This is a genomic window from Rhizobium sp. NPDC090279 (assembly GCF_044769665.1).
GTDB lineage: Bacteria > Pseudomonadota > Alphaproteobacteria > Rhizobiales > Rhizobiaceae > Rhizobium.
In genome coordinates this window covers 338,078-451,258 of record NZ_JBIVYI010000002.1, presented here as the reverse complement: position 1 = coordinate 451,258, position 113,181 = coordinate 338,078, and the positions used below count along the sequence as shown (strand labels likewise).

General features: G+C 61.0%; 107 protein-coding genes and 1 tRNA gene (1 of these 108 running past the window's edge). 55 read left to right on the top strand and 53 right to left on the bottom strand.

From position 1 onward, the window contains the following. The first annotated feature begins 259 nt into the window (after positions 1–259). Complete coding sequence (locus tag ACIQWP_RS06275) at positions 260–871, top strand: DUF1134 domain-containing protein (RefSeq protein WP_402783564.1); 612 nt, start codon at positions 260–262, stop codon at positions 869–871. A 187-nt stretch (positions 872–1,058) separates the two neighbouring features. Further along, entirely contained in the window at positions 1,059–2,270 is a 1,212-nt protein-coding gene (locus tag ACIQWP_RS06270; RefSeq protein ID WP_402783562.1) for a hypothetical protein, read from the top strand. 18 nt (positions 2,271–2,288) lie between these two features. On the opposite strand, the gene ACIQWP_RS06265 is transcribed toward ACIQWP_RS06270, so the two are convergent. Together ACIQWP_RS06265 and ACIQWP_RS06260 are read right to left on the bottom strand one after the other, a co-directional pair. Then, positions 2,289–3,119 carry a TrmH family RNA methyltransferase gene (locus ACIQWP_RS06265; protein WP_402783560.1) on the bottom strand — a complete coding sequence of 277 codons (831 nt, stop codon included), beginning with the start codon at positions 3,117–3,119 and terminating at the stop codon, positions 2,289–2,291. A gap of 10 nt (positions 3,120–3,129) precedes the next feature. Next, positions 3,130–3,507 carry a hypothetical protein gene (locus tag ACIQWP_RS06260; protein WP_402783558.1) on the bottom strand — a complete coding sequence of 126 codons (378 nt, stop codon included), beginning with the start codon at positions 3,505–3,507 and terminating at the stop codon, positions 3,130–3,132. A 49-nt stretch (positions 3,508–3,556) separates the two neighbouring features. Here ACIQWP_RS06260 and ACIQWP_RS06255 point away from each other — a divergent pair, with 49 nt between their 5' ends. The 4 genes from ACIQWP_RS06255 (at position 3,557) to rpoH (ending at position 7,240) form a co-directional block, all read left to right on the top strand. Beyond that, positions 3,557–4,582 (top strand): RluA family pseudouridine synthase, encoded by a 1,026-nt coding sequence (locus ACIQWP_RS06255; RefSeq protein WP_402783556.1) that lies wholly within the window; start codon positions 3,557–3,559, stop codon positions 4,580–4,582. Positions 4,583–4,729: 147 nt separating this feature from the next. After that, positions 4,730–5,353 (top strand): hypothetical protein, encoded by a 624-nt coding sequence (locus ACIQWP_RS06250; RefSeq protein WP_402783554.1) that lies wholly within the window; start codon positions 4,730–4,732, stop codon positions 5,351–5,353. A gap of 35 nt (positions 5,354–5,388) precedes the next feature. Beyond that, positions 5,389–5,955 (top strand): hypothetical protein, encoded by a 567-nt coding sequence (locus ACIQWP_RS06245; protein WP_402783552.1) that lies wholly within the window; start codon positions 5,389–5,391, stop codon positions 5,953–5,955. Positions 5,956–6,331: 376 nt separating this feature from the next. Further along, the gene (rpoH, locus tag ACIQWP_RS06240) at positions 6,332–7,240 is read left to right on the top strand and encodes an RNA polymerase sigma factor RpoH (RefSeq protein WP_402783550.1); all 909 of its coding nucleotides are present in this window, start codon (positions 6,332–6,334) and stop codon (positions 7,238–7,240) included. Between the two features lie 85 nt (positions 7,241–7,325). Here the strand turns inward: rpoH and ACIQWP_RS06235 are convergent, their stop codons facing one another. From ACIQWP_RS06235 to ACIQWP_RS06220, 4 genes are all read right to left on the bottom strand, one after another. Continuing rightward, positions 7,326–9,683 (bottom strand): hypothetical protein, encoded by a 2,358-nt coding sequence (locus tag ACIQWP_RS06235; RefSeq protein ID WP_402783548.1) that lies wholly within the window; start codon positions 9,681–9,683, stop codon positions 7,326–7,328. A 61-nt stretch (positions 9,684–9,744) separates the two neighbouring features. Further along, the gene (locus ACIQWP_RS06230) at positions 9,745–11,040 is read right to left on the bottom strand and encodes an adenylosuccinate synthase (RefSeq protein ID WP_402783545.1); all 1,296 of its coding nucleotides are present in this window, start codon (positions 11,038–11,040) and stop codon (positions 9,745–9,747) included. A 203-nt stretch (positions 11,041–11,243) separates the two neighbouring features. After that, positions 11,244–11,999 (bottom strand): class I SAM-dependent methyltransferase, encoded by a 756-nt coding sequence (locus tag ACIQWP_RS06225; RefSeq protein ID WP_402783543.1) that lies wholly within the window; start codon positions 11,997–11,999, stop codon positions 11,244–11,246. 236 nt (positions 12,000–12,235) lie between these two features. Next, positions 12,236–13,093 carry a GNAT family N-acetyltransferase gene (locus tag ACIQWP_RS06220; RefSeq protein WP_402783541.1) on the bottom strand — a complete coding sequence of 286 codons (858 nt, stop codon included), beginning with the start codon at positions 13,091–13,093 and terminating at the stop codon, positions 12,236–12,238. Between the two features lie 326 nt (positions 13,094–13,419). On the opposite strand from ACIQWP_RS06220, the gene ACIQWP_RS06215 reads away from it, so the two are divergent. The 3 genes from ACIQWP_RS06215 to ACIQWP_RS06205 all read left to right on the top strand — a co-directional run bounded on the left by ACIQWP_RS06215 (position 13,420) and on the right by ACIQWP_RS06205 (position 16,597). Beyond that, entirely contained in the window at positions 13,420–14,742 is a 1,323-nt protein-coding gene (locus tag ACIQWP_RS06215) for a UDP-glucose dehydrogenase family protein (protein ID WP_402783539.1), read from the top strand. A gap of 72 nt (positions 14,743–14,814) precedes the next feature. Then, on the top strand, positions 14,815–15,819 hold the full coding sequence (locus tag ACIQWP_RS06210; protein WP_402783537.1) for an NAD-dependent epimerase: 1,005 nt from the start codon (positions 14,815–14,817) through the stop codon (positions 15,817–15,819). 4 nt (positions 15,820–15,823) lie between these two features. Beyond that, complete coding sequence (locus tag ACIQWP_RS06205) at positions 15,824–16,597, top strand: alpha/beta fold hydrolase (RefSeq protein ID WP_402783535.1); 774 nt, start codon at positions 15,824–15,826, stop codon at positions 16,595–16,597. 22 nt (positions 16,598–16,619) lie between these two features. On the opposite strand, the gene rutF is transcribed toward ACIQWP_RS06205, so the two are convergent. From rutF to ACIQWP_RS06180, 5 genes are all read right to left on the bottom strand, one after another. Further along, positions 16,620–17,159, bottom strand: coding sequence for an NADH-dependent FMN reductase RutF (gene rutF / locus ACIQWP_RS06200; protein ID WP_402783533.1), 540 nt, complete (start codon positions 17,157–17,159; stop codon positions 16,620–16,622). A 176-nt stretch (positions 17,160–17,335) separates the two neighbouring features. After that, a complete protein-coding gene (locus ACIQWP_RS06195) occupies positions 17,336–18,064 on the bottom strand; it encodes a class I SAM-dependent methyltransferase (RefSeq protein ID WP_402783531.1) in 729 nt (242 codons plus the stop codon). 124 nt (positions 18,065–18,188) lie between these two features. Next, on the bottom strand, positions 18,189–18,695 hold the full coding sequence (locus tag ACIQWP_RS06190) for a VOC family protein (protein WP_402783529.1): 507 nt from the start codon (positions 18,693–18,695) through the stop codon (positions 18,189–18,191). Further along, a complete protein-coding gene (locus ACIQWP_RS06185; protein WP_402783527.1) occupies positions 18,695–19,084 on the bottom strand; it encodes a RidA family protein in 390 nt (129 codons plus the stop codon). Before ACIQWP_RS06185 ends, ACIQWP_RS06190 begins: the two co-directional genes overlap by 1 nt. 61 nt (positions 19,085–19,145) lie before the next feature. Next, complete coding sequence (locus ACIQWP_RS06180; RefSeq protein ID WP_402783525.1) at positions 19,146–20,042, bottom strand: DMT family transporter; 897 nt, start codon at positions 20,040–20,042, stop codon at positions 19,146–19,148. A gap of 245 nt (positions 20,043–20,287) precedes the next feature. On the opposite strand from ACIQWP_RS06180, the gene ACIQWP_RS06175 reads away from it, so the two are divergent. After that, positions 20,288–20,713, top strand: coding sequence for a hypothetical protein (locus ACIQWP_RS06175; RefSeq protein WP_402783523.1), 426 nt, complete (start codon positions 20,288–20,290; stop codon positions 20,711–20,713). A 40-nt stretch (positions 20,714–20,753) separates the two neighbouring features. Here the strand turns inward: ACIQWP_RS06175 and ACIQWP_RS06170 are convergent, their stop codons facing one another. From ACIQWP_RS06170 to ACIQWP_RS06155, 4 genes are all read right to left on the bottom strand, one after another. Next, on the bottom strand, positions 20,754–21,365 hold the full coding sequence (locus tag ACIQWP_RS06170) for an alpha/beta hydrolase (protein ID WP_402783521.1): 612 nt from the start codon (positions 21,363–21,365) through the stop codon (positions 20,754–20,756). Between the two features lie 16 nt (positions 21,366–21,381). Continuing rightward, the gene (locus ACIQWP_RS06165) at positions 21,382–22,314 is read right to left on the bottom strand and encodes a VOC family protein (protein ID WP_402783519.1); all 933 of its coding nucleotides are present in this window, start codon (positions 22,312–22,314) and stop codon (positions 21,382–21,384) included. 143 nt (positions 22,315–22,457) lie between these two features. Beyond that, positions 22,458–23,159 carry a uracil-DNA glycosylase gene (gene ung, locus ACIQWP_RS06160; protein WP_402783517.1) on the bottom strand — a complete coding sequence of 234 codons (702 nt, stop codon included), beginning with the start codon at positions 23,157–23,159 and terminating at the stop codon, positions 22,458–22,460. 254 nt (positions 23,160–23,413) lie between these two features. After that, positions 23,414–25,267 carry an ABC transporter ATP-binding protein gene (locus ACIQWP_RS06155; protein WP_402783515.1) on the bottom strand — a complete coding sequence of 618 codons (1,854 nt, stop codon included), beginning with the start codon at positions 25,265–25,267 and terminating at the stop codon, positions 23,414–23,416. 483 nt (positions 25,268–25,750) lie between these two features. On the opposite strand from ACIQWP_RS06155, the gene ACIQWP_RS06150 reads away from it, so the two are divergent. The 3 genes from ACIQWP_RS06150 (at position 25,751) to ACIQWP_RS06140 (ending at position 26,857) form a co-directional block, all read left to right on the top strand. Further along, complete coding sequence (locus ACIQWP_RS06150) at positions 25,751–25,990, top strand: hypothetical protein (protein ID WP_402783513.1); 240 nt, start codon at positions 25,751–25,753, stop codon at positions 25,988–25,990. Further along, positions 25,966–26,289: a hypothetical protein gene (locus ACIQWP_RS06145; RefSeq protein WP_402783511.1), complete on the top strand. Its 324-nt coding sequence runs from the start codon at positions 25,966–25,968 to the stop codon at positions 26,287–26,289. The genes ACIQWP_RS06150 and ACIQWP_RS06145 overlap by 25 nt, the downstream gene beginning before the upstream one ends. 121 nt (positions 26,290–26,410) lie before the next feature. Next, positions 26,411–26,857, top strand: a complete 447-nt coding sequence (locus ACIQWP_RS06140; RefSeq protein ID WP_402783509.1) for a GNAT family N-acetyltransferase — start codon at positions 26,411–26,413, stop codon at positions 26,855–26,857. A gap of 101 nt (positions 26,858–26,958) precedes the next feature. On the opposite strand, the gene ACIQWP_RS06135 is transcribed toward ACIQWP_RS06140, so the two are convergent. Beyond that, on the bottom strand, positions 26,959–27,408 hold the full coding sequence (locus tag ACIQWP_RS06135) for a hypothetical protein (protein ID WP_402783507.1): 450 nt from the start codon (positions 27,406–27,408) through the stop codon (positions 26,959–26,961). A gap of 14 nt (positions 27,409–27,422) precedes the next feature. On the opposite strand from ACIQWP_RS06135, the gene ACIQWP_RS06130 reads away from it, so the two are divergent. After that, positions 27,423–27,752, top strand: coding sequence for a hypothetical protein (locus tag ACIQWP_RS06130; protein ID WP_402783505.1), 330 nt, complete (start codon positions 27,423–27,425; stop codon positions 27,750–27,752). A gap of 29 nt (positions 27,753–27,781) precedes the next feature. Here the strand turns inward: ACIQWP_RS06130 and ACIQWP_RS06125 are convergent, their stop codons facing one another. Both ACIQWP_RS06125 and ACIQWP_RS06120 read right to left on the bottom strand, forming a co-directional pair. Further along, positions 27,782–30,229: an FAD-dependent oxidoreductase gene (locus ACIQWP_RS06125; RefSeq protein ID WP_402783503.1), complete on the bottom strand. Its 2,448-nt coding sequence runs from the start codon at positions 30,227–30,229 to the stop codon at positions 27,782–27,784. Between the two features lie 9 nt (positions 30,230–30,238). Then, positions 30,239–31,117: a phosphotransferase gene (locus ACIQWP_RS06120; protein ID WP_402783501.1), complete on the bottom strand. Its 879-nt coding sequence runs from the start codon at positions 31,115–31,117 to the stop codon at positions 30,239–30,241. Positions 31,118–31,429: 312 nt separating this feature from the next. Between ACIQWP_RS06120 and ACIQWP_RS06115 the strand changes: the two genes are divergently transcribed. Beyond that, positions 31,430–32,239, top strand: a complete 810-nt coding sequence (locus tag ACIQWP_RS06115) for a DeoR/GlpR family DNA-binding transcription regulator (protein ID WP_402783499.1) — start codon at positions 31,430–31,432, stop codon at positions 32,237–32,239. Positions 32,240–32,323: 84 nt separating this feature from the next. On the opposite strand, the gene ACIQWP_RS06110 is transcribed toward ACIQWP_RS06115, so the two are convergent. Next, positions 32,324–33,205, bottom strand: coding sequence for a LysR substrate-binding domain-containing protein (locus ACIQWP_RS06110; protein ID WP_402783497.1), 882 nt, complete (start codon positions 33,203–33,205; stop codon positions 32,324–32,326). Between the two features lie 116 nt (positions 33,206–33,321). Between ACIQWP_RS06110 and ACIQWP_RS06105 the strand changes: the two genes are divergently transcribed. Beyond that, complete coding sequence (locus ACIQWP_RS06105) at positions 33,322–34,344, top strand: YeiH family protein (protein ID WP_402783495.1); 1,023 nt, start codon at positions 33,322–33,324, stop codon at positions 34,342–34,344. Here the strand turns inward: ACIQWP_RS06105 and ACIQWP_RS06100 are convergent. From ACIQWP_RS06100 to ACIQWP_RS06075, 6 genes are all read right to left on the bottom strand, one after another. Beyond that, positions 34,307–36,139 (bottom strand): EAL domain-containing protein, encoded by a 1,833-nt coding sequence (locus tag ACIQWP_RS06100; RefSeq protein ID WP_402783493.1) that lies wholly within the window; start codon positions 36,137–36,139, stop codon positions 34,307–34,309. The genes ACIQWP_RS06105 and ACIQWP_RS06100 overlap by 38 nt on opposite strands. Before the next feature lie 127 nt (positions 36,140–36,266). Beyond that, complete coding sequence (locus tag ACIQWP_RS06095) at positions 36,267–38,051, bottom strand: IlvD/Edd family dehydratase (protein WP_402784360.1); 1,785 nt, start codon at positions 38,049–38,051, stop codon at positions 36,267–36,269. 7 nt (positions 38,052–38,058) lie between these two features. Further along, complete coding sequence (locus ACIQWP_RS06090) at positions 38,059–38,943, bottom strand: NAD(P)-dependent oxidoreductase (protein WP_402783490.1); 885 nt, start codon at positions 38,941–38,943, stop codon at positions 38,059–38,061. 273 nt (positions 38,944–39,216) lie between these two features. After that, positions 39,217–42,414, bottom strand: a complete 3,198-nt coding sequence (locus ACIQWP_RS06085; RefSeq protein ID WP_402783488.1) for an efflux RND transporter permease subunit — start codon at positions 42,412–42,414, stop codon at positions 39,217–39,219. A 130-nt stretch (positions 42,415–42,544) separates the two neighbouring features. Next, positions 42,545–43,732, bottom strand: a complete 1,188-nt coding sequence (locus tag ACIQWP_RS06080; protein ID WP_402783486.1) for an efflux RND transporter periplasmic adaptor subunit — start codon at positions 43,730–43,732, stop codon at positions 42,545–42,547. A 171-nt stretch (positions 43,733–43,903) separates the two neighbouring features. Continuing rightward, positions 43,904–44,716 carry an alpha/beta hydrolase fold domain-containing protein gene (locus ACIQWP_RS06075; RefSeq protein WP_402783484.1) on the bottom strand — a complete coding sequence of 271 codons (813 nt, stop codon included), beginning with the start codon at positions 44,714–44,716 and terminating at the stop codon, positions 43,904–43,906. A gap of 234 nt (positions 44,717–44,950) precedes the next feature. Here ACIQWP_RS06075 and ACIQWP_RS06070 point away from each other — a divergent pair, with 234 nt between their 5' ends. Then, complete coding sequence (locus tag ACIQWP_RS06070; RefSeq protein ID WP_402783482.1) at positions 44,951–45,862, top strand: LysR substrate-binding domain-containing protein; 912 nt, start codon at positions 44,951–44,953, stop codon at positions 45,860–45,862. A 201-nt stretch (positions 45,863–46,063) separates the two neighbouring features. Here ACIQWP_RS06070 and ACIQWP_RS06065 read toward each other — a convergent pair whose 3' ends face one another. Then, positions 46,064–46,522 carry a carboxymuconolactone decarboxylase family protein gene (locus ACIQWP_RS06065; RefSeq protein ID WP_402783480.1) on the bottom strand — a complete coding sequence of 153 codons (459 nt, stop codon included), beginning with the start codon at positions 46,520–46,522 and terminating at the stop codon, positions 46,064–46,066. Between the two features lie 134 nt (positions 46,523–46,656). On the opposite strand from ACIQWP_RS06065, the gene ACIQWP_RS06060 reads away from it, so the two are divergent. Further along, entirely contained in the window at positions 46,657–47,541 is an 885-nt protein-coding gene (locus ACIQWP_RS06060) for a sigma-70 family RNA polymerase sigma factor (protein ID WP_402783478.1), read from the top strand. 106 nt (positions 47,542–47,647) lie between these two features. On the opposite strand, the gene ACIQWP_RS06055 is transcribed toward ACIQWP_RS06060, so the two are convergent. Then, positions 47,648–48,409: a helix-turn-helix domain-containing protein gene (locus tag ACIQWP_RS06055; RefSeq protein WP_402783476.1), complete on the bottom strand. Its 762-nt coding sequence runs from the start codon at positions 48,407–48,409 to the stop codon at positions 47,648–47,650. 139 nt (positions 48,410–48,548) lie between these two features. Here ACIQWP_RS06055 and ACIQWP_RS06050 point away from each other — a divergent pair, with 139 nt between their 5' ends. The 7 genes from ACIQWP_RS06050 (at position 48,549) to ACIQWP_RS06020 (ending at position 55,692) form a co-directional block, all read left to right on the top strand. Continuing rightward, a complete protein-coding gene (locus ACIQWP_RS06050) occupies positions 48,549–49,496 on the top strand; it encodes a DMT family transporter (protein ID WP_402783474.1) in 948 nt (315 codons plus the stop codon). Positions 49,497–49,580: 84 nt separating this feature from the next. Further along, positions 49,581–50,303 (top strand): GntR family transcriptional regulator, encoded by a 723-nt coding sequence (locus tag ACIQWP_RS06045; RefSeq protein ID WP_402783472.1) that lies wholly within the window; start codon positions 49,581–49,583, stop codon positions 50,301–50,303. Between the two features lie 102 nt (positions 50,304–50,405). After that, entirely contained in the window at positions 50,406–51,686 is a 1,281-nt protein-coding gene (locus ACIQWP_RS06040; RefSeq protein ID WP_402783470.1) for a cysteine desulfurase-like protein, read from the top strand. A gap of 174 nt (positions 51,687–51,860) precedes the next feature. Beyond that, positions 51,861–52,637 (top strand): HpcH/HpaI aldolase/citrate lyase family protein, encoded by a 777-nt coding sequence (locus ACIQWP_RS06035; RefSeq protein ID WP_402783468.1) that lies wholly within the window; start codon positions 51,861–51,863, stop codon positions 52,635–52,637. 194 nt (positions 52,638–52,831) lie between these two features. Continuing rightward, positions 52,832–54,040 (top strand): pyridoxal phosphate-dependent aminotransferase, encoded by a 1,209-nt coding sequence (locus tag ACIQWP_RS06030; RefSeq protein WP_402783466.1) that lies wholly within the window; start codon positions 52,832–52,834, stop codon positions 54,038–54,040. Positions 54,041–54,125: 85 nt separating this feature from the next. Continuing rightward, positions 54,126–54,923 (top strand): ABC transporter substrate-binding protein, encoded by a 798-nt coding sequence (locus ACIQWP_RS06025; protein ID WP_402783464.1) that lies wholly within the window; start codon positions 54,126–54,128, stop codon positions 54,921–54,923. Between the two features lie 94 nt (positions 54,924–55,017). After that, complete coding sequence (locus tag ACIQWP_RS06020) at positions 55,018–55,692, top strand: amino acid ABC transporter permease (protein WP_402783462.1); 675 nt, start codon at positions 55,018–55,020, stop codon at positions 55,690–55,692. 9 nt (positions 55,693–55,701) lie between these two features. On the opposite strand, the gene ACIQWP_RS06015 is transcribed toward ACIQWP_RS06020, so the two are convergent. Both ACIQWP_RS06015 and ACIQWP_RS06010 read right to left on the bottom strand, forming a co-directional pair. Beyond that, positions 55,702–56,217: a MarR family winged helix-turn-helix transcriptional regulator gene (locus ACIQWP_RS06015; protein ID WP_402783460.1), complete on the bottom strand. Its 516-nt coding sequence runs from the start codon at positions 56,215–56,217 to the stop codon at positions 55,702–55,704. 97 nt (positions 56,218–56,314) lie between these two features. After that, positions 56,315–57,883, bottom strand: a complete 1,569-nt coding sequence (locus ACIQWP_RS06010; protein WP_402783458.1) for a phytoene desaturase family protein — start codon at positions 57,881–57,883, stop codon at positions 56,315–56,317. Positions 57,884–58,281: 398 nt separating this feature from the next. Here ACIQWP_RS06010 and ACIQWP_RS06005 point away from each other — a divergent pair, with 398 nt between their 5' ends. The 3 genes from ACIQWP_RS06005 (at position 58,282) to ACIQWP_RS05995 (ending at position 61,260) form a co-directional block, all read left to right on the top strand. Beyond that, positions 58,282–59,064: a cyclase family protein gene (locus tag ACIQWP_RS06005; RefSeq protein ID WP_402783456.1), complete on the top strand. Its 783-nt coding sequence runs from the start codon at positions 58,282–58,284 to the stop codon at positions 59,062–59,064. Positions 59,065–59,139: 75 nt separating this feature from the next. Further along, the gene (locus ACIQWP_RS06000) at positions 59,140–60,729 is read left to right on the top strand and encodes a phytoene desaturase family protein (RefSeq protein ID WP_402783454.1); all 1,590 of its coding nucleotides are present in this window, start codon (positions 59,140–59,142) and stop codon (positions 60,727–60,729) included. Between the two features lie 24 nt (positions 60,730–60,753). Then, positions 60,754–61,260: a MarR family winged helix-turn-helix transcriptional regulator gene (locus ACIQWP_RS05995; protein WP_402783452.1), complete on the top strand. Its 507-nt coding sequence runs from the start codon at positions 60,754–60,756 to the stop codon at positions 61,258–61,260. A 189-nt stretch (positions 61,261–61,449) separates the two neighbouring features. Here the strand turns inward: ACIQWP_RS05995 and ACIQWP_RS05990 are convergent, their stop codons facing one another. From ACIQWP_RS05990 to ACIQWP_RS05980, 3 genes are all read right to left on the bottom strand, one after another. Then, positions 61,450–63,009 (bottom strand): indolepyruvate oxidoreductase subunit beta family protein, encoded by a 1,560-nt coding sequence (locus ACIQWP_RS05990; RefSeq protein ID WP_402783450.1) that lies wholly within the window; start codon positions 63,007–63,009, stop codon positions 61,450–61,452. Positions 63,010–63,018: 9 nt separating this feature from the next. Beyond that, on the bottom strand, positions 63,019–65,172 hold the full coding sequence (locus ACIQWP_RS05985; RefSeq protein ID WP_402783448.1) for a thiamine pyrophosphate-dependent enzyme: 2,154 nt from the start codon (positions 65,170–65,172) through the stop codon (positions 63,019–63,021). A gap of 359 nt (positions 65,173–65,531) precedes the next feature. Then, positions 65,532–67,142 (bottom strand): AMP-binding protein, encoded by a 1,611-nt coding sequence (locus ACIQWP_RS05980; RefSeq protein ID WP_402783445.1) that lies wholly within the window; start codon positions 67,140–67,142, stop codon positions 65,532–65,534. 299 nt (positions 67,143–67,441) lie between these two features. On the opposite strand from ACIQWP_RS05980, the gene ACIQWP_RS05975 reads away from it, so the two are divergent. The 8 genes from ACIQWP_RS05975 to ACIQWP_RS05940 are packed head-to-tail and all read left to right on the top strand — an operon-like array spanning position 67,442 to position 76,589. After that, entirely contained in the window at positions 67,442–69,760 is a 2,319-nt protein-coding gene (locus ACIQWP_RS05975; RefSeq protein WP_402783443.1) for a bifunctional salicylyl-CoA 5-hydroxylase/oxidoreductase, read from the top strand. A 7-nt stretch (positions 69,761–69,767) separates the two neighbouring features. Further along, entirely contained in the window at positions 69,768–70,547 is a 780-nt protein-coding gene (locus ACIQWP_RS05970) for an SDR family NAD(P)-dependent oxidoreductase (RefSeq protein WP_402783441.1), read from the top strand. Positions 70,548–70,552: 5 nt separating this feature from the next. Continuing rightward, on the top strand, positions 70,553–71,404 hold the full coding sequence (locus ACIQWP_RS05965) for an enoyl-CoA hydratase family protein (protein WP_402783439.1): 852 nt from the start codon (positions 70,553–70,555) through the stop codon (positions 71,402–71,404). A 4-nt stretch (positions 71,405–71,408) separates the two neighbouring features. Next, positions 71,409–72,590, top strand: coding sequence for an acyl-CoA dehydrogenase family protein (locus ACIQWP_RS05960; protein ID WP_402783437.1), 1,182 nt, complete (start codon positions 71,409–71,411; stop codon positions 72,588–72,590). Between the two features lie 14 nt (positions 72,591–72,604). Continuing rightward, positions 72,605–73,786, top strand: coding sequence for an acyl-CoA dehydrogenase (locus ACIQWP_RS05955; RefSeq protein ID WP_402783435.1), 1,182 nt, complete (start codon positions 72,605–72,607; stop codon positions 73,784–73,786). A gap of 8 nt (positions 73,787–73,794) precedes the next feature. Beyond that, on the top strand, positions 73,795–74,226 hold the full coding sequence (locus ACIQWP_RS05950) for an acyl-CoA thioesterase (RefSeq protein WP_402783433.1): 432 nt from the start codon (positions 73,795–73,797) through the stop codon (positions 74,224–74,226). Beyond that, positions 74,204–74,599: a RidA family protein gene (locus ACIQWP_RS05945; RefSeq protein WP_402783431.1), complete on the top strand. Its 396-nt coding sequence runs from the start codon at positions 74,204–74,206 to the stop codon at positions 74,597–74,599. Before ACIQWP_RS05950 ends, ACIQWP_RS05945 begins: the two co-directional genes overlap by 23 nt. 22 nt (positions 74,600–74,621) lie before the next feature. Continuing rightward, complete coding sequence (locus ACIQWP_RS05940; RefSeq protein WP_402783429.1) at positions 74,622–76,589, top strand: 3-hydroxyacyl-CoA dehydrogenase NAD-binding domain-containing protein; 1,968 nt, start codon at positions 74,622–74,624, stop codon at positions 76,587–76,589. 19 nt (positions 76,590–76,608) lie between these two features. On the opposite strand, the gene ACIQWP_RS05935 is transcribed toward ACIQWP_RS05940, so the two are convergent. The 3 genes from ACIQWP_RS05935 to ACIQWP_RS05925 form a co-directional block, all read right to left on the bottom strand. Continuing rightward, a complete protein-coding gene (locus ACIQWP_RS05935; protein ID WP_402783427.1) occupies positions 76,609–77,820 on the bottom strand; it encodes an adenylate/guanylate cyclase domain-containing protein in 1,212 nt (403 codons plus the stop codon). Between the two features lie 155 nt (positions 77,821–77,975). Beyond that, positions 77,976–78,878, bottom strand: a complete 903-nt coding sequence (locus ACIQWP_RS05930) for an SDR family oxidoreductase (RefSeq protein ID WP_402783425.1) — start codon at positions 78,876–78,878, stop codon at positions 77,976–77,978. Positions 78,879–78,970: 92 nt separating this feature from the next. After that, complete coding sequence (locus ACIQWP_RS05925; RefSeq protein WP_402783423.1) at positions 78,971–79,711, bottom strand: SDR family oxidoreductase; 741 nt, start codon at positions 79,709–79,711, stop codon at positions 78,971–78,973. A gap of 122 nt (positions 79,712–79,833) precedes the next feature. On the opposite strand from ACIQWP_RS05925, the gene ACIQWP_RS05920 reads away from it, so the two are divergent. The 3 genes from ACIQWP_RS05920 to ACIQWP_RS05910 all read left to right on the top strand — a co-directional run bounded on the left by ACIQWP_RS05920 (position 79,834) and on the right by ACIQWP_RS05910 (position 82,797). After that, positions 79,834–80,745 (top strand): LysR family transcriptional regulator, encoded by a 912-nt coding sequence (locus tag ACIQWP_RS05920; protein ID WP_402783421.1) that lies wholly within the window; start codon positions 79,834–79,836, stop codon positions 80,743–80,745. Positions 80,746–80,883: 138 nt separating this feature from the next. Beyond that, positions 80,884–82,230 (top strand): LLM class flavin-dependent oxidoreductase, encoded by a 1,347-nt coding sequence (locus tag ACIQWP_RS05915; RefSeq protein ID WP_402783419.1) that lies wholly within the window; start codon positions 80,884–80,886, stop codon positions 82,228–82,230. Between the two features lie 24 nt (positions 82,231–82,254). Then, on the top strand, positions 82,255–82,797 hold the full coding sequence (locus ACIQWP_RS05910; RefSeq protein WP_402783417.1) for a hypothetical protein: 543 nt from the start codon (positions 82,255–82,257) through the stop codon (positions 82,795–82,797). 143 nt (positions 82,798–82,940) lie between these two features. On the opposite strand, the gene ACIQWP_RS05905 is transcribed toward ACIQWP_RS05910, so the two are convergent. Next, entirely contained in the window at positions 82,941–83,369 is a 429-nt protein-coding gene (locus tag ACIQWP_RS05905) for an OsmC family protein (protein WP_402783415.1), read from the bottom strand. Between the two features lie 151 nt (positions 83,370–83,520). On the opposite strand from ACIQWP_RS05905, the gene ACIQWP_RS05900 reads away from it, so the two are divergent. Continuing rightward, positions 83,521–84,786, top strand: coding sequence for a glycerate kinase (locus tag ACIQWP_RS05900; RefSeq protein WP_402783413.1), 1,266 nt, complete (start codon positions 83,521–83,523; stop codon positions 84,784–84,786). Between the two features lie 13 nt (positions 84,787–84,799). Here ACIQWP_RS05900 and ACIQWP_RS05895 read toward each other — a convergent pair whose 3' ends face one another. Beyond that, positions 84,800–84,982: a hypothetical protein gene (locus tag ACIQWP_RS05895; protein WP_402783411.1), complete on the bottom strand. Its 183-nt coding sequence runs from the start codon at positions 84,980–84,982 to the stop codon at positions 84,800–84,802. Between the two features lie 337 nt (positions 84,983–85,319). On the opposite strand from ACIQWP_RS05895, the gene ggt reads away from it, so the two are divergent. The 3 genes from ggt (at position 85,320) to ACIQWP_RS05880 (ending at position 90,554) form a co-directional block, all read left to right on the top strand. After that, positions 85,320–87,062 carry a gamma-glutamyltransferase gene (gene ggt, locus ACIQWP_RS05890; RefSeq protein ID WP_402784357.1) on the top strand — a complete coding sequence of 581 codons (1,743 nt, stop codon included), beginning with the start codon at positions 85,320–85,322 and terminating at the stop codon, positions 87,060–87,062. Positions 87,063–87,417: 355 nt separating this feature from the next. After that, the gene (locus tag ACIQWP_RS05885; RefSeq protein ID WP_402783409.1) at positions 87,418–88,872 is read left to right on the top strand and encodes an MFS transporter; all 1,455 of its coding nucleotides are present in this window, start codon (positions 87,418–87,420) and stop codon (positions 88,870–88,872) included. Positions 88,873–89,000: 128 nt separating this feature from the next. Then, positions 89,001–90,554 (top strand): VOC family protein, encoded by a 1,554-nt coding sequence (locus ACIQWP_RS05880; protein WP_402783407.1) that lies wholly within the window; start codon positions 89,001–89,003, stop codon positions 90,552–90,554. Between the two features lie 225 nt (positions 90,555–90,779). Here the strand turns inward: ACIQWP_RS05880 and ACIQWP_RS05875 are convergent, their stop codons facing one another. Next, the gene (locus ACIQWP_RS05875) at positions 90,780–92,057 is read right to left on the bottom strand and encodes an L-fuconate dehydratase (protein WP_402783405.1); all 1,278 of its coding nucleotides are present in this window, start codon (positions 92,055–92,057) and stop codon (positions 90,780–90,782) included. 41 nt (positions 92,058–92,098) lie between these two features. Then, positions 92,099–93,259 (bottom strand): CaiB/BaiF CoA transferase family protein, encoded by a 1,161-nt coding sequence (locus ACIQWP_RS05870; protein ID WP_402783403.1) that lies wholly within the window; start codon positions 93,257–93,259, stop codon positions 92,099–92,101. A gap of 231 nt (positions 93,260–93,490) precedes the next feature. Between ACIQWP_RS05870 and ACIQWP_RS05865 the strand changes: the two genes are divergently transcribed. Then, positions 93,491–93,904 carry a carboxymuconolactone decarboxylase family protein gene (locus ACIQWP_RS05865; protein ID WP_402783401.1) on the top strand — a complete coding sequence of 138 codons (414 nt, stop codon included), beginning with the start codon at positions 93,491–93,493 and terminating at the stop codon, positions 93,902–93,904. Between the two features lie 55 nt (positions 93,905–93,959). On the opposite strand, the gene ACIQWP_RS05860 is transcribed toward ACIQWP_RS05865, so the two are convergent. Continuing rightward, positions 93,960–94,349 (bottom strand): hypothetical protein, encoded by a 390-nt coding sequence (locus tag ACIQWP_RS05860; protein ID WP_402783399.1) that lies wholly within the window; start codon positions 94,347–94,349, stop codon positions 93,960–93,962. Positions 94,350–94,678: 329 nt separating this feature from the next. Here ACIQWP_RS05860 and ACIQWP_RS05855 point away from each other — a divergent pair, with 329 nt between their 5' ends. The 4 genes from ACIQWP_RS05855 to ACIQWP_RS05840 all read left to right on the top strand — a co-directional run bounded on the left by ACIQWP_RS05855 (position 94,679) and on the right by ACIQWP_RS05840 (position 98,332). Further along, positions 94,679–95,182, top strand: a complete 504-nt coding sequence (locus tag ACIQWP_RS05855) for a cupin domain-containing protein (protein WP_402783397.1) — start codon at positions 94,679–94,681, stop codon at positions 95,180–95,182. Between the two features lie 212 nt (positions 95,183–95,394). After that, positions 95,395–96,243 (top strand): MetQ/NlpA family lipoprotein, encoded by an 849-nt coding sequence (locus tag ACIQWP_RS05850; RefSeq protein ID WP_402783395.1) that lies wholly within the window; start codon positions 95,395–95,397, stop codon positions 96,241–96,243. A gap of 357 nt (positions 96,244–96,600) precedes the next feature. Continuing rightward, a complete protein-coding gene (locus ACIQWP_RS05845; protein WP_402783392.1) occupies positions 96,601–97,686 on the top strand; it encodes a methionine ABC transporter ATP-binding protein in 1,086 nt (361 codons plus the stop codon). Then, positions 97,676–98,332, top strand: coding sequence for a methionine ABC transporter permease (locus ACIQWP_RS05840; RefSeq protein ID WP_402783390.1), 657 nt, complete (start codon positions 97,676–97,678; stop codon positions 98,330–98,332). Before ACIQWP_RS05845 ends, ACIQWP_RS05840 begins: the two co-directional genes overlap by 11 nt. Before the next feature lie 61 nt (positions 98,333–98,393). Here the strand turns inward: ACIQWP_RS05840 and ACIQWP_RS05835 are convergent, their stop codons facing one another. Both ACIQWP_RS05835 and ACIQWP_RS05830 read right to left on the bottom strand, forming a co-directional pair. After that, entirely contained in the window at positions 98,394–99,425 is a 1,032-nt protein-coding gene (locus ACIQWP_RS05835) for a hydroxyacid dehydrogenase (RefSeq protein WP_402783389.1), read from the bottom strand. Between the two features lie 55 nt (positions 99,426–99,480). After that, the gene (locus tag ACIQWP_RS05830; RefSeq protein WP_402783387.1) at positions 99,481–100,176 is read right to left on the bottom strand and encodes a DNA-3-methyladenine glycosylase I; all 696 of its coding nucleotides are present in this window, start codon (positions 100,174–100,176) and stop codon (positions 99,481–99,483) included. Between the two features lie 260 nt (positions 100,177–100,436). On the opposite strand from ACIQWP_RS05830, the gene ACIQWP_RS05825 reads away from it, so the two are divergent. Next, a complete protein-coding gene (locus ACIQWP_RS05825; RefSeq protein ID WP_402783385.1) occupies positions 100,437–100,697 on the top strand; it encodes a DUF982 domain-containing protein in 261 nt (86 codons plus the stop codon). A gap of 115 nt (positions 100,698–100,812) precedes the next feature. Here the strand turns inward: ACIQWP_RS05825 and ACIQWP_RS05820 are convergent, their stop codons facing one another. Then, on the bottom strand, positions 100,813–100,971 hold the full coding sequence (locus tag ACIQWP_RS05820; RefSeq protein WP_402783383.1) for a hypothetical protein: 159 nt from the start codon (positions 100,969–100,971) through the stop codon (positions 100,813–100,815). A 75-nt stretch (positions 100,972–101,046) separates the two neighbouring features. On the opposite strand from ACIQWP_RS05820, the gene ACIQWP_RS05815 reads away from it, so the two are divergent. From ACIQWP_RS05815 to ACIQWP_RS05805, 3 genes are all read left to right on the top strand, one after another. Next, complete coding sequence (locus ACIQWP_RS05815) at positions 101,047–101,304, top strand: DUF982 domain-containing protein (protein ID WP_402783381.1); 258 nt, start codon at positions 101,047–101,049, stop codon at positions 101,302–101,304. A gap of 368 nt (positions 101,305–101,672) precedes the next feature. Then, on the top strand, positions 101,673–101,927 hold the full coding sequence (locus tag ACIQWP_RS05810) for a DUF982 domain-containing protein (protein WP_402783379.1): 255 nt from the start codon (positions 101,673–101,675) through the stop codon (positions 101,925–101,927). A 121-nt stretch (positions 101,928–102,048) separates the two neighbouring features. Next, positions 102,049–102,300: a DUF6074 family protein gene (locus ACIQWP_RS05805; protein WP_402783377.1), complete on the top strand. Its 252-nt coding sequence runs from the start codon at positions 102,049–102,051 to the stop codon at positions 102,298–102,300. Between the two features lie 5 nt (positions 102,301–102,305). On the opposite strand, the gene ACIQWP_RS05800 is transcribed toward ACIQWP_RS05805, so the two are convergent. Further along, complete coding sequence (locus tag ACIQWP_RS05800) at positions 102,306–102,632, bottom strand: hypothetical protein (protein WP_402783375.1); 327 nt, start codon at positions 102,630–102,632, stop codon at positions 102,306–102,308. A 359-nt stretch (positions 102,633–102,991) separates the two neighbouring features. On the opposite strand from ACIQWP_RS05800, the gene ACIQWP_RS05795 reads away from it, so the two are divergent. Then, positions 102,992–103,246, top strand: coding sequence for a PilZ domain-containing protein (locus ACIQWP_RS05795; protein WP_402783373.1), 255 nt, complete (start codon positions 102,992–102,994; stop codon positions 103,244–103,246). Between the two features lie 285 nt (positions 103,247–103,531). After that, positions 103,532–103,783, top strand: a complete 252-nt coding sequence (locus tag ACIQWP_RS05790) for a DUF982 domain-containing protein (protein WP_402783372.1) — start codon at positions 103,532–103,534, stop codon at positions 103,781–103,783. Between the two features lie 170 nt (positions 103,784–103,953). Here ACIQWP_RS05790 and ACIQWP_RS05785 read toward each other — a convergent pair. The 8 genes from ACIQWP_RS05785 to ACIQWP_RS05750 form a co-directional block, all read right to left on the bottom strand. Then, positions 103,954–104,030, bottom strand: a tRNA-Met gene (locus ACIQWP_RS05785). A 162-nt stretch (positions 104,031–104,192) separates the two neighbouring features. Then, the gene (gene mnmA, locus ACIQWP_RS05780; protein WP_402784354.1) at positions 104,193–105,392 is read right to left on the bottom strand and encodes a tRNA 2-thiouridine(34) synthase MnmA; all 1,200 of its coding nucleotides are present in this window, start codon (positions 105,390–105,392) and stop codon (positions 104,193–104,195) included. 271 nt (positions 105,393–105,663) lie between these two features. After that, the gene (locus tag ACIQWP_RS05775) at positions 105,664–106,317 is read right to left on the bottom strand and encodes a CDP-alcohol phosphatidyltransferase family protein (RefSeq protein WP_402783370.1); all 654 of its coding nucleotides are present in this window, start codon (positions 106,315–106,317) and stop codon (positions 105,664–105,666) included. Further along, complete coding sequence (locus ACIQWP_RS05770; RefSeq protein WP_402783368.1) at positions 106,307–106,723, bottom strand: hypothetical protein; 417 nt, start codon at positions 106,721–106,723, stop codon at positions 106,307–106,309. Before ACIQWP_RS05770 ends, ACIQWP_RS05775 begins: the two co-directional genes overlap by 11 nt. Further along, positions 106,720–107,670 (bottom strand): phosphatidate cytidylyltransferase, encoded by a 951-nt coding sequence (locus tag ACIQWP_RS05765; protein ID WP_402783366.1) that lies wholly within the window; start codon positions 107,668–107,670, stop codon positions 106,720–106,722. Before ACIQWP_RS05765 ends, ACIQWP_RS05770 begins: the two co-directional genes overlap by 4 nt. 2 nt (positions 107,671–107,672) lie before the next feature. Then, positions 107,673–108,320, bottom strand: coding sequence for a lysophospholipid acyltransferase family protein (locus ACIQWP_RS05760; RefSeq protein ID WP_402783364.1), 648 nt, complete (start codon positions 108,318–108,320; stop codon positions 107,673–107,675). 208 nt (positions 108,321–108,528) lie between these two features. Beyond that, entirely contained in the window at positions 108,529–110,124 is a 1,596-nt protein-coding gene (gene serA / locus ACIQWP_RS05755; RefSeq protein WP_047629134.1) for a phosphoglycerate dehydrogenase, read from the bottom strand. Positions 110,125–110,268: 144 nt separating this feature from the next. Further along, positions 110,269–111,447, bottom strand: a complete 1,179-nt coding sequence (locus tag ACIQWP_RS05750) for a phosphoserine transaminase (RefSeq protein WP_402783361.1) — start codon at positions 111,445–111,447, stop codon at positions 110,269–110,271. 265 nt (positions 111,448–111,712) lie between these two features. Here ACIQWP_RS05750 and ACIQWP_RS05745 point away from each other — a divergent pair, with 265 nt between their 5' ends. Next, positions 111,713–112,498, top strand: coding sequence for a glycosyltransferase family 25 protein (locus tag ACIQWP_RS05745; protein ID WP_402783359.1), 786 nt, complete (start codon positions 111,713–111,715; stop codon positions 112,496–112,498). Between the two features lie 10 nt (positions 112,499–112,508). On the opposite strand, the gene ACIQWP_RS05740 is transcribed toward ACIQWP_RS05745, so the two are convergent. Beyond that, positions 112,509–113,181: the 3' portion of an outer membrane protein gene (locus ACIQWP_RS05740; RefSeq protein WP_402783357.1), read on the bottom strand. 149 nt of this gene lie beyond the right edge of the window; the window shows 673 of its 822 coding nt (coding positions 150–822); the start codon falls outside the window, past its right edge; it ends in the stop codon at positions 112,509–112,511.

Below are 113,181 nucleotides of genomic sequence, written 5' to 3'. Positions count from 1 at the left end.
TCCACGATGCCACGGTAAGGTTGCCCGAGGGTTGTCGCAGCCGGTGTACCGCGCGCCATAATGACACCATATTTGGTAAACCGATTGTTAAGACCATCGACGCAAAATGCATTCATGACCATCAGACTCGTTCGCGCGCGAATCGTCCTGCGATGGATGGGCGGAAAGTCTGAGAGAAGGAGCGTGTCGTGTTGGCGCATTTTGCCGAATGCGTCGCGCAGCCGCCCCAAGCACCGACCATGATGAACGGAAGACTTCCATGCGCTATGAATTCCTGAAGAGAATGCCAAGCCCCGGCACCAGAACGCTCGGCCTCGGCCTGATCCTGGCTATCGTCGCATTCGTGAGCTTCGCGCTGCCGATCCGTCAGGCCGCCGCCGCGCCCAATAATCAGTATTCGGCGCAGGAAATCGTCGATGCCGGACACTCCTTCTTCGGCTCCGCCAGCGGCGGTCTCGCCAAGGTGATCGAGCGGGCCTTCCAGCAATATGGCCTGCCGAATGGCTACATCCTCGGCCAGGAAGGCTCCGGCGCGTTCCTGGCAGGCCTCACCTACGGCGAGGGACAACTGAACACCAAGAATGCCGGCGAGCATCCGCTCTACTGGCAGGGGCCGTCGCTCGGCTTCGACTATGGCGGCCAGGGCACCCGCGTCATGATGCTGGTCTACGATCTGCCGAACATCAATAGCGTCTATACCCGCTTCGGCGGCGTCAGCGGCCAGGCCTTCGTGGTTGCCGGCTTCGGCATGACCGTCCTCAAGAACAACAATATCGTGCTCGTTCCGATCCGCACCGGCCTTGGCGCACGCCTCGGCGTCAACATGGGTTATCTCAAGGTCACGCCGAACGCGACCTGGAATCCCTTCTGAGGCTTTCTTCCGATACGATCTCCCAAGCAGCGCACGCCTTGGCCCGCTCAGATCGCGGGCCTTTTCTTTCCGCAAATCCGGCGCCGCGCCGATAAACCATATCCGCGTTAAACGCTTGCCCGCATGGCTAACCCATGATTAATCATTTTATCGACCTCGAACATAACTCCAGGATACTGGCCGCGTCGTGATTCAATTTGCTCTCTTGTTCGGATTGGGCTTTCTGACGGCCGCTCTTCTGGTCTTCCTCATCGCGCCGGCAATCCATCGCCGCATCGTCTGGTTCACGGAGAAGCGCCTGAAGGCGACCATGCCGCTGAGCCCGCAGGAAGTGCGCGCGCAGAAGGACATGGCGCGTGCCCTTTTCGCGGCCGAAAACGCCCGGACGGAACATGCCCTGACGCAGGAGCGCGACAAGACAGTCGCGCTGCAGATCCATAACGGCAAGCTTCAGCAGGAGGCGAGCCGCCTCTCCGCCGGAGGCACGGAGCTGCAGACCCGCATCGACGATCTGGAGGTGGAAGCAGGCGAACTGCGTTCGCGCCTGCGTCACGAGGAAAGCTATATCAGCCAGCTGAAGTCGAGCATCCACACCGCCGAGCAGACCAGCGCCGAAAAGGAAGCCGATATCGACGGGCTGCGCAAGCGGATGACGAAAATGGGCGCCGACGCCGACAATCTCAGGATCGACCTCGCAACCCGCGAAACCGAAATCGAGAGCCTGAAGCTGCGCATGAACACATTGCGGGACGAGCGCGACACACTGCGGCGGGATCTGAACGCGGCAAGCCTGCGCGCGGCGGATGCCGAACAATCGCTGCGTCAGGAAAACGACAAGACCAAGCGGCTCGAGGAGCGGCTCGATCGCGAGATCGCCGGCAGCGCCGACAAGGAAACGGCGATCGAACGCCATACCCAGGATATCGTCCGCCTGAAGGAGCGGCTGGAGGCCGCCGTCAAGGAATCGAGGGAAGCAGGCAAGGCGCTTCGTGCCGCCGGTCTCACGCCGCCGAAAAAGCCGGCAAGAACGCCGAAACTCTCCGCCGCATCCCTGATCGCGGGAGGTGCTGGTGAGCAAGGGACCATACCGGAGCCGCCGCAGGTGCCGGAACCGCAACGAACGGTGGAAGACGAGATCACCCAAATGACGGAAGAGGTTCGCAATCGGGCAGCCGCCCTATCGGACCGCCTGCTGAAAGCCCGCACGCCGGCACATGACGATGCCATGCGCGAGGAAATCGCCAAGATCGCCGCCAACATGGTGGCGCTGACTGCGCTCAAGGAAGGCGACGGTTCACCGATCCTTGGCCTGCTGCCGAAGGATCGAGATCAGGCAGAACCCGGCGCGCGCATCAGCCTTGCCGACCGCGTGGCGGCGATACTGCCGAAGCATCCCTAAGCGCAAGACACGACCTGCTCAGATGCGCCCGTTCTTCGCGGCCATCTCGAAAAGCGCGATGCCGCTTGCCGTCGCGACATTGAGGCTGTCCAACCCAGGCGCCTGCGGAATCCGCACGCTGCCGAAAGCGGAAAGAATGCTCTCCGGCAGGCCGTCCCCTTCCGTGCCAACCACGAGCGCCATGCGGTCGCAGGCCGGTACATCTCGAATATCGACGGTCCCTCGCGGCGAGAGGCTCCAGATGGCAAAGCCACGCTCGGTAAGCGCCGCAAGCAAATCGGCGCCACTCGACTGCCGACGATAGGGCACGGTCAGGATCGAGCCGACCGAAACCCGCAGCGCCTTGCGATAGAGCGGATCGCAGCAGCTTTCGTCCAGCAGCACCGCAGCCGCGCCGAAGGCCGCGGCATTGCGGAACATGGAACCCATATTGTCGTGATTGGAAATGCCGCAGCCGGCAAGCACCAGCGCCTGCTTCGGGAGGCGGTCGAGAAAGGCGCCGATCGCGTCTTCCGTCGTTCTGCGCCCCAGCGCCAGAACGCCGCGATGCAGATGAAAGCCGACGATGCCGTCGAGCACTTCGGCGCCGGCGACATAGACCGGAACATCGGCGGGTAAGCTCTCGACGATGTCGCGAACTCCCGCGAGGCGGTTCTTAAGCAGCAGCACCTTTTCGGCGACAAAGTCGCCGCCCGCCGCATGCGCCCCGGCGAGGAGCCGCAACACGACGGTCCCTTCCGCAATGAAGCGACTGTCGCGGCCGGTGAGATCGCGCTCGCGGATATCCCGGAATTCGGCGATGCGCGGATCGTCGGGATGCGTAATCTCGATGAGCCGCTCGCTCGTCATCCTGAAGCCGTCAGTTGGACAGCGATATGGTCGCCACGATGCGGCCGATACCGTAATCGAAGACGATCACCTGGCGCTGGCCGCTGGCGAGCGTGCCGTAGAACAGCACCTGATTGCCCGAAAGCGCCGTGGACTGAACGGCAAAGCCCGCCGGCAGCAGAGCCGTCACGGCAACGGGAGCATCCGACGGGATGCTGGACGCGGCCTGCCCCGCAGGCTTCGCCGATGGCTTCATCGTCTTGTAGACAACGGCGCCGAAGACAGCCATAAGGCTCACCACCATGACGGCCGCAGAGACGATCTGCAGGCGTATCATCTTGCGTCGGACTTTCTCCAGGGCCGGATCGAGGGGCTTTTCCTCTTGATCGTCTGGCTCGAGATTCGTCATCGATGCGTCCTTACTTCCTGAAGAGCGCTCTGTGCGCTGGAGAATACGTTTGAGCGACCCCTTTAAAGAAGCCGAGAGCAATAGAAAAGTCCTAACCGCCGATGAAAGTGCCGAAGGGCGGCTCGATACGTGGCTGACGGCCGAGATCGGCGAGGAATTTTCCCGCAGCCGCGTGCAGGCGCTGATCAAGAATGGTGCGGTTCTGCTTAACAATGCGCCGGTAACGGATGCCAAGCGCAAGGTACGCCCCGGTGAGGTCTATGAAATCACCCTCCCAGAGCCGGAAGACCCGACGCCGCAGGGCGAGGATATTCCGCTCGATGTCCTTTACGAGGACGAGGACGTCATCGTCATCTCGAAGCCTGCAGGACTGGTTGTCCACCCCGCCGCCGGCAATTGGACGGGCACGCTGGTCAATGCGCTGATCTACCATTGCGGCGACAGCCTTTCCGGCATCGGCGGCGTCCGCCGTCCGGGCATCGTGCATCGGCTGGACAAGGACACGACCGGCGTGATGGTTGTTGCCAAGAACGACGTCGCCCACCGGCATCTGTCGCAGCAATTTGCCGACCACGGCCGCACGACCTCTCTGGAGCGTGCCTATCAAGCGATTGTCTGGGGCCGCCCCCGTCAGCTCATCGGCACGATCGATGCGCCTCTGGGCCGCTCGAGCACCGACCGCACGCGCCGCGCGGTCAAGCGCCCGGATTCAAACGATGCCGATGAAGCGATCACGCATTACGAGGTGCTGGAGCGCTTCCACGAAGGACAGGACGCGATCGCCCTCGCATCGCTGATCGAATGCCACCTCGAAACCGGTCGCACGCACCAGATCCGCGTGCATATGGCCCATATCGGCCACCCGCTGCTCGGCGACGCCGTCTATGGCGGCGGCTTCAAGACCAAGGCCAATCTCCTGCCGGAAGCTGCAAAGCAGGCCGTCCATCGTTTCACGCGCCAGGCATTGCACGCCTATATGCTGCAATTCGAGCACCCACGCACCGGCGAGGTCATGCATTTCGAAGCGCCGCTGCCTGATGATATGGAAGAGCTGGTTGAGGCGCTCAGGGAGTAGGAGACGCGCGTCCGCAATTTCGATCGCTGTCCCGGGGGAGTATGGTGTTAGACTACTGCTGCGCGGCTGTATCGAAAACAGACCGCATGCTTGTCCCCAGTTCCGCTACATCTCCGAGGTTGTCCGAATCCGCCGTCGATGGCATGCATGGCATCATATGCGGGCGATAACAGCCATGTGAAAGACCATTCGATGGAGAAGATGATGCGGTCGGTTCTTGCAGTCCCATTAATAGTCCTGCTGACTGCCATTTTCGCGAATCCCGCAATGTCGGCACAGCATCTGGACGAGTTTCGGCAGGCAAAGGCAAAGTTTTATTTTCCAGTATCGCCCAATGTGGTGCCAACCGCCGTCGCAAAGTTACGCCACGAGATGTTGATGGGATTGATCACCAACAATCGTTGGGCTTGGTTTGCCTCCGACTCCCGTCGAAGTGCAGATCAGGAGGAGCTGGAAAAGAATTGCCACGACAATCCCGTCACTTTCACCAGATTGTCAGACTACTCATTTTCCCTGGAGAGCAATGCTGGAGGGAGGCCGGTAAAAGACGTTTACATCAGCGATAGTGGAACGCAATATAATGTCAGAAGGGATTTCGAGGCGGATCTCAAGTTTTACAGCTCGCTTGGTTACGAGGGACAGAAAGATCTTTTTCTCGCGAATACCCTGCACAACGCAAATCAGGTGGTGACCGTTATCCAGCTTTCACAGAAAGTTCTGATGACCATCAATGATGGCGTGCCATTGTTATTAGCTCGCTGCGAACAATAGCGCTTTCAAAAATCGTTGGCACTGCGGAGAAGATAGTGCGTAAATCTTTGATTATATTGATATTTCTATTAACAGCGCCAAGCATTGGACAGACCTCACCCTTGAAGGATGAATTTGCCGCATCTCTTGAAATGGTCATGCCCGCCCTTTCAGATCGAGCCCATTTGACGATTGGGGAAGCAGGTAAAGTAGATTCAAACCGGAACGATCGCTTGCTTGATCAGATCCAGGGCACATGGACCATCCTGGATATGATTAGCCTGGACAATGAGGACGCCATCGCGAAATCTTGCAAGAACCTTCCCGTTAGGTTCCAGAAAATAAACGGCTATACCGCATCCAAGTCTATAACACTTGGAAAGTCTACGTATGAGTTCAGGTATATATTCAGGAAGGGAATTTCCTATCATATCAGAACGGACGTTGACGCGCTGATTGCAAATAACCACCAAAGCGATAATCCGCCATCGAAGGACTTGGATGTATCCGACCGGCAATATTTGGAAACAGCGAATCAGGTGGCAAACCTTCTGCTTGTCAGCCCCAATGTCCTGCTTGAAGTCGTTAGTGGAAACGAGCGCTTATACGGGCGTTGCGAATAGAGACATGATTGCTTCCGCATTTTGTCCAACTGGACGCCCGCCGCCTCCCGCCCTATAATACGAACCATGAAGGACCGAAGTCCGAGCGCCTGTGCCGACCGAAAACGCGACCGCGTTTTGGAGGCCGATATGGCTACGTCATATGGCGCCGGGCCGTTCGGGAGGGTAATCCCAAGGGCGATGTCACGGCGAGGCTTGCGGTCACGCTGCTATAACACTTGCGTGACCACATCCTTGAATCACCGTTTCGCCGTACTTATCTTTACATTGGTTCAGTGCGGGGTCCCCGGACCCGCACGCCTTGGTCCGCTTCGCAGAAGGCGCTCGAAATACGCCCCCAGAAGGAACCAAATCTCGAATAGGAGGGTGCACAATCATGGCCCGTAATACCTTACCGTCCATCGCCGCCGGAGAAGCCGGCCTCAATCGTTATCTCGACGAGATCCGCAAGTTCCCCATGCTGGAACCGCAGGAAGAGTACATGCTCGCCAAGCGCTATGCGGAACATGCCGACCGTCAGGCCGCGCATAGGCTCGTCACCAGCCATCTGCGCCTCGTGGCGAAGATCGCCATGGGCTATCGCGGCTACGGCCTGCCGATCGGCGAAGTCGTATCGGAAGGCAATGTCGGCCTCATGCAGGCCGTGAAGAAATTCGATCCCGAACGCGGTTTTCGTTTAGCAACATACGCCATGTGGTGGATCAAGGCCTCGATCCAGGAATATATCCTGCGCTCGTGGTCGCTCGTAAAGATGGGCACGACTGCCAACCAGAAGCGCCTGTTCTTCAACCTGCGCCGCCTGAAGGGCCGTATCCAGGCCATCGACGACGGCGACCTGAAGCCGGAGCATGTCACCGAGATCGCCACCAAGCTGAACGTCTCGGAGGAAGAGGTCATTTCGATGAACCGCCGCCTTTCCGGCGACGCTTCGCTGAATGCGCCGATAAAGGCTTCCGAAGGCGATTCCGGCCAATGGCAGGATTGGCTTGTCGATGATCACGACAGCCAGGAAGACGTGCTGATCGAACAGGATGAGCTCGATACGCGCCGCCGCATGCTGGCACGCGCCATGAGCGTCCTGAACGACCGTGAACGCCGCATCTTCGAGGCTCGCCGCCTTTCCGAAGAGCCGGTGACTTTGGAAGATCTGTCGTCCGAGTTCGACATCAGCCGCGAACGCGTCCGCCAGATCGAGGTCCGTGCCTTCGAAAAGGTTCAGGAAGCCGTGCAGAAGGATGCGCTCGAACGCGCCAAGGCGCTGCGCGTCGTCGAAGCGACGGCGTAAAGCCTCCTGCTCGAAACATTCGATGAATAAAAGAAAGGCGGGCCAAAAGCCCGCCTTTTCCGTTATCCGTTGATTTCAGAAGGGCTTACTGGCCGCTCGAGGCGACGCCGCCAAGCGCCTGCCACTCCGCAATCGCCTTGTTGAAGGCGTCGGTGCCAGTCGGACCCTTTTCCATCGTCAACAGCGCCCGTCGGCCGTTGCGATAGACGACCGGAATGTCGATCCAGTTACGGGTCTTCAAAAGATCGAGATTGGTCTTGCGCGCATCCGGGAAATCGTTGAGCGCCACCATGTACACATCGTCGGTGACCTTGGCCGGCACCGCGATGAGGGCATCGCCGCGATCCTGCTCGGTCGCCTTCAATGCGACACGCTGGACGTTGTCGATCGCTCCGCCCTCGAAGTTCGGCGGCACCTGGAAGGCAAGCTCGATCAGATGGCTGGCCGGCAATGAGGAATCAGAATTCCGCGAGACCGTGATCGTCGCGGACAGGCCACGGTCCGGAACGGTGATGAGACCCTGCACCGAAGGCTCTGGTCGACCGTCAGCCCCCTTGCCTTCCTGCAACGACCAGGTGACCGTACCCTGGAAGGCTGTCGGCGAAGTCTGGCCGAGGCGCTCCTCATAGAGGAAAACCTTCTGTCCGTCGGTTGCCGGAGCCGTCTGCTGCGTCACCGGCGGCGGTTGATTGGCGACGGCCGCCTGCTGCTGGTTGGCGGCGGGCGCCGGCTGATCCGTCGATGTTGACGGCGTGTTCGATGCGGCGGTCGCTGGCGCCTGGGTTTGCGGCGCGGGAGCACCGGCATTGTTGGAAGCAGGCGGCGTTGCGGCGGCGGAGGGTGCCGCGGCGGCAACGTTCTGCTCGGCCACGGACTTGCCTTCGACCACACCCGGCTGACCGTTCGGCGCCGGCCCTTCGTCCTCTTCTGTGCCATTGGTCAAAAGACGCTGTGTGAACTTCGTATTGACCGTGTTCGGGTCGCTCCCCAAGGCCGCGACATCCGTGTTGCCGGCACCCGACGGCTGCTGAGCCGCCGCGCTATTTTGCTGCGGCGCCGCGGCCGCCGGCTTGGTGGGTGCCGCCGCATTGCCGCTAGCTGCAGCATTGTTGCTTGCCGTATCCGAAGTCGCCGGTGTCGCCGCTTTCTTCGGTGCGGAACTGACGAGCTTCGTCACCATGCCGTTGAGCGCATCGCGGTTCAGCCAGGCTGCATAACCACCGCCCCCGACGACCCCAAGGCCGACGAGGGTGACGATGATGCCGGTGACATTGATGCGACGGCGCTTCGGCTCCATGCGGAAGCTGCGGCCTTGCAGTTTTGCGGCCATCGCCTGATCGAGATCGGGCGGGACGGCAGGGCCGCCGCCGCGTTCGTCTTCGGCGCGCTTGTCGAAACCGGCAAGTTCCTTGAGCTCGCGCCAGCCGTCATTGGCAGCATCGGCCTCCGAGGCGGCCTTCCGGGACGGATGCACATCGGCAAAGAGATCGACATCGTCGAAAGCATTTTCCGGCATCTGTCGAGCCGGCTGCTGGGCCGGATTCGCCGTGGCCGGCGCGGGCTGCATCTCTTCGAAAACATCCGCGTCCCAGGCAAAGCCCGTATTGGTGGTGGCTGCCTTCGTGTTGACGGGTCCCTCGACGGGCTGCCCGAACGGTGCTTCCGCAAAAGCAGCCGCCGGCATGACCGGCTCATTGTGGAGGGACGCAACCGGCTCAGGCGCCGCATGGGCGGCCGGCGCATCGACCTCCGCCCAAATCTGCTCGACCTGGCTTATGACGTCGTCGACCGGCTTTGACGAAGCGCGGACGGGCTCGACAACAACTGCCGGCGCCTGTTCCACAGGATGCTGCGGCTCTTCGTGATAAACCGGCTCCGGGGTCGGCTCCTCGTGAACCTCGGCATGGTGCTCGGCGCCGACGTGTTCGGCGGCCGGAGCATAAGGCTCTTCCTCGTAGTGAGGCTCCCGCCACTCTTCTGCAGGCTGGTGCTCGTGCGCACGGTCCGGCTCGATATGTGCAGCCGGCTCCTCATAGCCATGATGCTCGTGGTCGTCATGCGCCGCGCTGGGCTCTTCATGGGCATGCGCCTCCGCAGGCGCTGGTGCCGGCTCTTCCGCAAGCGGCTCGGCATGCGCGTCCTCGGCCGCGTAATGGTCGTTGACAGGCTCGGCAGCGACCTCTTCATGCACCAGGGGCGCTTCGGCGACTGGCTCCTCAGCTCCCGGCAAGGCCTCCGCATGTTCGGCTTCGACCTCGACGATCGCAGCTTCAAGCTTGTCGAGCTGGCGGCGCAGCATTTCCTCGGGCGGGCGCGGCTTCATGCTCTCGAGCTGCCGCTGAACGGCACCACGAGCTCGATCGTAAACCTTGACCCGCATCTCGGGATTGTTTTCCGTCAGGCCGTCAACGGCCCGTCGAATGACTGCTACAAAATCCGCCATCAGTACTTTCTCATGATGCCCGGCGGGCAGCCGGGCCGGGATTCGTCATAGGTTCGTGAGCTTAGCCCTCAAAGGGGTCCGTCACAAGTATGGTGTCCTCGCGCTCCGGGCTGGTCGAAAGCATCGCCACCGGCGCACCGATCAGCTCTTCCACCTGGCGAACATACTTGATCGCCTGTGCCGGAAGATCGGCCCATTTGCGGGCGCCGACGGTCGATTCCTTCCAGCCCTCGAGCGTGATGTAGATCGGCTCGACGCGAGCCTGCGCCGCCTGGCTCGACGGGAGGTAATCGATTTCCTTGCCATCGAGCTTATAGCCGACGCAGATCTTCAGCTCGTCGAGACCATCGAGCACGTCGAGCTTGGTGAGCGCGATGCCGGTGATGCCCGAGGTCTTCACCGTCTGGCGCACCAGCACGGCGTCGAACCAACCGCAGCGGCGCGGACGGCCGGTATTGACGCCCACTTCGCGGCCGACGGTCGACAGGTGCTTGCCGATCTCGTCATGCAGTTCGCAGGGGAAAGGTCCCTCGCCGACACGGGTCGTATAGGCCTTGGTGATGCCAAGCACATAGCCGAGCGCCGTCGGGCCGAGGCCCGAACCCGCGGCTGCCTGGCCTGCCACCGTGTTGGACGAGGTCACGAACGGATAGGTGCCGTGGTCATTGTCGAGCAGCGCGCCCTGCGCACCTTCGAACAGGATACGGGCACCGGCCTTGCGCTGCTCGTCGAGCAACCGCCAGACCTGGTCGACGTAAGGAAGAATGTGCTCTGCCACCGAGGTAAGCTCGTTGTGCAGGGCATCGAAAGAGATCTCATCGAGGCCCATGCCACGGCGCAGGGCGTTGTGGTGGGTCAGGAGCCGGTCGATCTTGGCAGGCAGCGTTTCCGGCTCGGTCAGATCGACGACGCGGATGGCGCGGCGGCCGACCTTGTCTTCGTAGGCTGGGCCGATGCCGCGGCGCGTCGTACCGATCTTCGTGCCGCTGTTGGAGGCGGCATCTTCGCGCAAGGCGTCGAGATCGCGGTGCAGCGACAGGATCAGCGGCGCGTTTTCAGCAATGCGCAACACATCGGGCGTAACCGCGATACCCTGGGCACGCAGCTTCTCGACTTCCGCGACGAAATGGTGGGGATCGACGACGACGCCGTTGCCGATGACGCTCAGCTTGCCACGCACGAGCCCGGAGGGCAGCAGCGCGAGCTTGTAGCTGACACCATCGACGACAAGCGTGTGACCGGCATTGTGGCCGCCTTGAAAGCGTACAATCACATCGGCGCGTTCCGAAAGCCAGTCGACAATCTTGCCTTTGCCTTCATCGCCCCACTGCGAGCCGATCACTACAACGTTCGTCATTATCCATTCCCGCTTCCTGCGCGCGGCAGCGCGCCTTGCTCAAACCCGCGCATCTATAAAGCTTTGTTTTTGGGAAAGCGACCCTGTTGTCTCAGGAGATTCGGCTTTTTGCATGACGAATCAGCACCTCCAACAGGAATTTTCCCGGCTACCGGCCGGACAGGGTCATTGGATTGCCCCTATCCGGCCGGTCGCCTTCCTTATCAAACGCCTGGCTTGTGGGCGACGACATGGAAATATTCGTGCTCGGCCGAGGCTGTCGCGCCGATCGGCTTTCCGTCGAGATCGAGCAGCAGTGCCGGCATGGCAAAGCCGGCATCGGCCAGTTGCGCATGCACCTGCGCTGGCGTCGTCGCATAGACCATGACGCCGAAATCATGCGCGCCATGCAGCATGATCGCATGTTCGCCGTCCCGCTCCTCGAGCGGCCTCAGCCGACGCTGGCGCAGCGTGCCAGAAATACGCCCCTCGACATAGCGCAGGGTCCGCAGGCCAAGCCGCACCGGATTGGACGTCCATTCCAGCCGGCGATAGTCGACGCGGTGATCGAAGCCTCGCCAGCCGCGGTGGAACGTCGAAAAGACGAAGGCCCCGCCCGAAGTAAGGACGCGCGCCGCCTCGTGCAGAATGGCAAGCCTTCCTGCCGCATCGACGGAATCGATGCCGTTATAGCTGAAGACGACCATATCGAAGCTTTCATCGCGGAACGCCGAAAGATCGCGCGCATCCATATGCTCGAAACGGAGGTCAGGATGGTTCTTGCGGCAAAGCTCGACCATCTCCGGCGTGTAATCCACGCCGACATAGTTGCTGGCAACCGCACGCAAGAGACCGGCTGTGCGGCCCCCGCCGACACCGATATCGAGAATGCGTCCCCTGCCCGTTTGCGGGGCAGCGATGGCAAAGGCGGCGCGCTCGCCTTCGTTAAGATACCCGCTGCTGCGACGATAATCCCGCAAGGCCCAAGGACTACGCCAAGTTTGGCGGTTAATAGTTTCCATTACATGCATAACCCGACTCCAATACAGAAAATGAGCTTGTCATTGCTCAGTTTCCCCCTTGGCGCCCCGGCACAACCTATATAACGGACACGTAAAACATGCAGCATCCCGAGGCTGGTTAGAGCCTCGATCCGGCCATTAATCGTTTGTTAAGGTTAAGATCGCCGGCTTTGCGGACACCGGATCAGGACCGGCTAGCCAAGTTCGAGCGTGGTGACGCCGAACACGCGGTCGAGCGGCATCTCAGGCGCTTGACCACGATACATCCGCGCCGTCTCGAACAGCGGCGACAGACCGCATTCCTCGGCAAATCTTACGGCTTGGGCATTCTCTACGGGCACATCCAGATAGACTGGAGCACCCTTGGCCTCAGCAAGCAGTCTCGCCAGCAAGGCAAGCGCGACCTCCGGCTTATTGGCAAACAGCGGACCGATCTTGTAGCCCTCGAAGCAGCGCCGGATGGTACCATAACCCCGCACCCTGCTTCCCCCACCGACGATGAAGGACTTGCGTCTCTCGGGAGCACCGCACCAGGCGCGGATGAAGGAATGACGCAAGCCGGGGAAAATTTCCGCATCATAGTGGATCAGCCCATTGAGTTTGCCATCCGCGACCGGCACCACCTGTCGTGCCTGCAGCTCCTCCACATCGGGCACTTTGGGGATACCGCCATAGCGCAGGGTCCGATAGGCCGTCTCGAAACCGTGCCGCCGATAGTTTTCCTGCTGCGCGACGACGCCATCCAGCCCGATGATGCGATTGCCTGCGAGCATCATCCCCTTGTTCCAGAGCTGCTTGCCGTATCCCTTGCCGCGAAACTCCGGATGAAGCATGTAGAGGCCAAGAAAGGCGAACGCCTCGCCATAGCGGACGACGGAGATGCAGCCGACGGGCACCTCGCCGATGGCGCCGATCAGAAAGCCGGACGGGTCCGCCTCCCAGAAGGCGAGCGCGTCGTCGACACCTGGATTCCATCCCTCTTGCCGGGCCCATTCCAGGGCGAGTTCCAGCTCGCCAGCCCGCATTGTACGCACGGCAAAATTCGATTTCATGCAATAATCCCGAACCGCCCATTAAACCGCCGTTCCCTCAGCAACGACCGCCCCTAATTTGTCGTGTGGCAACATACCGCCAGCTACAAACAATAGGCGATGATAAGCTTAAAGTACAAAGGCTTCGTTTCACTGGGAAATCGGGGTAAACGCCCGAATTGCGCGCGGGAAAACCAACAACCTTTGTGACACTTCTGTCGCAATTCCCCTAAACCCTGCATCGCATATAGGCGTCACCGGCGATCCTGTGTATAAGCGCAGGCGATCGCCTCCCCGCTTTTGCGTCTCGACGCCAACGCGGCGCCAGCAAAAAGGATAGAAATTTCATGCGCATCACGATGATCGGCTCGGGTTATGTAGGGCTCGTGTCGGGTGTTTGCTTTGCCGATTTCGGCCATGATGTCATCTGCGTCGATAAGGACACGAGCAAGATCGAGGCGCTGCGGCGCGGCGAAATACCGATCTTCGAACCGGGCCTGGAGCAACTCGTCGCAGACAATGTCCGCGCCGGCCGCCTTTCCTTTACCACGGATGTGGAGACGAGCGTCGCCGCAAGTGACGTCGTCTTCATCGCAGTCGGCACGCCTTCGCGGCGCGGCGACGGCCATGCCGACCTCTCCTATGTCTATGCCGCCGCTCGCGAGATCGCCGAGCACGTCAAAGGCTTCACCGTCATCGTCACCAAGTCGACCGTGCCTGTTGGCACCGGCGACGAGGTCGAGCGCATCGTGCGCGAAACCAATCCGGACGCCGATGTCGCCATCGTCTCCAATCCGGAATTCCTGCGCGAAGGTGCCGCCATCGAGGACTTCAAGCGGCCGGACCGCATCGTCATCGGCCTCAATGACGACCGCGCCCGCGGCGTCATGACCGAAGTCTATCGGCCACTCTACCTCAACCAGGCGCCGCTGCTCTTCACCACTCGCCGCACGTCGGAACTGATCAAATACGCAGCCAATGCCTTCCTCGCCATGAAGATCACCTTCATCAACGAGATGGCGGATCTTTGCGAGAAGGTCGGCGCCAACGTGCAGGAAGTCTCGCGCGGCATCGGCCTCGACGGCCGCATCGGCTCGAAATTCCTGCATGCCGGCCCTGGCTACGGCGGCTCCTGCTTCCCGAAGGACACGCTGGCGCTGGCCAAGACCGCCCAGGATTACGACGCCCCCGTGCGCCTGATCGAAACCACGATCTCGATCAACGACAATCGCAAGCGCGCCATGGGCCGCAAGGTGATCGCGGCCATGGGCGGCGACATCAGGGGCAAGACGATCGCCGTCCTCGGCCTGACCTTCAAGCCGAACACCGACGACATGCGCGACAGCCCGGCGATCTCGGTCATCCAGACGCTGCAGGACGCCGGCGCCACGATAACCGGCTACGATCCCGAGGGCATGGACAATGCCCGGCTTGTCATGGGCGATATCACCTATACCGACGACGCCTATGATGCGGCTCGCGGTGCCGATGCACTCGTCATCGTCACCGAGTGGAACCAGTTCCGCGCGCTGGACTTTGCCCGGCTCAAATCCGTCATGAAATCGCCTGTCCTCGTCGACCTTAGAAACATCTATCGCCATGACGAGGTCACAAAGCACGGCTTTGCCTATACAAGCGTCGGCAGACCCTCGAGCGACGACACACTTTAGAGCGTCTACGCATCCCGAATGGAAAACCGCTACGCGTTTTTTCCTGGAAATGCTTTAAGCAAAGGCCGATCAATGCGTTATCTCATCACCGGCACCGCCGGCTTCATCGGATTTCATCTCGCCAAGCGCCTGCTCGATGAGGGCCATTTCGTCGTCGGCTTCGACGGCATGACGCCCTATTACGACGTCAAACTCAAAGAGAAGCGCACGGCGATCCTGGCGCGATCCAACGGCTTCAAGGCTGTCGTCGGAATGCTGGAGGACAAGGCCGCATTGGACCATGCGGCCGAGCTTGCCGAGCCTGATGTCATCGTTCACCTTGCCGCTCAGGCAGGCGTGCGCTACAGCTTGGAAAATCCGCGCTCCTACGTCGATTCCAACCTCGTCGGCTCGTTCAATATCCTGGAACTGGCGCGAAACCTGCAGCCGAAGCATCTGCTGCTTGCCTCCACCTCCTCCGTCTACGGCGCCAACGAAAAGATCCCCTTTGCCGAAAGCGACAAGGCCGACGAGCAGATGACGATCTACGCGGCGACCAAGAAGAGCATGGAGCTGATGGCGCATAGCTATGCCCATCTCTTCCACATCCCGACGACCGCCTTCCGCTTCTTCACCGTCTATGGCCCCTGGGGCCGCCCTGACATGGCGCTGTTCAAATTCGTCGACGCCATCCGCAATGACAGGCCGATCGAAATCTACGGCGAAGGCAAGATGAGCCGCGATTTCACCTATATCGACGATCTCGTCGAAGGCATCGTGCGCCTGATCGGCGTCGTGCCGTCGGAGGAAAACCGGATCGTATCGGAGACGGTTATCGATACGCTGTCGAAGAACGCGCCCTTTCGCGTCGTCAACATCGGCGGCGGCCAGCCCGTCGGACTGATGACCTTCGTCGAAACCATCGAGACGATGCTCGGCAAGAAGGCGATCCGCCAGATGCTGCCGATGCAGCCCGGCGACGTCCATAATACCTATGCCGTTCCGGACTTGCTGGTGGCCCTGACCGGCTTCAAGCCGCAGATCGAAGTCGACGAGGGCGTGCGCCGCTTTGTGGAATGGTATCAGGAAAACTACTGAAGAAATGACCGGCATCGTCGAAACGGAGCATTGGATCGAGAGCGCCGCCGGGCGCCTCTATGCCAAATCATGGACGCCGGATGCCGAGACCTTGCCGGAACCGGTAATCCTTTTTCACGACTCGCTCGGATGCGTCACCCTCTGGAGAGATTTCCCGGAGCAGCTTGCCCATTCCCTCGGTCGCCGGGTGATCGCCTATGATCGATTGGGTTTCGGTCGGTCGGATGCCCGCACGGATCTTTTGCGGCAGGACTTCATTGCTTTGGAAGCCGAGCAGGCCGTGCCGCTGCTGTGCGAACAATTCTCCATTCGAGAGTTCATCGCCTGCGGGCACAGTGTGGGCGGCGGCATGGCCGTGGAGACGGGAGCGATCTTTGGCGAGCACTGCCAGGCCGTGATCACCATTGCCGCCCAGGCTTTCGTGGAGGAAAGAACCCTCAACGGTATCAGGGTGGCGCAACAGGAATTCGCATCGGCGGAAACCTTCGCCCGGCTTGCCAAATATCACGGCAGCAAGACCGATTGGGTGCTGCGCGCATGGATCGACACATGGCTTGCTCCCGAACGCGCCGGCTGGACCCTCGATCCAGCACTTGAAAAGCTTCATTGCCCGGTGCTCGCCATCCATGGAGAGCGTGACGAATATGGCTCCGAAGCCCATCCGCAGCGGATCGCGGCCGGGCGCGGACCGGTCTATATCCTGCCGGACACCGGGCATTCGCCGCATCGCGAACATCCCGCGCTGATCACGGCGGCAATCAAGGATTTCCTGGCATAAAGGCCAGTGTGCAAGAGCCGGCCTATTCGGCCTGACCCGCCGGATGATAGGCCCGGTCGAAATAGACGAGTCCCTGGCCATTGCTGCGTTGACGGATGGCATCGACTTCGCAGAACAGAATATCGTGTGTTCCGCCGTCGGCCTGACGGACGATGCGGCAATCGAACGAAACGAGAGCATCTTCAAGCGCCGGCGAGCCGGTCGATAGTTCCGACCATGCGGCCGCAGCGAAGCGCTCGGCGACTGGCGTCTTGCCGCCAAAGAGACGCGAGAGGTCCTGGTGACCTTCCGACAGGACGTTGACGCAAAGCACGCCATTCTCAGTCACTGCGGGATGAACCGAAGCACCGCGATTGAGGCAGACGAGCAGGGTCGGCGGGCTGTCCGTGACGCTGCAGACCGCGGTCGCGGCAAAGCCTGCAAGCCCGGCCGGGCCATTGGTCGTGACGATGTTCACGGCCGCAGCCATCCGCGCCATGGCGTTGCGAAACTCGGTGCGCGCAATATCGGGGTCGGCGATTGGTACCGCCTTCTCGATTGCCACGGAGGTTTTCATGTTCATCCCGCTATTCCCTAACTCGCACCGGTCAGCCAACATTATCGAGAGGATGGATGCGCCTCAAGAAACGACATTTTACGGAAGTGGTCCTTCGCGAGCAATTAGTTCTCTATAAAATCTATCAACAAAAGGAAAAACCGGTATGGGAGCCGAAGCTGCAGAATCCGCCGAAGCTCATCTCAGATGCACGTGGAGATCAGCAGGAACATCGGCCGCTCGCGCTCGATCGCCCAATCCGGATGGGTCGCGAGATCATCGTCGCTCGGCGACCATTCCTCGACATGCGCAATCGTGAAACCGGACCTGATCAAAAGGTTGAGCGTCGTACCCATCGTGCGATGCTGCTTGACGACGCCGTCGGCGAGCCAGTTCGTCACCCGCGGTCCTTCGATCTGATAGGCGCTGAGCGGCCAGATATTGCCGCCCTCGGCATCATCGAGCCAATTGGGCTGTCGCGGCGCCATATAGATCGGATGCTCGATAGAAAAGATCAGCCGGCCACCGGGTTTCAGCGCCTGACGGATCGTTGCCAGCAGTCCGGCAAAGCCTTCGATATAGTGGAAGGCGAGCGAACTGTAGACGAGATCGAAGCTCGCCTTGGGAAGCTGAAGCCTCTCCAGGTCAGCCTGGTCGTAGCGAATCCGCGCATCCGCCGTTTCCGTACGGGCACGCTCCAGCATCTTCTCAGAGACATCCAGCCCAAGCACGCCGGCAGCCCCCTGCTCGGCCGCCCAACGGCAGAACCAACCGAAACCGCAGCCGAGATCCACAACCTCGAGGCCTTTCATGTCGGGCATAAGGGCACGGATGGCCGGCCATTCGGCGGCACCCGCCAGTCCGTCGATAGAACGCTGCAGGCGGCTGTAGCCTTCGAAGAAGCCCGGATCGTCGTAGATATTCTGCGTCATTCTCGTCATCCATGCCGCTGTGCGGCCTGCGATTGGCCGTATCGGCAGTATTGCTCGTATCCCCCGCATAAACGAAAAGGAGGCCGACGGAAAGTCGACTGCGAGGCGCTTCGGCCTGTGCTGGTCAAGCTACCGGTTTCGGCCGCGACAACCATTGCGAATAGGGTTTTACGCCGAAACCCGCATCCGCCTCCGCTTCAAGTACATGGATAAACTCGATCGAATGCCCGTCGGGGTCGGAAAAATACTGCGAAACGGACGGCATCCAGCCCAGAACGACCGGCTCATCGAGCGGCTCGCCATTGAAGCCTTTCGGCTGAATGCCATGAGCCTTTAAAGCGGCGGCGGAGCGCAGGACATCGTCGAGAGAGATTCTGAACGCAATGTGGAGACGCATTCTGAGAGGAGCGCTGCCGGTTTCCCAGAGACCGAGCATGCCCGTCCTCTTATCGTCGATCCACAGGAAGGCGACACGTCTGTCTTCGATGACAGTCGCAAGCTCCAGCTGCAGGATATCCCGGTAGAATGCGATCGAGCGCTGGAGATCGGCAACCGTCAGATGTGTCTCATACAGCCCCAAAATATGGGGCATCGAAGCATCGGCCGGGCACTCCTGATGACTGCTCGTCATCACATCACCTTCGCCGCCGTGACCTCGACCTCGACCAGAAACTCGGCTCTGGTAAATCCGCCGACGATCAGCAGCGTGGAAACCGGTGCTGAATTTTGGACATAGCGATCGCGCACGGCCATGTAGGCAGGAAAATCCTCGCGCGTGGTGACGAAGCCGCCAATACGGATGACATCGGCAAAGCTCATGCCGGCCTCATCGAGAATAGAGCCGATCGCCTTGAAACACAGCTCGGCCTGGGCCGTAACGTCAGGCGGAATGCGATCGTCGAGACCGATGCCGAGCTGGCCGGATGTGACCAGCAGGCTCGCGCCCGGCGGCACCAGCAGACCGTGATTGTAATTGCCGAAAGGGCGGCGGACGGATGAGGGATTAAATGTTCTTTTCATCGATACCGACTCCAGCTGACCGGGCGGATATCAGCATTTTGAGATGAAAGGGGCAAGACACTCAATGCGCCCGCGTCGATGTCACTGCCCGATTCCGCCGTATTTCCAACAGGATATGTCCGAAAAGCGCCGCAAGCACAATCGGGCCGCCGATCAGCGTCGCCGTCGAGGGACGCTCGGCGAACACCATCCAGACCCAGAGCGGCGTCAACGGCACCTCGAGCGCGGTCAGCAGCGCGGCATCCGAGGCCGGCACCAGCCGCGAACCGAAAGTATAGAGGCTGAGGCCCATGGCATTCTGAACGATGCCGAAGGCGATGATCAGACCGAGATCCTGGCCCGAGATCGAAAGCGGCGAGGCAAACCAGAAGGTAACGAAGGAACACAGCCAGGCGGACAAAGCCATGGCAGGCAACATCGGCACATTGCGGTGCTGGCGCATGACGACGGCAAGGCCGGCGACCGTCAGCGTCATGATGGCGGCAAGCCCCTTGCCAAGCCAGCTGCCGCCGTCGCTCCCATGTCCGGAAAGCATGACAAGGACGCCGATGAAGGCGACGCCGCTGGCGACCAGCGTCCTCACGTTCGGACGCTCGCCGATGAACAGGAATGCGACTCCGGCGGTGACGAACGGCACAGTCGCATAGATGACCATGGCATCGGCAACCGACGTATAATAGATCGAGCCGATGCCACTGATCATCGAGGCCGTGGAAAAGACCGTCGCCGCCAGCGAGGGGCCGCGCATGGAACGCAGGACGCGAAAGGCATTGCGCCGCTCGATATAGAAAAACAGCGCAAAGACGCCAAGGCCGGACACAATCCCACGGCAGAACAGAATGGTCATCAGATCGGCATGGATCGACCGAACGAAAAGACCGGACGTCGACCAGGCGAGCGCCGAAAGCGCCACATAGATCACGCCCAGCCTGTATTGCTGCTGCTCCGCCAGCGTCACGATAGAATCCCCCCGCCCAGTAGTGGCAGATCATTAGCGGGCGGCCATGACGCCTACAAGCAAAGCTTGCGCCGCTGGATGTCGCTGACACCAGAAGATGGCAAGGGTTGCAGGAAGGCCACGCCACCTTCCGGCTGGCAATCGAAAGACGCCTCCCTACCCATTGGTATTGGTAGGATCATATTGATCTTGAACATATTTGCGATCGCTCTAGGGTTCGGGCAACCCCGTCGAAGGAGAATCAGTTGCGCCTGCTGTCAGTCACTTTGTTTGCCTGCGGCTGCGTCAGTCTGGTCGACGGCCCATTGTGGCCGCCGGCGCAAACCTATGTCGACAAGACGGCGCAATGCAGCCAGAGCAGCAACCCAGCTCGTTGCGAGCATACGCGCGATAGCTGGAAGGCCGACTATGAGGAAGCCATCGCAGGCGGCTATCGCGCGCAGAAGCACGTCGCGCTATGCCTCAGCACCGGCTGTGACGAGGCGATCCAACCCGAAAAAATGCTCGGTTGCGCCTGGCGCATGGTCATTGTCGAAACAAGGCACGCCCCAGCAGACAGTATGGATTTCGCAAATCTTACCCGCTTCTGCGGCACAGACTATATCGACGAGAAGGGAAAGCTCGCAGCTGCCTCGCAGGCCAAGGCGATGCAGCGTCTTATCGGCAAATAGCAAACCACGCGCCGGAGGTCTTCAGACGCGTGGCTCGGCCTTATGCGTAAGGAACAAGGAATTTGCTGATCGCCTCGATCTCGTTGGGGCGGATATCGTGGCCGCCCGGATGCCATTCGACCGTAACCTCGGCATCCTGCCGCGCAAAGTAGCCGGCGAGCGCTTTGGTGACCGGCGACGGCGCGATCGGATCGCGCTCGCCCGCGGTGATCAGCACGCGCCTGCCCTCCAGCCTGGCGTTGTCCTTTGGCTGGAATGGGATCAGCGGATGCATCAGCACCGCTGCATCGAACAGATCGCCATGCTCGATCAGCACGTTGGCAAGGATGTTGGCACCGTTGGAAAAGCCGAGGCCAAGCACCTGCGACGCACCATACTGAGCCGCCAGTTCCGAGACATAGGCTGCCATCTTTTCCGTCGCCCGAGCTAGATCGGCCATGTCATAGACACCCTCGCCCGTCCGGCGAAAGAAACGCGCGGCACCATATTCCGAGACATCGCCGCGCGGCGAGACGATGGTCGCGTCCGGCAGCAGGCGGACGGCGAAATCGAAGAACTGGTTCTCGTCGCCGCCAGTGCCGTGGAAGGTGAAGAAAATAGGCTTTCCGGATGCACCGGCCTTCAGCCGGTGCACATAACTCGTATCCGTCATGATGTCTTCTCCTGGATTAGCCTTCGAGCGGTTCGAGATGCTGCTCGATCAGGCCGCGCAGATGCGTGTGCTGCGCGGGCAGTTTCAGTGCCTCGCCGAGGTGAGCCGTATCCTCGTCGCGGTTGAAGCCGGGTTCGTTGGTGGCGACTTCGAACAGCACGCCGCCCGGCGTGCGGAAGTAGATCGCCCAGAAGTAGTCACGGTCGATAACAGGCGTGACCTGATAGCCCGTATCCATCAGCGCCTTGCGCACCTCGAGCTGGGTGGCGCGGTTCTCGACGGCAAAGGCGACATGGTGGACGGAGCCGGCGCCCGGAAGCGCGCGGTTGATGTTCGGCATGGTTTCAAGGTCGACATAATCGGCACCGTTGCCGCCGGGCATGGCGAGCCGCTTGACGCCTTCATGCGTATCGACCACCTCATAGCCCATGTATTTCAGAAGTTCGGCCGTGGCGCCTTCGTCCCTGAGCCGCATGGCGACGGAATGGAAGCCCCTGATGGCATGCTCGGCATCGACGCCGCCATGCGTCCAGGGAAGCCGCTTGTCGTCCTTGACCTCGACAAGCGCGAAGCCATCGCCATCCGGACCGGCAAAATGCAGGCGCTTCTGGCCGAAGGATTCATCGGTTTTCAGGCCTTCGACACCTTGGCTGCCGAGCCGGTCGGTCCAGTAGCCGATCGCACCTTCTGGAACGGAGTAGACCGTCGTGCCGACTTCGCCAGTACCCGGGCGACCGCGCGCCATCTTCGGGAACGGGAAGTAGGTCATGATCGTGCCGGGCGTGCCGATCTCGTCACCATAATAGAGGTGATAGACATCGGGAGCGTCGAAATTCACCGTCTTCTTGACGCGGCGCAGGCCGAGCGTGTCGGTGAAGAACTTGTTGTTGGTGCGGGCGTCTTCCGCCATCGAGGTAACGTGGTGAAGACCTTTGATCTGGTTGAGCATCTTAAACCCCTTGTCTCGCCTGCACCGGCAGGCGTTTCTCATGGGCAGAAGATGGTCTGGTGGGCCGTGTTTCGATAGCCCTCAAGTGCCAAACGGATTGTCTTCAATCAGTGAACGATAAATGGATGTCGTTCAATATGAGGCTAGACATTACCCGGGACGCTCGGCAAAGCCCAGTCGATCGGCTCCCTGCCGTGCTCGGCCAGATAGGCATTGGCCTTGGAAAAATGCCGGCAGCCGAAGAAGCCGTTATGGGCCGACAGCGGCGAAGGATGGACTGATTTCAAGACGAGATGGCGGTCGGTGTCGACGAAGGCGGCCTTCTTCTGCGCATAGGAGCCCCAAAGCATGAAGACGACGCCATCGCATTCGTCGTTGACATTGCGGATGACGGCATCGGTGAAACGCTCCCAGCCCTTGCCCTGATGCGAAGCGGCCTGCGATTCCTCGACCGTCAGCACACTGTTGAGCAGCAGCACACCCTGCTTCGCCCAGCTTTCCAGAAAGCCGTGGCGGGCCGGCGGGATGCCGAGATCGGTTTCCAGCTCCTTGTAGATGTTGACCAGCGACGGCGGGATACGCACGCCGGGACGGACACTGAAGCAAAGCCCATGCGCCTGGCCAAGGCCGTGATAGGGGTCTTGGCCGAGAATGACGACCTGCACCTCATCGAGGGGCGTCAGATCCAGCGCCCGAAAGTACTCGCTGCCGCGCGGAAAGATCACCTTGCCGCGCTGCTTCTCCTCGACGAGAAAGGATTTGAGCTGCTGCATGTAGGGGCTTTCGAACTCCGGAGACAGCGCCTCTTTCCAGCTCTCCTCCAGCTTGATACCCGCTTCCGCCATCGTCCTTCGCCTCCATCCTTTGTCAGCATGTCGATTGAGGATGAAAGCGATGGTAAGTCAAGGAAATGGCGACGACGCGACCGGGAGATCACAGTTTTCAAACGGTGGCGCGGCCGGCATCCGATCTCGAGCAAATGCCAGCAATTGCAACGTCCGGCTCAAAGCCCCGTCAACACCTGGAGGCCAACCCGGGAATCAGGCGCATAATTCACCCCTCCCTCGTGCGGAGGGGCAAATTGGTTTCGTAAAGCCCCTTAGATGCTCGCTCGCACACCGTGCAATCCCGCATAGATGCCATCCGCCGCCATCAATGCGTCATGCGTGCCTTCCTCGACGATGCCGTCCTGCGTCAACACGAGGATTCTATCCGCATGCCGGACGGTGGAAAGACGATGGGCGATGACGATCGTGGTGCGGCCCTTCACAAGCTCGAGAAGCGCCTGCTGTACCGCCCGCTCGCTCTCATTGTCGAGTGCGCTTGTTGCTTCGTCGAAGATCAGCACTGGCGGGTTTTTAAGGAAAGCGCGGGCGATGGTCAGCCTCTGCTTCTGTCCGCCCGAAAGCTTCACCCCACGCTGGCCGATATCGGTGTGATAGCCCTGCGGTAACGCCATGATGAAATCATGCGCGTTCGCCGCTTTCGCCGCGGCGATGATGTCCTCGTCGCTCGCCTCGGGACGACCATATCGCAGATTTTCGGCCACGGTACCGCTGAACAAATAGACATCCTGCTGCACCACGCCGACATTCAGCCGCAACGAGGCCAAGCTGACATCACGGACATTCTGCCCATCGATGGTCACGCTTCCGGATTCTACGTCGTAGAAGCGCGGGATGAGGCTGCAAAGCGTGCTTTTGCCAACCCCGGATGGTCCGATGAGCGCCACAAACTCGCCCGGCCTGATCGCGAGCGACACCTTTTCGAACACGAGCGGCCCCCCGGCCTCATAACCGAAACTGACGGAATTGAAGCCGATGGCGCCCAGAACCTGGCCGAGCGGCTTGGCGTCTGGTCGGTCGGCGATGTCGGGCTCTTCCTCCAGCAGTTCCATGGCCCGAACGAAGCTCGTATAGCCCTCCTGCCAAACGCGGATGAAGTTATCGAGCCGTCGCACGGGATCGACCAACACGCCGACACAGAGCAGCAGTGTCAGCATATCCGCCGTCGAAAGATCGGCGGTGAGAATGCGGATGGCACCAAACACGATCACCGCGATGGTGACGAGTTGAGAGAACCCATCCATGCCGACCCATAGCAACGCTTCGCTGCGATAACCCGCCTTGCGGCTATCGAGAAAGCGCTGGTTTTCCACCTGGAAGCGGCGCAGCTCTTCACCCTCGTTGCCGAAGGACTGGACCACGCGAATACCGCCGAGGGCATCCTCAACCCGCTCATTGATGCCGCCGATCCTCTCCTTGCTTGTGCGGAGGGCGATATTCATATGACCGTTGAAATATAGTGCGTAAGCAACGGCGAGCGGGATCAGGAGTGCAATCAGCAGGGCGATCACCGGGTCGATCAAGACGAGCACCGCCATCGCGCCGCCGAATTTGAGGACACTGATTGCAATGTCCTCCGGGCCGTGGTGGAAAAGTTCGCCCAACCACAGCGAGTCATTGCTGATGCGGCTCATAAGCTGCCCGGTGCGTTGCCGGTCATAGAAGCTGAAGGACAGCTTCTGGCAGTGCTCGAACAGTTCCCTGCGGACCTGTGCCTCGATCTTGGCGCCCATGACGTGGCCCTGATAGTCCACGAAATAGGTGGCGAAGGCCTGCAGGACGAAAACGCCGAGCATGATGCAGCCCAAGATCAAAATCTTGCCAAAAGCGTCGGGGGACCCAGCCAGATCCGGCAGGCGGCCGACGATGTGGTTGGCGATAAGGGGCATGGCCACGGCCGTCGCGGCGACCAGCATCGCGCATAAAAGGTCTGCCAAAAGCAGCGGCAGATGTGGCCGATAGTAGGAGACAAAACGCCGTGCGCGAGCGCGAGCCTTCTGGCGCTCCAGCGAGTCGTCGCTGGCGGGGCGGCGAGAAAAATATCGGGAGAAGAGGCTTTTACCGCGTATTTGTGGGCGTTGTTTCCCGTTGGGAGAATTGGAAAGCATCAACGATCGTGTCCTGTTGCAGACGAATGGTTTTGAAACTGGACATAATCGTTTTCATCTTGATCTTCCCGCGTGAGCCAAAGATGGCGGGAATATGCCTTCATTGCCGGGGTCTGGCAATAGCTCAACGGCTTCGCGCGACCCTTGCGCAATGACTGCACAACTCGCCTGATGTTTGCATCGTCCCGGATTTATGGTTGGCCTCGGTGTACTCGGTGGCGTTCTTTTCGCTGCTGGAACGCTCTGTGCCGCCGCGGTTCAAAGCGAACTGTTGTCAGCCTGTCGACTGAGGATGAAAGCGACGGCGTGTCAAGAAAATGGCTGATGCGGCGGCAGCGAGATCGCAGTTTTTGAAAAGCGGTGGGCATGCCTCCACTCTCCCTTGAAGAAGGCCACGAATGGCAGGAGCAAGACTGCAAATCGTTGACAACGCCCTTCACTTCAGCCAATGGAAGCCATCTCAATTTTCCCAACCGGTGCCCTATGCTTCCCTTGCATTCCCTTGGCGAGCGCATCGTCGTGCTCGGCCCTTCCAATGCTGGCAAGTCGACCCTGGCGGTTGCGCTTTCCAAAAAGCTTGGCTTTCCAACGGTCCATCTCGACCAGCTTCACCATCTACCCCACACGGACTGGAAGCAGCGCCCCGAGCAGGAATTCGCCGCGCTGCATGATACGGCATCCTTGGCGAGCAGTGGATCATGGAAGGCAACTACACGCGCCTGATGCCGCAGCGTTTGGCTCGCGCGACCGGCGCCATCCTCATCACCTCCAACCATTGGCTCCGCTTCTCCCGCTATCTCAAGCGCACCCTAATCAACCGCTCGGATCGTGCGGGCCATCTCGAAGGCGCCAAGGACAGCATCAAATGGGAGATGATTCACTGGATACTTGTGAAGACCCGCAACAGCGGCGTCAAATACACAAAAATTCTCCAGGAATCCGAGTTGCCGATGGTGGAATGCCATACCGCGGAGGCGCTTAATAGCCTCTACCGGGTTTGGGATTTGCCCAACAGGCGATAAGCGATTGTGGGAACATGCTTGAGGTCGGCTCTCAGCTCCAGGAAGACTGGACAGGTCGATACACTTCAAACCTCCAGGAGCCGTACAAAGGGCCAGCTCGGAACAACTGAGGTTAGATTATATGCAGATCCAGATCGATCTAGCGGCGCATACTGATATCGCACCGTGGTTGATGCTGGCTGACGAGGTCGTCGAGCTTTTTGGCCCGATGCCCGGTTTTTCGGCGATCTTGGAGCGGAAGATCGATCAGAAGCGGGCTCTTTGTGCCCGCATCGCAGGTGGACAGTCGTTTGCGGGGGGTATTTTGCTTGGGGGATCAGGCGACGTCTTCTGGATACGCTGGCTCGCCGTTTCGCGGGAACATCGGCGCCATGGCATTGGCCGGAGGCTGATCGAAGCAGCAATCGCGCGTAGTCCTCCTCATTGCTTCATCTACGTGGACACCTTCACGGAGGAAACAGTCGAAGGACTGGAGGCTCGCCGGGCCTACGAAAGCTGCGGCTTTACGCCAGCGGAAATTTGGGAAAGCGACGATATGGTTCGTCAACGTTTCATCCGGGCCTGCTGAACAGTTCTGTTCCCTGACAAATCCTCCGAACGCTCTTCCTCCAATAAGGTTCGTCAATTGAAGCTATTGCGAGAAGCAAGAAAAGCCCTAAGCTGCACTGACTATCTGTTCGAAACATCGAGGGCGTAGCCGACATGGGCCAGCATATTGGTGATCTGATCGTGACCAAGATTATGGTTGTCGGCAACACCGTCACCGGAGTTACCCATGTCAAGCCAGGTGGAAAGCTGGTGGCCTCGGGAAGCCTGCTCGGTGGATTGGTGATCGAAGCCGGGGGAAACGCCGTGGTTTCCGGCCAGATAGGCCGCAATGTCGTCAATGACGGGAATCTGGTTTTCAACGGTCGGCTTGCAGGGCGGATTGTCGGTGAGGGCATCGTTGTCATGGGTCCCGGCGCTGATGTTTCCGGCACCGATTTGCCGATCGAGCCAATCTCGCAACACCCAGCCGCATAAGGCCGCTTCAGCAAACGCACGAGGACCTCCTGACGGAGATTGGCTGCGGCCGACCGACATCGCCGCAACCGGGAATATCATCCACGAATTCGCCAAGCGGAACCTTTAAGATGATTTTGCTCCATTATCTGCTTCTGTTCGTCGGCGGCGCCGTTCTCATGAACGCGGTCCCTCATCTGGTCAGCGGCGTTCTCGGCAGACCGTTTCAATCGCCCTTCGCCAAACCTCACGGTGTGGGACTTTCGTCGTCCACCGTGAACGTCTTGTGGGGTTTCGCCAATCTCGTGGTCGCCTATCTGCTTCTCGTCCGTCCCGGTTCATTGCATTGGGATGATGCATTGGATGCGCTCGCCGTTGGGATCGGCGCGCTCGCTCTCGCGCTGTTTGCCGCCCGTCACTTTGGCAAATTCCACGGCGGCAACACGCCGGAACAGCAATGAAGGAACAATTCCTTCCCGCCCTCCGATGATCACCCCTTGATCCGCGCCATCTGCGGATCATAGAGTGGCTTCAGCGACACCTGACACGGCACGCGGCTCTGCGCGACATCGAGCTCATAGCGCCCCGAAAGCACGAAATCCTCCGTCACCCCGCCGGGATCGCGGACATAGCCGTAGCCGATGGCCTTGCCGATCGTGTAGCCATAGCCGCCGCTCGACAGCCAGCCGACGCGCTGCCCGTCGCGGTAGATCGTCTCGCGGCCGAGAAGCACGATCTCGGGATCGTCGGGCACGAAGCAGGCCAGCATCTTCTTCACGCCCGAAGCCAGCTGCCGCTCGATCGCCTCCCTGCCGCAAAATGCGACGTCCTTCTTCGTCTTCACCGCCCAGGCAAGCCCGGCTTCGACCGGCGTGTGATCCGGCCCGATATCCGAACCCCAGGCGCGATAGCCCTTCTCCAGCCGGCAGCTCTCGATGGCGCGATAGCCGGCATTGACGAGACCGTGCTCGCGCCCGGCCGCCATCAACACGTCATAGACGGTAGCGGCATATTCCACTGGCACATGCAGCTCGTAGCCGAGTTCGCCGACATAGGTGATGCGCAGCGCCTTGACGGGGCAGCCGGCGATACCGACGGTCTTCACCTTGCCGAACGGGAAAGCAGCATTCGAAACGTCGGCCGAGGTCACGACCTGCAATATCGTGCGCGATTTTGGCCCCATCAGCGACAGCACCGAATAGGCAGAGGTCACATCAACCAGTTCCGCGTGCATTTCCGATGGAATGTTGCGGGCGATCCAGTCGAAGTCGTGCGTAGCAAAGCCCGTGCCTGTCGTGATGTAGAATTCGTTCTCGGCGATGCGGGCCACGGTAACATCGCATTCGATGCCGCCGCGATCGTTCAGCATCTGGGTATAGGTCAAGGCGCCCACGGGCTTTGCCACATCATTGGCGGCAATCCACGAGATCGCCGCCTCGGCATCCCTGCCCTTCAGCACGAATTTGGCAAAGGAGGTCTGGTCGAAGATGACGGCCGCCTCGCGCACCGCCTTGTGCTCGCGACCGACGGCATCGAACCAGTTCTGGCGGCCATAGGTATAGATATCCTTCGGCTCTTCGCCGGCGAAGAGATCGGCAAACCAGTTCGGCCGCTCCCAGCCGAGCTTCTCGCCGAAGCAGGCGCCCTGCGCCTTCAGCCGATCGTAAAGCGGTGACTTGCGACAAGGCCTGCCGCTGGAATGCTCCTCGAAGGGCCAGGCCATGGTGTAGTGCTTGCCATAGGCTTCCAGCGTCCGGGTGCGCACCCAGTCGGTATCGAAATGCGGACGGCCGAAGCGCCTGATATCGACGGGCCAGAGATCGTAGGGTGGCTCGCCCTTGGCGACCCATTCGGCAAGCGCCATGCCCGCGCCGCCGGCCGAGGCGATGCCAAAGGCATTGAAGCCGGCGCCGACGAAGAAATTCTTCAATTCCGGCGCTTCGCCGAGAATGAAGTTGCCATCGGGCGTAAAGCTCTCCGGGCCGCAAAGCAGCTGCTTGACGCCGGCCGTCTGCAAGGCCGGCACGCGCACCAGCGCCTGCTCCATGATCTGCTCGAAATGATCGAAATTGCTGTCGAGCAGCGTGTAGTGGAAATCCTTCGGAACGCCGTCGAGCGCCCAGGGGATCGGGTTCGGCTCGTAGCCGCCCATGACCAGCCCGCCGACCTCCTCCTTGTAATAGGTCAGCCTGTCCGGATCGCGCAGCGTCGGCAGGTTGGACGGCACGCCGAAGGATTCGGTGATGAGATATTGATGCTCGACCGAGACGAGCGGCACGTTGACACCGAAACGGCCGGCAAGGGTCCGCGTCCATTGCCCCGCGCAGACGACGATGCGCTCGCATTCGATACGGCCTCTTTCAGTGATCACGGCGCGAATCCGGCCTTTCTCGATCTCCAGATCGAGAACTTCCGTATCTTCGAAGATCGACACACCGCTCATGCGGGCGCCCTTCGCCAGCGCCTGGGTGATATCGGAAGGATTGGCCTGCCCATCGGTCGGCAGAAAGGCGGCCCCGACGAGATCTTCGACGTCCATCAACGGCCAGAGATCGAAAGCCTCCTTGGGCGTCAGCAGATGCATCTGCAGGCCGAAGGATTGCGCCGTCGTCGCCTGCCGCTTCACCTCCGTCCAGCGCTCCTCGTTGCAGGCAAGACGCAAGCCACCATTCATCTTCCAGCCGGTGGCAAGCCCCGTCTCCGCCTCGAGCTTCTTGTAGAGATCGACGGAATAGCCGAGCATCTGCGTGATGTTGGCGCTGGTGCGCAGCTGACCGACAAGGCCGGCGGCATGGAACGTGGTGCCCGAGGTCAGCTTCTTGCGCTCCAGAAGCACGGTATCGGTGAAGCCGAGCTTGCCGAGATGATAGGCCGTCGAGCAGCCGATGATGCCGCCGCCGATGACGACGGTCTTTGCGGTAGCAGGCAGTTCCTTCATCGTGTCACCTCAAGACTTGCGAAAATCCTGCCAGGCGCTCTCAAAGCGCCGCAGATTTTCAGCTGTATAGGAAGAATAATCGAATTCGATGTCGGAATGGATTTCGGAAACCATGCTCCACATCGTCTCGCGCAGGAGAGAAGCGCATTTCATCGCCTGATAACGTCGCCGCAGATCATCGCTGGCGGGAGCCTCGAAATAGGCCTCCAGCATCGCGTCTTCCTGCGCCTCGGAGAATTCATTGTTGGAGGCGAGGCCGCCGAGGTCGAAGAGCGGCGTGTTGAACCCGGCATAATCCCAGTCGATCAGCCAGAGCCGTTTGCCGTCGTCGAGGAAATTCGCGGCCAGCAAATCATTGTGGCCGAAGGCGATCTCGAAAGGCCCGGCCTCGCGTTCCAGCTGCTCAGCGATCTCCAGGAAGGAAGCCAGGATCGGCTTGTGCCGGCTGCCGCTTGCATCGAGCGCCGCCGCATAGTCTCTGACCACATGAAAGACCCAGAAGATCGCCGCCGGCCCGCGAAAATGCCGGCCAATATCGCGATGACAGGAGCGGACAAGGCGCACGACCCGCCCCATCATACCCGGTTCACGAATATCGTCGGCAGACAGCGGCTTCGCGTCGATATAGTCAAGCACCATGATGCCCGGCTGGTGATGGATGACGGCGGGCGAAAGGCCAGCCGCATGGGCAGCCCGGCTCGCCGCCACTTCGTTTGTGCGGCTGATATGATGGACGGGAATATCCGACCCCAGCCGCACGACGAAGCGCCTGCCGTCATTGCCGACCAGATAGTTGCGATTGGTGATGCCGCCGACGAGCGGTGCGATGTCGATCGGCCCGCGCCAGATGCTGAGAGAATGTATCCTGTCTTCCGCCGTCGCAGTCATTCCCCCTCCGGTCCTACTGCTGCGCATCCTTCATATGCGGAAGGTTCCCCACAAAGGCAAAGCTGTCAAGAACCATCCCACAAAATGAAACGAATATTTGGCTTTTTGTTGGAATCAAGCAGCCATCTCCAATTAGATGAGCTATGGATATCCTAAAGACTGCGCTTCACCGTAGGTGAGATTTGTCTTAAAAACTCAGGCGCGCAGCAACCCTGTTAGGGTTGCGCGCATTGACACCTCTGGCGGCAACACGACCGGCCAGTCGAAAGCTGCGGAAATTTGGGATCAATACCCTCAATAGGATCAGGAACCATGTCGGGCATATCCCAGCCACCGCTTCACTCCAATCATCGCGAGCGCGAGATCCTGGAGGAGCTGCGTTTGGCCGGCGGTGCGAGCCGCATCCAGTTTTTGGCCGAACGGCTCGGCGTTTCGGAGGAAACCATCCGCCGCAATATCCGCAGCCTGGAGACCAACGGGCTTGTGACAAAGGTGCATGGCGGGGTCCATCTCAAGGACTCGATGAATGAGCCGCCGCTGCACTTGCGCATGAACGAGAATGCGGAAGCCAAGCGGATGATCGCTGCCGCCGTTGCCGCCATGATAGAGGATGGCGATGCCCTTTTCCTCGACGTCGGCTCGACCACCGCCTTCATTGCCGTCGCGCTGCAGAAACACCAGAACCTTTTCGTCGTCACCAATGCCATCGCCGTCGCTCACGCGCTTGCGACCCGCAACGGCAACCGCGTCTTTTTTGCGGGCGGCGAGCTGCGCGGTCACGACGGCGGCACCTTCGGCATGGAAGCGGCCAATTTCCTGCGCCGCTTCAACGTGCGCCACGCCATTTTATCGGTCGGCGCCATCAACGCGGCCTCGGGCTTCATGCTGCACGATCTCGAAGAAGCCGAATATTCACGGGAAGCGGCGAGCCGTGCCGAAAATCGCATCGTCGTCGCCGACAGCGCCAAATTCGGCCGCAGCGCGCCGATCGTCCTGAGCGAGCCGGCAACCTACGACGTGTTGGTCACCGACGACACGCCGCCGGCTGATATTCGCGCCATGCTGGAGCGCAACGAGATCGAACTCGTCATCGCCAACCGACAGCGCGGCGAGCGAAGATAACCGGCTGCAGATCGGCGCCATCAACCATTGTCCGCATCCACTTGATACCCCGTTCCGGTCCGTTTCGGAAATTATAGGGCTGCACTAACCCTTGCACATCGCCTCGAGCGTCTGGGCGGCCTTGCTGGCATGGCGCTCCTTGTGGCGCAGCAGCCGGAAGCTGCGGACAGGCAGATCGAAGGTTGCCTGAACCAGCAACCCCTGCCCGAGATAGGCTCTCGCCGCAGCACTGGAAATGGCTGCGGCGCTTTGTCCGGTGCAAACCGCGGAAAGCACGGCCTCATTCGAGGGAAGGACGAGCGCCACGTCGAGATCGCGCGGCGACGCACCAAGTCTCGCAACCGCATTCTCGAATTCCGAACGCGTGCCCGAGCCCTCCTCCCGCATCACCCAGGATGTGCCGGTGGCAAGGTCCGCGGCGGCCAGTTGACGCCCGTCCGCCCAGGGATGGTGTGGCGGCACGACGATGACGAGCGCATCCTGGGCAACGATCTTCATCGACAGCGCCGGTGCATCCACCTCGCCCTCGATGAAACCCAGCTCGGCCGCACCGTCGATGACGGCCTCGGTGACGGTACGGGTATTGCCGATCGTCAGATCCAGCTCGATGCCGGGATAATCGCGATGGAAGCGCATCAGCAGGGGTGGCAGCCAGTAGCTGGCGATTGTCTGGCTGGCATAAAGACTGAGGCGACCGCGCTGCAGCCCGCCCAATTCCGAGAGCATAAGTTCGGCCGAGCGCACGCGCGCCAGTGTCGCCTTGGCTTCGCTCAGGAAGGAACGACCGGTCTCCGTCAGCTCGATCCGCCGCCCGACGCGATGGAAGAGTTCGACGCCGTAATAGGCTTCGAGGTTCTTGATCGCCGAGCTGACGGCAGACGGTGTCAGGTGGATGGCTTCAGCCGCATGCGTCAGATGTTCCCGTTCCGCAACGGCGACGAAAATGGCGAGTTGTTCGAAGGTCATGGGAAATCATTCTAATTTATCGAACGAAACATAGGATAATATTCGATGGATGTCGACATCGGCAGATGAGACTTTCTCGTCGTCACCAAATCATAACAAACGAACGACGGCACAACATGTCCATTGCTCAACGCGCAAACATCATCCTTCCCGGCCTCGCACTCACCTCGGCCGTGGCGCTTCTGGCCTATGCGGCGGAGCATGTTGAAACGAGCCTTCTCGGCGGCCGGTGGATCGAGAGCCTGGTGCTGGCCATCGCGCTCGGTATAGCCGTCTGCACGATCAGGCCGCTGAAGCCGTCCATGAAACCGGGTATCGATTTCAGCGCCAAGTTCCTTCTGGAAATCGCCATCGTCCTCCTCGGCGCCTCCATCAGCCTGTCGGCCATTCGCGGCGCCGGCGTCTGGCTGATCGCCGGCATCGCCATTGTCGTCGTGCTGTCAATCGCCGCCACCTATATGATCGGCCGAGCGCTCGGCCTGCCGCCGAAGCTCGCAACCCTGATCGCCTGCGGCAATTCGATCTGCGGCAACTCGGCCATCGTTGCCGTTGCCCCGGTCATCGAGGCGGATTCGCAGGAGATCGCCGCGGCGCTGGCCTTCACCGCCGTCCTCGGCATCGCCGCCGTGTTCCTGCTGCCGTTTTTCTATTTCCACTTCGGCATGAGCGTGCCGCAATACGGAACCCTGGCGGGATTGACCGTCTATGCCGTGCCGCAGGTATTGGCCGCGACCGCGCCTGTAAGCCTGCTCGCCGTTCAGACCGGCACGCTTGTCAAGCTCGTCCGTGTCCTGATGCTGGGTCCAGTCATTTTCTTGCTCGGCATCATCACCAAGACCGAGGCGGCAGGGACGGATGGACGCAGCGGCCATCACCATTCGCTGGTTCCCTGGTTCATCTGCGGCTTTCTGGGGCTGATGGCGCTGCGCTCGTTCGGCCTTATTCCGGATGCGCTGGTGACACCGATGGAAACGGTTTCCGGCATCCTGACCGTTATCGCAATGGCAGCCCTCGGTCTGTCGGTGAACATCCGCTCCGTCGCCCATGCCGGCGGCCGGGTCATCACCGCAGCGACGCTGTCGTTGCTGACGTTGGGCGCCATCAGCTACGGTCTGATTGTCGCCCTACAGATCCAGTAGCATGTGCGGCAACGCCGGCCGGGGACCGGCTCGGGCTCGACGCCTGGGCTGACTTCAGCAAGGCGACCGTCTCGCCTTCCGAAGAGGGATAGCCGATAGCATAGCCCTGAAGTTCGTCGCAGCCGACCTCAGCCAAAATGCGAGCATGATCCTCGGTCTCGACCCCTTCGGCAACCACCTCGACATTCAATGTGCGTGCGATTTCAATGATCGAGCCGACAAGGCGCCGCTGCTCCTCCGACACCGTCACCGCGGTCACCAGCTGCCGGTCTATCTTCAACCGCTTCGGCTTCAGCTTGACGAGGCCGATCAGCGACGCATGGCCCGAGCCGAAATCGTCGATCTCGATATCGATCCCCATCTCCTTGATGCCGGCAATATTGGCAAGCACCGTGTCGTCGGGATCATCGAGGAAAATGGTCTCCACCAGCTCGAAAGCGATGGCGTGGCGCGGTATTCTGAGCGCCAGCAATCCGTCGATCAGATCGGGGTCGGCAAGCCGGCGACCGGAGATATTGACGGCGATGCGCGGCGGCGAAAGCCCCTGCGAAACCCAGGCTGCCCGGTCGGCCAGCGCGCGCTTCAGCACAGCGGCGTCGATCTCCGCGGTAAATCCATATTCATCGGCCACCTTGAGAAAGGCGACGGGGCTCAGCAATCCCCTTTCCGGATGCCGCCAGCGTGCGAGCGCCTCCAGTCCAACGATGCTGCGGCTGCGCGCATCCACCTGAATCTGATAGAAGGGCTCGATCTGCCGCAATACCGGCGCCAATCGCAGCTCGTCGGCCAGACGGCGCTCCGCATGCAAATCGGACTGTAGCTGCGGCGTAAAGAACTCCACCCTGTTGCGGCCGAGTTTCTTCGCTTGAAAAAGAGCGACGTCGGATTCCGCCAGCAGATTGCCTGCGCCGCTCGTCTGACCCAACGCCACACCGATGGACGCGCCGATCTTCAACATCTCGTTGCCGAAACGCACCTCCCGGCGCAATCGCGAAAAAATATTGTCCGCAATCGCCGCGAGCCTTTCGATGCTGGCGACATTGACCAGCACGGCCACGAATTCATCGCCGCCGATACGGGCAACGATGTCGTTGGCGGTAATCGCTCCGGAAATGCGCGCAGCAGCGCTTTGCAGCGTGGCGTCACCGGCCGCATGGCCCCATTTGTCATTGATCTCCTTGAACCCATCGAGATCGATATGGAGCACGGCCAAGGTCGCGACGGACGCATCCTTGCGCAACTCGGCCAGCCGCCGGTCGAAATAGCGGCGATTGGGAAGGCCCGTGAGATAATCGTGATCGGCGGCATGCTCTATTCGCGCGCGACTCTGCTCCAGCGCGACGGCGCGCGCTTCGGCGATGGCTTTCTGACTGGTCAGTTCGCGATTGAGCAGAACGTCGGCCGTGACGTCCCACTCGGCACCGATAAAGTAAGGCGCACCCTCGGTATCCTCATAATAGTGCGCGCGCGAACGCAGGTGGCGCACCTCCCCTTCAGGAAGGATGATGCGGAACTGGGAATTGTAGAAGCCCTTCTTTTCAAGGGCGATATCGAAATCCCGGACTGCCCTTTCGACATCCTCGGGATGCAATGCGTTCATCCACACGTCGGACGAAACCCTGCGCTCACGGCGCCCGGTGCCGTAGAGCCTGTGCATCTGCGGGTCCCAGAGCAGCTCCTGTTCCTTGACGTTGTGCTGCCAGACGCCGATTTGAGACGACTCCAGCGCTAGCTCCAGCCTTCTCAAAAGGTCCTGGAACTCTTCTTCGCTTCGCCCTGATGTCGCCTCTGCCAAAGAGTTCCACCCCCTTCGGAAACTGAAGAGACTGCATAATTGCCACCAAGTATATAGGCACTACACTCTTTCATGAACTTTAATGGCCGCGCATTGGCGTTCAGCCAGTAATTTCCGGAAATCCAGCCTAGTGATTATGCCGTGGCGGAGTGACGGCGATGTTGCGGAAATCGGCAGCGCCGTCGAGGACCGCTCCGTCGGAGAGCTGCGTAACCGAACGACGGTAGATGCGCTGCCACGGCGTCGCATCAGGTGGAACCGGTGGGATGCCGTCACCCTTGCGCCGCTCGATCTCCGCCTCGTCCACCAGCATATCGCAGCGACCGTGATTGAAATCGATGCGGATGGTGTCGCCGGTCCTGAGCCAGGCAAGCCCACCGCCGGCAGCGCTCTCCGGCGAGGCGTTGAGGATCGAGGGGCTGTCGGCCGTGCCCGACTGGCGTCCGTCGCCGATTGTGGGAAGGCTCCGGATGCCGCGCTTCAAAAGCGCGTCCGGCGGCTGCATGTTGACGACTTCGGCAGATCCCGGCCAGCCGATCGGCCCGGCCCCGCGGATGACGAGAATGGTCCGCTCGTCGATGCCGAGTTCGGGATCATTGATGCGCTTGTGATAATCCTCCGATCCGTCGAAGACGACGGCCCTGCCCTCGAATACGCCTTCGTGGCCGGGCTCCTGCAGATAACGGCTGCGGAAATCCTCCGACACGACGCTCATCTTCATGATGGCGAAATCGAACAGATTGCCCTTCAGAACGAGGAAACCGGCACGCTCCTTTAGCGGTTCGGCGAACGGAAGGATGACCTCGCGATCTGTCGCCTCGCGGCCCCTCAGGTTTTCCGCCATCGTTTTGCCGGTCACGGTCGGACAGCTTCCGTCCAGCTTGCCGGCCTGCAGCAGCTCCCACATGATGGCCGGAACGCCGCCGGCGCGATGGAAGCGTTCGCCGAGATAGGCGCCTGCCGGTTGCACATTGGCAAGCAGCGGAATGTCGAAGCCATGTAGCTGCCAGTCATCCGGGTGAAGCTCGACGCCGGCATGTTTGGCCATGGCGGCCAGATGCGGCTGCGCATTGGTCGATCCGCCGATGGCGGAGTTGACTCGAATGGCATTGAGAAAAGCCTGACGCGTCAGCACGTCGGATGGCTTGATGTCCTCAAGCACCAGTTCGACCGCACGGCGACCTGTGCGATAGGCCATCTGTCCGCGCTCGCGATAGGCGCCGGGTATGGCGGCGCAGCCGGTCAGCGACATGCCGAGCGCCTCGGCCATGGCGTTCATCGTCGAGGCCGTGCCCATCGTATTGCAGTGACCGATCGAGGGCGCCGAGGCGAGAGAGGCCTCCATGAACTCCTCTTCGTCGATCTCCCCGGCCGCCAGCTTGCGGCGCGAGCGCCAGATCACCGTACCGGAACCGGCAAGCTCGCCATCATGCCAGCCATCGAGCATTGGGCCGCCGGAGAGAACGATTGCCGGAATATTGACGGTGGACGCCGCCATCAGCGCCGATGGCGTGGTCTTGTCGCAGCCGGTGGTCAGCACGACGCCGTCGAGCGGATAGCCGTAGAGCACTTCCACCAGACCGAGATAGGCAAGGTTGCGGTCAAGTGCTGCCGTCGGCCGCTTGCAGTTTTCGAAGATCGGATGGGTCGGGAACTCGATCGGAATGCCGCCGGCATCGCGAATGCCGTCGCGGACGCGCTTGGCAAGATCGAGATGGTGGCGGTTGCAGGGTGTGAGGTCGCTGCCGCTCTGGGCAATGCCGATGATCGGCTTTCCCGACCGCAATTCCTCGGGCGTGATGCCGTAGTTCATGAAGCGCTCGAGATAGAGCGCCGTCATATCGATATGATCGGGATTGTCGAACCAGTCCTGCGAACGCAGACGACGCTTGGATGCACCCTTATCGCTCATCTCTTCCTCAAGCCTTTCCTCGGGCATTCTTGTCTTCCAGATGCTGCAGCAACCCGCTGTGATCCTGCTCGCCGCCACCATTTTCCACGAATTCGGCAAACTCGGCCCGGACAACTTCGGTCAAAGGCAGACGAAGCGACAGGTTCTGCGCAGCCGCGAGTGCCGTATCGAGATCCTTCAATTGATTGCGGGCGGTTCCGCCCGGCTCGAAATTACGCTCGATCATGCGCTGACCATGCAGTTCCAGAATCCTGCTTTCGGCAAAGCCGCCACGAATGGCGGCGCGAAAAGCCTCGCGCGAGCCGCCGCCGGCCTCGACCAGCAACATCGCTTCCGCAACGGCGCCGATGGTTACAGCGACGATCTGCTGATTGCCGAGCTTTGCGAGCTGTCCGGTACCGCTCGGGCCGACACGGGTCACGCGCCCGAGAGGCGCCATGATATCGCGAACGCTGTCGATGACCTCGGCATCGCCGCCTGCCATGATCGCAAGTGTTCCCGCCTCCGCACCCACGACACCGCCGGATACCGGAGCATCGATATGCCTGATGCCGCGCTCCGCGAGCTTGAAGGCATGTTCGCGGGCAACAGCTGGCGATATCGAGCTGTTGTCGATAACGACCGCTCCAGCCTCCAGCACGTCCGCCACACCGCTGCCGAAGAGAACCTCACCGACGGCGCCGCCATTGGTGAGCATGGTGAAAAGTACCGATACTCCCCGCGCCGCCTCCACCGCCGTATCGGCGACGGTTGCGCCATCTGCGGCCAGAGGTTCCGCCTTGCTCCGGTCGCGATTCCAGACGCTCACCGCGAAACCGGCGGCCAAGAGCCGCCGCGCCATCGGCGCCCCCATCAATCCCGTACCTAGAAAGGCGATCTTCTTGCCGCTCATAGCCTATCCTCCGAATGGAACGCGCGGGCGTTGCAGCAACATGCTATCGCTCTTTCGGCCCTTGCGCCAACGGCCGCTCCTCACGCCCGATGTACGTCAATCAATTCGTCCAAGAGTTTGATAAACCTATGGTGCCAGCATGCAAAGGAAATCGGTGGCCTTGCGGCAAAATCTTCGCAGGCCGAATCCAAAACAAGCCGCATAAGGAAAAGGCGGGACCTTTCGGTCCCGCCCATGGCCTGTCGAGCACTGGAGTACTGTTCGGCACGGCCTCTATTCGGCGGCGATCGGGAGTACCTCCGCCGAATGTTCGTTATCGTTGTGATGGTGCTGCTTCAGCGGACGGTTGCCCGTCAGCGTGCGGATCAGCACGTAGAACACCGGCGTCATGAAGATGCCGAAGAAGGTGACGCCGATCATGCCGGCAAACACCGCGACACCCATGGCGGCGCGCATCTCGGCGCCGGCGCCGGTCGAGGTGACCAGCGGCACGACACCCATGATGAAGGCCATGGAAGTCATCAGGATCGGGCGCAGACGCAGGCGGCTGGCCTCGATTGCGGCCTGGACCGGCTTGCGGCCTTCCAGCTCCAGCTCGCGGGCGAATTCCACGATCAGGATCGCGTTCTTCGCCGACAAGCCCACCAACACCATCAAGCCGATCTGCGTGAAGATGTTGTTGTCGCCGCCCGTCAGCCAGACGCCGGTCAGGGCGGCAAGCACGCCCATCGGTACGATCATGACGATCGCAAGCGGCAGGCTGACGCTCTCATACTGGGCAGCCAGCACGAGATAGACGAGCAGCAGGGCGAGCGGAAAGATGACGATGCCCGAGCTGCCGGCGAGAATCTGCTGATAGGTCAGATCCGTCCATTCGAAGCCGATGCCCGTAGGCAGCGTTTCGTTGGCGATCCGCTCGACGGCAGCCTGTGCCTGACCGGACGAGTAGCCTTGTGCCGGACCGCCGTTGATATCGGCGGCGAGGAAGCCGTTATAGCGCGTCGTCCGTTCAGGTCCCGTGCTGGCCTCGACCTTCAGCAAAGCCGAGAGCGGGATCATCTGGCCCGACGCCGAGCGAACCTTCAGCTGGCCGATATCGCTTGCATGCGAACGGAACTGGGCGTCCGCCTGCACACGCACGCTGTAGGTGCGGCCGAATGCGTTGAAGTCGTTGACGTAGAGCGAACCCAGATAGATTTGCAGCGTATCGAAGACGTCGGTCACCGAGACGCCGAGCTGTTCGGCCTTGGCGCGATCGAGGTCCGCATAGAGCTGCGGCACGTTGATCTGATAGCTCGAGAAGATGCCCGCAAGCTCCGGCGTCTGATAAGCCTTGGCAAGAAACGCCTTGTTGGCCTCGTCGAGCGCCAGGTAGCCGAGACCGGCACGGTCCTCGATCTGCAGCTTGAAGCCGCCGGTCGTACCGAGGCCCTGAACGGGCGGCGGCGGGAACATGGCGATAAAGGCGTCCTGAATGCCGGCGAACTTCTGGTTCAGCTGCATGGCGATGGCGCCACCCGACAGATTAGGCGTCGTGCGATCCTCGAATGCCTTCAGCGTCACGAAGACGATGCCGGCGTTTGAAGAGTTGGTGAAGCCGTTGATCGACAGGCCCGGGAAGGCGATCGCATGTTCGACGCCAGGCTGTTCCAGCGCGATCTTGCTCATCCGCTGGATGACGTCATCCGTGCGGTCGAGAGTCGCCCCATCAGGCAGCTGGGCAAAGCCGATCAGGTACTGCTTGTCCTGCTGCGGGACGAAGCCGCCCGGAACCGCCTGGAACAGATAGTAGGTGGCACCGATCAAGGCCAGATAGACGACCATGACCAGGCTCTTCACCGACAGGATGCCACCGACACCCTTGCCGTAAGCGGAAGAGCCGCGATGGAACACCTTGTTGAAGCCACGGAAGAACCAGCCGAACGCGAAGTCCATCACCCGCGTCAGCATATCCTTCGGCGCATCGTGACCCTTCAGCAGCATTGACGCCAGAGCGGGAGACAATGTCAGCGAGTTGAAGGCGGAGATGACGGTCGAGATCGCGATCGTCAGGGCGAACTGGCGATAGAACTGACCCGACAGGCCGGAGATGAAAGCCAGAGGCACGAAGACGGCAACCAGCACCAGCGCGATCGCGATGATCGGGCCGGACACTTCCTTCATGGCGCGATAGGTCGCGTCGCGTGGGCTGAGACCATTCTCGATGTTACGCTCGACGTTTTCGACGACCACAATCGCGTCGTCCACGACGATACCGATCGCCAGCACCAGGCCGAAGAGGCTGAGTGCGTTGATCGAGAAGCCGCAGATATACATCACCGCGAAAGTACCGATGATCGACACCGGAACCGCGATCAGCGGGATGATCGAGGCACGCCATGTCTGCAGGAACAGGATGACGACGATGACGACAAGCACGATGGCTTCGAGCAGCGTGTGAACGACCTTGTCGATCGACGCGCGCACGAACTGCGTGGTGTCGTAGACGATCTCGTACTTCACACCATCAGGCATCGCGGTCTGCAGCTCGTTCATCGTCTTGACGACGTTGTCCGAGATGGTGATCGCGTTGGAACCCGGCGACTGGAAGACCGGAATGGCCACAGCCGGCTTGCCGTCGAGCAGCGAGCGCAGCGAATAGTCAGCTGCACCGAGCTCGATGCGGGCGACATCATGCAGGCGCGTGATCTCGCCGTTGCTGCCGCTCTTGACGATGATGTTGCCGAATTCCTCCGGCGTTGTCAGACGGCCCTGAGCGTTGACGTTCAGCTGGACGTCGATGCCGGGAACGCTCGGCGACTGGCCGATGATACCGGCAGCGGCCTGGATGTTCTGCGCGCGAATGGCGTTGGCGATATCGCTTGCGGCGAGACCGCGTTCGGCGGCCTTCTGCGGATCGACCCAGACGCGCATCGAATAGTCACCCGAGCCGAACACGCGAACCTGGCCGACACCGTCGATGCGGGCGAGCCGGTCCTTGATGTTCAGGGTGGCGTAGTTGCGCAGATAGGTGATGTCGTAGCGATTGTCCGGCGAGATGAGGTTGACCACCATCATCAGGTCGGGCGAACTCTTGACCGTGGTGATACCGAGATCACGCACGTTCTGCGGCAAGCGAGGCTCGGCCTGCGAGACGCGGTTCTGCACGAGCTGCTGCGCCTTGTCCGGGTCGGTGCCGAGCTTGAAGGTGACGGTCAGCGTCAACAGACCGTCCGATGTCGCCTGGCTGCTCATGTAGAGCATGCCTTCGACGCCGTTGATCTGCTCTTCGATCGGCGTTGCCACCGTCTCGGCGATGACCTTCGGATTGGCGCCCGGATATTGGGCGGTGACGACGATCGACGGCGGCACGACTTCCGGATATTCCGAAATCGGCAGCAGCTTGAGACCGATCAGGCCGGCGACCACGATGAGGATCGACAGCACCCCGGCGAACACCGGACGGTCAACGAAAAATCTTGAGATGTTCATGGCAGAACCCTCTCCATGGGTGAATCACGGGACACGAAGTCCGGGCCCGCGGCCCATCGAGGCGCCACGAGCATTGCAAAATCGAAGCATTGAAACGGCGGCCGGAAGCTAAGTCTTCCGGCCGGATGAATTACTTGGCAGCGACCTTCTCTTCCGGCTTCGGATCGACCACGGCGCCCGGGCGAACCCGCTGCAGGCCGTTGACGATGATCCGATCACCGGCACTCAGGCCCGACGTGACGATGCGCAGGCCATCGGCGGTATCACCGAGGTTGACCGGGCGATATTCGACCTTGTTGTCTGCGCCGACCACGAAGACGAACTTCTTGTCCTGATCGGTGCCGATCGCACGCTCGCTGATGAGCAGCTTGGTCTCCGCCTTCGGCTGGCCCATGCGAACCCGCACGAACTGACCGGGGATGAGGCGTCCGCCCGGATTGTCGAAGACGGCGCGAACGCTGACGGTACCGCTCGCCGCATCGACTTCATTGTCGATCAGCTGCAACTTGCCCTTGATCGGCGTGCCGTCATCGCTTGCCGTGCCGATCTGCACCGGGATCTGCTCGACCGGAGGAACCGCGCCGCCAGTAGCCGGCAGTTCGGACAGCGCCTGGGTAACGGTCTGCTCGTTGGCGTTGAAGCTCGCGTAGATCGGATCTACCGAAACAAGCGTCGTCAATGCGGAAGAGGACGCGCCAGCGGCAACAAGGTTACCGACAGTGACAGCGATTTTACCGACGCGACCGGCAATCGGAGCGCGGACCTGCGTGTAATCGAGATTCAACTGCGCTGTCTGCAATGTTGCTTGTGCCGCCTTCAGGTTGGCCTCAGCCGCTGCGTAGTTGCTGGCACGCGTGTCCATGTCGCTCTGCGAGATCGTCTTGTTGTCGAAGAGCTTCTGGCCGCGATCGACCTCGACCTTGGCCAGATTAAGAGTGGCTTTCGCCGCGCCGACCTGCGCCTGGGCCTGAGCGACGGCCGCCTCATAAGTTGCGGGATCGATCGTCACCAGCAGGTCGCCCTGCTTGACCAGGGCGCCTTCGCGGAAATGCACGGACTGAATTGCGCCGGCAACACGCGGCCGAACTTCGACCCGGTCGATGGCTTCAAGCCGGCCGGAAAACTCCTGCCAGGACGTGATGTCGCGCGGCTCCACCGCAGCAACGGTAACGGGAATGGCAGGGGGTGCCGCTTGGCTCGCCGTCTCGGTTGCCTGGGCGCCGCGCGGCAGCTCCAGATAGAAGGCTGCGCCTGCAACAGCCGCAGCAACACCCATGCCGGCGCCCCACAGGGCCCAGCGCTTGTCGTTGGACTTCATGTTGGTTTCTCCTTTGGCTCCGTCTTGGGATACGGGACCGAAAATTCCTATCGTCTCAATAAAATCGGGGGCCGAAACGTCGCGCAGCCGCGTGACCATCGCTCCGGTCTTGTGCTTTCGACCTCTCGTCCAGCCCGCGCTTATCCCTAGCGGACGGGATACCCTAGTCGATCAAGCCTGCACGTCTTCGACAAAGCTTTTGAAGCAACAGCATACATCCTGTCGCCATGAAGGCCTGTCTTTCGACTGCCCGCCATAAAGAGTGGGCCAGCCTGTCCCGGCGGGGAGGACTTGCTGGCGAACACGGACGCCAGCCGCTTTCAGCCGACTGCCGTATTCCATGCTCTCGTCGCGGAGCGGGTCGTCCTCGGCCGTGAGCACCAATGCCGGCGCGAGGCCCGAAAGCCGCGAACAGTATCGAGGCGCTGCATAAGGATGACAGACACCGCCCAGGAAACCCAGGTAACGGTTCCAACCCTCCGTCCAGCGCTCGCGCATGCCGCTTTCCTCCGCCTGGAGGAAAGATTTCGAGCCCATGAAGGGATCGAGCAAAGGCGATATCAACACCTGTCCGTCCAACGAACCGGGTATCTGATCGCGCGCCTTTAAAGCGACACCCGCTGCAACATTGCCACCCGATTCCTCTCCGGCGACAAACAACAGCGATTTCTTTGCCCCACCCAGCGCAAGCATGTTCCGCTTGTTGCTGAGATAGGCGAGAAGCCCGTAGGCGCATTCCAGCACCTTCGGAAAAGCATTCTGATTGCAGCTCGTATAATCGGCTGCAACCACGATGGCACCGGCCTCGGCGAGGCTTGCCGCCACCGGTCTCTCGGTCGCGTGACAGGTATCGAGAAAGGCGCCTCCGTGCAGATAGAGCACAAGGGGTGCCGCCTTCTTCAAACCTTCACCGTTGTAGATCCGAGCTGCCACCGGCCCCGTGGGCACGTTTTCCAGCACAACATCTTTCCACGGCGCACTCATCGACCCAATTCCCTGTGTGTTCGAGTAAACATGATCCAATGCAGCGACCGTTTAGCACGCCTTGCAATCACATTCCCGATAATGCGGTTTTCAGCGCCCCCGTGCCGCATTGCAACAATCTTGAAAAGAACATATTGTTATTCCGCTTCGAGAATAAGTAGCCTATATTCGATCAGACTATTCACGATTACAAACAATCGACCTCTTTTCATCGTGGTCGAGGGATATCATGGAATGGATCAGTTATCAGCAATGCGGGCGTTCGCGCGCGTGGTGGAAACGGGTAATTTTACCCGCGCCGCAGCAGCCCTTTCCATGCCGAAGGCAACGGTGACGACGCTCATCCAGTCGCTCGAGGCCCATCTGCACGCCAAGCTTCTGAACCGGACGACCCGGCGCGTCATGGTGACGACCGATGGCGCACTCTATTATGAGCGCGCCATCCAGCTTCTCTCGGAGATCGAGGAGCTGGATGGCAGCATCAGCAATTCGCAGAGCCTGCCGAGCGGCCGCCTGCGCGTCGAGATGGCCGGCGCCTTCGCCGAAAAGATCGTCATGCCGGCGCTCTGCGATTTCCACCAGCGCTATCCCGATATTCATATCGACCTCGGCGTCGGCGACCGGCTGGTGGATTATCTCGCCGAGAATGTCGATTGCGCGCTGCGCGCCGGCATGCCGAGCGACCAGTCGCTGATCGCTCGCCGCGTCGGCGAGATTCATCTCGTCACCTGCGCAGCTCCCATCTACATCGAAAAGCACGGCGTTCCGGAACGGCCAGAAGAGCTGGAGACCAAACATTATGCGGTCAGCTATTTTCGCGCGCAAACCGGCCGTACGATTCCTTTCCTGTTCGAACGCGGCAACGAATCGCTGGAGATCACCCCGCGCTACATTCTCTCGGTGAATGACAGCCGCAGCTATCTGCAGGCAGCCATGACCGGGCTCGGCATCGCGCAAGTGCCAAGTTTCATGGCGCGGGATGCGCTAGCCAAGGGCGACCTCGTGCCCGTCCTCTCCGGCTGGACCCGGCCGACACTGCCCATGCACATCGTCTATCCACCCAACCGACATCTGAGCAACAAGGTACGCGTTTTTGTCGACTGGCTGGCGAAATTGCTGGCGACCTCGCGGGTCGGAGAAGCTTGAAAGGTGGGCCACCTTCTTTTCCGGCAAAACGGGACGATTGGATGCGGGGCACCCCCTTCTCCCCTCGGGGAGAAGGTGCCGTCAGGCGGATGAGGGGGCATCCACAATCACAAAAGCTGACGACTTCAAAGCGGTTATCCCCTCATCCGACCCTTTGGGCCACCTTCTCCCCGAGGGGGGAAGGAGAACTTTCACAACTGTTTAATTCCAGGAAGCACCTGCCGGCTGACGAACCGTCGAGTTCAGCCGGTTCCAGACATTGTCGATCGCAATTGCAACGATGAGGACAGAGAGTGCCTTTTCGTCATAGTGTCTCGTCGCCTCGTTCCAGATCTCGTCGCTGACGCCATCCGGCCGGTCGGCAAGCCGGGTGACTGCCTCGCCAAGCGCAAGGGCCGCGCGCTCGGCATCCGAAAAATACGGCATTTCGCGCCATGCGGAGACACCAACGATACGCTCCATCGTTTCGCCCGCTTTCTGCAGCTTGCGAAAGCCCATGTCGGTGCAGACGCTGCAGCCGTTGATCTGGCTGACGCGCAGATGCACGAGGTCCATGGTATTTTCCGAGAGACCACGATCCTTGATCGAATGGATGACGGCCAGGAGCGCCTGCAGGGTTTCGGGCAGGACGAGAACGGGGTTCTTCATACGAGCTTGCATGCTTGTTTCCTCTTGTTGTTAAGAGCCTGTTGCGGCTCTTCTCCCGACGATGCACTTTCCCGCCGATCCGATGTCACACCGGCCGGATTTCGTTCGTCATGGGTTTGACGGAACAGGATGAGGAGATGTGACCGATGGACGAAAAAAACTGGCAGGCTGAAAAATTCGAGGCAAACCGGCCGCATCTGCGCGCCGTCGCCTACCGCATGCTCGGCTCGCGCACGGAGGCGGAGGATGCGGTGCAGGAGGCCTGGCTGCGCCTGAGGAGGAGCGATACGTCCGACATCGATAATCTCAGCGGCTGGCTGACGACGGTGACGGCCCGCATCTGCCTCGACCTGCTGCGCTCGCGCAAATCCCGCCGCGAGGAACCATTGACCCTTCGCGTCCGCGAGCCCGCAGTTGCTCACGAAGCCGGAAACGGCACCGACCCGGAACAGGACGCATTGCTGGCGGATTCCGTCGGCCTCGCCCTCCTGGTGGTCCTGGAAAAGCTCAATCCAGCCGAACGGCTTGCTTTTGTTCTGCACGATATGTTCGACGTGTCCTTCGACGATATCGCCCCGATTCTGGGACGCACGACGGTCGCGACACGCCAGCTCGCAAGCCGCGCCCGCCGCCGCGTGCAAGACACACCATCGACGACGGAGGCCGATCTCACCCGCCAGCGCCACGTCGTCGACGCCTTCTTCATTGCCTCGCGTGACGGCGACCTGCAGGCGCTGCTCGCTGTCCTCGATCCCGAAGCCGTCTTCCGGCCGGATGCGGTTGCGGCCCGCATGGGATCGGCCGGCGAGATCCGCGGACGCATCGACGTTGCCAAGACCTTCCAGGGGCGCGCACGTGGAGCCCGGCTGGCTGTTATCAACGGCGCAGTCGGAGCCATCGTTGTTATCGACGGGCAGCTGCGCATCGCCCTTCGCTGCACCCTCAATGCCGATGGCATGATTACTCTTATCGACGCGATGGCCGATCCGGAAGAACTGCGCAAGCTGGAGATCGTGCTGATCGAGCCGTAGAGCATTTCCGCTTTTCCCCGTATCGCGAAAACGCTCTATCTTCTTGTTTCTTTGCGCATTCCGGACGGAAAACCGCTGCGCACTTTTCCTGGAAACGCTCCGAGACCTATCGCATCTGCGTCGGGCTCGTGCCCGTCAGCCGACGAAACATCGCAATGAAGGCCGACGCATTGCTGTAGCCCAGCTGTAATGCGATCCGATGCACCGGCTCGCCAGCCTCGACCATCGACAGCGCGGCGACGAGCTTCAACCGCTGACGCCACTCGTTGAAGGAAAGGCCGAGATCATCCTGGCAGCGGCGCGACAATGTGCGCTCGGTCGTTCCCATCCGGCGCGCCCATTCCGCGAGGGAGTGCCGGTCGCCGGGATCGGATTGCAAGGCGCTCAGCACCGGAGCGAGCAGCGGATCGTCGGAAAGCGGCAGGTAGCTTTCGCAGCGCGGCGCCAGGCGGATCTGGTCGACCAGAACCTGCGCCAGCCGCAGGTCTTCCGCGGTTTTCGGCATCGTCACATCGCGGGTCGCGAAATCCGCGAGGATCGCCTTCAGCAGCGGGCTGATACTGAGGGTCGACGGCTTGTCGGGCAGATCGCTGCAGAGCGCGCGTTCGACATAGACTGTCACATAGCGCAGATCGTGCTTGTTGTGAGCGCCATGCATCGTATCCGGCGGCAGCCAGATGGCGTAGTGTGGTGGCGACAGATAGCGCACGCCCTGGATATCGAACTCGCAGACGCCGATAAGCGCATAGTTGAGCTCGCCCCAGGGCTGGCTCCCTTTAGGAAAAACCGTGCCTGCCCTATAATTTTCGGTCCGAAAGGAGACCGGTTGCGGTGGGTCGCCCTCGATGCGCGGGTGCCTGTCTGACATGTCCTCATTTCACTACCGGATGTCTTAATCTCGTTATATACCAGTATTCAGACAAGGAGTAGAAGATCCTCGCACGGGCGAACCCTATCAGCCCTCCTTCATTTCCCATTGAAGTCAGATCGACGCCGGGAGCCTTCACATGAGCAGTCAGCCGAATTCCTCCACATCCATTGTCAGCACCGCCGGACTGGCGCCATTACTGACCGTGCTGATCTGGTCCGGCAATGCCGTCGTCACCAAGGCATCCGCCGGGCTGATTTCGCCGGGCTCGATATCCCTTTATCGCTGGCTGCTCGCCTTCGTCGTGCTTCTTCCCTTCGTTGGCCGCGCCGCATGGCGCAATCGGGCACAATTGCGCGAGCATTGGCTGAAGCTCGCCATTCTCGGCGCTCTTGGCATGGTGATCTACCAGAGCCTCGCCTATGAGGCGGCCAAGACCACCTCGGCCGTCAACATGGGTGTGATGCTCGCTTTGATGCCGCTGCTGTCGACATTTTTCGCCAGCCTTCTCATCGGAGAAAAGCTGAGCATCGCCAGCATTGCCGGGGGCGCCATTTCGCTGATCGGGCTCATCTACCTGACGTCTCAAGGCGATCCGATACGGCTGGTCAATGGCGGTCTCCATGTCGGCGACGGCCTGATGATCATCGCCGTGCTCGCCAATTCGCTCTATGGCGTGATGTTGAGACGCTGGGCGATGCCGCTTCCGATGTGGCAGCAGCTCTTCTGGCAGATCGGTTTTTCGACCGTGCTGTTGATCCCGGTCTTTTTGATGGGCGATATCTCGCCGATCACGACGGCAAATCTGCCGCTGATCCTCTATGCCGCGATCCCGACATCGCTGATCGCCCCCTTCTGCTGGATGATCGGCATCCATAAGCTCGGAGCGGGCCGCGCATCGCTGCTGATCAATCTCCTGCCGATCATCGTTGCGGCGCTGGCCTGGGCACTGCTTGGGGAACAGCTGCATTCCTATCATGCGATCGGCGGTGCGCTTGCCCTCATCGGCGTCGGCCTCGGCTTACGCAAGGCTCCAGCAAAGAATGATGCGGCCGATGAGGCAAGCTGGGAGGCCGAGGAAGCCTGAGCGCCCGATCCGGGAGGCCCCTTTCCTTTCGCCTGCCCTTCGTTCTACCATGAACGAGTCCCCAAAAGCGGAGAGGAAGCGAGCGTGCGCATAGCCCTGGAACCGGTGTCCTCCAGAACGACGATCCAGGAGAGCGTCTATCAGCAGCTCAGAAACGCCCTCATGGCCGGCAATTTTGACCCCGGCCAGACGCTGACCATCGCCTCGCTCGCCGAAACCTTCGGAACCAGCAACATGCCGGTGCGCGAAGCGCTGCGCCGGCTGGCCGCCGAAAACGCCCTGGAAGTCGCAGCCAACGGCTCGGCCCGCATTCCGATCGTCACGCTCGCCCGGCTCGACGATCTCTGCCGCGCCCGCATCGCCGTGGAAGGGCTTGCCGCCGAACTCGGCATACCGAACCTCACGCCGACAGACATCGCGACGCTCGAACGGATCGCCGGGGAACAGCATGTCATCGGCCTCGGCGCCAATGTCTACGATCTGATGGCCAAGAACCAGCAGTTCCACTTCACCATCTATCGCGCTTCCGGTTCCGAGGTGCTGCTGCAACTCATCGAAACACTGTGGCTGCGCTTCGGCCCCTACATGCGCATGCTCTCCGCCTCGGTCGAGCCCCTGATGCGCAGCGGCGAGCTCGACCCCGCCGGCCAGCATGTCCCGATCGTCAAGGCATTGAAGGCCGGCGACTTCGTCGGCGCCCGGGACGGCGTCGTCGCCGACATCAGCCGCACTCACGAAATTCTCCGGGATTATTGCCCGGCCACGCAGGAAGAACCGCGCAAGGGTTCCGGCTCAACCCGCCGCTAAGCCTCCAAACAGAGATTGAGGAATTTGGTTGAACCTTAAAGTATTTTGTGATCAAATGATCAAAATAGAGGTTTCAATCCCAACATCCAGAGCGAGATCCCCATGAGCTCCGCCGCTTCCGCATCGCAATTCGCCGGTCACAACAGCTTCCCGGTCAACGAGGTCCGCGCCATGTTCCCGGCCATCCAGAAGGCCGGAGACTTCGTCTTCCTCGACAATGCCGGCGGCGCACAGGTGCCGCAGACGGTCGTCGATGCGGTCGCCAATCATCTCATCGATTTCAATGTCCAGCGCATGGCGAAATACCAGCACAGCCAGGGCGTCGACCGCAATCTGGAGGAAGCGCGCGAAAGCGTCGCCATGCTGGTCAATGCCTATCGCCCGGAGGAAATCTCCTTCGGCCAGAACGCCACCTCCTTCATCCGCCTGGTGAGCCTCGGTATTGCCAAGCTGCTCGGCGAGCGCAACGAGATCATCGTCACCGACATGGATCACGACGCCAACATCGCCACCTGGATGGCGCTTGAAGGCGACGGCGCCAAGATCGTCTGGTGGCGGATGCGCGAGGACGGCACGCTGCATGTGGAAGACCTGAAGCCGCTGCTCAACGACAAGACCCGCCTCGTCGCCTGCACCGTGACCGCGCATTCCATCGGCACGATGGTCGATGTCGCAGCCGTCTGCAAACTGGCGCAGGCAGCCGGCGCCGAAACCTTCCTCGATTGCGTCCATTACGGCCCCCATGGCCTGATCGACGTGCAGGCCTGGGGCTGCGACTATCTCGTCTGCTCCGGCTACAAGAATTTCTCGCCGCATATGGGCTTCCTCTGGGGTCGCTACGACGCGCTGGTCAAGCTTCCCACATTCAAGGAAGACTTCATTCCGGACGTGCCGCCCTACAAGATCGAAGTCGGCACCTTCACCTATGAGAACGTCGCCGGCATGAATGCGGCGGTCAAATATCTCGAAGGCCTTGGCCGCCGTTTCTTGTCCGCAGGCGAGCATAGCCGCCGCGAGGCGCTTGCCGCCGCCATGGGCGCCATCCGCCAGTACGAGTTGATGCTCTCGCGCGAGATGATCGCGGTCTTGAAACGCCACGGCGCGGTCATCTACGGCATCTCCGACGAGGCTCGGCTGGAACAGCGCGTTCCCACAATCTGCTTCAACATGCCTGGCATCACCCCGCAGGAATTTGCGGACGAGATGGGCAAGCAACGCATCGGCCTGCGCGACGGTCACATGTTCGCCCCCCGCCTGATGAAGCGCCTCGGTCTCTCCATGGAAACGGGTGCCATCCGCGTGTCGCTGGTGCATTATAACAAGATGGAAGAGATCGCGCGGTTCGACGCGGTCCTGACCGACATCATGGCGCGGCGCAGCTAAGCCGTGCCTGTGAGCGGTGGCGGCGCCCGAACAACTCCGCCACCGCAATGCCTTCGTGCCGTCATCATGATCGGCACGGAAAACCGCCCTCAATTCAGGGCAGATTGCCGCTTCGCACTTGTATCTTTTCGGTCTATCCCTCGCTGAGGGGACCGCTGAAATGGGAGGATGACGTTGAGCGATTTCCGCCGGAACTGTATCGAGCGCAAGCCGCTCATCGGCACGTTTGCGGCAATCCCGCATCCCGTCGCCATCGAGGTCACGGCAGCTTCCGGCGTTGATTTCCTCTGCATCGACTGGGAGCATTCACAGATCAGCCGCGAGCGTATCGAGGATCTGATCCGCGCCGCCGACGTCCATCGCGTTCCCGCCATGGTCCGCGTGCCGGGACATCAGGCCGAGGACATCGCGGCCGTTCTGGATGCGGGTGCGGCGGGCGTTCTCGTGCCCCGCGTCTCGACGGCGGAACAGGCGCGCGCTGCCGTCAAGGCCACGCGCTATCCCCCGCTAGGCGCCCGCGGCGTCGGCCCGGGTCGAGCCGCCGCCTATGGCTACCGCATTCCGGATTACCTCGCCAACGCCAATGAGGCGCTGGTGCTCGCCATCCAGGTCGAAACGGCCGAGGGGCTTGCCAATATCGCCGAAATCGCTGCCGTCGACGGCGTCGATCTGATCTTCATCGGTCCCGGTGATCTCTCGGTCTCGATCGGCGCCATGGGACCGGCGGGCAAGGACAGGCTCGATGCGGCGATCGGCACAGTCACAAAGACCGCTCTGTCCGCCGGCCGCGCGGTCGGCATCTTCCGCCCTTCGCCCGATGATATCGGCGCGTGGGCGCAAGCCGGCATAAGCTTCTTCATGCTCGCGAGCGACACGATGTTTCTGGGCGCCAGCCTGGCGGCCGGCGTCGATGCCGCAAGGGCGGCCAAGCACGCAGAAGAGAAGAACTAAAGCTGATTTTTATCAGAGTGTTACCGCATGGAATGGCGACGTGAAATTGAGCGGGAAGGTAGACTTTTTAAGCTTAAAATTTGTCCTTGAAATGCAGCTGTTTTTGGATAACCATTCGAAATTGAGGGGTTGCTTGAGCGAAAGCTGCTGCAACTGTTTGAGCTCCTCAACACCGAATTCCCAGGGGAAATTCCTTGTCTCTTCTACCGCAGCATAACTTGCCGAACGCGATGTCAAGCCGCGATGCCCTCGAAGGCATTCGCGCTCAGATCCGCGACATGCGCACCGACAATATCGCCGTGCTTGCCAAGCGCGCCCGCGAGCTCGGCGGCGTCATTCCGCTCTGGTTCGGCGAAGGCGATATCGTGACGCCGGATTTCATCCGCGAGGCTGCAAAGAAGACGCTCGACGACGGCGCCACCTTCTATGTTCCGAACATGCGCGGCCTGGCGACGCTGAACGAAGCGCTGTCGGACTATCAGACGCACTGGCATCAGCGCCCGATCCCGATCGAACGCACGACGGTCGCCCCCGGCGGCATGCAGGCGCTCTACATGGCGCTCGAACTACTCGTCGATGTCGGCACCAATGTTGTCTACGTCGCGCCGCAATGGCCAAACATCCACAACGCCATCCACCTGATCGGCGGCGAGCCGCGCGCCGTGTCGCTTGATTTCGACACCGATTGGCGCCTCGATCTCGACAAGCTCTTCGCGCGCTGCGACGCCCGCACCCGCGCGATCTTCCTGTCGACACCCGCCAATCCGACGGGCTGGACAGCCTCGCGCGAGGAAATGCAGGCGCTCTTGGATTTCAGCCGCCGCACCGGCATCTGGATCATCTCCGATGAGGTCTACGCCCGCCTCTATTTCGACGGCGACATCGCCCCTTCGATCCTGCAGGTCGCCGAGGACGGCGATCGCGTGATCGCGATCAACAGCTTCTCCAAGGCCTGGGCCATGACTGGCTGGCGCGTCGGCTGGCTCACGCACCCGTCGGCCATCGCCGACCAGCTTGGCGCGATGACGCAGTATATCAACAGCGGCACCTCTGCCATGGTACAGGCCGGTGCCGCCGCGGCTCTGCGCGAAGGCGAGCCGCTGGTCGCCGAGATCCGCGGCCGCATCAAGGCCGGGCTCGATCTGGCCTATGAGAAGCTGCCGAAGATACCGGGCATGATCCTTCCGGAGAAGCCGCGCGGCGGCATGTACGCCTTCTTCTCGTTGCAGGGCGAGCCCGATGCGACGGCGCTCTGCGAGCGTATCCTCGAAACGGCCCGTGTCGGCCTGGCGCCGGGATACCACTTCGGCGACTCGTCCCGCGCCTTCCTGCGCATGTGCACGTTCCGCGAAACAGAACAGATGCGCATCGCGCTCGACCGGATGGTCAACGCGATGACATGATACGGCCGCCCGACCGGGCGGACGAGGAATATCCGCGGGTGAGAGGAAAAGCCCGTAGCCATATAACCAGAGGGAGACCAAGAAAATGCCCATTACTCGTCGCAGTCTGCTGGTCCTAGCGACCGCCGTCGGCCTGGCCGGCGGAAGCCACTTTGCGTATGCCGCCGATGTCTTGAACGTCGGTTCCTATCCGAACAATCCGCCCTTCGAATACAAGACCGCAAATGGCGGCTTCGAAGGCTTCGAAGTCGATGTCGTCAACGAAGCGGCCAAGCGCGCCGGCATGACCACAAACATCGCCGACTATGGCTTCCAGGCCCTGTTTGCGGCCACGAGTTCCAAGCGCATCGACGTGGCGATCTCGTCTATCACGATTACGCCGGAACGCCTGAAGTCGCAGTCCTTCACGCAGCCCTATTACGACTCCGACATGGGCGTCGCCACCAAGGAAGGCACCCCGATCAAGACGCTTGCCGATCTCAAGGGCAAGACCGTTGGCGTGCTGTCCGGATCGACGGGCGAAAAATGGGTCAACGACAACAAGGCGGCGCAGGGCTTTGCCGACGTCAAGGGCTACAACTCGCAGCAGGACATGTTCCTCGATCTGGGCGCCGGCCGCATCGACGCCGTCGTCAGCGACATCCCCGGCATGCAGTACCTCTTCGTCAAGACCAAGGGCTTTGCCATCAAGGATCGCATCAAGACCGGCGAGCAGTACGGCCTGATGATGACCAAGGATTCACCGCTCGTCGCCAAGATCAACGACGCCATCACCGCGATGAAGAAGGACGGCACGCTCGAAAAGATCCACGAGAAGTGGTTCGGCGGCAAGGCTCCGGCGGGCTCCTCCACCGTCACCGAATTGCCGATCCCCAAGGCGTGATCAAAAGATCATCGTTGACATGAATTTACGCCGGCCGCCACGGCCGGCGTAAATGTAAGGAAATCTCATCTTCGTCCTGCACATGGGAGTGCCAATGTCTTTCGTCGATACCTTTCTCAATTCCGACGTCATGATCTCGGCCTTCCCGCAGCTGCTGCGCGGGCTTTGGATGACCATCGCGCTCGGCGTGGTCAGCATCCTGATCGGCGTGACGGGCGGCCTCGTCATCAGCCTGATCCGCCTCTATGCGCCGAAGCCGCTGCAGCTTTTGATGATCGCCTATATCGACATCATGCGCGCCATGCCGATGCTGGTCGTGCTGATCCTGATCTACTACGCGCTGCCTTTCGTTGGCATCAGCTTTTCGGCCTGGTGGTCGGCCATCCTCGGCTTTTCCATCGTGCTGGCGGCCTACTCGGCGGAGGTCTTCCGCTCGGGGATCGAAAGCGTGCCGCGCGGCCAGTTCGAAGCGGCCGCAGCGCTCGGCATTCCCTTTCTGATCACGCTCTACAAGGTCGTGCTGCCACAGGCCGTCCGTATCGTCATCCCGCCGACAACAAGCAATTGCGTCTCCATGTTCAAGGATACGTCGCTCGCTTCGACCGTGGCGCTGCCGGAACTGCTGAAAGAGGGACAGAACGCGCAAGGCTTCTATGCCAACCCCTCGCCGCTCATCATGGCCGCGCTGATCTACATCATCCTGCTCTGGCCGATGGTGCGTCTCGTCAGCGTGCTCGAGAAGAAGTTCAAGAGCGAGCGGGCGAGATAGAGCACGCGCTTAGTCGAAGTCGGTGCCTGAAAGATGATTGCTGACCGATGACTTTACCAGGCCGATATCCCGCCATAGTTCGCTGACGATGGCGGGATCGACATCTGCCATCATGTCGCGCAGCCAGCCTTCATGCGCCGCGGCCATGGCACTGAACGACGTCTCGCCCTTCTCCGTCAGCTTCGCGACCGTCACCCGCCGGTCGCCATCGGGCGTGACGCGCAGCACGAGCCCATCCGCTTCCAGCCGTTCGACAAGCCCGGTGACATTGCCGTTAGTGACCATGGTGCGCTTTGACAACTCTCCGAGCCGCAAGCCCTCGCGTTCGCGATAGAGCTGCGCCATCAGGTCGAATTGCGGCAGGGTCGCGCCGAATTCGTTGCGCAGCCGGCGGCGAATTTCCTGCGAGATCAGCTTCGTGGTCGACAGCATCCGCAGCCAGAGCCGCAGTTCGAGCTTTTTGCCTTCCTGCGCTCCCTGAACGATGATCTCCAGATCAACGGTTGCACTCTCTGCCTCTGTCATGACGTCGCCTCGGCCTATCGTTCCGCATCACTAGTCTAAGCGATCTAGGGGACGATATTTGAAATGTCAAAGGTTCGAGCGTCAAGTCATGCAACTGTCACTTGGCCAGCATTTTCCCCAACATGAAACCGGAACCGGCGCCCGTTCCCGCGCCCGGCCATGTCGAGGCCCCACACATGAACAATGAAGCGACCGGCGTCTTGTAGCGCGAATAGCCGGCAACGGGGCGGAACAGGAAATTCTGGTCGAGGTGATGGCTGCCGGAAAGGTTATCGCCGCCGATGAGATTCGGGTTCTCCCGCTCCAGATCGATGGGTGAAAACACCGATCTTCCCAATATCTTGCCACGCAAGCCGGGCGCGTATAGCTCGATGATATCAAGCACACGTTCGGCATAAGCGTCCTTGATCTCATCCCAACTGGCGCCGGAGATCTCAGCGGCGGCATCGCCATGGAATGCCGCCGGCAGCACGCGCACCTGTATCCAGAGCACATGCTGTCCAGACGGAGCGCGCGACGGGTCGATCGCCGTTGGCTGCCCGACCACCAGGGCAGGCTCGGCCGGCAACAGGCCGCCCATTGCCTCGGCATAGACGCGCGACATCATCTCGAGATCCGGCGCGATATGCACATAGGCGAAATTCTGCAGCGCCTTGCCCGCCGTCCAGTCCGGAAGGCCCGACAGTGCCAGATGGATCATCATCGTGCCCGGCCCGGCGCGGAAGCGCCTGACCTTGCCGTCGAACTCCTGGCGCGCCGGGTCCTGATCCAGGAGCTTGCCGAACAGGAGCTGCGGATGGACATTGGCGATGACGGCGCGCTTTGCCTCATAGCGGCGGCCGTCGGCAAGGATGACGCCGGTCGCCTTGCCGCGCGATGTGACGATCTTGTCGACTTGCGTGCCCAGCATCAGCTCACCACCCTTGCTCTTCAGCACGGCGGTCATCGCCCTGACGATCGTATCGGCCCCGCCCTTGCCGATCACCATGCCGAAGGCCTGATTGGCCATGGATTCGAGATAGGGAAACAGCGCGCCGCCCGCGACGTCGGGCGCAAAATCCAGATGCAGGCCCCAGGCGGCCATCATCGTCTTCAGTTTGGCGTTCTGGAAGCGCGCGTCGAGAAAATCGCGCGGCGAGGCAAGAAGCATGCGTGCGGTGTCGTAGACCCAGCCCGCCCCCTTCCCGCGCCAGGCTTTCCAGACGATCTTGGCCGCCGCCATGGAGGGCATGGGCGAGCCGAGCAGACCGAAGATATAGGGCGCATCCGCACCGAACTCAGAGAGCATATGGCGCCAGGCAGCGGCATCCTGCGGCGAGATATCGGCGATCGCGCCCGTAGTCTTCTCGAGATCGGTGCTAACCCCGAGATAGGTGTCGTCACGAAAGACGCTGGCGAAGCAGTCCGCCGCAGGCACGAAGTCCAGCCCTTCGGCCAGCAGCTCGCCTTTATACTGCGCAAAGAAGGCCGAACCGGCGAACATGGAGAGGTTCATGGCGCAGAGATCGTGCCGGAAACCGGGCAGCGTCACCTCGCGGGTCTTGACTGCGCCGCCGGGTACCGCATTGCCCTCGATGACGGCCACCTTCCAGCCCCTGGAGGCCAGATGCACCGCCGCCGCCAGGCCATTGTGGCCGGCCCCCACTATGATCGCATCATAGCTCATCGCTCGCCCCCTTCATCGGTTCATTATTATTGTCACATGCATACATCTTGAGCTTTAGGCTTCAAGTATCTATCAGCACGAATTACCGGCGAAAAACACAATCGAAAGTAGCATTGCTTTGAAATTCGTCGGGATTTGCCGTTTTCTTTCAGCGATCTACGAGCGTCCAATCACTCCCGAAAGGAGCGCCGATTTTAGCCTCCAGAAGCATGCCGGAATGCTTGCAATATCATATATTGTGACATACGCTCCCTTCATTCCGCCGCCGCGCGGACCCGGTGTCAGGAGGAAAGACACCCCGCGCCTGGCGATATTGACTTCAAGCCTGATCCCGATCGGAAGGTCCGCCTAGCGGCTCTTCGCATAGGGTCATGCGACAACAAGGGGAACTCAAAAATATGACCGCCACCACACTCGCCAGCCTCGCCTCGGCCCTGCTTTCGGGCTCCGTCAAGGTCGTCGATCTCACCGCGCCGCTCGGCCCGGATACGCCGGTACTCTACCTGCCGCCACAGTTCGGCAAGAACACGCCCAACGTCAAGGTCCACACGATCTCCGAATATAATCAGGATGGCCCTTTCTGGGCCTGGAACTGGCTGGAACTCGGCGAACACACCGGAACCCATTTTGACGCGCCCTGTCATTGGATCACGGGCAAGGACAACCCGAACAATACGACGGATACCATCCCGCCGCAGAATTTCGTGGCCCCGGTCAATGTCATCGACCGCTCCAAGGAAGCCGCCGCCAATCCGGACTATCTGCTGACGGTCGACAGCATCAAGGAATGGGAAGCCCAGAACGGCGCCATCGAGCCCGGCAGCTGGGTGCTGCTGCGCACCGATTGGTACAAGCGCAACGGCTCGACCGAAACCTTCCTGAATGCCGATGAAAACGGCCCGCACTCTCCTGGCCCGACCGCCGAAGCGATCGAATATCTGTTGAGCAAGGGCATTATCGGCTGGGGTTCGGAAACCATCGGCACCGATGCCGGCTCTGCCGGCGGCATGAACCCGCCATTCCCGGCACACAACCTCATGCACAAGGCCAATCGCTATGGTCTCGCCAGCCTCTCCAATCTCGATCAGCTTCCCGCCAAGGGTGCCGTGCTGATCGCCGCCCCGCTGAAATTCGTCAAGGGCACCGGCTCGCCGGTTCGCGCCCTGGCACTGATTGCGTGATAGGTTGAAAGGGCGGGAGCCTGGGCAAACCAGGCTCCTCCTTTCCATTCATCTTGCCTGTGAGGGGCAGCGGCAATGGATGATCATGATTACATCATCGTCGGCAGCGGCATAAATGCGCTCGTCGCAGCCGCGATGCTCGGCAAGAAGGGTCACAAGGTACTCGTCCTTGAGCGCAACGACCGCATCGGCGGCTGCCTGCGCACCGAGGAGATCACCGAGCCCGGCTTCGTCCACGACGTGATGGCGACGACCATGGTGCTGTTCCTCACCTCGCCGGCCTATGGCGCCATCGGTAGGGATCTCGAGGCGCGCGGTCTGGAATTTGCTCATGCCGACTTGCCAACCGGCGTGTTGAGACCCGACGGCTCGCACGTCATCTTCTCCAAGGACCGACGGCGCAACGTCGCCACCTTCGACGAGTTGTCGCTCGGCGACGGGCAAGCCTTCTCGCGCGAAATGGACGCACTTGCCGCCGACGCGCCATTCCTGTTTTCCCTGCTCGGCGGTGCGCTATGGTCGGGATCAACCCTGAAGACGATCGGCAAGCAGGGTTGGAACCGCGGCCTGCGCAAGCTGGCGGCCTGGTTTGGCGATGCCCTGACGCCGGCGCGCGGCTATCTCGAAACCAACTATAGATCCGAGGATATTCACGCATTCTGGGCGCCATGGGTGCTCCATTGCGGCCTCGGCCCCGAAAGCGCCTATTCCGCCGAAATGCTGAAGGTGATCGGCTTCGCGCTGGAGTTCGGCGGCGCGCCAATCGTCAAGGGCGGCGCTGCGAACCTGCTGACGGCTTTCGAGCGGCTGATTACCGATCATGGCGGCGAAATCCGCGTTGGTGCCGACGTTGCAGCCATCATTCCAGACCACAATCGCAGTGCCGATGGCGTGCGTCTTGCGAATGGCGAAACGTTGAAGGCGAAGGCCGGAGTCATCTGCTCGGTAACCCCCAACCAGCTTTACGAGCGGCTGATGGCCGATTGGCCTGATCCGCTGCCTGTGGACATCAAAACGGGCGTCGCCAACTATCGCTATGGCAAGGGCGACATGCAGATTCACTACGCCCTTTCCGAGCCGCCGCGCTGGAAAGCCAACGCGGAACTTGGCAAGGTGGCCTTGCTGCATCTGACCCCCGGCCTCGACGGCGTCTCGCGTGCCGCTAACGAGTGCGAACGCAGGCTCTTGCCGGCCGAGCCCACTGTCTGCGTCGGCCAGCCCGTCGCGCTCGATCCCAGCCGCGCGCCTGAGGGAAAATCGATCCTCTGGCTGCAGCTTCCCGAAGCGCCGCGCCATATCAAGGGCGATGCCGCGGGCGAGATCGCAGTGCCTGAGGACGGCCGCTGGACGGAAGAGGTGCGCGAGCGCTATGCCGACCGTATCGAAGTGCTGCTCGAAAGCCATATCGAGAATTTCTCCGGCATAAAGCTCGCACGCCGCGCCTATTCCCCGGGTGATCTCGAAGCGATGAACATGAACCTGGTCGGCGGCGACCCCTATGGCGGCTATTGCGGCCTCGACCAGCTTTTCATCTGGCGTCCCTTCAAGTCATCGGTTAATCACCGCACCCACGTAACGGGCCTTTACCACATCGGCGCCTCGGTGCATCCGGGCGCCGGTCTTGGTGGAGGCTCCGGCTTCCTGCTCGCATCATCGCTGAAATAGCAAGTTTCCTGGGGAGTATCGTCGATGGAGGAACGGTTTTCAGGCACCGTTTTGAGACGCAAGCGAGATGAGAACGCAAAGCGCCCGACCATGGGCGAAATCGGTCTCAATCATTTCGCACCCTATCTGATGAACCGGCTGATGGCCCGATGGAACGCCAACATGTCGGAGGAGCTGCGCGAATATGACATGACGACCGCCAAGATGCGGGCGCTGGCCGTTCTCAGCGTCTCCTCCAGCGTCACCATCAACGAGCTCTCCGTCTTTGCCGTGACCGAGCAGTCGACAATGAGCCGCACCTTGGATTCCCTCGAACAGCAGGGCTACATCCGCCGCCAGCCTCGCGCCGAAGACATGCGCATCCGCGACGTCTCCATCACCGAGGAAGGCCGGGCCGCTTTCGAGAAGGTGTGGCCGACCATGTACGACCTCTTCCTGCAGATGTTCGACGGCGTCGACGAGGCCGAGTATCGCACCTTCATCTCGACCCTGCACAAGGTGCTGCACAACATCAGGAAGCATGAGATTTGAGGAGATCGTGGCGGCGCCTGTGGCCGCCTCGTCCTTCGAGGCATCTTTCCGCTACGCTTCGAGATGCGCCTCAGGATGAGGCAGAGCGAATTTCGCGACTAGCCCAAAAGATTAGCCCTCATGGTGAGGTGCGCAGGGCCGAAGGGCCGGAGCCTCGAACCACGAGGGCGGGTGGCTAAAACACACCCATCACAGCGTCCCGACCGTTTTCAGCGCTCCATCAAGCGCCGTACCCTTCTCGTCCAGCAGTGCGGCCTGCCGCAGCCGCCTCATCCAGGCTGCTCCGTCCTCACGATCACGCAGCAGCGGCAGCGCCGACATGACGCGATCGAATTTGGAAAGGCCGCGCGCATGCGTATCGGAATAGCCTTTGACCAAACGACGATTGCCGAGTACCTCGACGGCGAGATCGTAATTCGCGGCCAGCAGATTGGACGCCGCCGCCAGCCAGGCTTCGCGATGTTCGACTTCGCGCGAGTGACGCAGCGTACCGCGACGGATGCGTCGTAGCGCGGAGACCATGTAGAGGCCGAGAAACCAGAACAGCGTGCCGGTCTGAACGCGTCGGCCCTTGTTGACGAGGCGGTCGAGCCGGGCAAACAGGCGTGGCCGGCTTTCGATCCAGAAACCCATGGCCTTCGGCATCGTGCCGCAGACCTCATCCATGCGCGGATGCATGTATTCGGTCATGTAGACGATCTGGTCGTCCCTGGCGCCGACCTCCTTGCGCACCCGCTCGAAGCGCGAGCCACGCACCTTCAGATCGGCAACGCGGATGACATCGTCATAAGCCATGGCCACCGCGACATATTTCGCCGCCTGCACGGTGAAGGCGAAGTCCTTGCTCGCGCCGCCGGCCTTGCGATCAAGCGCGTGGAGTGCCGCGACACGGCTCAGATATTCATCGGCATAGGTCGGGTCCTGATAATCGGTCAGCTTCTTGACGCCGGCAAACAGCAGCGGCCAGGCAGCTTCCGGAAATTCGGCGCGGATGCGATTGACCAGCCGATCCAGCGCCGGATGACCGGCGGTTTCCGGCAGGGCGTCGAAATGCTTCGGCGGCGTCGCGGAAACCGCATCGCGCGGCTTGTCCTTGACGCGATCGAAGGCGGCATTGAACGCCTTGAGGCTCGGCTCGATACCCTTGCCGCCGGCGCGGATCATCGCCTCGAAAGCCTGCTTTGCGAAGGGAAGCGCACCCGAGCCGGCCAGAGCGCCGAACATCGAGGCCGAAATCACGCTGCCGTTCCTGACGGCCAGCGTCTCCATGTCGAAGGCGATGGTCCGTTTGGCGGCGAAATCCGTCGCCTCAACCACCACTTCGGGATTGCCGATGCCATCGCCCGGCTTTTCCTTCTCACCAACAGCAAAAGAGCGATGCGTCGAGGCAATCAGCACGGTCTTGTCGGGCGTGACCAGGCCGCGCAGCACGGAGCGGCCCGCCTCCATCAGCTCGGCGGCCATGACGACATCGACATCGCCCGGCGTCGGCATCAGCGAAAAGATCGGCGCGTGACCATCTTTCGCCGGCAGCATCTCGATATAATAGATTGTCGCGCCCGTGCGCTGCGCGACGCCGGGCACGGATGTCGTCTGCGCCATCCATCCCTCGGCTTCGGCAAGGCCAACGATCCAGTCGGCCAGCACGCCGCCGCCCTGTCCGCCCATGGCGAGAATGGCAAGCGACAGCGGCTTGTCCGTCGAAAGTCTGTTAGCGCCGAGGTCACTCATGCTCACATGCTCGTCCATATCGCCCTCTCAATCTGAAAAGACAATGCGGCCAGCCCGGCGACGCGCCTGCAACCAGCCGATCACGGCAGAGCGCAGACGGGCGGCGAAGCGGTCCCAGCCCGTCGGATTATGAATGATATCCGCACGGTAGAAGGAGGGACAGAGCACCGCCGCCTCCGAGACTTCGCCGCAATTGCCGCAGCCCACGCAATTATTGTCGATCGCCGCCACCGGATCGTCCTTCAGCGGATCGTCGGTATGCTTGACCGACAGCGACGGACAGCCGGAAAGGCGGATGCAGGCGTGATCGCCGGTGCAGACGTCCTCGTCGACGCCGAAGCGCTCCTTGACCATGCGCTTGCCGTCCTTGACAGCCTTGGCGAATTGCGGCTTCACGCGGCGCTGCTTGTTGAGCATGCATTCCGAGGAGGCGACGATGATCTTCGGCCCGGGCTCCTTCGAGGTCAGAGCCTCGCGCAGCGTGTCGCGCATCTTGGCAACATCATAGGTGCGGTCAATCTGGCGCACCCAGGTCGCGCCGATGCCCTTCACGGCATTGACGATGGAGTTGTTGGTCTTGCGGCGCGGGTTGAGCGCCCGCGAAGACGGTATGTCCTGTCCGCCGGTCGCGGCCGAATAATAATTGTCGACGACGAGGATGACACCGTCCTGCTTGTTGAAGACGGCATTGCCGACCGAGGTCGCAAGGCCGTTGTGCCAGAAGCCGCCATCCCCCATGACCGAGATCACGCGTTTGTCGGCGGCGACATTGAAGGCCGAGGCGGCGGCCGGCCCGAGCCCGTAACCCATGGTCGTGCTGCCTAGATTGAACGGCGGCAGGATCGAGAAGAGATGGCAGCCGATATCGCCGGAGATGTGATGCTCGCCGAGTTCGCCCTCCACCATCTTCATCGCCGCGAAGATCGGCCGCTCGGGACAGCCGATGCAGAAACCGGGCGGGCGCGGCGGCACGACTTCGGCCAGCGCCTTGATCTTCGGATCGTTGAGGATCGGCGTCGGGTCCGGCAGCGGCGGCTGGTTGCCGAGCAATACGCGCTGATGCACTTCCAGGAAGTTCTTGATGCCCTTCATCAATACGGGCGCGGTATATTCGCCCCCCATGGGCAGGACATCCTTGCCGGCGACCCTGGTCTGGATATCACGGCGGCGCAGGATGGTGTTGAGAGACTGCTCGATATATTCGGGCGCCCCCTCCTCGACCATCAGGACCGCCTTCTTGTTGGCGCAGAACTCGGCGATCTGGTCATCAACAAGCGGGTAGGCGACGTTGAGGACATAAAGCGGCACGGCGGAATTGCCGTAGACATCGGCAAGGCCGAGCTGCTGCAGGGCGCGCATGACGCCGTTGTAGGCGCCGCCGAGCAGAATGATGCCGACCTCGCCTTCGGACGGTCCGAAATATTCGTTGAGCTGGCGCTGCTTGATGAACTCGACGGCCGCCGGCCAACGCTTCTCCAGCTTCTCCTTCTCATGCAGGAAGGAAGCGGGCGGCAGCACGATGCGGTTGACGTCGCGCACTGGATTTTCGAGCGCCTGCTTCAGCGTATAGGCCGGGCGCTTGTTATCCTTGGCGACGAACTGGCCGTGTACATGGCAGCTGCGGATGCCGACCTGCAGCATGACGGGCGTATTGGAAGCCTCCGAAAGCTCGAACCCTTCCTCGACCGCCTGCACGATCGACGGCAGGTTCGGGCGCGGGTTGAGCAGCCACATCTGCGATTTCATCGCATAGGCATGGCTGCGCTCCTGCATGATCGAGGAGCCCTCGCCATAATCCTCGCCGATGATGATCAACGCGCCGCCCGTGACGCCACCCGATGAGAGGTTGGAAAGCGCATCGGAGGCGACATTGGTGCCCGCCGTCGATTTCCAGGTCACGGCGCCGCGCACCGGATACATGACGGAGGCGGACAGCATGGCGGCCGCGGCGGCCTCCGATGCCGACGTCTCGAAATGGACGCCCAGATCCTGCATCACGTCCTTGGCGTCAGCCAGCACGTCCATGAGATGGGAAATCGGCGAGCCTTGATAGCCGCCAACATAGGAAACACCGGACTGTAGAAGTGCCTTGGTGATCGCGAGAATGCCCTCGCCGCGGAAGACATCGCCTTCCCCGAGCTTCAGATCCTCGACCTCGCGCGCAAACGATCGCTCGGCCATAGATATACCCCTTTGCCCTTGTGGGCTTCTTTAAATCATTTGCAAAATCATATTTTGAACTTCCTTGAACTGTCAACGAACAATTATCGGGTTTCGCCACTCGAATTTACGATATTGGCCGCACAACCATCTTGTACAGCCACCCGAGACCATTGACAGCCGCATGGATGTATCATCCAAATATATGCAAATGCATAAAACTAATGCGAAGACCCGAAGCTGCCAGAAGGAAGGAATGAGATCGGGATTTGCTGGCCGGCGCGACAAAACGCCTGCGCTCCGAGACAAGTGCTCGAGGATTGAGAATCCGACAATACATCGCCGGCAGCGTGCGGGCATCCCGCCTGCTGCCGCGTCGATTATTTCAAGCGGAAGCGCTGTATCTTGCCGGATTCCGTCTTCGGCAGAGCCTCGACGAAGATGATGGAGCGCGGATATTTATAGGGCGCGATCGCGGCCTTCACATGATCCTGCAGCGCCTTGACGAGCAGCTCCGAGCCGGCAACACCTGGCGACAGCACCACATGGGCCTGAACGATATGCCCCCTCTCCTCGTCCGGCTTGCCGATGACGGCGCATTCGAGCACGTCGGCATGCGACAGAAGTGCGGCCTCCACTTCCGGCCCGGCGATATTGTAGCCGGCGGAAAGAATGATGTCGTCGGAACGCGCGGCGAAATGGAAATAGCCGTCTTCATCCTGAATGAAGCTGTCGCCTGTCAGGTTCCAGCCACCTCGCACATAGTCGGCCTGCCGGTGGTCCGCAAGATAACGGCAGCCGATCGGCCCGCGAACGACGAGCTTGCCGATGGTGCCGCGCGGCACCTCGTTCATCTCGTCATCGACGATGCGCGCCTCGTAACCCGTAAGCGGCTTGCCCGTGCAGTTCGGCTTGGCCTCATCAAGCCGGTTGGAAATGAAGATATGCAGCATCTCGGTTGAGCCGATGCCGTCGAGGATCGGCTTGCCGGTCTTGCGCGTCCACTCCTCGAAGATCGGTCCAGGCAACGTCTCGCCGGCGGAAACCGCGATGCGCAGCGAGGAAAGATCAGCCCCCTCCTCCATCGCCGCCAGCATGGCGCGATAAGCGGTGGGCGCGGTAAAGCTGATCGTCGCGCCATATTCCTGGATGATCTCGACCATGTTCTTCGGCGAAGCGTTTTCGAGCAGTGCCGTCGATGCCCCGAAGCGCAAGGGGAAGACCACGAGACCGCCGAGCCCGAAGGTGAAGGCGATCGGCGGCGAGCCGATGAAGACGTCGTCGGGCGTCACCTGCAGCACTTCCTTGGCATAGGCATCGGCGATGATCAGGATATCGCGATGGAAATGCATGGTCGCCTTCGGCACGCCCGTTGAGCCCGAGGTGAAACCGAGTAGCGCCACATCATCCCGCCCGGTTTTGACCGGTTCGAAGCGAACGGGCTTGTTAAGCGCGATCCGGTCGAGCTCGGCATCGTGATTGGCGGTGCCGTCGAAGCCGATCACCTGCTTCAGGAAGCGGCTATCCTTGGCCGCCGAGACAAGCTCTTCCAGCAGCCGCGTATCGCAAAGCGCAAGCGAGATTTCCGCCTTGTCGATGACCTTCGAAAGTTCGCCCGCCCGCAGCATCGGCATGGTGTTGACGGCGACTGCGCCGACCTTCGTCACCGCCAGCCAGCATGCGATCATCGCAGGGTTGTTTCCGGAGCGGATGAGAACGCGATTGCCGGGCTTGACGCCGAAATTCTCGATGAGCGCGTGCGCGATGCGATTGGTCCAATCAGCCAGTTCCTTATAGGTGCGGCGGCGGCCGTTGCCGATCAGGGCGACATGGTCGCCGAAACCCTTTTCCACCATCCGGTCGCTGAGTTCAAAGCCGGCGTTCAGCCATTCCGGATAGTCGAAACCATCCATGCGCAGTTCGGGCCATTGGTCGAAGGGCGGCAGATTGTCTCGCGTGAATGTATCGGTATGACCGGTCGGTCCCAGCATTGCCTTGCTCCCACATTCTGATCGATCAAATCGCCACGACAGCCGTTTCCCCTGCGGCACTTGTAGCGTTGTCAAAAAAGATCGCACTGAAGCCCGCAATGTTCAAGCAAGAAATTTTAAGCCTAAAATATTTTTCATTATCCTTTGATCTAAAAGGACAATTTTCAATTTTTGAGATATTGTAGCCATCTGTTACCCGTAGATTCGAGCAGGAAAAGCCTTGACGAATGACAGCGACAATATATTTTAAACTTAAATGATTTTAAGGTCGGCTTCGGCCCGACGAGGAGGGAAAAGCGATGCGCATCGTCTGTATCGGCGGCGGACCGGCCGGCCTCTACTTCGCGCTTCTGATGAAGAAGCTTCATCCCGAACATTCCATCCGCGTGGTCGAGCGCAACCGCCCCTATGACACCTTCGGCTGGGGCGTCGTCTTCTCCGATGCGACCATGGTGTCGATGCGCGAATGGGACCCCGAAAGCGCTGCCGAAATCGAGGATGCCTTCAATCATTGGGACGACATCGAAGTCCTGTTCAAGGGCACGCGTCAGCGCACCTCCGGTCACGGTTTCGTCGGCATCGGCCGCAAGAAGCTTTTGAACATCCTGCAGAAGCGCTGCGAAGCCCTCGACGTCGAACTGATCTTCGAAACCGACGTCAATTCCGATCTCGATTATCCCGACGCCGATCTGGTCATCGGTTCGGACGGACTTAATTCCCGCATCCGCAATCATTATCCGGAGGTTTTTCAGCCGGATATGATCACCCGACCGAACCGCTATATCTGGCTCGGCACCAACAAGCTGTTCGACGCCTTCACCTTCGATTTCCGCCGCACCGAGCACGGCTGGTTCCAGTCGCATATCTACAAGTTCGACGACAAGACCTCGACCTTCATCGTCGAAACGACGGAAGAGGCCTATCTCGCCCACGGCCTCGACAAGATGGATCAGGATGGCTCCATCGCCTTCTGCGAAAACCTGTTTTCCGAAGTGCTCGACGGCGCCTCGCTGATGACCAATGCGCGCCACATCCGCGGCTCGGCCTGGCTGAACTTCAACCGGCTGATCTGCGGCAAATGGAGCCATTTCAACGGCAATTCGCATGTCGTGCTGATGGGTGACGCCGCCCACACCGCCCATTTCGCCATCGGTTCCGGTACCAAGCTTGCCATCGATGATGCCATCGAGCTGACCCGGCAGTTCCAGATCCATGGGCACGACAAGGACAAGATCCCGGCCGTCCTCGAGACCTACGAGGAAATCCGCCGCGTCGACGTCGCCCGCATCCAGAATGCCGCCCGCAATGCGATGGAATGGTTCGAAGTCGTCGGACGGCGCTATGCCGATACGCTCGAGCCGCCGCAATTCATGTATTCGATGCTCACCCGCTCGCAGCGCATCAGCCACGAAAATCTGCGGCTTCGCGACAAGGACTGGCTGGAAGGTTTCGAGCACTGGTTCGCGGAAAAATCCGGCCTTGCCGTCGGCAATGACCGTTGCCTGCCGCCAATGTTCACGCCCTATCGCCTAAGGGATGTCCAGCTCGTCAACCGCATCGTCGTCTCGCCGATGGCGATGTATTCGGCTGAGGATGGCGTGATGAACGACTTCCACATCGTCCATCTCGGCTCGCGTGCCCTTGGTGGTGCGGGCTTGGTCTTCGCGGAGATGACCTGCGTCACCCCGGATGCGCGCATCACCCCCGGCTGCCTCGGCCTCTGGAACGAAGAACAGGCCAAGCAATGGAAGCGCCTTGTCGATTTCGTCCATACGAGCAGCGCCGCAAAAGTCGGCATCCAGCTCGGCCATGCCGGCCGCAAGGGCGCGACGAAACTCGCCTGGGAAGGGATCGATCAGCCACTCCCCGAAGGCGACTGGCCGCTGATCTCGGCGTCGGGAGTCCCCTACCTTAGGAATAGCCAGGTGCCGAAGGCCATGGATCGCGCCGATATGGAGCGCGTGAAGGCCGATTTCATCCATTCGACCGAACTGGCGGTCGAAACCGGCGCCGACTGGCTGGAGCTGCATTGCGCCCACGGCTATCTGCTGTCCAGCTTCCTGTCGCCGATCACCAATCTCCGCGACGACGAGTATGGCGGCAGCCACGAGAATCGCGCCCGCTATCCTCTGGAAATCTTCAAGGCAATGCGTGCCATCTGGCCGGCGGACAAGCCGATCTCGATCCGCCTCTCCTGCCATGACTGGACCGATGGCGGCAACACGCCGGAAGATGCGGCGATCTTCGCGCGCATGTTCAAGGAAGCCGGCGCCGATCTGATCGACTGCTCCTCGGGCCAGGTGTCGAAAGAGGAAAAGCCGGTTTATGGCCGCCTGTTCCAGACGCCGTTTTCGGACAAGATCCGCAACGAGATCGGCATCCCCACCATCGCCGTCGGCGCGATCTCCGAGGCCGATCACGCCAATTCGATCATTGCCGCCGGTCGTGCCGATCTCTGCGCCGTCGCCCGCCCGCATCTGGCCGACCCCGCCTGGCCGCTGCATGAAGCCGCCAAGATCGGCCTGACTTCCATTCCCTGGCCGAAGCAATATCTTTCCGGCAAGACTCAGTATGAAACCAATCTCGCCCGCGCGGCCACAACCGCGCCGTCGAAGTGAGGATCGAATGACGACTTCGGGCAAACTTGTCGGCCGTCACGCCCTCATCACCGGCGCCGGCAGCGGCATCGGCGCAGCAATCGCAAGGGCGCTTGCAGCAGATGGCGCGCGCGTCACCTTGGCCGGCCGCCGCAGGGAGCCTCTGGAAGCGATATCAGCTGAAATCGGCGCGCATGCTTTCGTAGTCGATGGTTTCGATGTCACAAATCCTGAGGACATTGCCCATGGCCTGACCAAGGCGCGCGAAAAATTCGGGGCTGTCGATATCCTAGTCAACAATGCCGGCGAAGCCCCGAGCGCAGCTTTCGAGAAAACCAGCCTGGAGACATGGAACCATGTCCTGTCGGTCGACCTCACCGGCGTCTTCCTGGTGACGCAGGCGGCCCTGCCCGATCTGAAGGCACATGGCGCCGGCGCGCGCATCATCAATATTGCTTCGACCGCCGGCTTGAAGGGCTATAGCTACGTGTCGGCTTATGTTGCCGCCAAGCACGGCGTCGTCGGCTTGACCCGCTCGCTTGCGTTGGAATTCGCCAAGACCGGCATCACCGTCAATGCCGTCTGCCCCGGCTTTACCGACACACCGATCATCCAGCGCTCGATCGAGACCGTCGTCGCCAAGACCGGGCGCACGGCCGAACAGGCGCTTGCCGAGTTCACGAAATCCAATCCGCAAGGACGGCTTGTCACGCCGGAAGAGGTTGCCGACACCGTATTGTGGCTGGCCTCGCCGGTGGCTGCATCGATCAATGGACAGGCAATCGCGGTTGCCGGTGGGGAGATTTGAGCGCGATGAGCGATCGGGACATGACAATGCGAGGACACCTGAAGCCCTTCAAGGATTACAAGCCTGAGCATTTCCTCTGGGAGGTCAGCGAGGATGGCCGCGTCGCCACCATCCGCCTGAACCGCCCCGAGCGTAAGAACCCGCTGACCTTCAACAGCTATGCCGAGCTGCGCGACCTCTTCCGCGACCTCGTCTACGCATCGGATATCCGCGCCATCGTGCTGACGGGTGCAGGCGGCAACTTCTCCTCCGGCGGCGATGTCTTCGAAATCATCGAACCATTGACCCGCATGGCTATGCCCGAGCTTCTGGCTTTCACGCGCATGACCGGCGATCTCGTCAAGGCGATGCGCAAATGCCCGCAGCCGATCATCACGGCAGTCGACGGCATCTGCGCCGGCGCCGGCGCCATCCTTGCCATGGCCTCCGATCTCCGGCTGGGGACGCCGGAAGCCAAGACCGCCTTCCTCTTCACCCGCGTCGGCCTTGCCGGTGCGGATATGGGCGCCTGCGGCATCCTGCCCCGCATCATCGGCCAGGGCCGCGCCGCCGAATTGCTCTTTACCGGCCGCTCGATGACAGCAACAGAAGGCCACGCCTGGGGCTTCTACAACGGTCTGCACGTCAGCGCTGAGTTGGAACAGGAAGCCGTCAAGCTCGCCCGCTCGCTGGCAGATGGCCCCTGGTTCGCTCACGGCATGACCAAGACCATGCTGAACCAGGAATGGGCGATGGGCATTGAGGAACTGGTCGAATCCGAAGCGCAGGCGCAGGCGATCTGCATGGCGACGCAGGATTTCCGCCGCGCCTTCGAAGCCTTCGCCGCCAGGCGCAAACCGGAATTTCAGGGGGATTGAGCTGATGTCCACGGCAGGCAGCCTCCCCGGTCCGACCCGCGATCATCTGGACTGGCCCTTCTTCGAGGAGCGCCATCACCATTTTGCCGCTAAGGTCGATGCCTTCGCCAAATCCGCTGCCATGGCCTCCATCGATCATGCCGATGTGGATGACGCTTGCCGCAAACTGGTCAAGGCGCTCGGCAATGCCGGGCTTCTGACGGCCGCGACGGGCTCGTCCGACAGCGAACCGCTGATCGATTCCCGCATGGTCTGCCTCGCCCGTGAAACGCTCGCCTGGCACGACGGCCTTGCCGATTTCGCCTTCGCCATGCAGGGGCTCGGCACCGGCGCCATTGGCCCTTCCGGTTCACCGGAGCTGCGGGCTGCCGTGCTGCCGAAAGTCCGTGCCGGCGATTGGCTTGCCGCCTTCGCGCTGTCGGAAAAAGACGCCGGCTCCGATGTGGCCGCCATGAGCTGCGCCGCCCGCCTCGATGGCGACCATTACATTCTCGACGGCGAGAAGACTTGGATCTCCAACGGCGGCATCGCCGACGTCTACACGGTTTTTGCCCGTACCGGCGAGGCGCCGGGAACACGCGGCATCTCCGCCTTCGTCGTCTTTGCCGACGATCCCGGCTTCTCGATTGCCGAACGCATCGAGGTCATCGCGCCGCATCCGCTGGCGACGATCCGCTTCGACAGTTGCCGCATTCCCGCTTCGCGCCGTCTCGGCGCGCCGGGCGAAGGCTTCAAGATCGCCATGCGCACGCTCGATATCTTCCGCGCTTCCGTCGCCGCCGCCGGCCTCGGCTTTGCCCGCCGCGCGCTCGATGAATCCCTTGCCCATGTTCGCGCCCGCCCCATGTTCGGTGCAACGCTCGGTGACCTTCAGTTGACGCAGGCCGCCCTCGGCGATATGGCGACCGGCATCGACGCGGCGGCATTGCTCACCTATCGGGCAGCCTGGCGTCGCGACGTGCAGCGCTTGCCGACAACGCGCGAAGCTGCCATGGCCAAGATGACGGCGACGGAAACCGCGCAAAGCGTCATTGACCGCGCCGTCCAGCTCTTTGGCGGGCGCGGCGTGAAATCGGGCGAAATAACGGAAAAACTCTATCGGGAGATCCGCGCGCTTCGCATCTATGAAGGTGCGACGGAAGTTCAAAAACTCATCGTCGCGCGCGAACTTTTAAAAACGAATTGATGGGAGACAAGAGCATGAGCCGCGAGATTTTCGACTGGGCCGACCCGTTCCGCCTCACCGAGCAGCTGAGCGACGACGAGCGCATGGTGCTGGATACCGCGCATTCCTACGCGCAGGAGAAACTCAGCCCCCGTGTGCTCGAAGCCTTCCGCAATGAAAAGACCGATCCGACCATCTTCCGCGAGATGGGCGAACTCGGCCTGCTCGGCCCGACGATTGCACCGGAATATGGCGGCGCCGGTCTCGGCTATGTCGCCTATGGCCTGATTGCTCGCGAAGTGGAGCGGGTCGACAGTGGCTATCGCTCGATGATGAGCGTGCAGTCCTCGCTCGTCATGGTGCCGATCGACGCCTTCGGCTCGGAAGCGCAGAAGCAGAAATATCTGCCGAAGCTTGCAACCGGCGAATGGATCGGCTGCTTCGGCCTCACCGAGCCGAACCACGGCTCCGACCCCGGCTCGATGGCATCGCGGGCGAAGAAGGTCGATGGCGGCTACAGCCTGACGGGCACCAAGACCTGGATTTCGAACGCGCCGATCGCCGATGTCTTCGTCGTCTGGGCAAAGACCGAGGACGGCCTCATCCGCGGCTTCATCCTCGAAAAGGGCTGGAAGGGTCTCTCGGCGCCTGCAATCCACGGCAAGGTGGGCCTGCGCGCATCTATCACCGGCGAAGTGGTGATGGAGAATGTCTTCGTGCCGGAAGAAAACCTGCTGCCGAACGTTTCCGGCTTGAAGGGCCCGTTCACCTGCCTCAATTCGGCGCGCTTCGGCATTGCCTGGGGTGCTCTGGGTGCGGCCGAGGATTGCTACGCCAAGGCCCGGCAATATGTGCTCGACCGCAAGCAGTTCGACCGTCCCCTTGCCGCCAACCAACTGATCCAGAAGAAGCTCGCCGACATGGTGACGGAGATCACCCTCGGTCTGCAGGGTTGCCTGCGTCTCGGCCGCATGAAGGAAGATGGTCACCCGCCCGTCGAGCTGACCTCGATCGTCAAGCGCAACAGCTGCGGCAAGGCGCTGGATATCGCCCGCGCCGCCCGCGACATGCTCGGTGGCAACGGCATCTCCGATGAATTCGGCATCGCCCGCCATCTCGTCAACCTCGAAGTGGTCAACACTTACGAGGGAACGCATGACATCCACGCCCTCATCCTCGGCCGCGCCATCACAGGCATCGCCGCTTTTGCGAATTGAGGCTGGCCTTGGCGTTCAAAACCACCAGACCCCTGCGCTTCGGAGATTGCGATCCCTCGGGGATCGCCTATTTCCCCTCGTACCTGAACATCCTCGTCGGGGTGCTGGAAGACTATTTTGCCTCGCTCGGCTTTCCCTGGAAGGCGCTGATCGATGATCGCCGCATTGGCGCGCCGACTGTACGGCTCGACGTGACGTTCGTGAAACCCGGCTTTCAGGGCGACGATCTCGATTTCGTGGTGGCGATACGCAGCGTCGGTCGCTCCTCGCTCGACCTCGAATATCAGGTCTCAGCAAACGGCGAGGTCTTGTGGACGGCCCGCCAGCGCGTTGTCGCCACCTCATTAGACACCCATCAATCGCTTGCATGGCCGGAGGATATCCGCGCCGCGCTGACCTCTCATCTGGAGACGACCGATGCACACCATCCTGCAACCTGAAGGCTGGGCCAAGCCGATCGGCTACGCCAATGGCGTAGCGGCGACAGGCCGCACGGTGTTCGTCGGCGGTCAGGTCGGCTGGAATGCCGCTTGCGAATTCGAAAGCGACGATTTTGCCGAGCAGGTGCGTCAGACATTGAAGAACGTCGTCGCCATCCTTGCCGAAGGCGGGGCCGAGCCGAAGCACATCACCTCGATGACTTGGTATTTCACCGACAAGCAGGAATATCTCGGCAGCCTGAAGGCCATCGGCCAGGCCTATCGCGAAATCATCGGCCGGCACTTCCCGGCCATGGCCGCTGTGCAGGTCGTCGCGCTCGTCGAGGATCGCGCCAAGATCGAGATCCAGGCGACCGCCGTCATCCCGGAATAATATCACACAGGCGGTCAAGATCATGTCGGCATTGCGCTTTTCGGACACCATCTCAGCGGTGCTGACCGATGATGTCCTCGTCATCACGATAGACAACGCGCCCGTCAATGCGCTCTCTGCCGATGTCCGCATCGGTCTGATGGCGGCGCTCGATCATGTCGAGCATAGAAGCGCAATCGCCAGCATCGTCCTGACCGGCGCGGGCAGCACCTTCATCGGCGGCGCCGATATCAAGGAATTTGGCAAGCCGCCGGTCGAGCCGCATTTGCCTGACGTCATCACTCGCATCGAATCCTTTGCAAAGCCCGTCGCCGCGGCGATCAACGGTGCTGCCCTCGGCGGCGGTCTTGAGGTCGCACTTGCCTGCCACCGCCGCCATGCGGCTCCATCAGCCAAGCTCGGCCTGCCGGAAGTCAAGCTCGGTATCGTCCCCGGCGCCGGCGGTACGCAACGCCTGCCGCGTCTGATCGGCATCGCTGCCGCTATCGACATGATCGCCAACGGACGCATCATTTCCACCCCGGAAGCCCTCAAGCTCGGCATTGTCGACGGTGTTTCCGAGGGCGCTGTGCTCACAGATGCCATTGCGGATATCAAGGGAATCAACGCCTCCAGCTTGCGCCGCACCGGCACGCTGTCCATTCCATCGGAAACCACCGAGACCATCGACAAGGCAGCAGCCGACGCGCTACGCAAGGCGCGCGGACAACGGGCACCCGCCGAAGCCGTTCGCCTCGTACGCCTCGCAGCAACCGCTGCCTTGGCGGAAGGACTTGCCGAGGAGCGCCGCACCTTCATGGAGCTTCGCGACAGCGAAGAAGCTGCCGCTCTCCGTCATGTCTTCTTTGCTGAGCGCGCCGCCGGCAAGATCGAAGGATTGGAGGCAGTCGCCCCGCGCAAGATAGAAACCGTCGGCATCGTCGGCACCGGCTTGATGGGATCGGGCATCGCCGTCGCCGCGCTGAACGGCGGTTATCGGATCATCGGCGTCGAGCAGAATGCCGAAGCTGCGGAAAAGGGTCGCGAACGGATCGTCGGCATCCTCGACAAGGCGCTTCAATCCGGCCGCCTCGACGCTGATGGTCGCGAGGACCGTCTGGGCCGATTGAGCGTGACTGCCGACATGCAGCAGCTGGCGCAGGCAGATATTGTCATCGAAGCCGTCTTCGACGACCTCACCGTCAAGACCGAACTGTTCCAGCGCCTCGATACGATCGTCCGCGCCGACGCAATTCTCGCGACCAATACAAGCTATCTCGATCCGGATGTCATCGCCGCCGCCACCGCGCGGCCAGCGCGCGTTGTCGGCCTGCACTTCTTCTCGCCAGCCCACATCATGCGGCTGCTGGAAGTGGTGAACTGCAAGGAGACGAGGCCGGATGTGCTGGCGAGCGCGTTGGCGTTTGCAAAGCGGCTTGGCAAGCTCGCCATCGTTTCCGGCGTCACCGAAGGCTTCATCGGCAACCGCATCTTTTCCGCCTATCGCCGCGAAGCCGAATATATGGTCGAGGACGGCGCCTCGCCGCAGGAGATCGACGCGGCTCTGGAGGCCTACGGCTTTCCCATGGGGCCCTTCGCCGTCTTCGACATGGCAGGGCTGGAGATCGCCTGGGCACGCCGCAAGCGGCAGGCAGCAACCCGCGATCCTTCGGAACGCTATGTCGTCATCCCAGATCGGCTCTGCGAAGCAGGCCGCTTCGGCCAAAAGACCGGCCTCGGCTGGTATGCCTATCCCGATGGCAAGCGCACCATCGATTCGGCAGTGACTGAAATTATCGAAGCCGCCCGCACCGAAAAGGGCATCGCGCCGAGGCCCTTCTCTACCGACGAAATCGTCTTTCGCCTGCTCAAAGCCATGACCACCGAAGGCGAGGCATTGCTTGCGGAAGGCATCGCCGCGCGTAGCAGCGATATCGATCTCGTGATGATAAACGGCTACGGCTTTCCGGCCAGCAAGGGCGGCCCGATGTTTGCTGCCGGTCGCCTTTGAAAACCGACCCGGTAGGCGGTCAGGCCGCCGAGGACAGCAGCGTGAACAGTTCCTGCGGCCGGTTGACGCCACGCAGCGCATAGCGGCCGACGGAAACCAGGTCGTTGCTGTTATGACCCGACAACGTCTCGACGAAGTTCGACGACATCAGCACATTGCGATCTGCCGAACGGCACATCGAGGCGATGCGGCTGACCTCGTTGACGGCCGGCCCGATGACGGTGAAATCAAGCCGGTCCATGCTGCCGATATTGCCGTAGAAGACATCGCCGATATGCAGGCCGAGATAGACGTCGGTGACGGGCCTGCCCTCGATCTGCCGCTGGGAATTGAGATCGCGCAGCCGCTGCCGCAGCAGCGATTCCGCCATCAGCGCGGCGGCGCAGGCGTCAGCTGAATTCCTGGCCTTGAAGATCGCCAGCGTGCCGTCGCCGATCAGCTTCAGCACGTTGCCGCCCGCCTCGTGGATCGAGGAGATGACGGCATCGGCATAGGCATTCAGCATCGGGATGATTTCATCCGGTTCCGCCGTATCCGAGATGCGCGTGTAGTTGGCGAGATCCGAAAACCAAAGCGCAGCCGAAATCCGCTCGGTCTTGCCGCGCGTAATCTTGCCTTCGAGAACATGCCTGGCAGCATCCTCTCCGAGATAGACCTCAGCAATGGTGCGGGCGATGCGGCTCATGCCGGTACATTTGATGGCGAGCGCCAGCGCCGGCGTCAGCTTGCGCAGCACGCGCAAATCTTCCTCGGGGAAACCCACTTCGGCTGCCGTAGCGAAGTTGGAGTAGAAGCAATCCATCTCGCCGATCGTGCCGCCCTCTTCGAAGCGGTGCACCATGGCGATGTAATCGGTGTGGCCGTCAGCCAGCAGCGTGTCGAGCCCGTAGAAATCCGTCGGTTCTCCGAAGCCGATGCGCCGGCGCACCTCGTCACCGCCCGTCGTCAACATGTGGTAGAAGGCGGAACGCTGCCAGTTTTCGGAGGCGATCCCCTGATGCGACGGACCATATTCGAACTCGCGCTCGATCACCTGGTTGCCGTCCCAGCGGAAGGCGCGGCCTTCATAGACCGGGTGCAGCGTATCCATCAGCGCCATGGCCCGATCGAGGTTCAGGCCATGCAGGCGGCACTGCTCGCAGAAACCCGAGAGGATATCGACTTCCGTCATCCCCTTGAGACCGGCCTGCATGAGCCAGCTGGCAATTTCGCCAATGTCCTTCGCGTCCATGGATGTCTCCCGACCCTCTAAAGGATTCGCTTTAGTACGAAAATCTAGGGCTTGGAATGCCGTACAACGCAAAATAGCCCTGATGCACGCAACAGATCGCCGCCTCTGTGGCACAGAAGCGGCGATTTGACACGTTCGAGGGATGATCGCGAGCCTCAGACCTTTGCGTGCGGCTTCAAGAGATCCTCCAGACCGATGCGCCGGAAGAGCTCTGCGCGAACCCGGTCGGCAACGCCGTTGACGATCTCAGCGCCATCCTCTGAGGGATCTATATGGGTACGGAACGGCCGCGTTCCAAACGGCATGTCGACGACATCGACGATCGCGGTCGCGACCGAGGCGGCATCGGCGTCGGCCGGCTCCAGCGAAGCAAGCCCCTTCAATGCCTGATCGGGAACACCGGCATAGGGACCATTATCATACTCGGCGGCACGAGCCTTGTCGGACGGCGAGCCGGAATGGGCAAAATGGTTCGTCCCCTTCGTGAAGGCGCCGGGCACGATGATAGCGGTCTCGATGCCCCAGCGCGTCAGTTCGGACGCATAGGAGACGGCAAGCGAATCCATGGCAGCCTTGGCAGCGAAGTACGGAGAGAGGTAGGGCGGTGTGCCGCCACGGGTGCTGGATGAGGATACCCAAACGACCAGCCCCTTACCTTCCTTTCGCATCTGTGGCAGCACGGCGCGATTGATGCGCTGGGTGCTGAGCACGTTGATGTCGTAAAGCTCGGCAAACTGCTCGGGCGTGAAGGCCTCGGCCGGTCCGAAGGACATATGGCCGGCATTGTGGATGACGGTGTCGATCCGGCCCTGCTGGGCAATGATCTCGGCAATGCCGGCCTCGACCGAAGCGTCCGAGGCAACGTCAAGCTCGACGGCACGAAGGTCTACACCATTTTCCCTGGCGAACGCTGCAACGGCTTCGACCTGCGGCGCGTTCCGGCCCTCGGTCTCGCGGATGCCGGCATAGACAGTATGACCTGCCTTGGCGAGGGCGCGCGCCGTCAGAGCTCCAAAACCGCTCGATGCGCCTGTGATAACAATGATTTGCTTGCTCATGATCCTGTTCCTTCTTGGATGGTCAGTTGCTGACAGTGAAATCTTGTCGAGGGGAATAGTGGCGGCAGGCATCGCCCTGCCGCCCGCATGGCTCAGATCATGCCGCCATTGGCGCGCAGCGTCTGGCCGTTGATCCAGCCGCCGTCGGGACCGGCGAGGAAGGAGACGGCGGCGGCGATATCCTCCGGCGTGCCCAGGCGTTCCAGCGGGTTCATCTTGGCCATGCGGTCGATGAGTTCGTCGCTCTTGCCGTTGAGAAAGAGGTCGGTCGCCGTCGGGCCGGGAGCGACGGCATTGACTGATATCGAGCGGCCGCGCAGCTCCTTCGACATGATGCCGGTCAGCGTCTCGACGGCGGCCTTTGTCGCGGCATAGACGCCATAGGATTCGAGTTTCAGCCCGACGACACTGGTCGAGAAGTTGACGATGCGGCCGCCATCGCGCAGACGCCTGCCGGCCTCGCGCAGCGTGTTGAACGTACCCTTGAGATTGATGGCGATATGACGGTCGAAATGCGCGTCGTCGGCATCCGCGATCTTGGCAAGCTGCATGATGCCGGCATTGTTGACCAGAACGTCGACCCCGCCAAAGGCTGCCTCAGCCGCATCGAACATGCGACGCACGGCATCGACGTCGGAAACATCGGCCTTGGCGGTCAGCGCCTTGCCGCCCTTCTCCTCGATCTTGCGGGCCAGTTCCTCGGCGGCAGCCTCGCTGCCAGCATAGTTGATGACGACGGTGAAGCCATCTGTGGCCAGCCGCTGTGCAATGGCTGCACCAATGCCGCGGGATGCGCCGGTGACGATGGCTACTTTATTGAAATTGCCGCTCATTTTCTTCATCCTTCGTTGCTCTGCGCCGTAGCGCTTGTCGATGAGGAGAAGATGCCCCTTTTCACATGGCGGATAATCAGCCAATAATCAGCATCACTATCCGGAATAAGCGAACAAATAAGATGGACAGATTCGATGCCATGCGGGTGTTTTGCCGAGTGGTGGAGCGACGCAGCTTTACGCTGGCGGCCGAAGATACCGGCCTGCCCCGCTCGACGGTAACGGATGCGATCAAGCAGCTGGAGGCAAGGCTCGGTGTCCGCGTGCTGCAGCGCACGACGCGGCATGTCAGCCCGACGCTTGACGGCGAGGCCTATTATCAGCGCTGCCTGCGCATCCTCTCCGACATAGAGGATGCCGAAGGAGCCTTTGCCGGCGCCAAGCCGAAGGGAGTGCTGCGCGTCGATGTACATGGCACGCTCGCTCGCCATTTCGTCTTGCCGAACCTGCCATCCTTCCTCGCGACCTACCCTGAGATCGAATTTCAGATGACCGAGGGCGATCGCTTCGTCGATCTCATCCGCGAAGGGATCGATTGCGTGCTGCGCGTCGGCACGCTGCAGGACAGCGACATGATCGCACGCCGCGTCGCGATGCTGGAGGAGGTCACGCTGGCGGCCCCGGCCTATGTGGAGCGTTACGGCATGCCCATGCATCCGGAGGCGCTCGACCGCCATCGCATGGTCGGCTTTCGCTCTTCCGCAACGGGCGGCCTTCTGCCGCTGGAGTTCGAGGTAGGCGGTACGGTGCGCGAGATCACCCTGCCCGCCACCATCTCCGTCAATGCGGCAGAGAGCTATTTTGCCGCCGCCAGGCTCGGCCTCGGCTTGATCCAGGTCCCGCGCTACCACGCCGAGGAAGCCCTGGAAGCCGGTCAGCTGCTGCATATTCTGAAAGACTTTCCGCCGACCCGGACACCGGTTTCGATGCTCTATCCGCGCAGCCGCCAGCTTTCACCGCGCGTGCGCGTGTTCATAGATTGGCTCGTCAGGGTCTTTGCGGAGCAGATCGGTGTGGAAACGCGCGCTGGATGAATATTCCGCGCAAGCGATCAAATAAATGAAATCGGCTCTTTGAATGCGCTGCTGGCACGCCTACGTCGTAGTGCATATTTCCGCTGGCGACGGCGTCGCGATGTCGTGGCGACCCGGCGATTTTCGAGAGAGAGCCCGATGACCGAACAGAAGCCATTGAAGCTTGGGGCCTTCATGCGCCCCGTCAGCCTGCATACCGGCGCATGGCGTTACCCCGGCTCCTATCCGGACGCCAACTTCAATTTCCAGCATATCAAGAGCTTTGCGCAGGAGCTGGAAAAGGCGAAATTCGATGCCTTCTTCATGGCCGATCATCTGGCCGTCCTCAACATGCCGATCGAGGCGCTGAAGCGCAGCCACACAGTGACCTCCTTCGAGCCCTTTACCCTGCTTTCGGCGCTTGCCGCCGTCACTGACCGGATCGGTCTCGTCGCCACCGCCTCCACGACGTTCGACCTGCCCTATCACATCGCCCGCCGTTTCGCTTCGCTCGACCACATCAGCGGCGGCCGCGCCGGCTGGAACATCGTCACGACGTCCAATCCCGATGCCGCTCTTAACTTCGGCCTCGAAGAGCACATGGAACATGGCGAGCGTTACCACCGCGCCCGCGAATTCTATGACGTCGTCACCGGCCTCTGGGACAGCTTCGCCGACGACGCCTTCATCCACGACGCCGAAAGCGGCATCTTCTTCGATCCTGAGCGGATGCATGTCCTTGGGCACAAGGGCGAAGAACTCAGCGTGCGCGGTCCCCTCAACATCGCCCGCCCGCCGCAGGGCTGGCCCGTCATCGTGCAGGCCGGGCAATCCGATGCCGGCCGCCAGCTTGCCGCCGAGACGGCGGAAGCCGTCTTTGCCGCCCCGCGCAATCTTGCCGACGGCAAGGCGATCTTTGCCGATATCAAGGGACGGATGAAGGCGATCGGCCGCAACCCGGATCACCTGAAGATCCTGCCGGCCGCCTTTATCGTCGTCGGCGATACCGTCGAGGAAGCGAAGGCGAAACGAGCAAAGCTCGATAGCCTCGTTCACTATGACAGCGCCATCGCGTCGCTGTCGATCGCGCTGGGACACGATGCTTCCAAGTTCGATCCGGATGGCCCGCTGCCGGATATCCCCGAGACCAATGCCAGCAAGAGCGGACGCGAACGCGTCATCGCGCTTGCCGAGGCGGAGAAGCTGACCGTTCGCCAGCTCGCCCAACGCCTCGGCGGCTATGCCGGTCTCGCCTTCGTCGGCACGCCGCAGAGCATCGCCGATGAGATGGAGCAGTGGCTGCATGAGGAAGGCTCCGACGGTTTCAACGTCGTCTTCCCCTTCCTGCCTCAAGGTCTGCTTGACGTGACCACCCGCGTTGTTCCAGAGCTGCAGCGCCGCGGCATCTTCCGCCGGGAATACGAGGGCACGACGCTACGCGAAAATCTCGGCTTGCCGCGTCCGGAAAACCGCTTCTTCAAGGCAACGGCTGCGGCAGCGCAGTAAGAGAGCCCAGTAAGAGAGACTGACATGAGCCATATCACCCCGATCGACTACGAGACCGCGTCCGACGCCGTGCGTGCCGAGCATGACCGCGAAGTGCAGCTGCGCGGCCGCATGACGAACATGAAGCGGACGCTGCTGCATTCGCCGGTGGCGCATCGCATCTACGCCGAATGGTTCCCGCTGCGCGAGGAGTTGCGCCCGGCGCTCGACGATCGTGCGGTCTGGCTTCTCTGCCATGCCATTGCGCTCGAATGCCGCTCGATCATCCCGGTCGGCTTCTTCCGGCGTGCGCTCATCAATGCCGGCTTGGCGCCCGAGACCATCGTGCCGAGCGAGGACGAAGCGCTGCTGGTCGATTTCGGCAAGGCGATCGTCAGGGATTCCAACGCCATTCCCGAGGAAGTCTGGACGCAGCTTAAGGCGCGCTACGACGAACCGACCCTTGCCAACCTCGTGGCTTTCGCGGGGATCATGATCGCCACGGCCATCTACAACAATGCGGTCAAGGTGGATATCGATCCCGAGCTTGGTCCTTATCTCGAAGGGTTTGAGTTTCCGGCGAAATGAAGGGCCCCTCTCCCCGTTTTGACGGGGAGAGGGAGTGACCTCGCAAAGCCCCTTCGCCCCGCGTGCGGGGAGAAGGTGGACTTGAGCAGTTGAGCGAAGTGAAACTGCGAAAGGACGGATGAGGGGCTATTCCGAACCCAAACTCACTCCGAAATCACCGTCGAAAACTGCGGACTACCGCGGATCGTGTTGCTCACGGTGCAGATCTCGTCTTCGGCGGCATGGGCAATCGCGCTGCGCACCTCATCGTCGAAATCGCCCTTGATGGTGAAGGCGATATTGAACTTCTCGACGCGGGAAAGACCTTCGGTGGCCTTTTCGCCAGTCACGACGGCGGTGACTTCGGTGAGCTTGTCGAGCACGCCGAGGCTGCTTGCCGCCATTCGGGCGCTCAGAACCAGGCAAGCGGACAGCGACGAATAGAGCAGATCGAGCGGGTTGAAACCGGGCTGCGACGGCGAGGTGACGATATTGATCTCGCCACCCGTCACCGAGGTCACATGCGGAAAGCCCGTGCGGCCAACCGTGGCGGTAGCGCCGGTCTGCCTCGTCTTCACTTTCAGTTCGGCCATGTCGAAAATCCTTGAAATAAAAGCGTGAAACTCTTTTCCTCAACATAGGGATTCGTGGCACCGGACACAATTGCAGTTCCCGCCCCTTGCGTCTTCGAGCCAGTTAAGCCACCAAATGGTTACAGGCTCTTCGCAAGACAGGCAGTTTGACATGACCGTTTCCGATCCCCGCGCCTTCCTGACTTCGCTGTTCGATGCGGCCGTTCGCGCCGCCGATCCGCTGACCGGCATCCGCACGCATCTGCCGGAAAGGCCGAAGGGCCGGACGATCGTCATCGGTGCCGGCAAGGGTTCGGCCCAGATGGCTGCGGCGCTGGAACAATGCTGGGAAGGCCCGCTGGAAGGTCTTGTCGTGACGCGATACGGCTTTTCTGCCCCGTGCCGTCAGATCGAGATCATCGAGGCGGCTCACCCGGTGCCCGACGAAGCGGGCCTCACCGCCTCCCACCGGCTTCTCAAACTTGTCGAAGGCCTGACGGCGGATGATCTGGTGATTGCTCTGATCTCCGGCGGCGGCTCGGCGCTGCTGCCTTCGCCGGCCGGTTCCCTGAGCCTCGCCGACGAGATCGCTGTCAACAAAGCGCTGCTCGCCTCCGGCGCGCCGATTTCCGCGATGAATGTCATTCGCAAGCATCTGTCGACCATCAAGGGCGGTCGGTTGGCCGCCGCGGCTCACCCCGCCAAGGTTGTCTCGCTCGTCGTCTCCGATATTCCCGGCGACGACCCAGCCTTGGTGGCGTCCGGCCCGACCGTGCCGGGTGCCGGCACACGCGCCGAAGCTCTTGCCCTCATCCGCCTCTATCGCATCGAACTTCCTTCCGCCGTTCTTGCCCATATGGAGAAGGCCGAAGCGGATGCGCCGCGCCCGGACGATCCGCGCTTTGCCGCCAATGAGGTGCATCTCATCGCATCCGCTGGCGTTTCCCTGGAGGCGGCTGCGGAAGTGGCGCGGGCCGCCGGTATCGAGCCGGCCATTCTCTCCGACGCCATCGAGGGCGAAGCCCGCGAAGCAGCGCATGTCCATGCCGCCATCGCCCGCGAAGTGCTTCATCGCAACCGTCCCTTCGCCAAGCCGACCGTGCTGCTTTCCGGCGGCGAAACGACGGTGACGCTGAAAGGCAAGGGCAAGGGCGGCCGAAATTCCGAATTCCTGCTGTCGCTGGCGATGGATATCGACGGCCACACCGGCATCTACGCGATGGCCGCCGATACGGACGGCATAGACGGCAGCGAGGACAATGCCGGCGCCTTTGCCGATGCGGATACGGTGGCGCGGCTGCGAGAAGCCGGATTGGTGCCAGCCGAGATGCTGGCAAACAACGATGCCTGGACGGCCTTCAACGCGATCGGCGATCTCTTCGTGCCCGGCCCGACGGGAACAAACGTCAACGATCTCCGCGCCATCCTGATCGTATAGGCACAAGCCAAGATCAGGCGATGGCGCTACAATCGTCGCAACGCCAATAGGCTGCCGCCGTCGATGTCCAGCGGAAGAAATGCCGGCTGCAATGGCTGCATTCGATTTCAATGACATGCGTTTTTTCGGCAACGACGCGTGGTTTGACTTGCACCTTGCGCTCGCTTTTCCATCGTTCAAGCTTCGTCACGGCCATCGTCACTCTCCAACGCAATACGCCTGCCTCAACCGAAGATACACTAAAGTAGATTCAACTAATAAAAGAAATATTACAGGAGCGAGGCCGTCAAGCGCTCCTGCGCTTCTAAAGGGATGAGATCGACCCGCCGATCGCATTTGCTGGACACGACGCGTTCGGTTGCCGCATTTGCTGTAAGCGAGTCCTCATCCGCGATGGACCCCAGAGATCCATTGCCGGCTCATATCGCAATAGAGCCTCGAAAATCTGCAACTGCGGATATCGCCATTTCCATATGAAGCCCCATTTCAAGGATGGGGTTCTTGTTCTCAAAATAACCACGGGAGGCATCATGATGCGCCAATTCCGCCAACGGACGATCTCATCGGTAACGTTGGTTACATTCGCTCTCTTTTCCGTTACGGCCAGAGCCGCCGCGCCACCGCCCGTCGAGGCGGAACATGGCATGGTGGTCACGGCCCAGCATCTGGCGACCGACGTCGGCGTCGAGGTGCTGAAAAACGGCGGCAACGCCGTCGATGCGGCTGTTGCCGTCGGCTATGCGCTCGCCGTGGTCTATCCAACCGCCGGCAATATCGGCGGCGGCGGCTTCATGACCATCCGCATGCGCGACGGCAAGACGGACTTCCTCGATTTCCGCGAGCGCGCACCGCTGGCGGCCACCAAGGGCATGTATCTCGACGACAAGGGAAATGTCGTCAAGGGCGCAAGCACCGATGGCTATCTCGCCGTCGGCGTTCCGGGCTCCGTCATGGGCTTCGAGACCGCTCGCGAGAAATACGGCACGAAATCCCGCCAGGATCTGATGGCGCCGGCCATTCGCTATGCCAAGGAAGGCTTCACGCTGAACCAGGCCGACGCCGCCGAGCTGAACGAGAACAAGGACTGGCTCTCGCGCGATCCGGCCACCGCGGCGATCTTCACCAAGTCGGACGGCAAGCCCTTCGCGACAGGCGACAAGCTGACACAGCCGGATCTCGCCAACGCGCTATCAGGCATTTCGGACCAGGGACCTGATGGATTCTACAAGGGACCGGTCGCCAACGCGATCGTCAAGGCAAGCCAGGACAAGGGCGGCATTCTGGCAAACCAGGATTTCGAGCAGTACAAGGTTCGCGAACTCGAGCCCGTAAAGTGCAACTATCGCGGCTATGAGATCATTTCCTCGCCGCCGCCTTCGTCCGGCGGCGTCATCATCTGCGAAATCCTTAACGTGCTGGAGGGCTATCCACTTTCCTATACCGGCTATGCCTCGGCCGACACGGTTCACTACATGGTCGAAGCCATGCGCTATGCCTATGTCGATCGCAACTCGGCGCTTGGCGATCCCGATTTCGTCGACAATCCCGTCAGCAAGCTGCTGGATAAGGCCTACGCCCAGAAGATCCGCGACAGCATCTCTCCCTATAAGGCGGGCGTGTCCAAGGACCTGATGCCCAAGGGCCTCGGCGAAAGCCACGAGACGACGCATTATTCGATCATCGACAATGACGGCAATGCGGTTGCTGTCACCTATACGCTGAACGGCTCCTTCGGCGCCGGCGTCGTCGCACCCGGCACGGGCATCCTCCTGAACAACGAAATGGACGACTTCACCTCCAAGCCCGGCGTGCCCAACCTCTACGGCCTGGTGCAGGGCGAGGCCAATGCCATCCAGCCGAAGAAGACGCCGCTCTCCTCCATGAGCCCGACGATCGTCACCAAGGACGGCAAACCCTTCATGGTGATCGGCAGCCCCGGTGGCTCGCGCATCATCACCATCACGCTTGAGGCGATCATCAACGTCATCGATTTCGGCATGAACATTCAGGAAGCGATCGATGCCCCGCGCATCCACCACCAATGGCTGCCGGATAAGGTCTACATGGAGCCGCGTGCGCTTTCGCCGGATACGATCAAGCTGCTGACCGGTATGGGCTATACGGTTCAGGTCGACAACGACTGGCCGATCTGGGGTCAGGCCGCCGGCATCCTCGTCGGTGGCAAGAGCCTCGGCGACATCGCCAAGGGCGGCGGCGCCCGCTACAACGGCGCCATGGATAGCCGTGCCGGCTCGGGACTTGCCGAAGGCTACTGATCGCCTCGGCGTCTACGGACGACAACGACTCGGACCGGTGCCGCCATCAAACGGCACCGATCTTTTTTGCCCATGGCATCCGGCCGAATGAGCACATTATCTTACGCGAAAAAACCAAGCGTGAGCATTTCGGCGCGATATCGCGCCTATTCATTCACCTCACGTTCATTTGATGCCGTTTGCCCCGCATGTGCGTCATTTTTTTCATCCCATCAATCAGATTTGCGATTTCTGATATGGAAATCGCGGCGATGCGGGAGTATACAAACCGCCGTTCAAACCGGCCTTCGCGCCGTTACCAGACTTGCGGTTCTGTCTTAGGACCCCTCCGCACCATCGAGAGTGATCCCCGACAATGTCGGATCAGATATTCCAGGCCGCCCCCGTCAGGCGGGCCGCACCGAATTTTCGTGTCGTAGCGCTTATCGTAGCAAGCGCGATGTTCATGGAACAGCTTGACGCGACCGTGCTTGCAACAGCCCTTCCGACCATGGCAAGAGACTTCGGCGTCAGCGCGCCGGCCATGAGTATCTCGCTGACATCCTACCTCCTCAGCCTCGCGATCTTCATTCCCGCCAGCGGCGCCATCGCCGACCGTTTCGGGTCGCGCACCGTTTTTAGATCCGCCATCGCGGTTTTCGTTGTCGGATCGCTGCTCTGCGCGCAGGCGCCGAACCTGTTCTTCCTTGTTCTCGCACGGCTCCTCCAGGGTCTCGGCGGCGCCATGATGCTGCCTATCGGCCGCCTCGTGCTGATGCGTAGCGTCGCCCGCAAGGATATGGTCAACGCCATGTCCTGGCTGTTGATCCCGGCACTTGTCGGCCCCATCCTCGGCCCCCCTGTCGGCGGCATGTTCGTGACCTATCTCGACTGGCGCTGGATCTTCTACATCAACGTTCCAATCGGCATCATCGGCTTCATCCTCGTAAGCATGTTCATCGAAGAGGTAAAAGGGCCGCGCACCGGCCGCTTTGACCTCTCCGGCTTCATCCTCTCGGGCATTTCGCTCGGCTCGCTGCTCTTCGGCTTTGAAATGTCGAGCCGCGAGGGCGAAGGCTATCTGGCCATCTTCCTGATTTCCATCGGCCTGCTCTTTGGCATCGCCTATCTGCGCCATGCCCGCAAGCATCCGTCACCGATCATGGATTTCTCGCTGATGAAGATGCCGACCTTCCGGACATCGGTCATCGCCGGCTCTCTGACGCGCATCAGCCAGGGCGCTCATCCGTTTCTCATTCCCTTGATGCTGCAGCTAGGTTTCGGCCTTTCGGCCGCCGCCGCCGGCCAGATTGCCATCGCGACCGCAGTTGGCTCCATGGCGATGAAGCCGCTGCAGGTGCGCATCCTGCGCACGCTCGGCTTCCGCACCGCGCTCATCATCTTCGGCCTCATCGGCACGCTCGGCTATGGCATGTGCGCGATCTTCAAGCCGGATTGGCCGCTGCCCGTCATCTTCGTGATCCTGTTCTTCTGCGGCTTCTTCATGTCGTTCCAGTTTTCGGCCTACAACACGATCGCCTATGACGAGATCGAGCGTGACCGGATGAGCACCGCGACCAGCTTCTATTCGACCTTCCAGCAGCTGATGCTTTCCCTCGGCATCTGCGTCGCCGCCCTTGCTTTACATGGCTCGATGCAATTCCGCGGCGCTGAGAAAGCCCAGATGATCGATTTCTCCGTCGCCTTCATCGTCGTGACGGCGATTGCGCTTCTTGCGGTGATCTGGAACGCCAGCTTTTCACGCACGGCAGGCTCGGAACTGAGCGGCCATCGCCATAAATCGCAGGGAGACAGCCTCGGCGAGCATTGAGGCTCGTCGCCGGATAACCCAGCAATAGCGACTTTTGTGAACAGTGTCTCCACGGACGATGCATTGCATCGAACAGTGGCGGCAACCTAAATAGCGACCAGATATGAAATAACCGTCTGGAGCATCCCATGGTCGCCGGCATCCACCACATCACGCTGATCACCCGCAAGGTACAGGCGAATGTCGATTTCTACGTCGGCTTCCTGGGCCTGCGCCTCGTCAAGCGCACCGGCGGCTTCGAGGACGCCACGCAGCTTCACCTCATCTATGGCGACGCCAAGGGCTCGCCCGGCTCGCTGGTGACCTTCCTCGTTTGGGAGGACGGCTCTCCGGGCCGCGCCGGCGTTGGCCAGGTCGGCGAGATTTCGCTTGCCATCGATCCCGCCAGCACCGGCTTCTGGCTGACGCGCGCCCTGAGCGCCGGCCTTAAGCCCGAAGGCCCCTCCGAAGAATTCGGCGAACCGGTCCTGCGGTTGAAGGACCCGGATGGCGTGATCGTCAAGCTTGTCGGGACCAATACCCTGCAGGCAACGGCTCCCTGGACGAGCGACACCATTCCCGGGGAACACGCAATCCGTCGCATCCGTGGCGCGACGCTGTTTAGCGAAACGCCCGAGGAAACGCAGGCGATCCTGGTCGACCACTTCGACTATCGACCGCTGGCCACAAGCGGAGCGATCAGCCGGCTTATCTCGCAACCGGGCGATATCCTCGACATCAGGGACGCGCGTGGCTTCTGGGCAAGCGCGCCGGGCACCGGCACCGTCGATCACGTCGCCTTTCGCGCCAAAGACGACGCCGAATTGCAGTCGGTCCGCGCCGCGCTGCAGGCAATCGACTCCGGGCCGACGGCTATGCACGACCGCAAGTATTTCCGCTCGCTGTACGTCCGCGAACCCGGCCAGATCCTGTTCGAACTTGCGACGGATGCGCCCGGCATGTTGATCGACGAGGACGAGGCAACGCTTGGCACGCGCCTCTTTGCACCCGGCGACAGTCCGAGGCTTTTGGCGGAGCTGAACGTGGTCCTGCCGCAGTTCTCCATGCCCGGCGAACCGCGCGTCATCTATCGCGACCTGCCCTTCATCCATCGCTTCTTCACGCCTGAGCAGCCGAACGGCACTATCTTCATCCTGCTGCACGGTTCCGGTGCCAATGAAGTGACGATGCTGCCGCTCGGTCACAAGATCGACGCCGCTGCAACATTGCTGACCGTACGCGGCCGCGCGCTCGAAGAGGGTTCGCCGCGCTGGTTTCGTCGCCATGGGCCGATGTCCTTCGATCAGGCCGATATCGCCAGCGAGGCAGACGCCTTTGCCGCCTTTATCGATGGGGCAATCCAAGCCTATGGCCTCGATCCGGACCGCATCGTCTATATCGGCTATTCGAACGGCGCCAATCTGCTGAACGCCTTGCTGTCGCTGCAGCCGCACCTCATCCGCCGCGCGGTGCTGCTGCGCTCCATGGCCGTGCTCGAAAATCCGCCTGCAGCGGACATGTCGGATGCCGATGTGCTGGTGGTCGCCGGCGAAAAGGACCTCTACGGTCCATATGCTCGGCCCCTCGCCGAGCGTCTGCGAGACGGCGGTGCCAAGGTTGAGCTGGAAACCATTCCTGCCGGCCACGAGCTCGATGACACGGATGTGCCGGTCATTCAGGCTTGGCTGAATCCCTCAGCTTGAGGCTGCACATTCTGGATATGAACGACAAAGCCAGCCATCCGGCGGGCAATCGCATATGAGACAGGGTTGCCACGTAACCCCTTCTCTCCAGCGGGGAGAAGGTGCCGACAGGCGGATGAGGGGGCACCAAGGCCACAAAAGCCGATGGATTCAAAACGCTTCCCCCTCATCCGACCCTTCGGGCCACCTTCTCCCCGCTGGGGAGAAGGAGCTTGCGGCAGATGGTCACCCCTTGAACGTATATTCCGCAATCGATTCCGGCTTCATCTCGATCGAGAAACCCGGCAGACTCGGCGGCATGTAGGCAGCATCGCGAATGACGCAAGGGTCGACGAAATGCTCATGCAGGTGATCGACATACTCGATGACACGGCCGTCCTTGGTGCCTGAGACGGCGATATAATCGATCATCGACAGCTGCTGCACATATTCGCAGAGGCCGACGCCGCCGGCATGCGGCCAGACCGGCAATCCGTACTTGGCGGCGATGAGCAGCACCGCCAGCACTTCGTTCAGTCCGCCCATACGGCAGGAATCGATCTGCACGATGTCGATCGCACCCTCGGCGATGAACTGCTTGAACATGATGCGGTTCTGGCACATCTCGCCCGTGGCGACCTTCACTGGGCCAATCGCCTGGCGGATCTTGCGGTGTCCGGCAACATCGTCCGGGCTCGTCGGCTCTTCGATGAAGAACGGCTTGGCGAAGGCAAGCTTGCGCACCCAATCGATCGCCTGATTGACTTCCCAGACCTGGTTGGCATCGATCATCAGGTAGCGGTCGGGGCCGATCACTTCGCGGGCGATGGTGAGGCGGCGGATGTCGTCCTCGAGATCCCGGCCGACCTTCATCTTCACATGGTTGAAGCCAGCGTCGATGGCTTCCTGGCACAGGCGACGCAGCTTGGCATCGTCATAGCCGAGCCAGCCGGCAGACGTCGTGTAGCAGGCATAGCCCTCACGCTCGAGCGTGGCGATACGGTCCGCCTTGCCGGCTTCCGCCTTCTTGAGGATGGCAACGGCCTCGTCGCGGGTGAGGACGTCGGTCAGATAGCGATAGTCGACGATATCGGCGATCTGCTCGGCGTCCATCTCCGAAACGAGGCGCCAGACCGGCTTGCCGGCTTCCTTGGCCAGCAGATCCCAGACGGCATTGACGACCGCGCCTGTCGCCAGATGCATCGCGCCCTTCTCCGGGCCGATCCAGCGCAGCTGGCTGTCGCTGGTCAGATGCCTCCAGTATTTGCCGGGATTTTCCAGAACCGTCGCAAGCTCTGTGCCGACGACCAGATGCCGCATCGCCTCGATCGCCATGCAGCAGATGTCATTGCCGCGGCCGATGGTGAAGGTCAGGCCATGGCCCGAAAGCCCCGGTCTGTCGGTCTCGAGGATGACATAGGCCGCCGAATAATCCGGGTCCGGATTCATCGCGTCGGAGCCGTCGAGGCTCTGCGATGTCGGGAAGCGCAAGTCGAAAACGCGAAGATTGGTGATGCGCGTCATTGGAAAACTCCTTCTAAATCCATCGGCCGCCTCTCGAAACCTCAACCGAGGTCGAACTCCTCCCAGAGCGCCACATTATGCTCGCCAACGTGCGGGGCCGCACGCTCGAATTTCGGCCGCTGCCCGTCGATGCGGATGGGCGAGCGGGTGGTATTAAGGTTGACGCCATCATCGCGACCGACCGTCTGCAGCATGTCGAGAACGCGGAAGCCTTCGCTGCCCAGAAGCTCCGGCCAGTTCAGCACCCGCGCACACCAGATGTCGGCGGGTTCGAGGATCGCGAGCCAGTCGTCGACGTTTCCGGTGGCAATGCGCGCCGCGATCAGCGCCTTGATCTCGTCGCGCGACGTGAGCCAGCTTTTCGGGTCATCACGATAGGGCGCGAGCTCCGCCATGCTGAGCAGGTCGGCAAGCTTGGAAATCGGCGTCATGGCGATAGCAAGATAGCCGTCGGCGGCGGGATAAACGCCATAGGGTGCGGACAAATAGGCGTGCGCGCTGCGAACATGGGAGCGCTCGGGCAGCGTGTGGCCACTGTTCATGTGAACGCTCAGCACCTCGACCTGAAGATCGATCAGAGCCTCGAGCAGGCTGGTCTCCACCAGTCCGCCCTCGCCGGTCACCCCGCGCCGCACCAGCGCTGCAAGGATACCCTGGGCCGCCGCAGCGCCAGCCAGCATGTCGCCGATCGCAAGACCGAAGGGCACCGGCCCCTGCCCCTCGTCGCCATTCAGCCACATGACGCCGGAGCGCGATTGAGCCAGAAGATCCTGTCCCGGCCGCGAGACCCACGGTCCCTCTTCGCCGTAACCGCTGATCGAGCAATAGACGAGGCGCGGATTGAGCTTGGCTGCAGCTTCATAATCCAGGCCTAGCCGCTCGATCACGCCGGGGCGAAAATTCTGTACGAGAACGTCGGCCTTGGAGATGAGCCTGCGCAGCGCGCTCATATCGCGATCGTTCTTCAGGTCGATCGCCAGGCTCTCCTTTGAACGGTTGATCGCGTGGAAAATGGTGGAATCGCCGCTCTCATGGTCGCTGAGATAAAGCCCGCGCGAGAGATCGCCGCCGCCGGGACGCTCGATCTTGATGACCCTCGCGCCCAGATCCATCAGCCGCAGCGTGCAATAGGGACCCGACAGAAACTGGCTCATGTCGACGACAACAAGCCCAGCCAGCGGCAAGTCCTTCTTCAGCGCCATCGATATTCCCGCTCCCCTGGCTCCACTCCGGCCAAAAGCGCCTCTCCGCCTTGAGGATTATCCTCGCCACCGGTTTCTGCGTCAGCCTCTATTTTCTTATGTGAATAGTATTTTCACATATGGATGATTTTTGCAAACGAAAAGAGGAAGGAATCCCAGACGATCCTGCCGACACCAGAAGAAAATGCGCTATGGTCCGATCCGCTCAGGATTGCTGAAGGGAGACAGGGAATGACGACGGTCAAGTTGCTCAACGATGCGGAAGCGGAGGCAATCCCGGTGGTCAAGGCAGTGTTCGACGACATTCGCGCGGTCAGAAAGTCAGATTTCGTCAATAATTTCTGGCGCGGCCTGGCCAATGATCCGGCGCTGCTCAAGCGCACCTGGGAAGGGTTGAAGGCGGTCATGATGGCGGAAGGCGCGCTCGATCCACTGGTGCGCGAAATGATCTACATCGCCGTCTCCACCGCCAATGGCTGCACCTATTGTGTCCATTCCCATACGGCCGCCGCCAGGGCGAAGGGGATGACCGATGCCCAGCATGGGGAGCTGTTGGCGGTTATCGGGCTGGCCGGACAGACCAACCATCTGGTCACGGCAATGCAGATCCCCGTCGATCCGCAGTTCGAGGTTATCAACCGCTGAAAACGCAAAAGGCCCGCGGGCGTACCGGCGGGCCTTTCATAAACTTCTTCGTTTTTCAGCGGTCAGATTTTTCGGTCGTCTGAGCCTCTGCGGCAATGGCGGCGACGTTGAGGCCGTTATTGACGGCCAGGAGCCTCTTGCGAACCAGAACACCCATCACGCGGGCGGCCGTCGAAAAGGTCATCGTGTCAAGCGGACCTTCGCCCTCCCAGGGCTTGGTCAACCGCTCGGTCACGGCCGAGACGATATTATTCGGCACGATGTCGGTGCATTCGCGCATGGTTTCGAACACGACGCTGATGGGGTGGATACGTCCCTCGAACGTCACGATCGGTTCGGTTACTTCGCTGTCCCATTCCTCGAAGGCGTAGAGCGCTTCGCGGAAGAGCTGCTGCAGGGTGATGGGGGCATGACCCTCATGAAGGGGCGGCAAGGCATTCGACATGTCTGTCTCCTTTCAATTGGAAGTCCGACGCATATATGAAAGTCAATGGTCTCCTCCGGAGACCCAAGCGCTGCTTCTTCAGTTTGGCGCACCTGAAAAGGGGCTTCGGCGCGGCAAACCATCTTATGACCGGCGCAACGCGGGACGCACACGAAATGTTCCCACCGGTCATGTAACTTGATCAAGTCTATAGATTAATCTCGACTTGAAAAGCCTCAATGATAACTTTCTGCAATTCTCTTTATTTTTGAATGGCTTCGCGTAGTATGAAATTGCTGTGTGCCGGTGGAAGACACGCGAATCTCTCTCCGAAGGGCAAAAGGAACACCATGTGCGGCGATCATGAACATGAGCATCAGGATGGCCACGATCACGACCATCAACCCGTCGATTGGCGCGAACACGGCATCAAGATCATCCCTGGCAATGCGCTCGACCCGAATACCGCGCAGACACCCGGCATGAACCGCGCGACCGCGATCAACCATGCACGCGCGGGTGCGGAAAAAATCTGGGCCGGGACCGTCACGATCCACGCCAATGCCAAGACCGGCGCCCACCATCACGGCGATCTCGAAAGCATTATCTACGTCGTCAAGGGCCGGGCGCGGATGCGCTGGGGCGACCACCTGGAATTCGTCGCCGAAGCCGGCCCCGGCGATTTCATCTTCGTGCCGCCCTATGTTCCGCATCAGGAGATCAATGCCAGCCGCGATGAAACGCTGGAATGCGTTCTGGTCCGCTCCGGCCAGGAGCCGGTGGTCGTCAATCTGGATATCGAACCGATCGAAAAGCCGGAAGAAGTCCTCTGGAAAGACCCCATCCATCGCTGATACGCCCAAGTTTTAGGCAAATGCCTATTTTGCCGCATAAGTAATCTACAGTATTTGTAGAAAATTAGTTTGCTCTTTTGCGTTGCACTGAAAAGAGTTTTTCAGAACTGCAGCGCACAACGCATGATCCTGCTTCGCGAACCGAACGCGCGTCTGAGATGATCCAACCGTCAACGAGAAAACGATCTCGATCATCTGGAACAGGATTTCCCATGACTGAAAAGCTTTCTAGAGGTTTGGACGCGCTGCGCCTTTCCCGCCGCACCGGCCTCGCCGCCATCTTTGCCTCCGCTGTCGCCGTATTCGGCTTGACGGCAACCGCACCGCAGACCTTCGCTGCAGACAAGACGATCAAGGTCGGCATCATGAGCGGTGAGGACGAAGACGTCTGGCGCGTGGTGGCTGCTGAAGCTGCCAAGAAGGGCCTGAAGGTCGAGCCGGTCGTCTTCAATGACTACACCCAGCCGAACGAGGCTCTTGAGCGCGGCGAAATCGACGCCAACGCCTTCCAGCACAAGCCCTACCTCGACAACCAGGTCAAGCAGCACGGCTACCACATCGTCGTTGCCGGCTATACGGGCATCTGGCCGATCGGCCTCTACACGAAGAAGTACAAGACCGTCGCCGAACTTCCGAAGGGTGCCGCCATCGGCGTGCCGAACGATCCGTCCAACGAAGGCCGCGCACTGCTCGTGCTGCAGCATGAGGGCATCATCAAGCTCAAGGATGGCACCGGCATCCTCGCCACGACCGCCGATATCGCGGAAAATCCGAAGAACGTCGACATCAAGGAACTGGATGCCGGCATCGTCGGCCGCTCGATCGACGATCTTGACGCAGCTGTCGTCAACACCGACTGGGCGCTGAAAGCGGGTCTCTCGGCGAAAGACCGCATCGCGCAGGAGCAGACGAACGACAATCCCTACCGCAACTTCATCGCCGTCAAGCAAGGCAGCGAGAATGAAGCCTGGGTCAAGACGCTGGTCGCCTCCTACCAGAACGATACCGTCAAGGCGGCATTCGACAAGGTCTACAAAGGCACGGGCCAGAGCGCCTATTGATATCAAGACGGCGCTGAACGGCGGGCGGTCGGGGCATCTTGCCCGGGCCGCCTTTAGCGTTTCCCCGATTTTGGGATGTGATGAAGTTTATAGTTGGTTATGGAGTTCGAGGAAGGTACATACCCCCCCTTTGTCACTTTCGTGACATCTCCCCCACAAGGGGGAGATCGGAAACTTGTGGCAAGCCATCGCCAGAAACGAACATCGCATCTGCTGACGCCTGGCTGATTTATTTCACAGAGTGCGCGGCATACTCCCAACGATCTCCCCCTTGTGGGGGAGATGTCACGAAAGTGACAGAGGGGGGTACAATGGCCTCCACAACCAGGAAGTATGCCTTTTTAAGAAGAGACGAGCATGAATTCTTTCACCCCAGCCACATCAATCGACGGGCAGGCGCCGCCTGAGCGAACGGCCGGCGACGAGATCGTCCGCCTGGTCGATGTGCGCCGCCGGTTCGGCGCGACGCCGGCGCTGGACGGCATCTCGCTGACCGCACGCCGCGGCGAAATCGTCGGCATCATCGGCCGCAGCGGCGCTGGCAAATCGACGCTGATCCGCTGCCTGAACGGGCTGGAGCGTGCCGATAGCGGCGAGATCCACATCGAGGGCCGCGATATAGCCCGCCTTTCGGAGAAGGAGCTGCAGCCACTGCGCCGCCGCATCGGCATGGTGTTTCAGCATTTCAACCTGCTGTCCTCCCGGACGGTCGAGGACAATATCGCCCTGCCGCTGAAGATCGAAGGCGTCGGCAAGACCGAACGGCTGCAGCGCGCCCGCGAACTGCTCGAACTCGTCGGCCTCGCCGACAAGGCAAAGGCCTACCCGTCCGCACTGTCCGGCGGCCAGAAGCAGCGCGTCGGCATTGCCCGCGCCCTTGCCGCCCGGCCCGCCATTCTCCTGTCGGACGAAGCGACGTCGGCGCTCGACCCGGAAACCACCCGGTCGATCCTGGCACTCTTGAAGGACATCAACCGCAAACTCGGCCTGACAATCCTGCTTATCACCCACGAGATGGAAGTGATCCGCTCGATTGCCGATCGCGTCGCGGTCATAGACGCCGGCCGCATTGTCGAAGAAGGTTCGGTCTGGACTGTTTTCGCCAACCCGGAAACGGAGATTGCGGCAAGCCTGCTCAGCGGCGCCCGTCCGCAGCTTCCCGAGCATATCGCCGCCCGCCTTTCCCCGACATCAGGGACCGAGGCGATCCTCAGCGTCGATCTTGCCGGCCCTGCCGCCCAAGGCGCGCTCTTTGCCGAGCTTTCGGCCGCTCTTCCCCGCTCTTTCCGGCTCGTCCATGGCGGCATTGACCACATCCAGAACCAGCCCGTCGCCCGCTTCTTCGTCGCCGTGCCGACGCGCGACGCGGCCTTGCCGGCGCAGGTCGCCGATTTTTTGAAAGCCCGTTCCGCCCGGGTGGAGGTTCTAGGCTATGACAACTGACGTAATCCTCGGCCTGCTTTGGCGCTCCTTCTGGCAAACGATCTGGATGACGGGCGCATCCGGACTTCTCTCCCTCATCATCGGCCTGCCGCTTGGCCTTGCCCTCGTCGTCACCAGCCGCGGCGGCATCGCCGAGCAGGGTGCGATCAACCGCGTCCTGGGCATCCTAGTCGACGGTTTCCGCGCCGTGCCTTTCATCATTCTGCTCATCGCCCTCATCCCGCTGACGCGCCTGATCGTCGGCACGGCGCTCGGCACGACGGCCGCGATCGTACCGCTGACCATCGCAGCCATCCCCTATTACGCACGTGTCGCCGAAGTCTCGCTGCGCGATGTCGATCGCGGCCTGATCGACGCCGTGCGCGCCATGGGCGGCAATCGCTGGACCATTGTCCGCGAGGTACTGATACCCGAAGCCATGCCCGGCATCGTCGCCGGCTTCACCGTGACCATGGTAACGCTGATCGGCGCTTCCGCCATGGCCGGCACGATCGGCGGCGGCGGCCTCGGCGACCTCGCCATCCGCTACGGCTACCAACGCTACGAAACCAACGTCATGATCGCCGTCGTCATCATCCTGATCATTCTGGTGTGGGGTATGCAGTGGCTCGGCGATCGCCTGGCCACCCGGCTCGATCGCCGCTAGTCCAGCGATAGAAATCCATCCCCGACGCAGAGAGACACTCGCCGGGGATGGACACCAGCCATCAGTTGCGCGTCACCGGCTTTGAGCGCATGCGTGATACCGTTTCCCGCTCGGCGCGCTTGCTGCGCATCGGCGGCAGGCCGCGATCCATCAGATCCATGTCCTCCAGCACCATCTCGCCCATCTTCTTAAAGGCACTGTCGAGCGCGCCGGCACGATGTGCCGAACGAAGGAAGCCCTTGAGTTTACGCACAGGATGATCAAGACCGAGCGGCTCCTCGGGATAGACGTCGCTCGCCGCCACGATATGACCGGAGGCGACCGCGGCCATCAACGCATCGAAATCGACGACATCGGCGCGACTGAGCAGTATGAAGGCAGCTCCCTTGCGCATCCTCGCAAAGGCTTCCGTGCCGAGAAAACCCTTGTTCTCGCTGGTGACGGAGGCAACCACGAAAATGAAATCGCTGTCGGACAAGACTTCGTCCAGCCCCGCGGGCTGAACGCCATGCTCCCTCAGGATCGAAGGCGGCATCCAGGGATCGAAGACTCTAATATTGGCCCGGAAACCGCTGAGAACCCGGTTCAGCGCCTTGCCGAGATCGCCGAAGCCGACGATGCCGACATCGCTGCCCGAAAGCAGCCGGGCGCTGGCATTGCCGTCGCCGCCCCAAAGTTCCCTGCCCTCGCGGAAATCCCGATCGGCGTCAGCGATCCCGCGCGCCAGGCTCAGAGCAAATCCGAGGCCGATCTCCGCGACCGGCTCGGCGAAGACCAGACCCGTGGTGACGACATGAATGCCACGTTCGAACAGCACCTCGTAGGGCATGTTGTTGATGAGGTTGCTCTCGACATTCAGGATGCAGCGCAGCTGCGGCATGCGGTCGAGCGTTGCCCTCGACAGGGGCGGCTGGCCGATGATGTAGCGTGCCTCGCCCAGCACCTCGTCGCCCAAATCGGCGATATTGTCCGCGTCCGCCTCGACCACGCGATATTTCTTGCGAAGGAGCGACAATGCGTCCTTGGTGAAGATGAGCTCAAGCGAGCGCGGTTCCGGCGCGCTGATGGCCAAGGGTCTGCTGTCGGTCGTCATTCTGTTTCTCCCTGTGTCGGGACGCGATCCAACATCATTCGGGGTAACAGATCAATCAGGCCTCATCTTCTTCTCCAGGCATACCGACGGAGAAGGCGCAAATGCGCGAGAGATGGGTGAGCGGAAGGCCCGTCTCCGTATGCCAGGCATTGAACTGATCCTGGATCAGCCGCAGGTCCTTCTTGGTGGGCTTGCTTTCCGAAATCGGCACGCCGGAAAGCCTGAGGCAGACGAGAACGTCATGGCTCATGACGAAGCTGTCGCGGCCGATCGCCCGCAGCAGATATTGTCCGGTCATGCCGCCGAGCCGGTTCGCCTGCTTGTCTAGAACGGCAAGCAGGCCGATCTGATCTTCCAGCGGCCAGTCGGCGAAGAAGCGGCCGGCGCTGCCGTGTTCGTCGGCAAGCCGGCGGACGAACTGCGCATTTGTTCGTACCGACATGATCTTGGCGCCGTTGCGGATGATGCGTTTATCGGACGTCAGCTCATGCCAATAATCATCCGGCGCGAGATTGAGGAAGGCCGGATCGAAATCGGAAAAGGCAGCCTCGAAGCCCGGCCATTTGGAATCGATGATGTTGCGCACGAAGCCCGCATAGAAGATGTAGCGGGTCATCTCCGACAGGATGCGATCATCGGGCAGAGCGCGCAGGGTCTCGTGGTTCGGCGCCTTGGGCATCAATGCCCGCAGCCCGTCGGCACCGCCCTTGCGCTTCTCGGCCCGCTCCTTGATCTCCGCAAAGCTGCCCATCATTCTCTCCCGTCGACCATGCCGCGCGACAAGTTTTTTACGATCTCATTGCTCCATGCAAGTAATCTCCGTGCAATGATTCAATGTGAAAAACACAGTCTTGGAAGTGACGTATCGAAAGTTGATCGCGTCAGCGTCTGAATTGATTTTCCCGGCGATTGAAACAGTTTCGAACTGCTCCAGATATCGACTTGAAATTAACTAGAGATTTCACGCACCGTAGCGTTAATTTCGGCCGCGTCGGATCGGAGCCTCCTGCCATGAATAACAAAGACTGGAATTATCCCATCATGGTCATCTGCAAGCGCACCGGAAAGGTCTACACGGTCGCCAACACGAAAGAAGCGCTGGACATGTTGCTGAACGCATGGCCCGTGGCGGAGGGTAAGGCCTTCATGATGGCCCTGCAAGTCTGTGCCGACGTCGAAAGAGGTCAGGGACACTCGCTGGAAGCGCGCAACAGCTTCGTTGCAGCGGCGTCCGAGGCCGGCGTTCCCCTCGAAATGCCGGTGGTCCAGTAGAATAAAGCGCCTTGTCCGAGCCTCATTCACGAATGAAACAACTGCTTGCCTCATTGAGGGATGGCTTGGACATCTGGTCGGTGGAAGCTGACGCGGCCAATCCATGATCGTCGCATTATTGGCAGTCATTGTCCTTGCCGTCTTCCTTCGCGGCGTGTTGCGCGCCGTTTTCATCGGATTGGCGCTCCTTCTCGCCCTTCTCCTGCTGATTGCCATATAGTCTGGCCGCCGCTCCGACCTGCTTGTAGCCGCTGCACTCCCGCAAGGACGGCATCGATCGATTTTCCGGAATTTGCGAAACCTTTTGTCGCGACAGAAGTTTCGATCACAATGTCGGAGCATCATTGAAATGAACATCATCTTTAATACCGGCGAAGGTCACTGGCCTGAGCCCATATATCTGCGCATCGGCTATGGCATGCCGGAAGCAATCCGAAGTCCGAAGGAGGCCCACAGTCATCTCCTTTTCCGCTGGCCGGCCATAAGAGGCGAAAAATATAGTTCGGCCCGAAGTCTCTGTCTTGAAGCCGACGTCGATCCCCTTCTCTGTGAGAAAGCCAGGACGGTGTTCATCGAGGCCTGCATCGAAGCCAGCGTGCTGGACTAAACTGCCCCTACGCGTTGGACCCGCTGTCGACCCTGGGCGCGCGCAAGGCGTCCTTGGTTCGCACACCCTTCGTTGACGGCATTCCTTGCAAAGATCTGGAGCGACGCTTGTCATAGAACTCGGTCGGCGCAAGGCCACCGAAGCTGCTGCGCTTGCGTGTCCGCGAAGCTCTCCAGGACCCATTCAGCTTTGCGAGAATTGTGTAATAATCCGACAGGAGAGCAACCATCGCGGGAGTAAGCGGCCTATATTTGCTCGCCAGGCAGCGGGGAACGAAACCAGCTTCGATGACACCAGGCAGAGAGCGCTCGATCCGGAACGTTTCTTGCTGTGTTACCGAAGCATGAATGTTTCGGAGGTAATACGTTTTGAAACGAAACACTTTACGGCCATTTCCAGCCATCACGCTTGTCATGGGAGAGAATGGCGGAACCCGCCGCGTCAATTCGGTGCATCAGGCCGCGGAATTGCTGTTGGAATATTGGCCAGTGGAAAATGGCGAGGAATATGTCGCGGCAGTGCGCATCTGCCTCGAAGCGATGCTTGGCGCCGTCCCGCCCGAAACCGTAAGAGAGGCCTTGATCAAGGCCGCACGGGAAGCAGGCATATCCGTAATGCAGTGAAATTACCCCGCCCTTCCCGCACAACGCGGGATCTCTCTGACATTATTCACTTTTTATGAACGAGTGGCGGCGATCTTGCCAACAGAGGCAGGCGATTCGCCCTGCCAATGACGGAGAGAATATGTCGCTTCTACCATTCCCGGCCGACAGGCGTACCAGTGATGTCAGGCGGTGTGCCACAGCCCTGCAACAGCTTCAAGGCGAGGCGGCAAACCGCTTCTGGCGTTCGGAAATGGCAAGCTTTGCCACCGCCTTGCGCGAACAGGGAATGGAAGACGGCGAAATCTCGCGACAGGCAGGTCTCTTCATGCATGCGGTTCAGATGGAGTTGCAACTCGCCTTCGCCGAAGAAGAACTGAACGCCTCTGCTTGACGGGGTTATTTCGGCAATCTGCAAAATGCGATGGATTTGTCGCCGCTGGTCGGCGACTTGATCTGCACGGTCCATTCTCCGTTGGGAAAATGAAACCCCTTTGACGACACTACGCCGGTGATCTGCGCACAGGCCTTTCTGGCGTCGGCGCTCGGCAAGTCTATCGTCGCCACAACGGCGTATCTCCGGCTGGAAACCTGACACGGCGCAGTAAACAAGCCAGTATTGTCGATCATCTTGCAGACCCGGTACGCATTGCTCACGGTATCGTCTGCTGCCATTGCGGAACTGGCGATCACCAGCAAGGTGGCCGCCGCCAAAAACAATCTCATTGAAAACCCCGATCCCCTATGGCGGCACGGTGACAGAGCGTGTTTCGTCTTGCAAGACATGTTGCATGCATTTGCGATGACGTTCAGAAATATAACGCAAATAAAGACTACTTGTTCGCTGGAAAGAATAAGCGCGGATTGGCGGGGAATACCAGGCTGAAGCTGAGTTGGCGCTCCCGCGCACGACAGCCACCGGATTCGAAGCAGCAACTACCCTCCACCAGCAGATTTGAGGGGTGATATCTCGCAGTCCCCAGTAAGCCTTTATGCAGGAAAAGCGCTCGCCAAGCAGGACCATATTAACTTATTTGATATTAGAACATAACAAATTAGTAAAACAGCGACCCGGAACCAAAGCGATGACCGAATCCTCGCCAGAAGGCCGAACATCCGTACGAAAGCGGACGCTTCTCGGAGCCAAGATCATCTTCAACGACGGACACTCGGTCTTCGATTGCCTCGTCAAAAACCTGTCCGATACCGGCGCGATGATTCAGATCGAAAACCCGCTCTCGGCCCCGAATGCCTTCAATCTGCGCCTCTCCGACAACAGGCTGATGGCCTGCGAAGTTCGCTGGCGAAAGATCAACAGCATGGGCGTTCAGTTCGTTTAGCCACATCGCTATCGGCCGGCTATGATCGAACAGCCATCCTGTGCGACGATAGACATCACTGCGTCTCATTGTCGAAGGAGCTTCAGTGTCTTGCGTCCGCGATAGAGACGGACTTCAACTCAAGACCCCTTCGGGAAAGGACAGACATTGATTCCGTTTGTCTTGTCACCCCGCCCTCCCCGAAACATTCCTGCGAGCCTCTGCCCCAAGAGAAACCACCTCGCCACGCGAAATGAATCGGCCTATGAGACAGGCAACAAGCATACACGAATTCGAGGGTTTTCCGTGACGCAGAGAAAATGGAGCAAGGCGGTCACCATCGCCCTTGAGAAACCGGAAGAATGGGTCGTCATCGATACGACCCAGGCCGCCAGCTGGGCGCTCATCGAAGATTGGCCGCTTGAAGAGGCCCCCGCGCTGGACCAAGCCTTGTCCGTCTTCGCAGATGTGATCAGCGGCAAGCGCACTCCCGAGCAAGCCCGGCTCGCCTTTATCGAAGCGGTCAAAGAAGCTGGGATACCAATGAAGGAGGACTGAGGCCCCGACGCGCCCATGATCTGACGATGTTCCGCATCGAGATAATCGGACAGAATCCGCCATGCCAGCGCAAGGCAGGTGGAAAATACCGTTACGAATAAACGCTTGCCAAACAGCGGTCGCCAGCGAAGAACTATTAGGCGTAGGGGCTGAATTTCTGGGGGTATGTATGGTAGCGGAGGAGGGATTTGAACCCCCGACACAAGGATTATGATTCCTCTGCTCTGACCTACTGAGCTACTCCGCCACGCCGCGTTTGATGTTGACATCATACGCAAAGGTCAAACGAACCGCCGCTCGAAAAGCGTTGGCCCGTCGGTTGAGCGGCTTATAAGGTGCGGTTCGGCTTGGTGTCAAGCGGATGATTTGGAAAAATCAGTGCTTTCTCTTGCGCCGGCGCCATCTCTCCTCAGGCAGCCACCGGGCTGGCGAGCAAAGCCTTCAGAGAAGCTTCCGCCATCGGCTCGCGTTCCGAACGTTCGATGAAGCCGCCGCCATAGACGCGGGCGTCGTCGCCCGGTGCCGAGTAGAGCGCGCAGGCCTGCCCCGGGGCGACGCCTGCCTCGCCGATCGTCAGGTCGACATAGATGCCGCTGGCATCGATATGCAGCACGGCCGGAGACGGCGCGCGAGTGGAGCGGACCTTGGCGAAGCAGGCAAAGCCCTCGCCGGAAGCCGCCTGCGACAACGGCTCGTCGCCCAGCCAGTTGACATCGCGCAGATAGACGCGGTGCGTTTCCAGCGCTTCCTTCGGGCCGACGATGACGCGGCGCGAGCGGGCGTCGAGATAGACGACGTAGAGCGGCTCACCGGTCGCAACGCCAATGCCGCGGCGCTGGCCGATCGTGTAGTGCAGGATGCCTTCATGGTGCCCGAGCACGCGGCCGTCGAGATGAACGATCTCGCCGGCAAGCGCTGCATTCGGCTTCAGTTTGGCGATCACATCGGAATACTTGCCCTGCGGCACGAAACAGATGTCCTGGCTGTCGGCCTTCTTGGCGACGACGAGGCCCATCTCCTCGGCAAGTGTGCGTGTCTCGGCCTTAGGCATGCCGCCGAGCGGAAAGCGCAGGTAATCGATCTGCTCCTGCGTCGTCGCGAAAAGGAAATAGCTCTGGTCGCGATCGGCATCGGCCGGGCGATAAAGCGCACGGCGGGCAGGATTATCGGCGGAAGGGTTCGGGCGTGAGCGAATGTAATGGCCGGTCGCCAGCGCATCGGCGCCGAGTTCCTTGGCGGTCAGCAGGAGGTCCGCGAACTTGACGGTCTGGTTGCAGGCCACGCAAGGGATCGGCGTCTCGCCGGCGACATAGCTCTCGGCGAAGGGATTGATCACCGTCTCGCGGAAGCGCTTCTCATAGTCGAGCACGTAGTGCGGGATGCCAAGCGTCTCGCAAACGCGGCGGGCATCGTCGATATCCTGGCCGGCGCAACAGGAGCCGGCGCGATGCACGGCGGCGCCATGGTCATAGAGCTGCAGCGTAATGCCGAGCACATCATAGCCCTGCCGCTTCAAAATGCCGGCGACGACCGAGCTGTCGACACCGCCCGACATGGCGACGACGACGCGGGTATCTTCCGGCCTCTTGTCAAAATCCAGTGTATTCACGGTCGTTGCCGCCAGTCTTGAACGATCTTCGATGCTGCCGAGCGGGATGACGTTTCTTCGAAACGTCGTCACGCTCTCTTCATTTGATTTCGCATGATCTGATCCAAAAACTGCTGCACACTTTTTGGGGTCATGCTTGTCACCGCCGGATGCCATGCAAAAACGGCGAATTTTCACGCGGGGCCAGTGGCCGCTCTTTGCAGCCAGCCTCAATTGTGGACGGATATAGAAAGGATTGCCATTCCATGCAAGGGGTGGAGCGAATCGCGAATCACTCCTTTGCCTTCAGATGCCGGATCAGATTGCCCGCGCGCCGCAAGACTGTCATCGCCGATCCGATGGCGACGATCCAGAGCGCGATCGTCAAAACCCAGCTGCCGCCGCTCCAGAGAGCCTCGAGGATAGAGAGGAGTGCGGCAGCCGTAGCGACCGCCATGCGATGCTGTTTGGCCATCGGCCCGCCGAAATCGCTCGGGTTGCCGGTGGCCCGGCCAAGCTCCCGGACATAGGCCGTCAGCACGGCAAGGGCGGCAGCCGCCCAGCCGAGCCCCGGTGCGGCGATGCCATAGCCGATACCGGCAAAAATCAGGATATCGGCGATGCGATCCGGGAATTCGTTCCAGAACGGTCCGTCGGCCTCGCCCTTACCGCCCTCGACCGCCACCATGCCGTCAAGCAGGTTGCAGAGCAGGCGAAATTGGCAGAACAGGGCGGCAAGGATCAGCAAGACCAACCGCGTCCCGACACCGCCGGCAGTGCCGGAGAGCCAGAACGAGGCCCCAGCCAGTGCTGCCATCGCCATGCTCGCCTGCGATATCTGGTTCGGCGTCACCGAGAGCGCCGTCATGCGCCGCGCCAGGGCCTGCGCCCATCGCGTATTGCGGCTGGCCAATGGCCGCCTGTCGCCTGTTGTCTCACCCGTCATGGCCCTCACCTGTCATTCTTGGACGCCTCCCGCCGGAAATCGAATAATTATAGATTGCCGCATAGCTTGATGACACCAGCAGCGGCACGGCGATCGTCTTCAAGATCTCCGGTGTGCCGCTCAAGGCATGGATCGTCATCAGGATCGCCGCCGAGCCGAGGCACGCGATCAGCGGCGGCGCCCAGAGGGTCGTAAAGCCGCTGAACCGCCGCGACAGAGCCTCGACCACGGACTTCAGAAACAGCGTCAGGCAACCCGACAGCACGCCCTGCACGAGGCCCGATATCAAAGGCCGCGGCATCGGATACGCACGATTGGCAAAGACGGCCCAGCTACCCATGGCAAGGAATGCGAAAAGCACATGCACGACGCTGCTGCCGGCAAGCGCTTTCAGCCGGCCGGTCATGACACGGACCACCAGAAGCGAACGAGGTGGAAGAAGATGGGCGCCGAGAAAACGACCGAGTCCAGCCGGTCGATCAGCCCGCCATGGCCTTCGATGAGATGGCCCCAGTCCTTGACGCCGCGATCTCGCTTGATTGCCGACATCACGAGACCGCCGAAGAAGCCCATGATCGTGATGACGAAGGCCAGCAGTCCGGCTTGCAGCGGCGTGAACGGCGTCACCCACCAGAGCGCAGCGCCGATCAACGAGGCGCTGACCACGCCGCCAACAAAGCCCTCCACGGTCTTCGATGGCGACAGCCGCGGCGCGATCTTCGTTTTCCCGAAAAGCTTGCCCCAGACATATTGCAGGACATCGCTCAGCTGGACGACGATCACCAGGAAGGCGATCAGCAGCACGTTGCGGCCTTCATAGCCGGGAATATGCAGCGTCAACAACGCCGGCACGTGCGAGGCGCAGAAGACGCAGATCATAAGCGCCCATTGTATTTCGGCAATGCGCACCAGGAAGCGTTCGGTATCGCCGCGCAACACCGCGATGATCGGCATGAACAGGAAGGCGTAAACGGGAATGAAGATCGAGTAGATGCCGTATTGCTCGGCCCAGAGCAGATAATATTGCACCGGCAGGGCGACGAAGAAGGCAGCAGCAAGCGCCCAATGGTCGGCCCGCTTCGTGTTGATCAGCGTCACGAACTCGCGCAGCGCCGCAAAGGAGCAGAAGGCAAAGAGCAGGATGACGCCGGCCCGGCCAGCCACGAAGGCGATGCCGATCAGCACCACCATCACCCACCAAGCCTTGATACGCGCATTCAGGTTTTCGATCGCGGCATTCGACCCATCGGGCGACAGGCGCTGCTGCAGCACATAGCCGATGATCGAGGCGACGATCAGCACGCCGAAGATGCCGAGAACGAGATGGATCAGATCGGCGCTGGCAGCACTCATGCTCAGTCTCCCGCCCGCTTCGGCGCGAGCGCCAGCAAAGCCGATTGTGCCCTCGCCAGGAAATCCGCCTTCTCCTCTGCCTCGCCGATGTGCAGGGCCTCGCCGAACGTGACGGTGCAGATCAGCGGAATGGGCACGAACTCTCCCTTGGGCATGACCCTATTGAGATTGTCGATCCAGACGGGAGCGAGGTCGATATCCGGGCGTGCCTTAGCAAGGTGGAAAAGCCCGCTCTTGAACGGCTGCAGCGGTTGATCGGTCAGATTGCGCGTGCCTTCCGGAAACAGGATCAAAGAGGAGCCAGCGTCGAGTGCCTGCGTCATCTGCGTGACCGGGTCCTCCTTGCGTGCCTCACGATCCCGCTCGATCAATACGGCATTGAAGACGTCCCGGCCGATAAAGCTATTCAGCGGCGATTTCAGCCAATAATCGGCGCCCGCCACCGGCCGGACGCGACGGCGCAATCGAGGCGGCAGGACAGTCCAGATCAGGATGAAATCGCCATGGCTGGAATGATTGGCGAAATAGATGCAATGGCGAGTGCGTATGCCGCTCTCAGGCCATATCGCCCTGACTGCCGTGATGGCCCGCGCAAACAGCACGATCGCCACGGAGGCAGGCTTGGCCAGCCACTCGATCGGCGTGCCCATTCCTTCCCCGAGAATGTTCTTCCGCAAAGCCTCCATGACACAAGAGATAGGCGCGTTTGGTCGGCCTCGATAGTCTACGAGCCGACCTTATCCACAACCCGTGCAATTACGAAGAAAGCCCGGCGCAACTCGCGTTGCGCCGGGCTTTCGGATTGGCTCTTGGCAGGAGCGAGCTGCGTGGTCGCCGCCCTTCAGAAGACGGGCAGGCTCAGTCGACGTTGAACACCAGCGGCTTTGCCTGGCGGATCGCCTGATGCGCCGTGAGCTTGGCAAGCACGTCGTCGCTGATCGGGCCATCGACATAGAGGAGCGCGATGGCATCGCCGCCCTGCTTGTCGCGACCGAGCTGGAAGTTGGCGATGTTGACGCCGGCGGAGCCGAGCGCCGTGCCGATGAAGCCGATCATGCCGGGAACGTCGGTGTTGGCGATATAGACCATGTGATTGCCGACATCCGCATCGAGGTTGATGCCCTTGATCTGGATGAAGCGCGGCTTGCCGTCCGAAAAGACCGTGCCGGCAACGGAGCGCGTCATGCTGTCGGTGGTGACGGTCAGCTTGATATAGCCGTCATAGACGCCGGTCTTGTCGCGCTTGACTTCGGCAAGCACGATACCCTTTTCCTTGATCATGATCGGCGCCGAGACCATGTTGACGTCGGCAACCTGATTGCGGATCAGGCCGGCGAGCAACGCGCTCGTCAGGGCTTTCGTGTTCATGTTGGCGGTGACGCCGTCGTAGAGGATCTCGATTTCCTTGATCGGCTCTTCGGTGACCTGACCGACGAAGGCGCCGAGAACATCGGCAAGCTTGATGAAGGGCTTCAGGATCGGCGCTTCTTCGGCGGTGATCGAGGGCATGTTGATCGCGTTCGAGACGGCACCCTTGACGAGGTAGTCGGCCATCTGCTCGGCGACCTGCAGAGCGACGTTTTCCTGCGCTTCTGTCGTCGAGGCACCGAGATGCGGCGTGCAGACGACGTTCGGCAGGCCGAACAGCGGGCTTTCCTTGGCCGGCTCGACTTCGAAGACGTCGAAGGCGGCACCAGCGACATGGCCTGATTTGATGGCAGCGGCGAGAGCTGCCTCATCGACGAGACCGCCGCGGGCGCAGTTGATGATGCGGACACCCTGCTTCATCTTGGCGATAGCGCTGGCGTCGATGACGTTGCGGGTCTTGTCGGTCAGCGGCACATGCAGCGTGATGAAGTCGGCACGGGCGAAGAGTTCGTCGAGCTCGACCTTGGTCACGCCCATTTCCTCAGCGCGCTCCTTCGACAGGAAGGGGTCATAGGCAAGGACATGCATCTTCAAGCCGAGAGCGCGGGCAATGACGATAGAGCCGATATTGCCGGCGCCGATGATGCCGAGCGTCTTGCCGGTGATTTCGACACCCATGAACTTCGACTTTTCCCACTTGCCGGCCTGGGTCGAGGCGTCGGCAGCCGGAAGCTGGCGGGCAACGGCAAACATCAGCGCGATCGCATGCTCGGCCGTCGTGATCGAATTGCCGAACGGCGTGTTCATGACGATGATACCGCGGCGTGAGGCGGCCGGAATATCGACATTGTCGACGCCGATACCGGCGCGGCCAACGACCTTGAGGTTCTTCGCCGCTTCGATGATCTTCTCCGTCACCTTGGTGGCCGAACGGATGGCAAGGCCATCATACCTGCCGATGATTTCGAACAGCTTGTCCTTGTCCTTGCCGAGCTGCGGCTGGAAATCGACTTCGACGCCGCGATCGCGGAAGATCTGAACGGCGGTTTCCGACAGTTCGTCGGATACGAGAACGCGAGGTGCCATGGTAGGCCTCCTGAAAAAGATCGGGTAAGACAAGCAATCCAGGAAAAGTGCGAAGCGGTTTTCCGTCCGGAATTGCGTGAAAATAAAAAGAAGTTCGGAATGCTGGGCTCCGCCCTATAGGCGGAGCCATGAACGCTTAAGGTCTCAGGCAGCAGCCTGGGAGAGCGTCGCCTTCTGCGTTTCGAAAGCCCAGGCGAGCCAAGGCATCAGCTTCTGCATGTCGGAAGCTTCGATCGTCGCACCTGCCCAGATGCGCAGACCCGACGGGGCATCGCGGTAGTGACCGACGTCAAAAGCAACCGCTTCCTTTTCGAGAAGCGCAACCAAGCCCTTGGCGAAATTCGCCTGACCGTCCTCATCGAGAGCGGCAACATCCTTGTCGACGATCTTCAGGCAGACCGACGTGTTGGATTCGGTCTCGGCCTTGACGGCGAGATTGGCGATCCAGTCGTTGGCGGCAACAAAGTCATGGATGACCTTGGCATTGGCATCGGCACGGCCGATCAGCGCCTTCAGGCCGCCGAGATCCTTGGCCCAGAGGAGAGCGTCGATATAATCTTCGACGCAGAGCATCGAAGGCGTGTTGATCGTCTCGCCGGTGAAGATGCCTTCAATCAGCTTGCCGCCGCTGGTCATGCGGAAGATCTTCGGCAGCGGCCAGGCTGGGACGTAGGTGGTCAGGCGCTCGACGGCGCGCGGTGAAAGGATGATGACGCCATGTGCGCCCTCGCCGCCCAGAACCTTCTGCCAGGAGAAGGTGACGACATCGAGCTTGGCAAAATCGAGGTTCTGAGCGAAGGCGGCCGAAGTGGCGTCGCAGATCGTCAGGCCCTTGCGGTCGGCCGGGATGAAATCGCCGTTCGGAACGCGCACGCCGGAGGTGGTGCCGTTCCAGGTGAAGACCACGTCGCGGTCGAAATCGACGGTGGAAAGATCGGGTAGCTCGCCGTAGCCAGCTTCAAGTTTGCGGACGTCCTTGAGCTTCAGCTGCTTGATGACATCGGTAACCCAGCCGGCGCCGAAGCTTTCCCACGCGAGCATATCGACGCCGCGTTCACCGAGCAGAGACCACAGCGCCATTTCGACGGCGCCGGTGTCGGAAGCGGGAACAATGCCGATGCGGTAATCCGCCGGCACTTCCAGAATTTCGCGAGTGAGGTCGATGGCCTGCTTCAGCTTGGCTTTGCCGACCTTCGCGCGGTGCGAACGGCCAAGGGCCGCGTCGGAAAGAGCGTTAAGCGTCCAACCGGGACGCTTCGAGCATGGACCAGAAGAGAAATGGGTATTATTCGGACGTATGTCCGGCTTGGCGAGCTTAGTCATAACGCTATCCTCTCAGATAGAAAGCCCTTCGTTGGGGAAGGGTGTCCCGCCGCCGGATATATTGGAAGCCGCCCGCAAGTGCAATGGTAAAAATTGCAGGTGGTACTCCATCACAAATTCGTGCGAGATTTTTGATGGCACGCAAGTCACGCGCAATGGAAATAAGCCAAATTTAACGCCACAGAATCTGGTTTCTATGTTGATGCGCAATCATATATGGCTTGGCGCTCGCCGATTGCGCCGATGGAAATAACAAGTGTGCTCGATGTCCCTAACTGCGCTCGCCGAAACCTCTTTCACGCCTCTGCAGACCATTCCGGTCTATCTTATCAATATCGACCGGGCAGCAGAACGGCTCGCGGAGATCCAGCGGCAGAGCGATGAGTTCGGCTTCCGGTTCGAGCGGGTCGATGGCGTCGATGGCGCCCTTGTCCCGCGCAATCAATGGATCGACGTCGATCACGATCGCTTCCAGCGCCGCCACGGCCGCACCATCCTGCCCGGTGAGTATGGCTGCTATCGCAGCCACCTGCTGGCCCTGCACCGGTTTCTGGCGAGCGGCGACGAAATGGCTGTCATCATCGAGGACGATGTCGCCTTGGATATCGATTTCCTCGCACGCGCCATAGCGGCGAAGGAAGCAGCGCCCAGCGCCGGCCTGGTCAAACTCGTCAATCACCGCTGGAATGGCTTCCGCGCCATGACGCGCAGCAGAATGGGAGATGTGGTCGGTCGCTGCCTCTTCGGCCCGCAAGGTTCGACGGCCTGCTATCTCGTCACGCGTGAGGGCGCCGAAAAGATCGTGAAATCGCTGGCCATCATGTCGCTGCCCTGGGATGTGGCCGTGGAGCGCGGCTGGGACATGCGCATATCCATCGTCAGCACGCGCGCAAACATTACCGGTTTCAGCCGGCTGCAGAGAACGACCATGATCGGCTGGCGCCGCGATTATCGCGCTGCCAAATCCTCTGCATGGCGGCGCATACCCGCTCACATCTTCCGAACCTTGGATTTCTTCCGGCGCATCGCCTACGTGCTGACAACGCCGTAGGCATCCACCCCTACCAGGTGGTGATCCGCAAGCCGATGCGAATTTCATGGCGCGATAGTGCGCCGTCGTGGCCCGTCGCACCCCCGGCGCTGGCCGTCGAATCGCCGAACATGTCGCCACCCGCGATATGGGAGAAGCGATAGCCAAGATCGACCTTGATGTTCGGCGCCACCTCATAGGCGACACCTGCCATCAAGGCGTAGGTCAGGCGCCAGTCGCTGTCACCGGGATAGCGCGCACTGACCGAAGCAGCACCGCCGCAGCCCACAGCGCCATCGACGCAGGAGCCGATGGTATTGACGCTGCTCCAGGAAACGCGCGTGGCGCCGAGACCGGCGCCGACATAGGGCGTGAAGCCTGCAAGCGTTCCAAGATCGACATAGCCGTTGACCATCAGGCTGCCGGCCCTGAAGGAGGAACGCGCTTTCGTCGAACATCCTGTGCCGCCCACCCCTCCGGAACAAGGTGCATCGCTCGAAATGCTGCCATTGAAATCACCGCTGAAGAGATCGCCGGTGACGTCGGCACGAAAGAGATCGTTGAACTGGTAGCCGACGCCGAGGCTGCCGGAAAAATCGCCCCCGAAGCGAGTCGAATCAAAGCTGTTCGAGCTGTAATCGCCGCCAGTCGGATCATAGGCACGAAACCTCGTGTCGGTGCGGCTGGCGTTAACCGCATAGCCG

Bases quoted from the DNA above. Each gene is read 5' to 3' on its own strand.
- ACIQWP_RS06275 (WP_402783564.1), top strand. From the start codon at position 260: ATGCGCTATGAATTCCTGAAGAGAATGCCAAGCCCCGGCACCAGAACG.
- ACIQWP_RS06265 (WP_402783560.1), bottom strand. From the start codon at position 3,119: ATGACGAGCGAGCGGCTCATCGAGATTACGCATCCCGACGATCCGCGC.
- ACIQWP_RS06260 (WP_402783558.1), bottom strand. From the start codon at position 3,507: ATGACGAATCTCGAGCCAGACGATCAAGAGGAAAAGCCCCTCGATCCG.
- ACIQWP_RS06250 (WP_402783554.1), top strand. From the start codon at position 4,730: ATGGCATCATATGCGGGCGATAACAGCCATGTGAAAGACCATTCGATG.
- rpoH (WP_402783550.1), top strand. From the start codon at position 6,332: ATGGCCCGTAATACCTTACCGTCCATCGCCGCCGGAGAAGCCGGCCTC.
- ACIQWP_RS06235 (WP_402783548.1), bottom strand. From the start codon at position 9,683: ATGGCGGATTTTGTAGCAGTCATTCGACGGGCCGTTGACGGCCTGACG.
- ACIQWP_RS06230 (WP_402783545.1), bottom strand. From the start codon at position 11,040: ATGACGAACGTTGTAGTGATCGGCTCGCAGTGGGGCGATGAAGGCAAA.
- ACIQWP_RS06220 (WP_402783541.1), bottom strand. From the start codon at position 13,093: ATGAAATCGAATTTTGCCGTGCGTACAATGCGGGCTGGCGAGCTGGAA.
- ACIQWP_RS06215 (WP_402783539.1), top strand. From the start codon at position 13,420: ATGCGCATCACGATGATCGGCTCGGGTTATGTAGGGCTCGTGTCGGGT.
- ACIQWP_RS06210 (WP_402783537.1), top strand. From the start codon at position 14,815: ATGCGTTATCTCATCACCGGCACCGCCGGCTTCATCGGATTTCATCTC.
- ACIQWP_RS06205 (WP_402783535.1), top strand. From the start codon at position 15,824: ATGACCGGCATCGTCGAAACGGAGCATTGGATCGAGAGCGCCGCCGGG.
- rutF (WP_402783533.1), bottom strand. From the start codon at position 17,159: ATGAACATGAAAACCTCCGTGGCAATCGAGAAGGCGGTACCAATCGCC.
- ACIQWP_RS06195 (WP_402783531.1), bottom strand. From the start codon at position 18,064: ATGACGCAGAATATCTACGACGATCCGGGCTTCTTCGAAGGCTACAGC.
- ACIQWP_RS06190 (WP_402783529.1), bottom strand. From the start codon at position 18,695: ATGACGAGCAGTCATCAGGAGTGCCCGGCCGATGCTTCGATGCCCCAT.
- ACIQWP_RS06185 (WP_402783527.1), bottom strand. From the start codon at position 19,084: ATGAAAAGAACATTTAATCCCTCATCCGTCCGCCGCCCTTTCGGCAAT.
- ACIQWP_RS06170 (WP_402783521.1), bottom strand. From the start codon at position 21,365: ATGACGGATACGAGTTATGTGCACCGGCTGAAGGCCGGTGCATCCGGA.
- ACIQWP_RS06165 (WP_402783519.1), bottom strand. From the start codon at position 22,314: ATGCTCAACCAGATCAAAGGTCTTCACCACGTTACCTCGATGGCGGAA.
- ung (WP_402783517.1), bottom strand. From the start codon at position 23,159: ATGGCGGAAGCGGGTATCAAGCTGGAGGAGAGCTGGAAAGAGGCGCTG.
- ACIQWP_RS06155 (WP_402783515.1), bottom strand. From the start codon at position 25,267: ATGCTTTCCAATTCTCCCAACGGGAAACAACGCCCACAAATACGCGGT.
- ACIQWP_RS06150 (WP_402783513.1), top strand. From the start codon at position 25,751: ATGCTTCCCTTGCATTCCCTTGGCGAGCGCATCGTCGTGCTCGGCCCT.
- ACIQWP_RS06145 (WP_402783511.1), top strand. From the start codon at position 25,966: ATGGAAGGCAACTACACGCGCCTGATGCCGCAGCGTTTGGCTCGCGCG.
- ACIQWP_RS06140 (WP_402783509.1), top strand. From the start codon at position 26,411: ATGCAGATCCAGATCGATCTAGCGGCGCATACTGATATCGCACCGTGG.
- ACIQWP_RS06130 (WP_402783505.1), top strand. From the start codon at position 27,423: ATGATTTTGCTCCATTATCTGCTTCTGTTCGTCGGCGGCGCCGTTCTC.
- ACIQWP_RS06125 (WP_402783503.1), bottom strand. From the start codon at position 30,229: ATGAAGGAACTGCCTGCTACCGCAAAGACCGTCGTCATCGGCGGCGGC.
- ACIQWP_RS06120 (WP_402783501.1), bottom strand. From the start codon at position 31,117: ATGACTGCGACGGCGGAAGACAGGATACATTCTCTCAGCATCTGGCGC.
- ACIQWP_RS06115 (WP_402783499.1), top strand. From the start codon at position 31,430: ATGTCGGGCATATCCCAGCCACCGCTTCACTCCAATCATCGCGAGCGC.
- ACIQWP_RS06110 (WP_402783497.1), bottom strand. From the start codon at position 33,205: ATGACCTTCGAACAACTCGCCATTTTCGTCGCCGTTGCGGAACGGGAA.
- ACIQWP_RS06105 (WP_402783495.1), top strand. From the start codon at position 33,322: ATGTCCATTGCTCAACGCGCAAACATCATCCTTCCCGGCCTCGCACTC.
- ACIQWP_RS06095 (WP_402784360.1), bottom strand. From the start codon at position 38,051: ATGAGCGATAAGGGTGCATCCAAGCGTCGTCTGCGTTCGCAGGACTGG.
- ACIQWP_RS06090 (WP_402783490.1), bottom strand. From the start codon at position 38,943: ATGAGCGGCAAGAAGATCGCCTTTCTAGGTACGGGATTGATGGGGGCG.
- ACIQWP_RS06085 (WP_402783488.1), bottom strand. From the start codon at position 42,414: ATGAACATCTCAAGATTTTTCGTTGACCGTCCGGTGTTCGCCGGGGTG.
- ACIQWP_RS06080 (WP_402783486.1), bottom strand. From the start codon at position 43,732: ATGAAGTCCAACGACAAGCGCTGGGCCCTGTGGGGCGCCGGCATGGGT.
- ACIQWP_RS06075 (WP_402783484.1), bottom strand. From the start codon at position 44,716: ATGAGTGCGCCGTGGAAAGATGTTGTGCTGGAAAACGTGCCCACGGGG.
- ACIQWP_RS06070 (WP_402783482.1), top strand. From the start codon at position 44,951: ATGGATCAGTTATCAGCAATGCGGGCGTTCGCGCGCGTGGTGGAAACG.
- ACIQWP_RS06065 (WP_402783480.1), bottom strand. From the start codon at position 46,522: ATGCAAGCTCGTATGAAGAACCCCGTTCTCGTCCTGCCCGAAACCCTG.
- ACIQWP_RS06060 (WP_402783478.1), top strand. From the start codon at position 46,657: ATGGACGAAAAAAACTGGCAGGCTGAAAAATTCGAGGCAAACCGGCCG.
- ACIQWP_RS06055 (WP_402783476.1), bottom strand. From the start codon at position 48,409: ATGTCAGACAGGCACCCGCGCATCGAGGGCGACCCACCGCAACCGGTC.
- ACIQWP_RS06050 (WP_402783474.1), top strand. From the start codon at position 48,549: ATGAGCAGTCAGCCGAATTCCTCCACATCCATTGTCAGCACCGCCGGA.
- ACIQWP_RS06040 (WP_402783470.1), top strand. From the start codon at position 50,406: ATGAGCTCCGCCGCTTCCGCATCGCAATTCGCCGGTCACAACAGCTTC.
- ACIQWP_RS06025 (WP_402783464.1), top strand. From the start codon at position 54,126: ATGCCCATTACTCGTCGCAGTCTGCTGGTCCTAGCGACCGCCGTCGGC.
- ACIQWP_RS06020 (WP_402783462.1), top strand. From the start codon at position 55,018: ATGTCTTTCGTCGATACCTTTCTCAATTCCGACGTCATGATCTCGGCC.
- ACIQWP_RS06015 (WP_402783460.1), bottom strand. From the start codon at position 56,217: ATGACAGAGGCAGAGAGTGCAACCGTTGATCTGGAGATCATCGTTCAG.
- ACIQWP_RS06010 (WP_402783458.1), bottom strand. From the start codon at position 57,883: ATGAGCTATGATGCGATCATAGTGGGGGCCGGCCACAATGGCCTGGCG.
- ACIQWP_RS06005 (WP_402783456.1), top strand. From the start codon at position 58,282: ATGACCGCCACCACACTCGCCAGCCTCGCCTCGGCCCTGCTTTCGGGC.
- ACIQWP_RS06000 (WP_402783454.1), top strand. From the start codon at position 59,140: ATGGATGATCATGATTACATCATCGTCGGCAGCGGCATAAATGCGCTC.
- ACIQWP_RS05995 (WP_402783452.1), top strand. From the start codon at position 60,754: ATGGAGGAACGGTTTTCAGGCACCGTTTTGAGACGCAAGCGAGATGAG.
- ACIQWP_RS05990 (WP_402783450.1), bottom strand. From the start codon at position 63,009: ATGGACGAGCATGTGAGCATGAGTGACCTCGGCGCTAACAGACTTTCG.
- ACIQWP_RS05985 (WP_402783448.1), bottom strand. From the start codon at position 65,172: ATGGCCGAGCGATCGTTTGCGCGCGAGGTCGAGGATCTGAAGCTCGGG.
- ACIQWP_RS05980 (WP_402783445.1), bottom strand. From the start codon at position 67,142: ATGCTGGGACCGACCGGTCATACCGATACATTCACGCGAGACAATCTG.
- ACIQWP_RS05975 (WP_402783443.1), top strand. From the start codon at position 67,442: ATGCGCATCGTCTGTATCGGCGGCGGACCGGCCGGCCTCTACTTCGCG.
- ACIQWP_RS05970 (WP_402783441.1), top strand. From the start codon at position 69,768: ATGACGACTTCGGGCAAACTTGTCGGCCGTCACGCCCTCATCACCGGC.
- ACIQWP_RS05965 (WP_402783439.1), top strand. From the start codon at position 70,553: ATGAGCGATCGGGACATGACAATGCGAGGACACCTGAAGCCCTTCAAG.
- ACIQWP_RS05960 (WP_402783437.1), top strand. From the start codon at position 71,409: ATGTCCACGGCAGGCAGCCTCCCCGGTCCGACCCGCGATCATCTGGAC.
- ACIQWP_RS05955 (WP_402783435.1), top strand. From the start codon at position 72,605: ATGAGCCGCGAGATTTTCGACTGGGCCGACCCGTTCCGCCTCACCGAG.
- ACIQWP_RS05945 (WP_402783431.1), top strand. From the start codon at position 74,204: ATGCACACCATCCTGCAACCTGAAGGCTGGGCCAAGCCGATCGGCTAC.
- ACIQWP_RS05940 (WP_402783429.1), top strand. From the start codon at position 74,622: ATGTCGGCATTGCGCTTTTCGGACACCATCTCAGCGGTGCTGACCGAT.
- ACIQWP_RS05935 (WP_402783427.1), bottom strand. From the start codon at position 77,820: ATGGACGCGAAGGACATTGGCGAAATTGCCAGCTGGCTCATGCAGGCC.
- ACIQWP_RS05930 (WP_402783425.1), bottom strand. From the start codon at position 78,878: ATGAGCAAGCAAATCATTGTTATCACAGGCGCATCGAGCGGTTTTGGA.
- ACIQWP_RS05925 (WP_402783423.1), bottom strand. From the start codon at position 79,711: ATGAGCGGCAATTTCAATAAAGTAGCCATCGTCACCGGCGCATCCCGC.
- ACIQWP_RS05920 (WP_402783421.1), top strand. From the start codon at position 79,834: ATGGACAGATTCGATGCCATGCGGGTGTTTTGCCGAGTGGTGGAGCGA.
- ACIQWP_RS05915 (WP_402783419.1), top strand. From the start codon at position 80,884: ATGACCGAACAGAAGCCATTGAAGCTTGGGGCCTTCATGCGCCCCGTC.
- ACIQWP_RS05910 (WP_402783417.1), top strand. From the start codon at position 82,255: ATGAGCCATATCACCCCGATCGACTACGAGACCGCGTCCGACGCCGTG.
- ACIQWP_RS05905 (WP_402783415.1), bottom strand. From the start codon at position 83,369: ATGGCCGAACTGAAAGTGAAGACGAGGCAGACCGGCGCTACCGCCACG.
- ACIQWP_RS05900 (WP_402783413.1), top strand. From the start codon at position 83,521: ATGACCGTTTCCGATCCCCGCGCCTTCCTGACTTCGCTGTTCGATGCG.
- ACIQWP_RS05895 (WP_402783411.1), bottom strand. From the start codon at position 84,982: ATGGCCGTGACGAAGCTTGAACGATGGAAAAGCGAGCGCAAGGTGCAA.
- ggt (WP_402784357.1), top strand. From the start codon at position 85,320: ATGCGCCAATTCCGCCAACGGACGATCTCATCGGTAACGTTGGTTACA.
- ACIQWP_RS05885 (WP_402783409.1), top strand. From the start codon at position 87,418: ATGTCGGATCAGATATTCCAGGCCGCCCCCGTCAGGCGGGCCGCACCG.
- ACIQWP_RS05880 (WP_402783407.1), top strand. From the start codon at position 89,001: ATGGTCGCCGGCATCCACCACATCACGCTGATCACCCGCAAGGTACAG.
- ACIQWP_RS05875 (WP_402783405.1), bottom strand. From the start codon at position 92,057: ATGACGCGCATCACCAATCTTCGCGTTTTCGACTTGCGCTTCCCGACA.
- ACIQWP_RS05870 (WP_402783403.1), bottom strand. From the start codon at position 93,259: ATGGCGCTGAAGAAGGACTTGCCGCTGGCTGGGCTTGTTGTCGTCGAC.
- ACIQWP_RS05865 (WP_402783401.1), top strand. From the start codon at position 93,491: ATGACGACGGTCAAGTTGCTCAACGATGCGGAAGCGGAGGCAATCCCG.
- ACIQWP_RS05860 (WP_402783399.1), bottom strand. From the start codon at position 94,349: ATGTCGAATGCCTTGCCGCCCCTTCATGAGGGTCATGCCCCCATCACC.
- ACIQWP_RS05855 (WP_402783397.1), top strand. From the start codon at position 94,679: ATGTGCGGCGATCATGAACATGAGCATCAGGATGGCCACGATCACGAC.
- ACIQWP_RS05850 (WP_402783395.1), top strand. From the start codon at position 95,395: ATGACTGAAAAGCTTTCTAGAGGTTTGGACGCGCTGCGCCTTTCCCGC.
- ACIQWP_RS05845 (WP_402783392.1), top strand. From the start codon at position 96,601: ATGAATTCTTTCACCCCAGCCACATCAATCGACGGGCAGGCGCCGCCT.
- ACIQWP_RS05840 (WP_402783390.1), top strand. From the start codon at position 97,676: ATGACAACTGACGTAATCCTCGGCCTGCTTTGGCGCTCCTTCTGGCAA.
- ACIQWP_RS05835 (WP_402783389.1), bottom strand. From the start codon at position 99,425: ATGACGACCGACAGCAGACCCTTGGCCATCAGCGCGCCGGAACCGCGC.
- ACIQWP_RS05830 (WP_402783387.1), bottom strand. From the start codon at position 100,176: ATGGGCAGCTTTGCGGAGATCAAGGAGCGGGCCGAGAAGCGCAAGGGC.
- ACIQWP_RS05825 (WP_402783385.1), top strand. From the start codon at position 100,437: ATGAATAACAAAGACTGGAATTATCCCATCATGGTCATCTGCAAGCGC.
- ACIQWP_RS05820 (WP_402783383.1), bottom strand. From the start codon at position 100,971: ATGCCGTCCTTGCGGGAGTGCAGCGGCTACAAGCAGGTCGGAGCGGCG.
- ACIQWP_RS05815 (WP_402783381.1), top strand. From the start codon at position 101,047: ATGAACATCATCTTTAATACCGGCGAAGGTCACTGGCCTGAGCCCATA.
- ACIQWP_RS05805 (WP_402783377.1), top strand. From the start codon at position 102,049: ATGTCGCTTCTACCATTCCCGGCCGACAGGCGTACCAGTGATGTCAGG.
- ACIQWP_RS05800 (WP_402783375.1), bottom strand. From the start codon at position 102,632: ATGAGATTGTTTTTGGCGGCGGCCACCTTGCTGGTGATCGCCAGTTCC.
- ACIQWP_RS05795 (WP_402783373.1), top strand. From the start codon at position 102,992: ATGACCGAATCCTCGCCAGAAGGCCGAACATCCGTACGAAAGCGGACG.
- ACIQWP_RS05775 (WP_402783370.1), bottom strand. From the start codon at position 106,317: ATGACGGGTGAGACAACAGGCGACAGGCGGCCATTGGCCAGCCGCAAT.
- ACIQWP_RS05770 (WP_402783368.1), bottom strand. From the start codon at position 106,723: ATGACCGGCCGGCTGAAAGCGCTTGCCGGCAGCAGCGTCGTGCATGTG.
- ACIQWP_RS05765 (WP_402783366.1), bottom strand. From the start codon at position 107,670: ATGAGTGCTGCCAGCGCCGATCTGATCCATCTCGTTCTCGGCATCTTC.
- ACIQWP_RS05760 (WP_402783364.1), bottom strand. From the start codon at position 108,320: ATGGGCACGCCGATCGAGTGGCTGGCCAAGCCTGCCTCCGTGGCGATC.
- serA (WP_047629134.1), bottom strand. From the start codon at position 110,124: ATGGCACCTCGCGTTCTCGTATCCGACGAACTGTCGGAAACCGCCGTT.
- ACIQWP_RS05750 (WP_402783361.1), bottom strand. From the start codon at position 111,447: ATGACTAAGCTCGCCAAGCCGGACATACGTCCGAATAATACCCATTTC.
- ACIQWP_RS05745 (WP_402783359.1), top strand. From the start codon at position 111,713: ATGTCCCTAACTGCGCTCGCCGAAACCTCTTTCACGCCTCTGCAGACC.